The organism is Bifidobacterium vespertilionis (assembly GCF_008698145.1).
GTDB classification, from domain to species: Bacteria; Actinomycetota; Actinomycetes; order Actinomycetales; family Bifidobacteriaceae; genus Bifidobacterium; species Bifidobacterium vespertilionis.
Window position 1 is genome coordinate 1 of record NZ_RZNZ01000014.1, and the last position, 98,334, is coordinate 98,334.

Genomic DNA, 98,334 nt, shown 5'->3' on the forward strand with positions numbered 1-98,334 from the left:
AGGGGGAATCGGCCGCGCCGGGCGGCAACAGATGAAACAATACACCACCCAAGCCCAACACGCAAAAACGGCATGCGCAAGCGGGGCGCGAAACGTTGGAACCACAACGATCCCACGGCGTGTCGCACACCAGACAAACCGGCCGCCAAACCGGGCCGAACCCGACCCGGCCAACCCGGCCGCCCGCGGGCGACACCCGCGTCCTATCGCCAACGCTACACCACGCCAAGCCAGCCACGCCCGCGGCCGGGACAACCGTCAGACACACGACACCCAAAATTCACCCAAACAAACGGATCCGGCACCAGACAACCCGGCACCGGCCCCAACACCACCGGCGCAACGAGCCGGCGCGATACACCAATGCACAAGGTCTAAGGATCCTTCGACTCCGCCCTCCGGGCTCCGCTCAGGATGACGGAGGGGGAAAGCGCGACACCCGCCCAGAACGACCGGGAGGAACCCCGCCACCGCCACGTCACGCTCCACGGCCGGCCGCACGCCACGTCACGCCCCACGGCCGGCCACGACACGACGGGCGCCAGAACGGACATTCCCCAGCCCCAAAATGACCACCTCGACACCCAGCGACCCGGTAGTCGCCCCGGCACAGCACACCCCATCAGCCCCACCCCGCAAGCCACCCCGCCAGCACGAACATGACGAACAGACGAACAAACGCGGAACAGGTTGCGGACACCATCGAAAATCCGCCGTCCCGTAGCATCGCCGGCACATGAATCGCGTATACCTTGTAGGTATGACGAAGAAAATCGCAGTACTGACCGGCGCAGGCATCTCCACCTCGGCCGGCATCCCCGACTTCCGCGGTCCGGACGGCGTCTGGACCAAGCATCCTGACCAGATGAGCGTGTACGACATCGACGCCTTCCTGACGGACAAGGAGGCGCGCGAATACTCGTGGCGCTGGCAGAAGGAATCGCCGGTGTGGAACGCCCAACCCGGCGCGGCCCACAAGGCGTTGGCGCGGCTTGAAAAGGCCGGCATGCTCACGCTGCTCGCCACGCAGAACTTCGACGCCTTGCACGAGAAGGCCGGCAACAGCAGCGACGTGATCGTGAACCTGCACGGCACGATCGGTACCTCGCACTGCATGAGCTGCCACGCGAAGTACAACACCGCAGACATCATGGCGCGACTGGACGAGGAGCCGGATCCGCATTGCCATCGCCGCCTCAAGTTCAGGGGAGACATGCCCTGCAACGGGCTGATCAAGACCGACGTGGTCTACTTCGGTGAAATGCTGCCGGATGGTGCCATGGAGAAGTCGATGGCCCGCATCGCCGAGGCGGACGAGTTCTGGGTGATCGGATCGACCCTTGAAGTGTTCCCCGCGGCGAGCCTGGTCCCGGTGGCCGCGCAGGACGGCGTGCCGATCACGATCATGAACATGGGCCGCACGCAATACGATCGTCTGGCCACGAAGCTGATCCACGACGACATCGCCACGGCGCTGCCGGCGCTGGTGGACGCCACGATCGCCGGCTGAACGGGACACAAGGGCGACCATGCAAAGCGCCCATACGAACGGAGGGCTCGCCGTTTCCGAAACGGTGAGCCCTCTGAATATATGCGCTTCTCAGCGGATGCGCATCAGTAGATGCGCTTGGGCTGGAACCCGGCCTCGCGCAACGCCGCAAGGATGCGGTCGATGTGGTCGGGGCCGTTAGTCTCCACGGTGACGCCCAGGGAGACCGCGTTGGTGTAGTGGCTGGAGGCCTTGAACTGATCGTGGTCCAGCTGGATCACATTGGCGCGTTCCTTGGCGAGCAGCGTGGCGACCTTGACGAGCTGGCCGGGGGTGTCCGGCAGCTCGACCTCGAAGTTCATGATGCGCCCGCGGGCGATCATGCCCTTCTGGATCACCGCGCCCATGGTCACGGTGTCGATGTTGCCGCCGGACATGATCGGCACGACCACGTGCGGACCGGGGGCGGCGGCGAACTTGCGCGAGCGCAGGTTGAGGTGCTCCAAAGCGGCCAGAGACACCGCGCCGGCGGCCTCCACGACGAGCTTGTGCTTCTCCAGCATGAGCAGGATCATCTCGTTGATGTCGCGTTCGGTGACAGTGACCAGATCGTCCAGGAACTCGTTGAGCAGCGCGTACGGCAGATCGCCGGGGTGCTTGACGGCCACGCCCTCGGCGGACGTGGACACATGCTCGGCCTCGGTGACACGGCCGGCGGCGAAGGAGTTCTTCCATGCGGGGGAGCCCTCCGGAATCGCGCCGATCACGCGCACCTCCGGCTTGAAGGTCTTGATGGCGAGCGCCACGCCGGCGCCCAGACCGCCGCCGCCCAGGGGCACCACCACGTCGGTGACGTTCGGCACGTCCTCAAGGATCTCCAGGCCAATGGTGCCCTGGCCGCAGATGACCTCGTAGTCATCGAACGGGGGCACGAAGATCATGCCCTCCTCCTCGCTGAGCTTCTGGGCGTACGCGGCGGCCTCGTCGAACACGTCGCCGTGCAGCACCACGTCAGCGCCATATGCCTTGGTGGCATCGACCTTGAGCGGGGGCGTGATCTGCGGCATGCAGATGGTGGCCTTGGCGCCGCGCTCACGGGCCGCGTAGGCCACGCCCTGCGCATGGTTGCCGGCGGACGCGGTGACGATGCCGCGGGCCAGCTCCTCATCGGACAGCGAGGCGATTTTGTTGTAGGCGCCGCGGATCTTGAACGAACCGGTGACCTGCAGGTTCTCCGGCTTGAGGAGGATCTCGTGGCCGGTCATCTCGGACAGGGCCGGGGAGGGGATGATGGCCGTATGGCGGGCCGTGCCCTTGAGTCGTTGCGCCGCGAGCTTCAGTTCGGCGGCATGATCGCGCTGCAATGCTTTGAGAACGTCTTTCTGCTCCATGCGGGCCATTCTAAACGGCCGTCTGTCCGAAGGATGGCCGCGTGTCCACACCGGTGCAGGCGCCCGAAAGGAATGGCCCTGAAATGGCCCGGGATCGCCCTACAGCCGCATCACGAATCCCTGCCAAGGGGCCAGACGGCCGGTGACGATCGCAGTGACGGCTTCGGAGTCGGGCCCGGTGGCGATGAGGATGCGATCGGCGGTGACGCCATCGGCGATCGCATCGTCGGCCGGCAGCAGCGCGAGGGCGTCGGCGGGCAGATCGGCGGACTCCCCGGACAGGTTGACCACCGTGAGCAGCCGCTCGGCGTCCCAAACGCGATGGCCGCCAGTGCTGCGGCCGTCCAGCGATCGGGTGAAGGCGTAGACCCGCGGATCGTCAGGGGCGATCAGCGTCCAATCGCCGCCCGCGACCGTGGGATTCTCATGCCGCAGGGCGATCAGCCGCTTGTAGAAGGCGTACACGGAATCGGAATCGTCCACTTCGGCGGCGGCGTTGATCGTGGCATGGTTCGGGTTGACGGCGATCCACGGCTCAACCGGCGCGTCCGGGGCGGTGAAGCCGGCGTAGCGCGAATCGTCCCATTGCATGGGGGTGCGGGCATTGTCGCGGCCGCGGGCGGCGATGCCGGCCATCATCGATTCGGGGGTCTGCACCTTGGCCTCCTCGACGCGCTGGCGGTAGGCGTTGAGCGACTCCAAGTCGCGATACTGGCCGAGCGACGTGAAGTGCGCGTTGGTCATACCCAGCTCCTCGCCCTGATAGATGTACGGGGTGCCGCGATGCATGTGCAGCGCGAGTCCCCACGCCTTGGCGGAGGCAATGCGGGAGACCTCGGTGGAGTCGTCGCCCCAGCGCGAGACGACGCGCGGCTGATCGTGGTTGCCGGTGAACAGCGCGGTCCAGCCGCGATCGGCCACGGCCCCCTCGTAGCTGGCGAAAATGCGCTTGAGACCGGGCAGATCAAGCGGCAGCGGCTTCCATTTGACGCCGTCGCAGTCGAAATCCACATGCTCGAACAGGAAGAGCATGTCCAGTTCGCCGTTGGCCGGGTCGGTGATGTGCTCGTTGCGCTCGGGGCTGATGCCGGGCGCCTCGCCCACGGTGAGGAACCCGTTGCGGCCGTCGAACACCTCGCGGCGCATTTCGGCCAGGAACTCGTCCTGGCGCGGCCCGTCGGCACAGAACGGGTTGGGGCTGGAATAGCCCTCCTCGCCCACGGGCAGATCGGGGATCTGCGAGCCCGATTCGCCCGGCAGACGGCCGCTCGCGTCGGTCTGCTTGGAGATCAGGGTGATCACGTCCATGCGGAAGCCGTCCACGCCGCGATCGAGCCACCAGTTCATCATGTCGTAGACCGCGCGGCGCACATCGGGGTTCTCCCAGTTGAGATCGGGCTGCTTCCTGGAGAACTGGTGGAGGAAGTACTCGCCGCGGGTCTCGTCGTACTGCCACGCGGATCCGCCGAAGTAGGAGCCCCAATCGTTCGGCTCTGCGCCGGGAGTGCCGGGTTCGTGGCCGGGGCGGGCGGGACGCCACCAGTACCAGTCGGCGTGGAGATCGTTCTTGTCACGTGAGGCCTGGAACCACGCATGTTCGTCGGACGTGTGGTTGACCACCAGATCCATCACGATTTTGATGCCGCGGCGATGGGCCTGGGCGATGAGCTCGTCCATGTCCGCAAGGGTGCCGAAGAGGGGGTCGATGTCCTGATAGTCGGAGATGTCGTAGCCGTTGTCGTCCTGCGGGGACTTGTAGACGGGGGAGAGCCACAGGACGTCCACGCCAAGGTCCGCAAGATAGTCCAGTCGGGATGTGATGCCCTTCAGGTCGCCGAATCCGTCGCCGTTGGTGTCCTGGAAGGATCGGGGGTAGATCTGGTAGACGACCGCATTGGCCCACCAGGGGTTGGGGGTCGCACCGTTGGTTCGGACGGTGCCGGGCAGTGCGATGCGCTGTGGGGTGGTCATGGCTGTGAACTCCTTTGGTCTGGTCACTGTGCATCCGATGACGGGCGCGATGCGAGACTATCGTATCGAACCGGTTTGATATTGGCGGGGCAGGGCGGGGCGGGCGCTTTCGTGTCCGAAGTCGCACCCAATTTGGGGAATGGATGCGACTTCGGACACGCACCGGCCCTCCCGTGTCTCAAACCGCCACCGAATCCGGAATTGGTAGCGAATTGAGACGCAGAACTATCTCGCCGTGTCTCAAACCGCCACCCAATCCGGGAACGGATGCGGATTGAGACGCAGGCCCGCGCTCCTGCGTCCGAAATAACCACCAAATCCGGAATTGGTGGCAGTTTGAGACGCAGGGGGCAGTTCGTCATGTCTTCGTCATGTCTTCGCCATGTCTTCGCCATGTCTCGAACCGCCGCCAATTCCGCCAATTTCAGCAAGTAACGGAGTGCTGCGCCCGCGTCACTTGACCGCTCCCCGCATCACACCGCCGATCACCCACTTCTGGGCAAAGACGTAGACCACCAGAATCGGGGCCATGGCCATCAGATAACTGGAGAATGCCATCGGGTAATTCGCGGCGAACTGGGAACTGAACACATACTGGGCAAGAGGAATGGTCTGATTCGTCTGGTCGGTGAGCACAATCAGCGGCAGTAGGAAGTCGTTCCACGCCCACAGCGCGGTCAGGATGGCAATCGTCGCATTGATGGGGCTCATGAGCGGAAAGATGATCTGCCAGAAGATGCGCCACGTGCCGGCGCCGTCGATGCGCGCGGCCTCCTCGAGAGCCACCGGAATCGATCGGATGAAACCGGTCGCAATGAACAGGTTCGTGCCCAGACCAAGGATCATGTACAGCACGATCAGACCGATCTGGTTGTCCAGATGCCACGACCCCATCTGCTTGGCAATCGGCAGCATGATCACCGGGAACGGGACGAACATGGCCGCGATGAAGAAGTAATACAGGAAGCGGAAGAATCGTTTGTCCATGTTGCGGGCCACCGCGTATGCCACGAACGTGTTGGTCAGCAGCGTGAGCACCACGGCCGCCACGGTGATAAGCGCCGAGTTGAGTGCGGCGAGCGGATAGTTCACCTTGGCGGAGGCGTCCGCGAAGTTGTGCCATTGCCAGGCCGTGGGCAGTGAGAATGTGCCGGCCTCGGCCGGGGTTTTGAGCGCGGTGACGATCGTGAAATACAGCGGGACGAGAACCGTCAGACTCAGCACGGCCACGGCGGCGGTAAGCCACCAGTTGATGGCGTGGTCGCGGCGGAATCGGACCGGCCGGCCGGATGAGGCCTGTGCGCCGGACGCGGACGTGGTTGCGGAAACGTTGGCTGCAGTGGACATGTCAGATCTTCTCCTTGCTGCCGAAGAACTTGAGCTGGATAAAGGCGATGATCGCCAGAACAATGAAGAACACCACGGAATTGGCCGTCTGATAGGCGTATTCGCCACCGGTCAGGCCACCTTTGTAGATGAGATAGGTGACGGTCTGCGTGGCCGAGTTCGGGCCACCGCCGGTCAATGCGACCACCTGATCGAAGGTGCCGAGCGCGTTCTTCATGCTCAGCACGAGGTTGATGGTGAAGAATGGGCCGATGAGCGGGAACGTGATCTTCCAGAACTTCTGCCATGCATTCACGCCGTCAATGGCCGCGGCCTCGTAGATCTCGTTGTCGATGGTCTGCAAACCTGCCAGATAGATGAGCACCGAGTAGGCGATGCCCTGCCACACTGCCAGGAAGACGATCGGGATCCACGCGAGCTTCTCGTTGGTGATCATGGACGTGGACAGCCAGTCGATGCCAAGCCTCCTGCCAAGCGCCGGCAGCGGGTTCATGAAGATGTACTTGAACACGTAGCCGATCACCAGCACGGACAGGGTGTAGGGGATGAAGAAGATCGCGCGGAAACCGTTTTTGAACGCGATCCTGCCGTTCAAGGCCACCGCGAGGAACATGGCGATCACGTTGATGAGCACGGTGATGATGATCGCGATGAAGAACGTGAACCCGTAGGCGCGCCAGACGCGATCGTCGCCGAACAGGGCGATGTAGTTGCGCAAACCGACCCACTTGTAATCGCCATAGCCCTGCGAGTTGGTGAACGAATACATTACGCCCTGCAGGAACGGTACATAGAGGAACACCGCGAACAGGATCGCCGCGGGGACGGCCATCCAGTAATAGGCGCGATCCACCTTGCGATTGGAGAATGCGGATTGAGACGATGACATGGAACCTTTCCTTCCTTGGAATGCTGTTATTCGGCGGGCCGGATCATTCGATGGTCCGGGCTTGGACCTTGTCCCATTCGGACTGCACCTGATCGAAGAACCGGTCGGTGTCGCCGCTGGTCACCATGGTCTGCACATAGTCGCCGATGCTGATGGATGCGGGGATGTAGTGGTCGCAGAAGTCAGCCAGGCGATTGGAATCGAAGAACGGCTTCACGCCGGCAAGCGCCACATTGCCGAAATGGGCGTCCTTAAGTGGCGTGATCGCGGATTGGGCATCGGCATAGGCGTTGAGCTGCTTCTCCTGCATAAGGAATTCAATCAGCTTACGGGCTTCGACGGGATGCTTGGTGTTGGCGCCCATGGTGAGCATCACATCGTTGCCCGCGGTGAGGATCTGGGCGCTTTCATCATCGCTGGCGGGCATCTGCGCGAAACCGAGTTCGATGTTCGGGTTTACCAGCAGGATCTGAGGAATCGCGTAAGTGCCGAGCGGGATGATCGCGGCCTTGCCGTTGGCGAAGTTCTGCGTGCCCTGCTGGTAGGTGACGCCGGTGTCCGCGGTGGAGTAGCTGAACAATTCGGCTTCCTTGGCGGCCACATCGCCCCAGATTTCACGGAAGGTGGTGGTTCCGGCCTTGAGATCGGCATACTTGGATTCGGGAACCAGCGTGCCCGCCAGGGAGGCGAGTGGGGCCTGCGTGGTCCAGGAGTCCGCCACGGTTCCCTGCACGGGATTGATGCCGGCGTCGCGGAATTTGGCGAGCATGGCGATGAATTCGCTCCATGTGGCGGGCGGATTGTCCGGATCGGCGCCGGCCTGACGCCACAAAGCCTTGTTGTAGATGTAGCCTGACGCATTGCCGGCGAAGGGCAGACCGTACAGCCGCTTTTTCGCCGGGTCACTGGTCTGCACCAGATTCTTGGCGATGTCCACCAGCCCGGGATTGAGGGTGTTTACGATCGGATCATCGGTGAAGTCATGGAAGACGCCCGAGGCCGCGAACATGCCGAAGCTGATGTCCCCGTTGAAGGTGATCACGTCCGGCACGCGGTTCTTCACGAAGCGTGTGCGCAGGTCGGTCTGCGCATTGGCGGAGTTGTTGATGACCACCCTGATGTTGGGGTTTTGCGCTTCGAACTGCTCGATCAGCGATTTGAACTCGTCGGCGGCTTCGGCCTTGTACTGGAAGAAGTCGAGCGTCACGACGCCGCTCGCCCCCGTCGCGCCGCAACCGGCCGCCGTGATCGACATTGCGATCGCGCCAACCGCTGCGGCGATACCGCGTATGATGTTGCGCATTCTCATATCCGTACCCCTTTGTGCCTTTCCTTTCGTTGTCCCACAGCTTCCTCACCGTGGTGACTCACAGCATATGGACGGCGCTTTTTCATTCCCACCTCGGGCGAGTCCACGCGCCGCCGCAAGTAAGTCGTCCTAATTTTCATGCATAATGAAAGTAATTCGGCGCGGAAGGGGATTGGCATGACCTACGAGACGTTGCCCCATTGGTTCTCCGGCTCTCCGCTCACCCACACGGTGGCACGGGACATCATGCAGTACGGACCGATCGCGCGGACCGCCATCGCGCAAATGCACGGACTGTCGCAGGGGACGGTGTCGCGCATCACGTCGGATCTCATGCATTGGGGCGTGATCCGGGAGACCGGGGCCGCTACGGGAACCGGCGAGGCAACGGCCGGAGACGGCAGGCTGCCATACGGATTCGAGCCGAAGCAGCGCACGGGGGAGCGCGGACGACCCCAGACCGCGCTGGAGATCGTGTCGGACGGGCATGTGTTCGCAGGCGTGAAATTGCATGATCGCATGGCCACCGGCATACTCACGGATGCGCGATGCCGTCAGCTTGGCGACGCGATCACCGTGCCGTGCGACGATTCGCACGCCGATGCGGTGGCGGAGGCGATCGGCGGCTTGGTGGAGGCGCTGCGATCGTCGGCCCGCGCACAGGGATTGCCCGATCCCCAGGCTATGGGCGTGGCGATCGGCGGATATGTGACGGAAGCCGGCAATCCCGTCGAAGCCCCGTTCCTGCACTGGCACGCGGAGGTTGATCTGGCGGCGATGCTGGACGATCGCTGCGGGGTGCCGACGGGCGTGTTCAACGACATCGATTCGCTGCTGCTGCATGAACTGTGGTTCGGCGAGGCAATCGGCCTGCCGCGCTGCGCGATGGTGACGATCGGCGCCGGCGTGGGCTACGGCCTGGCCGAGGACGGAAGGATTGTGGGCGCGCAGGACCGCACATACGGACTGGCCGGGCATCTGCTGGTCGATCCCGATGGGCCGGCATGCTTCGCCGGTCTGAACCATCGCGGCTGCGCACAGTGCCTGATCAATGATTCATTGGCGGACGAATATTCAAAAGCGATTGGATCTTCATCAAGCTACGACGATTATGCTGCGGCCGCCCGCCGCGGCGTGCCGCAGGCGCGACAGCTGCTCATGCGCGAGGCATATCGACTTGGCGTGCTGATCGGCTTGGCCGCGAACCTGACCATGCCGGTGAAGGTGCTGGTGGCCGGCGAGGGAGCGCCTCTGGCTGCGGTGGAGATGGAGTCGATCCGCCGCGGCGTGCGCGAATTCCGTCCCAGCCAGGCGCCCGATGTGCGGTTCGCGATGCTGCCCGGCGGTTGGGAACGATGGGCCGCCGGAGCCGCCACCCAGATCATCGCGCGATTTGTGGGGTAGGGCCGCGTCCAAGCCCGCCGCACAACCCGCGTCACAACCCACGTCACATGTGTAGTAGAAACGGACGGAAATAGGCCCAAAATCATCCGTTTCTACTACACGCAGACTGCGAGGGCTCTGCGCGGGCTCCCCGGAATCCCGATCTGCCCAGTTTGCAACCATTCCGCGCCGCAAACTGGGCAAAACAAGACGCGCGTTCCATAAACTGGGCAGATCCGGCCATCTGGAGGCCGATTTGGGGCTTCAGAAGACCAGATATGCCCAGTTTGCGAAATCAGGAGCCAGATCTGCCCAGTCTAGACTGGACCAGCGTCCTGATCTGCCTGATCTGCCCAGTTTCTGGAGCAAACTGGGCAATTTGGAACTGTAACTGGGAACACGAAGCCAACAAACTGGGCAAATCGGGACGAATCATTCGCGAACTGGGCAGATCTGGTCATCTGGGCCCTTAAATCGGCCTCCAGATGTTCCGATCTGCCCAGTTTGCGAAATCAGCGACCAGATCTGCCCAGTCTGCAGCCCTCCACGTCACAAAGTCGGCGGAGCAGTCAGCTCAGCGAAAGTCAGCCCAACAGCCCGCGAAGCTCGGCGGAGGAGCCGGCTGACGCGCGCGGAGGCCGCCGTCTGAGGCCGAAGGCGTGCCGGGGCACGTCGAGCGCCGAAGAAAGGCGGCATACGCGCCGTCAGCCGGCGACGACAGCGACGACCTTGAAGAGGACGGCCTGCGCCGGCTGCAGCGACGGCGGCCGCAAGCCATACCGCGCAAGCGCCTCGCCGGTCATGAGCACGCCATCGACAGTCCACCAGCCGAGCGCGCTCTGGCCGTTGGCGATGCCGGCGGGGTTGGCGGGGTCGAGCAGATCGAGGCACGGGTCGAGCGGGGAGACGCGGTAGACGCGGGTCGGATCGAGGCCGGGAAGGCGGACAGGGGCGGCCGGATAGGTCTGGCCGGTGGTCAGTTGCGTGAAGCGGTAGATGGCGGCGTCGCGCGAGGGCATGACCATGCCGTCGAGGCGAACGGCAGGGTCGGTGCCATCGCCGTGCACAGCGGTGTCGATGGCGAACCAGTCGCGGTGCTTCTTGAATTCGGCGACCCAGACGGCGAGCTCATCCAATGCGTCGGACGGCTCCTTGAGCAGGTTCCATTCGATGCCCATGTGACCGAAGAACGCCATGGCCATGCGCAGTTCCTGGCTGGTGGCGCGATGGGTGGAGTGCGCGGGGGAGGCACCCACATGCTCGCCGATCATGGCGGGCGGCACGAGCAGCGAGGTGTAGCGCTGGATGTCGGCGCGCTCCACAGGGTCGACGCAATCGGACGCCCAAATGCGGCTGGCGTATTCGAGGATGCCCAGATCCACGCGACCGCCGCCGGAGGAGCAGCTTTCGATCTCCAACCCCGGATGGTTGCGGATCAGGTCGCGGAAGATGCGGTACACGGCCAGAGTCTGCGCGTGCACGGCCGGACGCCCGGAGAGAGGCGACACCGCTTCGGTCACGAGCTTGTTGTGGTCCCACTTGATGTAGTCGATGCCCAGCTCGCCCACCAAAGCGTCCATGCAGCCGAAGATGTAGGCGAAGGCGTTCGGATTGGTCAGATCGAGCACCTGCTGGCTGCGGCCCTGCATGGGCAGACGGCCGGGCGCGGGCGCAAGGATCCAATCGGGATGCGCGCGGGCGGTGTCCGAATCGGGATTGATCATCTCCGGCTCGAACCACAGGCCGAACTCCATGCCCAAGCCATGCACGTAATCGGCGAGCGCCTTGAGGGATTCGGGGCCATCGGGCCACACGTCCTGCGAGATCCGCCAATCGCCCAGTCCGGAGGTGTCGTCGCGGCGGGAGCCGAACCAGCCGTCATCCACCACGAACCGCTCCACGCCGGATGCGGCGGCCTTGTCCGCGAGGGCCTTGAGCGTGGCGAAGTTGTGGTTGAAGTAGACGGCCTCCCAGGTGTTGAGGATGACCGGGCGGCCGTGCGAGAACAGGCGCGGGTGGCGGGAGCGCACGTACTCGTGGAAGCGGCGGGCGATGACGTTGAGGCCGTCGCCGAAGGAGCCGTACACCCATGGGGTTTCGTACCATTTGGACGTTTCGGATGCGCCGGACAGCGTGATTTCGCCGCCGGACAGCACTTCGCCGCCGCCGATCACGCCGGTGGTGTAGGGCAGCCGTTCGGCGGACAGCACGGAGTTGCCGCTCCACGCCACATGGACCGCATATGCCTCGCCGTGCGTGAAGTCGAAACCGGGCACGCCGGCGGTGAGGAGGAGGCTGGCATCGAAATCGGGACGGCCGGCGAGCTGGGGCTTGGCGAATCGGCCGACGGTAAGCGGCTGGCGCTGCGGGGAGCGCTCGCGCAGATGATGACCGGTGGTGGTGAGGAGTTCGGTGGCGGTGGCGGGCACGGGGAAACCGAGTTCGATTTTGGCCACCTCAAGGGGCTCATGATCGGCGCCGAACAGGTTGCGGACTGCGGCGCGCTGGCGCACCAGGCCACCGGGGACGATCTGCGCATGCCAATCGAGACCGATGCCCAGTGTGGCATCCTCGGCGTGCACGATCACGCCGGGCACGGAGGAAGGCCCGGTGGTGCGCGTGCGGCCGGTCACATCGGCCACGTCCTCGGGACCGGCGGCGGGATCAAAGTCCACGGTCGGGTCGATCGTCCCGGCGGCCCAGAACAAGCCATCGGAACCGGACGTCTCCTCAGAACCGGACAGTTCGATGCCGGTCACCGCGAATTTGGGGTACAGCTCGGTATGCCCGCGACGCAGCACGATGCGCGGCTCGCCGATCCAGCTTTCCGCCTGCGTGGGCAGGATGGACGGCCACGGGGTGAAGTCGAGCGCACCGGACACGCGCTGCGGGCGGATAGCGTCGACCGCGTCAACCAATGTTTCCGGAGCGGCGAGCGGATGGCCCCAGTGGACGATGCGGGGCAGATCGTCGCCCACGAATGCGAGGCCGAGCGCCGCATCGTCCTGCGGGCTGGCAAGATAGACGGCGGTGACGGGCGTGTCATCGTGCGCGGCACCGTTGTAGCGGGTTGCGATATTGGCCATACGGACTCCTTCGTCGATTGTGCTCACTGTGCAGATCATGATTGTTCCGATGATCCCAATCGTACGATTCACCCCAATTACTTGTCCGATCCGGGCGCGTTTTGTGCGCACGGCAACAAAATCAACAACCGCCCTCGATCTCACACCCGAACCGCGCCGAACAGCACGGCCTGCGCGGGATTGAGCGACGGCGGGCGCAGTCCATACGCCTCCAGAGCCCGCCCATCCACGTCGAGACCGGCATCGCTCCACCAGCCGAGCGGGGTGCGGCCGGCGCCCGCATCGAACACGCGCAGATCGGGGCTGACCGGCAGGGGCGCCACATGGTAGACCGCATCCGGATCGAGCCCGGGCAGATGGATCGGCCCCACGGGCCAATCGGCGGACGTGGTGAGCTGGATGAAGCGGTAGACGGCCTTTGACCGATCGGCGCTCACCATGCCATCGACGCGGATGGATGGGTCCGCACAATCGGCGTGCACGGCGGTCGCGGTGGCGAACCAATCGCGATGCTCCTTGAACGCGGCGACCCAGCGGGCGAGCTCACGCAGATCGGCCTCCGGCTCCTTCGTCAGATCCCATTCGATGCCCATGTGCCCGAAGAACGACATGGCCAGCCGCATGGACAGTGGGGTCGTGCGCCTATTGGTTTCGGCGGGGGAGACGCCCACATGCTCGCCGATCATCTGCGGCGGGACCAGCAGGGACGTGTACCGCTGGATGTCCGCGCGCTCCACCGGATCGACGCAATCGGACGCCCAGATGCGGCTCGCGCGTTCGAGAATGCCCAGATCCACACGGGCGCCGCCGGACGCGCAGCTTTCGATCTCCAGCCCCGGATGCCGATCGCGCAGGGTGTCGAAGATGCGGTAGACGGCCAGCGTCTCGCCATGCACGGCCGGGCGCCCGGAAAGGCGCGACACCGCCTCGGTGACCAGCTTGTTGTGGTCCCACTTGATGTAGTCCACGCCCAGCTCACCCACCAGACCATCCATTGCGCCAAGTACGTAGTCGAAGGCGCCCGGATTGGTCAGATCGAGCACCTGCTGGCTGCGGCCCTGCACGGGCAGCCGGTTCGGCGTGGGGGCCAGAATCCAATCGGGATGCGCGCGGGCGGTGTCCGAATCGGGATTGATCATCTCCGGCTCGAACCACAGGCCAAATTCCATGCCCAGCCCATGTACGTAGTCGGCGAGCGCCTTGAGAGACTTGGGACCATCGGGCCACACGTCCTGCGCAATCCACCAGTCGCCCAGCCCGGAGCGCGAATCACGGCGGGAGCCGAACCAGCCGTCGTCCACCACGAACCGCTCCACGCCCACGGATTTCGCCTTGTCCGCGAGGGCTTTGAGGGTATCGTAATCGTGCCGGAAATAGACGGCCTCCCAGGTGTTGAGGATGACCGGGCGCGGCTTGGGCTCGGCCGGCAGCCCGTGAGCCTTGCGCCACAGGGCATGGCGGGCGCGCAAGAAGCTGTGGAAGTGCTGGGCCACCTCGTTGAGGCCGTCGCCATAGGAACCCACGACCCATGGGGTTTCGTACCATTTGGGCGTTCCAAGCGTGCCAGAACCGCCAGCCGCACCGGGTCCGCCAGCCGCGCCAGACTCGTCAGCCATACCGGGTCCACCGGATACATCGGACGCAGCGGGCAGCGTCACTTCGCCGCCGAACAGGAGTTCCGCGCCGGACAGCAGGCCCTGCGCGTAGGCGATGCGTTCGGCGGACAGCAGGGAGTTGCCGCTCCACGCGGTGTGCACGGCGTATACGTCCCCGCGCTCGAAGCCGAAGCCGGGCGTGCCGGCGGCGATGATCAGGCTGGCGTCGAAATCAGGACGGCCGACCATGCTCACGCGCTCCAGCCGGCCCTGCTGGAACGGCTGGCGTTGCGGGGAGCGCTCGCGCAGATGATGGCCGGTGGTAGTGAACAGTTCGCTGGCCGTGGCGGGCACGGGGAAGGCCAGTTCGATCTTGCCGATCGATAGGGGAGCGGGGGATTCCGGGCCATCCTGAGCAGCCGGGCCCTCTGAAGCAGCTGGGCCATCAGGTGCAACGGGACTATCGGGCGCGGCGTTGCGGATCGCGGCCTTCTGCCGGAACAGCCCGGACGGATCAAGCTCGCCGGTCCAGACGATCGTCACGCCCTGTTCGGCATCCCCCGCGGTCACGGTCACACGATCGGCGCCCGTCGCGGGATCCGTGGCGACGATCACACCGGTGCCGCCTTCGTCATAAACCCCGCTGGCACAGGAATCCCCACCCGCACCGAAGCCCACGCCAGAGCCCACGCCAGAGCCCACGCCAGGCAAGACCGATAGCTTCAAAAACAGTTCGACGTCGTTCCGCCGCACCACCAAACGGCTCGCGCCGGTCCACGCCTCGGCCTGCGTGGGCAGGACGGATGGCCACGGGGTGAAGTCGAGCGCCCCGTCCACCTGCTGCGGGTTGAGCGCATCGTACAGGCCCAGCACGGTTTCGGGACGGTTCAGCGGCCGTCCCCAATGCGCGATGCGGGGCATGCCGTCGCCGGGGAGAACAAGCGCGACGGCCACGTTGGCCGTCCGCTGCTCCAGGTAGATCGCCGTGATCGGCGTGCCGTTGCGGGCCGTGCCGTGGTATTGCGTTGCCGTCATTGTGCCGCTCCTTGAAGTCCTATGCCGCGACGCAACCCATCGGCATCGCCGCCGCAAGCACTGTAGGGCGGGCGGATTGCACGCGCGTAAAGCGCGCGGCAGGTCAGTCCGTCAGACCCCGCCAGCCGGTCGATCAGCCCCGGCGTTTAACCCTGCCGTTCAGCCCCGGCGGTCACTCCAACCGCTCAGCCCCCGCCGATCAGCTCTGCCACTCAGCCCCGGCGCGCGGCGAAGAAGTTGGCCAGCAATCGGGCGCAATCGGCCTCCAGCACACCGCCGTACACCTCCGGCGCGTGGCCGATGTGCGGGTCGCGCGGGATGTCCCAGACCGACCCGCACGCGCCGAGTTTGGCGTCCCACGCGCCGAAGACGATCCGCCCCGCATGGGTCTGCAGGCAGGCGCCGGCGCACATCGGACACGGTTCCAACGTGACCACGAGCGTGCAATCGGCCAGATTCCAATCGCCCAGGCTGCGGGCCGCCTCGCGCATGGCGATGATCTCCGCATGGGCCAGCGGATCGCCGTCCTGCTCACGCGTGTTGAAGCCACGGCCGACCACCCTGCCGGCCGCATCCAATACGATCGCCCCCACCGGCACATCGCCGGACTGCGCGGCGCGTGCGGCCAGTTCAAGGGCCGATCGCATGGCTTCCTCATTGCTCATCATGATTGCCACGCTACCAAATGCCGCCGCGGAACAGCAAAGCAACAAAGCAACAAAGCAACAACAAAGCGGAACGTTCGGTCGATTTTTGGCCCCAAAATCGGGCTGAAAATCGACCAAACGTTCCGCTTTATACTCAGTCAAACTCGGTCAGTCGTGCGCACTCATGCGCACTGAGCGAGCGAGATTACGTGTGCGTCGCCAAGGCGCGGGAGGCGAAGGCGTACGAAGGTACGTCGAGCCTCCCGCAACGCAGGCGACGCTCCGTAATCACGCGAGCTTGCCGAGGGAGCCGGTGTGCCAGATGTTGTCCAGGTAGTCCTGGATGGCACGATCGGAGCTGAAGTAACCGGTGCGGGCCACGTTGAGCAGGGCCTTGCGGTTCCACTCGAGCGGCTGGCGGTACAGAGCCTCGATGTCGGCCTGGATGTCGCAGTAGGCGGTGAAGTCGGCCAAGGTCATGAACCAGTCCTTGGTCAGCCAGTCGGCGACCAGCGGCGCGTAGGTGTTGCGATCGCCCTCGGAGAAGGTGCCGCCGGCCACGAGGTCGATGGCGGCCTTCAGGCGCGGGTCGCGCTCGTAGTACACGGCCGGGTGGTAGCCCTGCGCGTAGAGGGCCTCGACCTCGTCGACGGTCATGCCGAAGAGGAAGAAGTTCTCCGCGCCAACACGCTCGCGGATCTCGACGTTGGCGCCGTCCAGGGTACCGACGGTGAGCGCGCCGTTGAGGGCGAACTTCATGTTGCCGGTGCCGGAGGCCTCCTTGCCGGCCTGAGAGATCTGCTCGTCAAGCTCGGTGGCCGGGATGAGGTGCTGGGCCAGACGCACGTTGTAGTTCCACGGGAAGTAGACGTGCAGCTTGCCCTTGATGTCCGGGTCGTTGTTGACGACGCGGGCCACGTTGTTGATCAGCTGGATGGTCAGCTTGGCCAGGTAGTAACCCGGGGCGGACTTGGCGCCGAAGATGACCGTGCGCGGCAGGACGTCGTCCACGGAGACCTTGCCGGACTTGATGTCCGCGTACTTGGCGATCAGGGCGAGGATCTTCAGGCTCTGGCGCTTGTACTCGTGCAGACGCTTGATCATGGAGTTGAACATGGTGTTCGGGTCCAGATCGAAGTCGAACTCGCGCTTGGCGTAGGCGGCGAAGTCCTCCTTGTTGGCCTGCTTGACGGCGGCGAACTTCTTGACGAACTCGTCGTCCTGGGCCAGCGGCTCGAGGCCCTTGAGCAGGTCGAGGTCGCTCAGCCACTTGTCCGTGCCCAGGCCCTCGGTGATGAGGTTGGACAGGCGCGGGTTGGCGAGACGGATGAAGCGACGCGGGGTGACGCCGTTGGTCACGTTGGAGAACTTGCCCGGGTACAGATCGGAGAAGTCGCGCAGGGTGACGTCCTTGAGCAGCTGGGAGTGCAGCTCGGCCACACCGTTGACGTGGGAACCGCCGGCGGTGGCCAGGTAGGCCATGCGGACCTTCGGGTTCTCCTCGTTGGTGACGATGCGCATGCGCTCGATCTTTTCCTTGTCGCGAGTCTTGGTCTTGAGCTCGTTGAGGAAGTGCTCGTTGATCTCCTTGATGATCTCAAGGTGACGCGGCAGCAGCTCGCCGATCAGGTTGGCCGGCCAGACCTCCAGCGCCTCCGGCAGCAGGGTGTGGCAGGTGTAGTTGAAGGTCTTGGTGGTGATGTCCCAGGCAGTCTCCCAGTCGTAGCCGTACTCGTCGATCAGGACGCGCATGAGCTCCGGGATGCCGATCACCGGGTGGGTGTCGTTGAGCTGGAAGGTGATCTTCTCCGGCAGGGTGGTCAGGTCCGGCTTGTCCTGGCCGGGGTAGAACACGCGGATGACGTCCTTGATGGACGCGGCCACGAAGAAGTACTGCTGCTCCAGACGCAGGCGCTTGCCCTGCGGGGTGGAGTCCTCCGGGTACAGGATCTTGGAGATGTTCTCCGCCTCGACCTTGGGCTTGACGGCGTCAAGGTACTCGGACTTGTTGAAGGTGAGCAGGTCGAACTCGTCGTAGGAGCGGGCGGACCACAGGCGCAGGGTGTTCACGCGGCCGGACTCGTAGCCGGGGACCATGTAGTCCACCGGGACGGCGCGCACGGACCAGGCCGGCTTCCAGATCTTCTTGCCATCCTTCTCCACGACGTCGCCGCCGAAGGAGACCTTCTGGGAGCGGTTGTAGTCGGTGTGGCCCCACGGCTCCTCGTTGGCCAGCCAGTATTCCGGCTTCTCGATCTGACGGCCCTGCTCGTCGAACTCCTGACGGAAGATGCCGTAGCGGTACTGGATGCCGTAGCCGAACGCCGGAACGCCCAGGGAGGCGAGGGAGTCGACGTAGCAGGCGGCCAGACGGCCGAGGCCGCCGTTGCCCAGGGCCGGCTCGTACTCGGAGTCGACGACGGCCTGCGGGTCGAAGCCCAGGCCCTCGACGGCCTCGTCGAACTGGTCCAGCATGCCGGCGTTGAGCAGCGCGTTGCGCAGCTGCTTGCCGATCAGGAACTCGGCGGACAGGTAGCCGACGGCCTTGGTGTGGCCGTTGACCATGTCCTGCTGGGTCTTGAACCAGGCGTCCTGCAGGTAGTGACGGACGACAAGGGAGGAAGCTACGTAGACGTCGGCGGGGGTGGCCTGCTCGGGGGTCACGCCCTGACCGTACTTGAGCTGTTCGCGAATGCCCTCGGTGAACTCGGCAGTCGTGACAGGCGACTTGGGTGCAGTGATTTCAGTCATAAATGACTCGCTTTCGTTGCATTGTGTTCCAAGATTAATTATGCCCTCGGTGAGGTATCGGCATGCAAACGCCCGAATGAACACTGCGTTACGTTACGCATACGTTTTCATGCTTGATGGATTAGTGTAGCTGGATTTCTACGTGACACACCATATTTTTCGTATGAAATCGTTGTCACTACGTAGTTTTTTAGGGAAGCCAGTGACGCCGAGGGAGCGTTAGGCGGGGTTCCACGGGATGGATATCGCGCATTTCCGCACGCCTTCGAGCATATTCAAGCATTCCCGGCCACAATCGGCCTGCTGTCGTCTGATGTTTTCGTCTGTTGTTTCGGTTGACCTCGCTTCATCGCACAATGTCTCTTATGACGGTACTACGGCAACAGGATCTGGGCAAGGGGCGGGACGCCTATGCGCGATGGCGCGAGGCGGCGGGCACGATGATGGCGGCGAGCGGCGGCGCGATCCCGCTCGGGGAAAGGCTCGCATTCAAGCCCGATCTGCCCCGGCCGGTATGGGCGATGGCCGTGCGCTACTCGCTGTTCCTGCTGGAACATAAGGCCCCGGGTGAGGGCGTGGAGGTGCGCGTGGCCCCCTGGGGCGCGATCAAGATCCTGGACGGCCCCGCATCCGATCCACACAACCTCACCCCGCCGGACGTGATCGAGCTCGATCCGGAGGTGTGGATGCGGCTGGCCACGGGCGTGACCACCTGGGCCGAGGAAAAGGATGCCGGTCGCATCAGCGCGGTGGGCGAGCGCGACGATCTGAGCGATCTGCTGCCGCTGACGGACGGGGGCACCCGGTGGCGGTGACGATGCAGGACGTGGCGCGTGAGGCCGGCGTCTCCGCGAAAACCGTGTCCAACGCGGTCAACGGCACCGGCCGCATGAGCACGGAAACCCGCCGTCGTGTGCAGGACGCCATGGCCCGGCTGGGCTATCACGTGAACCGGTCGGCCCAGACCCTGCGGCGCGGGGCGGCGCGGATGATCGGCCTCGCCATGCCCGGATTCGGCCAGCCGTTCTGCGCAACCTACTGCGACAACGTGATCGCCGCAGCCACACGCCGGGGCTACGGCACGGCGATCCTCACCTACGCCTCGCGCGCCGATGGCATCGAGGGGATCATCGAGGAAACGCATCGCATGGACGCGGACGGGTGGATCCTGTTCTCCAACCGGCCCATCCCCTCCTCCAGCCCGCTGCTTGCACAGGGATGCCCGATCGTGATCACCGGCGACTATCTGTCCCATGGCAGGGCCGACGTGGTGATGATGCCCAATGTGGAGGCGGCGGCGCACGTCACCGGATGGCTGCTCGACCGCGGGCGCACGGTGGCGTTCGCGGGCGCGCCGGAGCAGTGGTGCGACGATCGCGGCCTGATGGATGCGGCGATGGCGGACATCCTCCGGGCCCGGGAGGCGGGAGCGGCGATGCGCCTGCGCGGCTACGTGGAGGAATTCGGCCGGCGCGGTCTGGACGTGGATGCGCGGCTCGTGGCCGGCAGCCACAGCATGGGCGTGGACGATGGCATCAGGGCGACGGAGCGGCTGATCGAGCGACGGGCGGGTGGTGTCGCCCTCGATGCGATCGTGTGCGCGAACGATGCCGTGGCGATCGGCGCCATGACCGCGCTCAGGCGGGCCGGACTGGACGTGCCGGGCGATGTGGAAGTAACCGGCTTCGACAACGCGTCGGCCGCCGAATACGCCATGCCGCCGCTGACCACCATCGATCCGGACATCCCGCAGTACGCCCAGCTGGCCGTGGATCGACTGATCGCCCGCATCGACGGGGACGAATCGGCCGCGCGCACCTTCGTCACCGATTTCCGACTGGTCGAGCGCGAATCGACCCGGTAGCCCGCGCCGCGTGACGGTCGGACCGCGTCACCGGGCGGGTGGCCCGCGTCACCGGGAGCGGACGGATCGTCACGGGGCGCGACGTGCGTCACGCGGCGCGGGCGCACCCGGTGACGCACTTTGAAAACCCTTATGGGAGAAGGCCTCCCGGACACCGTCACAGGGAGCGGGCGCACCCCGTGACGCACGTCGCACCCTGTGACGCGGTTTTCGCACCGCGTGACGCGCCCTCCCACCGGTCCCGAAATGCAGAATGAGCAAATCCGACGTCCCGCACCCCAATTGGACTCCAGTCGGCCCCCAGTCGCCCAGTTGGCCTCATCGCAGTGAATTCGCTCATTCTGTCTCGCCCATTCCGCCCGCCAGCCCCGCAAACTGGGCAATTCCAGCCGATTTCCCCGCAAACTGGGCAGATCGGAACAGGACTGACCAATCGTCCTCGCAAACTAGGCGCGCCGGAACGCGATGAGGCATGGCGCAAGGTGGCGTAGGGGCTGCCGCATGATGGCTCGATGATGGTTCAGGTCATACGCTTGCGGATCTGTCAAAATACGGGTTGCGCGGACCGATTTCGGCTCTTCGCAGCACTATCGGGCCGAAAAATGCCCGAAAATCGGCCCAATTATGCTACGAATTGCGGATTTCGGCCCGCACAGCCCGTAATGTTGCGGGTATCACGCGCCTGCGGTACACCCTCCCACAGGCCCCGCAGGTCCCGAGATGCAGAATGAGCAAATCCGATGCCCTGCACCCCCAATTGCCCTCCAGTCAGCCCCAGTCGCCCAGTTGGCCTCATCGCAGTGGATTCACTCATTCTGTCTCGCCCATTCCACCTCGCTCGACTGCCCCACCAGCCCCGCAAACTGGGCAATTCCAGCCGATTTCCCCGCAAACTGGGCAGATCCGGTCATCTGGAGCCCCAAAATCGCCCCTAGATGACCGGATCTGCCCAGTCTGCAAAATCAACGTTCCGATCTGCCCAGTTTGCGCCCTGACTTACCCGGCCCGCTTACCCGGCCCTGCCGCCCGGCCCGACCCGCATCATCAACTGGGCGGATCGGGATGCCGGAGGACCTGCAAGGAAACCACAAGGAACAGGCGGGCAGCGAGGCAAACGCGGACACGCGGATGTTGAGCGCCAGAATGAATCGTGGTTGACTATCCTCAGATGATTCATCGATGAATCAACCAACGGAAGAAGGACCCGCGATGACCACCCATCAGCCACACCAGCCCGCACATCAGCCGCTTCAGCCCGCACAATCGCCCCGCATCCTGTTCGGCGCGGCCTACTACGACGAATACATGCCCTACGATCGCCTGGCCGAGGACGTGCGCATGCTCAAGGCGGCGCACATGAACACCGTGCGCATCGCCGAATCGACCTGGGCCACCATGGAACCGCAGCCGGGCGTGTTCGACTTCACGCACATCGACCGCGTGCTCGACGCGATGGGGGAGGCGGGGATCGGCATGATCGTCGGCACGCCCACCTACGCGGTGCCCAGCTGGCTGACGCAATCCCACCCGGACGTCCTCGCCACCACGCCCGGCGGTAAGCGAAAGCCCGGCCCGCGGCAGAACATGAACCAGTTCTCCGCCACCTACCGGTTCTACGCCGAGCGGGCGATCCGCGCGCTGTCCGCCCATGTGGCCGCGCACCCGGCGGTGATCGGCTGGCAGGTGGACAACGAGACCACGCATTTCGACGTGGTGGACGCCGATGTGCAGCGCATGTTCGTGCGCCATCTGCGCGAACGGTTCCACGACGATCTTGACGCGATGAATCGGGCGTTCGGACTCAACTACTGGTCGAACCGCATCAACGCCTGGGAGGACGTGCCGGATGTGACGGCGACGATCAACGCCTCGCTGGGCGGCGAGTTCGATCGGTTCCGCCGCGCGCTTGTGGCCGAATACATCGGCTGGCAGGCGACGATCGTGCGCGAGTACGCGCGCCCCGACCAGTTCGTCACGCAGAACTTCGACCTCGATTGGCGGGGCGGATCGTACGGCGTGCAGCCGCGTGCGGACGACTGGCTCACTTCCGCGCACCTCGACTACGCGGGCATCGACATCTACCATCCCAGCGCCGCCAAGCTCGACGGCCGGCAGATCGCGGTGGGCGGGGACTTGGCGCGATCGTTCAAGGGCGGCCGCAACTGGCTGCTCATGGAGACCGAGGCGCAGGGCAACATGGGCTGGCTGCCGTTCCCCGGACAGCTGCGACTGCAGGGCTTCAGCCATCTGGCGAACGGATCGGAATCGGTGATGTACTGGCATTGGGCGTCGCTGCACAACGCATGCGAGACGTACTGGAAGGGTGTGCTGTCGCACGATCTCAAGCCCAATCGCATCTACCGCGAGGCCAGCGCGCTCGGCGCGGAGCTGGAGCGGATCGGCGGACGGCTGGCGGGCCTGCGCAAGCGCAACCGCGTGGCGATCATCGCCAGCAACGCGTCGCTGAGCGCCCTGAACCGTTTCCGCATCGATTCGGGCGTGGCCTGGGGCGGGCCGAATTCCACCTACAACGACGTGGTGCGCTGGGTGTACGACGCGCTGTTCGATCTCAACGTGGAATGCGATTTCCTGCCCGGCGATTGGCTGGACGGCGGCACGCTCGGCGATTTCAGCGAGGCGGCGGACGGGCGTGCATTCGGCGACGGGGAGACCGGCGGCGGGTCCGGCAACGCCCGCGTGCAGTCCGTGCTCAAGGCGCTCGAGCCGTACGATCTGGTGATCGCCCCGGCGCTGTACTGCACCTCGCAGGCGCTGATCGATGGCCTGCGCGCGTACGTGGCGCAGGGCGGGCATCTGCTGTCCACCTTCAAGTCGTTCTTCAGCGATCTGGACGCCACGGTGTGGCACGATCGGCAGCCGCACGGGCTGGCTGACGTGTTCGGCGCGGGGTACGACGAGTTCACCAATCCCGACGAGGGCACACGGCTGGCGTTCGCGGGGCCGCTGGACGGCTTCGGCGGCAACGGCAACGATGGCGACTCCGACAAGCCGTCCGATCGACCGCAGGCACTCACCTTCATGGAGCTGCTGGAGCCGAACGACGATGCGGTCGATGGTCAGGCCGGCGACGCGGCCACGCAGGTGCTGGCCCGCTACGATCACCCCGCATGGGGCGATTGGGCGGCGATCACCAGGCACGCCTTCGGCGGCAACGGCGGTTGGGCCGAGCGGATCGGCACGATGACCGATGCCCCCACGATCCGCGCGATCCTGCGCGAGGCGGTGTCCGCCGCCGGCATCGACGACTGGCCGCAGCGACTAGCCGGCACGCTCACCGTGCGACGGGGGATCAACCCCACCGGCGAGCGCCTCGCCTATCTGCTCAACTACTCGGGATCGCCCGTTGAGTTCGTCTCGCCGGTCAGCGGCGAGGATCTGCTGGCGGAGAGCGGCGATTCGGATGCCAACCGGGAGCTCGTTGCGGGCGAGACCGTGACGATTGTGCCCTGGGGGCTGAGGATCGTCGCCGAGCGGTGATTGTGGGGGGAGCGGCGAAGGAGCCTTCGTCACTCACGTTGATTCATCGGTGCACGAGTTAAGGATCCTTCGGCGTCTGGCTATGTCAGACCGTCAAGGGGATGGTCAGACGGTGATGCCCGGCGGGCAGTTCACGCCAGCGGCCAGCACCGCCGCCGTCGCCGCCCATCCGCACGCGCGCGATCGTGTTCGCCGGCACGATCAGTTCCATATCGACCGAACCGCCGGAACCTTGCCCATCGTCCGCACGCCGCCACTTCACCGATGCAAGACCGTTCGGCGTCATGTGCGCGCATTCCGCGGCATCGATCCCGTGCAAGGCGGCCACCGGGGCCACTTCGAACACCGACCAGCCGGGTTCGGCAGGCCGCAGCCCGCCGATCGCCGCATGCATCCAATCGGCCACGGATCCGAGCGCGTAGTGGTTGAACGACGTCATGTCGCCAGGGTTGACCTCCCCGTTGGGCAGCATCGAGTCCCAGCGCTCCCACGTGGTCGTGGCGCCCATGCTCACCTGATACAGCCACGACGGGCAATCGCGCGAGGTGAGCAGCCGGAACGCCTCGTCCGCATGACCGGTGTCCAACAGGGCGCGCAGCACGTAGGGCGTGCCGGCGAATCCGGTGCCCACGGTGTAGCCGTTGTCACGCACCAACTGCGCCAATCGGTCGCCGGCGAACGCGCGACGGGCGGCGCTATCACTCCCGCCATCGAACAGATCGAACACGATCGCCAGGCAGTACGCGCACTGCGTGTCGGAGGTCATTGAGCCATCCTCATGCACGAATCGTCCGCGGAATCCCTCGCGCACATGCGCCGCGAGGGACCGGTACCGGCTCGCATCGGCGCCATCGCCCAACACCGTTGCCATGCGGGCCGCCAGATCAAGCGAGTGCACGGTGAACGCCGTGGCCACCAGCTCCTTCTGGGTCATCGCGCGCGCGGCATCGTCGGGCGGGGCCGTGGGATCCAGCCAATCGCCCAGCTGGCCGCACCACACCTCCGGCCGGCGATCCCACACGCCGTCACTGGCCAGCAGCGAAACCACCTCATCCACCCATCGGCGGGCGAGCGGGTACTGCCGGCGCAGCTGATCCACGTCACCGCCGGACATGTACAGCGCCCACGGCACCATCGTCGCCGCATCGCCCCACAGCGCCACGGCCTGCGGCTGGCCCCAGCCCGGATACGGGTACGGCACATAGTAGGGGACCGTCCCCCAATGCGCGGTTTCGCTGGCCACATCGTCCAGCCAGTCGGACAGGAAGCCATCGGCCTCGGCCAGGAATTCCGCGGTGGGCGCGAACACGGCGATGTCGCCGGTCCAGCCGAAGCGCTCGTCGCGCTGCGGGCAGTCGGTGGGGATGGAGACGAAGTTCGACCGCATGGACCATTCCACATTGCGATGGAGTCTGGTGAGGGCGGCGTCCGAGCAGTCGAACGAGCCGGCCTGCGGCATGGCGGAGGTGTAGACGTGTGATTCCACGGCGGCTGCGACGGCGGCGGAGCCGGTCGGGGCGATGGGCGCATCCGGCCCGGCAGGCGCATCCGGCCAGCCGTCGATGCGCGCGTACCGGAAGCCATGAATCGTGAAGCGCGGTTCCCACACGGCCGCCTTACCGTTCGACGTGTACGAATCGATCTGCACCGCGCGGCGCAGCGGGCGCACGGCCAGGGAACCGTCCGGGTTGAGCACCTCGGCGTGATGGACGGTGATGACGTGGCCGGGTTCGGTGGCCGGGATGCGCAGCTGCAGGCGCTGCGTGCAATTCTGCCCGAAATCCAGCAGGTACGATCCGCCGTCCAGCGCCTTGACGGACATGGGTTTGCGCGGCTCGCCATACCGTTCGACGCCGCGGCAGGACGGGGCGAACAGCCTGGCGTTGTCGAAGGGCAGCTCGCGCACGGGTGTCCAGCCTGCGGCGGACGCGTCGGCATCGCCCTGCGACCAACCGGGCTCCTCAAGCCGGGCATCGTACGATTCGCCTTCATACAATCCGCTGGACACGATCGGCCCGGGCTTGGCCTCCCACCGGCCATCGAACGCGTTCGATGCGATGATCTCCTCACTGCCGTCGGCATACGCCACGCGCAGCTGGGCCCACACGCCCAAACGATCGCCGTAGCAATCGGCCTTGCCGCCGCCGAAGCCGATGCGGCCCCGATACCAGCCGTCACCCAGCCAGAAGCCAAGACCGTTGACGCCATCACACAGCAGGCCCGTCACATCGAACGTTCGATACGCAAAGCGCGTGCGATAGTCGGTCCAGCCCGGCGTCAGGATATCGTCGCCGACGGGCCGGCCGTTGACCTCCGCACCGACCAGGCCGTAGGCGGACAGGTACAGGCGGGCGGCGACCGGGCGATCACGCAGGGAAATCGACGCGCGCACGCGGCCGGGCCTGCGCAGAACGGGATTGCCGCGGGCATCCTCGGCCGATTCGGGCCAATCGGGGCCGACCATATGCGCCACACGACGGGCCGGGTCGATCAGGCCGGGCTCGAATGCGACCGACGGGGACCAGTCCGCGGAATCCACGGGATCTGCAGGATCCGCGGGCGCTGCCGCAGGAGCCCCGGTATCCGGGCCAGCGAGTTCGGATTCCGGCAGCAGGCGCACGGAGACCGTGACGCGGCAACCGGACGCCACCGGGTCGAACGGCCAGGGATGCAGCACATTGGCTTCCGCGGGCACGATCGCGCTGCACACCACGCCGCGCGCCGCATCGTACGTTTCCGGCGCGACGGACGCAGGGGATTGCGCGGATCCAACGGGTCGCGCGGGCTGGTCAAGCTCCACGGACCGACCAAGCTCCACGGATCCGACGGGCGCGAACGGCCGCACGAGCATGCGGATCTGGGCCTTCCGGCCAGCCAGATCGCCGACCTGCGGATCGTACCGCCAGCTGATGCGCGGCGTCCCCGTGCCGATGCCGATCGCATCGCCGTCGAAGTGCTCGATCCGAACATCCGTGATGTCCGAGCGTCCCTGATTGCCCGTGCTGGCGCTCATGCCGGTCTCCATTCCGTCGCAGCTGCCTGTGATCAGCGCTGGTTCCACGATGTACCAATTGCGAGCACTAGCTTATCCGCATATGCTGACGAAAACCGGCACAGGCCTCACGTGGGCGTCTCACGCAGGCACCGCCCACGCACCACCGCCCAGCCGCAAACATCAAAATACGGGCTGCGCGGACCGAAATCCGCGATTCACAGCACCATCGGGCTGAAATTCACCCGAAAATCGGCCCGGAAGCGCTGCGAATCGCCGGAATCGGCCCGCACAGCCCGTATTTGCGTATCAATTCATGTACCGAAACGGACCCCGCGCGCGATCAGCGGCAATCAGAGAGGAGATCAGTCCTTCTTGGGCTTGAGAGCGCTCGGAATCGGCATGGGAATGGGCTTGTGCGGCTTCGGCACGGCCTTGACGACCTTCGGCATCTCGCCACTCGTCGCCTTCGCAGCGGCCTCCGCAGCCCACTTGGCATACTCGTCCAGATCGTCCTCGGGCGTGTCGTGGGCCTCCGGCGCGGCATCGGCGGTATCCGCGACGCGCTCCTGCTCGGCCTCCTCCACATCCGCGAACGGATCGAACGAACCGGTGCCGACCTCCTGCGTGCTGAGCTCCTTGGCCAGCTCGTCGTAGTCGGTGTCCGTTGTCAGGTACTTGAGCTTACGGGCAATTTTCTGCTGCTTTGCTTTCTGACGTCCGCGACCCATGTTGATCCCCTGACTTTACGATTCTCGAGTTTCGATCAATTCATCACAGAAGAGAATACCACTTGTTATGTTGTCGTCTTGAACTTTTACCATAAAAGCGAACTTTTGTACCGTTTTCACACATAAATAAGGGGCAGTCGATGACTGACGAGCAGGCCGAAACCCAGCTGACGGCGGCTGGAAACGAAATGAGCGCGAGCTTCCTGGCGGCGAAGAAGCGATCCGACGAGACGCTCGCCAAGCTGGAGGCCGAGCCGGGCAAATTCACCATGCTGACCGGCGATCGCCCCACCGGCCGCCTGCACCTGGGCCACTACTTCGGCTCCATCAAGGAGCGCGTGGCCATGCAGAACAAGGGCGTGCACTCCAACATCATCATCGCGGACTACCAGGTCATCACCGACCGCGACACCACCGAGCACATCCAGGACAACGTGCTCAACCTGGTCCTCGACTACATGGCCGCCGGCATCGACCCGAAGAAGACCATGATCTACGCGCACTCCGCCGTGCCGGCCGAGAACCAGCTCCTGCTGCCGTTCCTGTCGCTGGTCACCGAGGCCGAGCTGCACCGCAACCCCACCGTGAAGGCCGAGATGGAGGCCTCCGGCCACGCCCTGACCGGCCTGCTGCTCACCTACCCGGTCCATCAGGCCTGCGACATCCTGTTCTGCAAGGCGAACGTGGTGCCGATCGGCAAGGACAACCTGCCGCACATCGAGATCACCCGCACCATCGCCCGTCGATTCAACGAGCGCTACGCCAAGAAGCACCCGGTGTTCCCGGAGCCGGCCGCCATCCTGTCCGACGCGCCGGAGATCCCCGGTCTCGACGGCCGCAAGATGAGCAAGTCGTACGGCAACTCGATCATGCTGGGCGCCACCGCCGAGGAGACCGCCAAGCTCATCAAGAAGAGCCCCACCGACTCCGAGCGCAGGATCACGTTCGACCCGATCGCCCGCCCGCAAGTCTCCGCGCTGCTGACCACCGCCGGCCTGGTGACCGGCCGCGATCCGAAGGAGATCGCCGAGGAGATCGGCGAGTCCGGCGCCGGCGCGCTCAAGGCGTACGTGATCGAGTCCGTCAACAACTTCCTGGCCCCTCACCGCGAGCGCCGCGCCGAGCTGGCCAAGGACATGGACTACGTGCGCGACGTGCTGGAGGACGGCAACAAGCGCGCCAACGAGATCGCCGAGGCTACCCTCGACGAGGTGCGCGCGGCCATGGGCATGAAGTACTGATTGTTTGGTCCCGCAGGGCCAAACAATCAGTATCCTGAGCGAAGCGCATAGCGCGAAGTCGAAGGATCCTTGATTTGCGCGCAGTCGCCGATGATCCTTCGACTTCACGCTTCGGTGCCCGGCCCCGCAGGGTCAAGCCGCAATCCCAATGAGCTCCCCCGCGATGGGGGAGCTTTTTTGTTGCCTGACAATATACACTTCCATTCGATATTCTGAATAATTTTGTGTATACTGGTCTCATGCCCATCACTTCAAGTACCACATTGCTCACCCAACGCGAGACAGCGTTGCGACTCGGCGTCAGCGAGCGCCGGGTCACCGCCCTGCGCCAGGCGCACGAGATCACCGCCCTGCCGGTTGGGGCCGGCGGCTTTCTGATCACTGCGAGCTCCGTGCAGCGCTATGAACGTTGGGCGGGCAAACCCGGAAGGCCCTATTCCGCAGCCATGGCATTCGCCGCGCTGTATCTGCTGTCCGGCGAACCCACGCCTTGGATCGATGCGCCGCATCGCTACCGGCTGCGCCAATACCTACGCACAACCGACGCCGAGAAACTGACGCGCCTGTGCCGCAGGCGGGCGAGAACACTCGAATTCTGGTGCAGGGATTCGCTGATCGGCAAAGCAGCGGCACGGTTGCGCCTTTCGGCGGCCACCGGCCCACTGGCGGCCAAGTTCCAACTGACGGATACCAATGCGCTCGAAGGCTATGCCACGGCCGACGATGCGGAATGGGTCGCGGCGGCATGCCGGATGAAAATCAACGTGGAACCGATCACCGTGCGATTGCGCGTCGCCGACTGGCTGCCCGACGGCGACGGACCGATGCCCCTTGCCGTATGCGCCGCCGATCTCGCGGAGTCCAACGATCCGCGAGAACGACGGGCAGGACTGGAGACACTCGAACATCTTCTCGAACACTTCAGGAGGCGAATATGACCACGACACCTATCATCCACATTCCCGCTTCCGCCCATCCATGGAGCATCGTCTATGCGACCGCGAAAACGGTCGACCCCGACTCATGGCTGCTGACCGGCGGGCTCATGGTGCAGCTGCACGCTATGATGGGCGGACTTGACGTCCGGCCCACCACCGACGCGGATCTGCTGGCGGACCTCATGTCGGACCGCCGAGGCATCAACGAGATCAGGAATGTGCTGTCACGGTATGGTTTCACGGCCCGGACTGGCACACTGACCGGATACACCACCCGGCTGGTCGCCCCGAACGGTAATGTGGTGGATCTGCTCGTGGCCGATCATCTGCCCAAGCACCTTCATGGGGACGCGAAACTGTCAGGCAGCCCAATCCTCCCCATGCCCGGCGGGGCACAGGCCATCGAGCGCAGCATGCACGTAACGATCGCCGACCATGGCAAATCCGTCCTGATCCGCATTCCCGACCTTCTGGGCGCGCTGATCCTCAAAAGCGCGGCGTGGAGTGCTGACCGGGCGGGTTTCGAGAGCCGACATCTGCGGGATGCGGCCATGCTGGCATCGTTGATCGATGATCCGGACGCCGAAGTCAGCCGACTGCACAGCACCACCGATCGCAGACGCCTGCGCGTACTGCGGGATCAACTCACCGAAGATTCCGAGTACTGGGATGGACTGGATGATCGGCATCGGCGGAACGGACTCGACACCATCGAAACGCTGGCGGCCTGGTAGTCACGCCTCACAACCGCCCGTGCGTCCAACGGCCGGCAAGCATCGTCGCGGCCACGGCGGACGGCATCGCGCGCATGTCCTCGGGGGTGCGGATCGCGTAGGGATCGCGGTCGAGCAGGACCAGATCGGCCGGGTCTCCGGGCGCGGGACGATCGCGGCCCACGGCGGTGGAGGCGGTCAGGGCGGTGCGCACGTCGAGGCACTGCTCGGGCTGGAACGGCTCACGATCGGAGCTCTCCGTGCCGAACACGGCGGCGGAGACCGCCAGCCACGGATCGAGCGGGGCGACGGGCGCGTCGGAACCCATGCGCAGGGGCACGCCGGCGTCGTGCAGGGCGCGGAAGGCATAGGGGATGCCGGCCGGATGGGCCCAGAAGCGGGTGATCACGTCACGATCGTCCATGGCGTGCTGCGGCTGGATGCTGGCTGTGAGCCCCAGCGCGGCGAAGCGAGGAATATCGGCGGTTTTAAGCATCTGGGCGTGTTCGATCGAACCGCGCGCGCCCGTGGCCGCGGCCGCATCCAGCACGATCGTATTGGCCTCGTCACCGATCGCATGGCAGGCGATGGTGAAGCCGTGGTCGGTGGCCAGACGCATGTAGTCCTCGATCTGCTCCGGCGTGTAACTCAGCGTGCCGTACGTGGGCGGGGTGATGCCGGAGTAGGGCGTGGAGCAGTAGGCGGATCGGGTGTTGAGCGAGCCATCGGAGATGAGCTTCATCGAGCCCACGCGGCCCAGTCCGCGCGAGCCGGGCAGTTCCATGCCGGTGCGCCAACCGGCGTCGATCGCCGCCCGCAGCCGCTCGGGGTAGACGCCGGCCTCCACGCGCAGACCGTCGATGCCGGCCGCGAACCGGCGGGTCCACGTGTCGATGTTCTCGGCCATCTCGTAGTCGCGCACACCCACCACGCCCTTGCCGGCCGCATCGCGCTCGGCCTCGCGCAGCAGCCGCATGGTCTCCTCGGCCGCGCCGGGCGCGTTGTCCAGCTTGCAGTAGGCGTCGAACCATTCGAGCTCGCCCACCAGACCGGACTCGCCCACATGCACGCCCAGTCGCCGCGCTGCCGCGGAATTGACCCAGCCGCAGTGCATGTCCGCGCTGGACAGGGCCACGGGCTGGTCGCCGGACACCGCGTCGATCGCGGCGAGCGTGGGCTGCTCGTCGTCGGCCCACAGGGAGTGGCGGAACCGCATGCCCACCACGAAGACGTTCGGATTCAGACCGTTCGGCTGGCTTGCCCGACCCGCCTGCGCGCGGCGGGCGGCCAGATAATCGCGCAGCATGTCCATCGCCTCGTGCGCGCTGCGGGCCGGCAGCAGATCGAGCCGGCCGAACGTGGCCGACCACTGCGTGAAGTGCGTGTGGCAGTCCCACAGGCCCGGAATCGCCCATCGGTCATCCGCGTCCGCGACGGGCATGGATGCCTGGTCGCCGGCCTCGTCAATCCCGTGCCCGGCGGGACGGATCGAAACGATCACGCCGTCGCGGACCAGCACATCGAACAGCTCGGTGGCATCGCCGGCGGCCCCGGAAACATCATGGCCGTCAAGGAATCGGACATTGCGCAGCAGCAGCCCGCGATCGGGCACGATCTCACTCATGGCTTCAGTGTAGGCCCGCCGGCCGCCCGGCCAATCGCATGGCATCAGCGCCCGGACGCCGCTTGCCCGGCGGCCATGCCCTCGGCGACCAGCAGCTCGCCGTCCACCACCGAATCGTCCGGCCGGTCCATGTAGTGATCGAACTCGTCCAGCACCTCCTCCGACGGCGGGGCCGTGACCAGCGACACGGCCACGATCGCCAGCAGGGACAGCAGGAATGCGGGCAGCAGCTCGTAGATCGCGAACACACCGCCCAGCGGCTTGACCAGATTGTGCCAGATCAGCACCGCAGCGGTGCCCACGAGCATGCCCGCCACCGCGCCCGGACGGTTCGTGCGACGCCAGTAGAGCGAGCAGAGCATCAGCGGGCCGAACGACGCGCCAAGGCCGGCCCACGCGTAGGAGACGACCTGGAAGATCGAGGAGTTCTGGTCGTACGCCACAAGGACGCCGAACAGGAACATGACGACCAGGGTCAGGCGCGCGACGATCATCACCTGGCGGTCTGTGGCTTTGCGGTGCAGCAGACCGCGGAAGATGTTCTCGCCCATCGCGGAGGCGCCGATGATCATGTACGACGAGCTCGAGCTCATGGACGCGGCGAAGATGCCGGAGACCACCACGCCGCACATGAAGCTCGGCAGCAGCATCTGCGCGGCCACGATGAACACGCTTTCGGCGTCGGTCTGCGTGAGGAAGTGCACGGGCATCATCGCGCGGCCCACCAGGCCGATCATGATCGCGCACGCCAGCGAGGCCACGCACCAGCCAGTGGCGATGATGCGGGACTTGCGCACCTCGGACACGCTGCGGATCGACAGGAACCGCACGAGCACCTGAGGCATGCCGAAATAGCCCAGACCCCACGCGAGCATCGAGATGATCGTGATCACGCCGTACTCGGAGGGCGCGCCGAACACCGCCTGGCCGTCGCGCACAATCTGGCGGCCGATCTCGTCGAGCGCGGGCGTGGCCACGTGCGTGCCGGACACGAAGCCCGGGATGCCGCGCAGGAATTCGGCCGTCTGCTGCACGCCGCCCGCACCGGCGATCGAGCCGAAGAACACCACGGCGAGCGCGAAGAACATGAGCACGCCCTGCACGAAGTCGGTGGCCACCACGGACAGATAGCCGCCCACGATGGTGTAGACGAAGACCACGGCCGCGCCGAGGATCATGGTCAGGTGGTAGTCGAAGCCGAACAGCGTGGTGAACAGCTTGCCCACGGTCACGAAGCAGCTGCCCACGTAGACGCAGAAGAACACGAGAATGATGGCCGCGGCGATGGTGGAGATGATCGACTTGTCGTCGTGGTAGCGCTTGGAGAAGAAGTCCGGGATGGTGATGGCGTCGCCGGCGATCACCGAGTAGCGGCGCAGGCGGCGGGCGACGAGCTTCCAGTTGAGGTAGGTGCCCAGGGCGAGGCCGATGGCTGTCCACATCGGGTCCGCGAGGCCGGTGAAGTAGGCCAGACCGGGCAGGCCCATGAGCAGCCAGCCGCTCATGTCCGACGCCTCCGCGGACAGGGCGGTGAGCCAGGGGCCCACGCCGCGGCCGCCCGCGAAGTACTGGCTGGCGGAGGAGTTGGAGCGGCGTGAGTAGAAGAAGCCGATGCCCAGCATGACGGCGAAATAGATCACCATAGCCAGAAACACCCAGAAATTCGCTGAAACCATTGATCTCCCTATCTCTCGGAAATACCAATTTAACGAGCGGCACCGGGACGGGAAAGGCATGCCGCCATTCGTCTCACATTCAGAACACGGGCGGGCGGCGGGGCGTGAAGCCGCGCGGGGCGCAAGGCGGCACGCGGCAGTTGTGCACCGCGACGCCAGTTGTGCACTTATCCACCGCGGGCCGGGCGCGACTTCCCCCGCCGGGCGCGCGCCGCTAGCGTCGGAGGCATGAACACCGAATCGTATTCGCTGGAGGCGCTCACCAACCTCAAGTATCAGAGGCTCAACGCCTGCGCGGAACTGCAGCGGCGGACCGACCGCAAGCTGGTCTTCGCCCGCTCGGAGGCGCTGGAGCTACTCGCCATCGAAAAGCCCGTCGAGCCCGAAGCCGAGCGACGACGCAAGGATATGGACGTGGTGGTGGCGAGCGCCGGGGAGAAGACGCACATCGAGGGCGTGCGGTTCCTGAGGTGGTCGGGGCCCATAACCACCATCCTCATCAACCGCACGGCGGAATGCACCACTCCCGTATGCACCTGGGCCCATTATGGGGCCATTCTGCCCCTTGAGGAACTGGTGGTGCTGGGGGACGCCATGATGCGCAGAAACCAGCATCTCGCGCGCGCCGAAATGGGGGATTTCATCGCATACCTCGAGCATGCCCGCCAGTTCTCCGGCATCCGCAACTGCAAAATGGCCGTGCGCCTCATGCGGGAGGGAACCGATTCCTCGCAGGAGACGCGGACCCGGCTGGCCCTGCAGCGGTACGGTCTTCCCGAACCCATGGTGAATTACCCGGTGCGGCTCGACAATGGCCGCACGGCATTGCTGGACATGGCCATACCGGAACTTCGCATCGCCATAGAATACGACGGTGCCTATCACCGGAGCAGCAGCGAACAGGTGCTGCGCGACGACAAACGCCGGGAAGCGTTGGAGCGTCTGGGCTGGATCTACATCAAGGTCACCCTGCTGGATCTCGGGGATGAACATAGCGAGGGGGAACTGGCCCAGCGCGTGGCGACCGCATGCGAATCGGTGCTGGGCATCCCTGTGCCGCTCACGGCGCGCATGACGATGCGGGAAGTCTGCGATGCGCGGCGCACGAAGAGAAAACCGCTCTGGGAACGGGTGCCGAGGCAACGCTGGATCGCACGCTGGGTGCACCTCTGAATCCGCAGAGCCTCCAACCACCGTCATCTCGCCGCTATCTCACAAAGTGGGGGCGGATTTCGAGGTTTGCAGAGCGCTATACATCAAAGTGGGGGCGTCGCAATGCGGCAACAAAGCCCGCGCAAAGCCCAAATCCGCCCAAATCGACATCTTTGAAGGTTGAAATCGGCCAATGGCCGACCCGGGAACGCCCCCACTTTGATGTATAGCGCTCTGCAACTGCCCAAATCCGCCCCCACTTTGCAAGATGCCCCGCCCGCACAAGGCGGGCGGGGCATCCAGCCGGCTTCCGGCGGACTTCCGCGGCCGAACCGAAGGGTCTCAGATGTCGTAGCGCCAGGATTTGTCCGTGAACACACGGGCCATGGCCAGCCCCACCGGCAGGCACAGAATGACCATAAAGGCGCGGAAGGCCCAGTCGAGCGCGTTGATGGTGTCGAACCCACCCAAGTAGAACATCGCGCGGTACATGTACATGCCCGGCACCATGATCACGATCGATGGCACGGTCAGGCAGATGCGCGGGTAGCCGAGGTGCGGCGGCAGCCAGCCGTGGCGCACCGACGAGCGCCACGCGAACGCCAGAATGCCGGAGAGGAACGCGCCGATGAACGTGGCCGCCTCCGCCGGCATGCCGAAGTCAGTCAGTTCCAAGCGCAAGGTGTCTGTGATGGCGCCGATGATCGCCGCCACCAGGCACATGCGCTGCGGCGAGTTGAACAGCACGGAGAAGCCCCACACGCCCAGGAACGCGAAGACGAAGCGCAGGCACCCGTTGACCCACGCGTTCAGCCCCAGCGGCTCGAAGCCCTCCGGGTTGAGGTGCACGATCGAGGCGACCATCCATCCGGCCAGCGTGGCCATGAGGATGACGCACAGCACGTAGGTGATGCGCTGGATACCCGACGGGAAGTCGATCTTCGCCATGTCGAGGCCGCCGGTGATGAGCGGGAATCCGGGGATCACGAACAGCATGGCGCCGATGTATGCGGTGTCGTGTGAAAGGGCCACCGGGTCGAACAAACCCACCAGCCTCAGCGTGCCGGTGCAGGCGAGCGCGGCCACGGCCACGCACACGAAGGTGACGAAGAACTGGTTGAGATGGTGGGCGAACAGCCGCCGGCGCAGCCACTGGCCAAGCCCGGCACCCACGAATGCGCCGATCATGTCGTACGGCCCGCCGCCGAGCAGGAACACGAAGGACGCGCAGGCTATGGCGGACGCAAGTCCGGAGAACCACGGCTTGTACAGCGGCTTGCGGCGCTCGATCAGATCGAGCCGCTCGTGCGCCTGCCTCACGGTGATGCCGCGGTGCTTGGCGTCCTTGGGCTTGGCGCCCACATGGTCGAAGTGCTCGGCGTACTCGCCCTTGGGCGGCTGATGGACGCGCCCAGCCTTGTTGGCGCGCGCGCCGCCCTCGGGGGCCGCGTCGACGAACCCCTCCTCGCCGAGTTGCCGGCGGTCGTGCGCGTCGCGCTGGGCCAACCGCGCCGCAACCCGGTCGCGCACGGCATCGCTGTCCCCGTTGAAGACCTCCTCCTCGTCGAACCGCTCCTCGTCACTGGTCCGGCTCTCCACCGGCACGATGGGCAGCTCGTCGGCGAGCAGCTGGTGGGCCTCCTCATTGTCGTCGTTCAGGGACCGGCTGGCCTCGACTTCAGCCTCGACTTCGGCCTTGGCCTTGGAATCCGCCGTCGACGCCTCGGCCGCCTCGCGCTTGAGCGTGTTCACGCGCTGTGCAAGCTCTATGGCCTCCACCACCGGATCCTCCGAAGCCTCGCCGCCCTGCGCGGCCTTGATCTCCTCGCGGATCTTCTTCGACAGGTCCGCCGAGTACTGGGAGGCGTCGCGCTCGTCGAGGTGCTGCACCACACCTTCGGACAACTTGGACTGCACGTGGTACATGGAGCTCTTGCCCAGATTGACCGCGAACCAGTCGGCGAAGTGCTCGAGCAGCCAGATGCGCTCGGTGTTGACGCCGGTGGTGGGCAGGTCGATGACCTCGGTGATGCGGTTGCGCCCGTCCGTACAGGTGGCCTCGATGTCCGTGAGGTTGACGTCCGCGCGCACGTGCACGCCGAGCGGATACGCGATGCGGTGCATCATCTCGCGCACGCGGAAGCTTCCGGTGCCGGCCCCCAGATCCAGCGTGCCGACGCGCACGATCACGCTCGCCTTGGCGGCGATGCCCGCGTCCACGATCGGCTTGTCCCAGTCGCGCGCGATGTCCTCCATGTCCAGGGGGATGGAATGGGTGTGGAATTTACGGACCGCGTTGGCGCCCACGGGTTGCGTGGATCGCGACGATTTCTTCTCTTGCCTGCGTTTGAGGAAGTTCCAGCTCACAAGGCCATATCTACCCCCATCCCCAGAAATTCCCGCCTGCGCCCGCCGGACCTGATAGCCCCGCCCACCATGCAACCGCTCGTAATAAAAGTGTCGATTTCGCGCCTAGAATGGTGCGCACTGAACCAATCGGGCTCAAGGCTTTGGGCTTGGTACGTCCGTCCCCACACAACCGCGGAGGAGCCGCGGAAGGGCGGTTGACGAGCAACCGGAGGCCCGGTAAAGGAGGGTTGATGACAACACAAGATCAACAGATCAATGCCGCGGACGCCAGCATCCTGACATCCGGCACGGGCAAGAAGGGCCCCGAGGAGCATGATCTGCCGACTTCCCTCAAGCAGGACATGGACCTGTGCCTGCGCATCCTGAGGGACGTCCTGGGCGAGTTCGACAAGAACCTGCTCGCCCAGTTCGACACCGTCCGCGCGTACGCCGTGGAGGCGAGCGCCGAGCACTTCGGCGGATTGACCGATCCGAATCCCGATGAGGACGGACTGGCCGAGGCCGTGAAGACCATCGACGCCATGAACCTGCACGACGCCCAGCTGCTGGCGCGCGCCTTCGCCACGTACTTCCATCTGGCCAACCTGTGCGAGGAGAACTACCGCGTCTCCGTGCTGCACAGCCGCGAGGCCAGCGTGGGCGAGAACGAGGCCGTCGATCCGATCAACGAGATGACGCTGGCCTACCACCAGTTGCTGCAGGAGATGGGACCGGCCAAGGCCCGCGATCTGCTCAACCGCCTGGAGTTCCACCCGGTGTTCACCGCGCACCCCACCGAGGCCCGCCGCAAGGCCGTCGAAGGCAAGATCCGCCGCATCTCCGAACTGCTGGAGCAGCACAAGCTGCTCGGCGGCACGGACAAGAAGGAGAACTGCCGTCGTCTCTACAACGAGATCGACGCGCTGTTCCGCACCTCGCCGATCGCGCTCAAGAAGCCGACCCCGGTCGAGGAGGCGGACACGATCCTCGACATCTTCGACAACACGCTGTTCCACACCATCCCCAAGGTGTACCGCCGCTTCGACGACTGGATGCTGGGCGACAAGGCCGGACTCGTGGAGCCCGTCTGCCCCGCGTTCTTCCACCCGGGCAGCTGGATCGGCTCCGACCGCGACGGCAACCCGAACGTGACCGCGAAGGTCAGCCGCCAGGTGGCCCGCAAGTTCTCCGACCACATGCTGGCCGCCCTTGAGGAGGCCACGCGCACGGTGGGCAAGAACCTGACGATGGAATCGGAGACCACGCCTCCGTCCATGGACCTCAAGAGCCTGTGGAGCCATCAGAAGGAAATGAGCGAGCGCTTGACGGACAAGGCCGCGCTGATCTCCACCAAGGAGCTCCACCGCGCCGTGATGCTGGTGATCGCCGATCGCCTGCACTACACCATCCTGCGCGACGCCGACCTCATGTACCACACCTGCGACGACTTCATCGCCGACCTCAAGGTGGTCCAGCACTCGCTGGCCGCCGCCGGCGCGAAGCGCAGCGCCTACGGCCCCCTGCAGGATCTGATCTGGCAGGCTGAGACCTTCGGCTTCCACATGGTGGAGATGGAGTTCCGCCAGCACTCCGTGGTGCACGCCCGCGCCCTCGCGGACATCCGCGAGCACGGCCTGCACGGCGAGCGCGGCGAGCTGCAGCCCATGACGCACGAGGTGCTGGACACCTTCCGCGCGCTGGGTTCCATCCAGAAGCGCAACGGCATCAAGGCCGCCCGCCGCTACATCATCTCCTTCACCAAGAGCGCGCAGAACATCAAGGATGTCTTCGAGCTCAACCGTCTGGCCTTCGCCCATCCGGAGGATGTGCCGGTCATCGACGTGATCCCGCTGTTCGAGCAGCTTGAGGATCTGCAGAACTCGGTGGACGTGCTCGAGGAAATGATCAAGATCCCTGAGGTCCAAGCAAGGCTCAAGGCCACCGGCAACAAGCTGGAGGTCATGCTCGGCTACTCCGATTCCTCGAAGGACGCCGGCCCCACCTCCGCCACACTGGCCCTGCATTCCGCACAGGAGCGCATCGCCCAGTGGGCCGAGTCGCACAACATCGATCTGACCCTGTTCCATGGCCGCGGCGGTGCCGTCGGTCGTGGCGGCGGCCCGGCGAACCGCGCGGTGCTGGCCCAGCCGGTCGGCTCCGTGAAGTGCCGCTTCAAGCTCACCGAGCAGGGCGAGGTCATCTTCGCCCGCTACGGCAACCCGGTGCTGGCGGTCCGCCACGTCGAGTCGGTCGCGGCGGCCACACTGCTGCAGTCCGCGCCCAGTGTGGAGAAGCGCAACACCGAGATGACCCGCAAGTACGCCGAAATGGCGGCCGAGCTGGACGAGGCCTCGCACGAGCGCTTCCTCGACCTGCTCAACACCCCGGACTTCGCCCCGTGGTTCTCCACGGTCACGCCGCTGACGGAGATCGGCCTGCTGCCGATCGGCTCCCGCCCGGCCAAGCGCGGTCTGGGCGCCAAGTCCCTGGACGATCTGCGTACCATTCCGTGGATCTTCTCCTGGGCCCAGGCGCGCATCAACCTGGCCGCCTGGTACGGCCTCGGCACCGCGTGCGAGAAGTTCGGCGACCTCGAGACCATGCGCGAGGCGTATGAGGAGTGGCCGCTGTTCTCCACCTTCATCGACAACATCGAGATGTCTATCGCGAAGACCGACGAGCGCATCGCCAAGATGTACCTTTCGCTGGGCGACCGCGAGGATCTCAACGAGAAGGTGCTCACCGAGATGGAGCTCACCCGCAAGTGGGTCCTCAAGATCGTGGGTGACGAGTGGCCGCTGCAGCACCGTCACGTGCTCGGCCAGGCCATCCGCATCCGCTCGCCGTATGTGGACGCGCTGTCCGTCACCCAGATGCTCGCCCTTCGTTCGCTGCGCAAGAAGGTGGACAAGGAGGAGCTCAGCAAGGACCAGCAGGCAGGGTTCATCTACCTGATCCTCTGCACCGTTTCGGGCGTCGCGGCCGGCCTCCAGAACACGGGCTGATCCGCGGGTTGCGCGTCCGCTTCGGCGGGCCGCACGCGCTCCGGCGCACAAGTATGAGAGGGCCCTGGCAAGACTCGTCGGCATTGCCGATCGGGTTCCCGCGAGGGCCCTCCTCGTTGCCGTGGGCACTGTTGTGGACAGATGCCATGTATCAGGACGGTGAAGTCCTCACTCACATTTATTCAATTAATGATCATCGATAGCATAATGCAAATAATTCTAAGTTATTATTAATCATGTGGGAAAGCAATATAGAGAAATCAAATCGGTAGCACTCGGCATCGTGGATAACGATGCAATGGCTTTACAAGCTCTGGATATACTAATTCGCAGACAGCATTCTCCTTTGGATATCATATGGACATGCACTTCAGGAAAAGATGCATTGCTATATTGCAAGGAGATCGAAATCCCAAACGTTGTACTTCTTGATATTGAATTAGAAGACTTAAATGGTATGACATTATCTCAACATATTCATGAATTATATCCAACTGTAGCAACAGTTGGAATTACAGCGTTCCCAATTCCCACCAATAATGCACAACTCAAAAATGCACATTTCAGCAATATTGTTCATAAAGATATAGCAATCGAAAAACTATTACAAACTCTTGGAAAAGCTGTCAATAATCATATATTATCAAGATGGACATCATCAGATCAAGCTTCCCCTTTATCCAATATGGAGCTGGAAATCATCCGACAGTCAGCTCGCGGCCTTACATATGCTGTAATGGCAAGAAAATTAGGCATCAGTGAGCAAACTGCCAAAACATATGCTCGTCGCGCCTATGAAAAATTAGGCGTGCATAGTCGAGCTGAAGCTGTAGCACGCTGTGCAGAAGAAGGTCTACTCATATGAAACGCAAAGCAATATTGCAACAAATAATAAAGAATAAAATGTATAGCATTGGATCTATCATTTGTTTTCTACTTGCTTGTGTAGATATGTCCATACAGCCGCCTGTTTCACCCATAGGCATACTTGTCTCACTAATTTATTGTATTCTTCTATGGACAATTGTTTTATCACCATTTAAATCAGCATGTGCCCTAGCCATGCTAAGCCTTGCATGTTTCATAGCCCCATTTACCATAGATGCCCCAACAATCTACTGGGGCTCCTGGTATGGATTAGCCATCATGTCAACCGCAGGTGAATCATTAGTTCCAACGATAGCATTCGCGATTACGAACGCATTAATTTCTGCATCAAGTAGTATATACGCTGGAATGGCTATAGCAAGTGCAGCAACGATGTCCTCTACATTCATTGTCGCAGCTTGCATTGGAATATATGCACATCAGAGGAAAATTAATGCTCATCAAAAAGCAAAGCAACTTGCATTAGAGAGTGAACTGAAACAAAAAGATAGGGAGCTACATCTACTACGATATTTGCACAATAATGTAGTAGGAGATATTTCCTATGCTATCTCTCTTATTAGATTACACAATAACAACAATCTCAAAAATGCTGAACATACCCTTCTATCTGTCAATCAGCAAATAAGAGAAGCAATAAAGGATTCGAATACTTATATTCAGAATGATAATTCTGCCAATATCAGTAATTATACAACTGAAGACCTTCAAATATTTTTACACCGACTCGACGAAAAACTGAAGAACTTAGGCTTTGACGGTAAGTGTGTCATTATAGGAACAACATCTTTACTGTCATCAGATCAAATAAATCTATTAGCTGAAATATCATCAGAAATTTTTAATAATATTATAAAATATGGTTTACCAGATCACTACACTTTTGTTATTCAGATAAATGCAGAATCTGGAATCTTACTCGCCTCTTCGAATGTTATCGATAGCAATACCATCGACAGCGGATCATTGGGACTGAAACTCATAAGAGAATCCCTAGAATCCATCCATGGATCACTTCACACTAATGCCAGTAATAATGTATGGGATATACTAATCAATATCCCTTTACAGTCAAAAATTATCAATCCAATGATATAGACACAATTAACACTATATACTTTCGTGTGACAATAACTGAATATCACCTTGGCGTTCTACATCATCCGATCGAGTAAACTGGGAGTGTTTTCTCATTTCAGTGACGAGAAGATATGCGATCGTGTTTCTGAATTTCATTCGGGGAAGGACAACGCCATGAATACGACAACGAAGTCATCAAACGGCAACAACGGCTCCGGAGGCAATGGCAACAAGCATCATGAATCCGTCAATTTGTGGCGCGAGACGGATTACGGGAAGTGGTTCGTGGCTGATTCCTGCACGTCGATGTCCACTAGCATCCAGGACTTCGCACTGCCATTGATCGCGCAATCCATTACCGGATCCGCAGTGCTGGCCACGCTACTCAATTCGATCATGACCGCGTGCGCCGCGGTGTTTCGTCTGCCTGGCGGGTATCTGCAGGATCGGTACGATCGTAAGAAACTTATGGTCATCTTTGGCATGATCGGATTCGTGATGTTCGCCGGCTGCTCGGCCATGCTGGCTCTGTCGCCGCTTGGCTACGCCGCACTGATCATTCTCGCTTTGGTGTTGGGCACGCGAACCGGGTTGCTTGGCAGCACATCCAACACGATGCTGCGCGGGCTGGTACCAGACGCCCAGCTGCCGAAGGTGATGAGCATGAACTACAGCCGCGATTCGGCGATCGACCTGATCGGCGCCCCCATCAGCAGTGCGCTTATGATGATCGGCAACTGGGTGCCGATGGTCGCCAACGCACTGCTCAACCTGTTGGAAGCCATAGCCTCCACGCGAATCACACGGTATTGGAAGCCCGAGCACAAGCATGAGTCCACGAACGGCGCCGCCCATGAATCACTGTCCTCCCGCTTGCGTTCCTTCGTCATCGAAGCGACCAGCGGCTTGAAGTGGCTGCTCACCGACCCGTTCCAGCGGCGCATGCTCATCGCCGAGATGTTCTGCTTCCCCTGCTTCAACGCCTTCATGCTCATCACGCTGCTGGACGCCAACCAATCGGGCACGTCCCAAGGCCTGCTGCTTGCCACTGTGCTCAACGCCTCGCTGTCGGTAAGCATCCTGATCGGCTCCCTGATCGCCAACTTCATGATCGACCGAGTCAACGGCGGCATTCTGGTGATCGTGGACATGACCATGCTGAGCATCTGCACCGTCACCGTTGCGCTGGTGGACAACGCGATCGTGAAGATCGCGATCCTCACCTGCGCGCTGCTGCTCTTCCCGGCCGGCAACGCGGTGATCAGTGGCTTTTGCGCGTCGATCGTAAGTCCCGGCAACCAGGGACGCGTGGCCGCCGGCGAAACTATGCTGTCGCTGGGCATCTCGCCGATCGCCACCCTGCTGGCCGGCGTGGCGATGCAGCACTTCGGATACCGGGCGACAGCAGTCACGCTCGGCGTCCTCATCCTGCTGTTCGCGCTGCCCACACTGACCCTGCGACCGATCCGCACACTTCCCAAACCGGACAAGTGGCAGGAGCACTTGGACAACAGCCCGGAAATCCACAGGTTCTAAGCGGGCACAGCATGGGAGGGCCCTCGCAGGACTCGTCGGCATTGCCGATCGGGTTCCCGCGAGGGCCCTCCTCGTTGTTGGTGGCGTTGCTGCGGGCTTTGTAGTACGAACGGACGATTTTGAAGCGAAAACCGTCCGTTTGTACTACAGAAACGCCAGCTCGGGCCAATGTTGCCTAATCTGCATTTTACTGATATCTTATCGTTATTCCTGTTCTTGCAGCTATCAATGATGAGGCTAGTTGAGATCATCATATTTACACTATAATTTCATTTACACAAGGTGCGTTTACAGTTACATTTCATCATTTAAAACACTTGATAAGGCATTATACAAATCATCATTGAATTCATATTATGATCTCATAGATCGGAATACACATGACCAAAGGAAGCAATAGGAAATATGGCATTTTTATTCTGTTGTTACTACTGACTTCGTGCGGAGATCCGTTCATGTCACAATCTTGCACTAGAGATACAGTATCGTCAATGTATCCACAATGCATAATACAGAAAAACAAGAATGCCGATTTTTTTGTATTCAATCATTTGGTATACCAGTATGACCATAACTACTCTGATAACATCAATATCAACGAATCATCTATCGGTCAATATGCTGGAACCATCGAAGTTAGCGGTATTAAAAAAGATTTCACAGACCTATCTGCAACTAAATTACCTGTAGGCACCAAGATCTATGAACATAAGGAAAACAGCAATATCCTATTCGCGCAAGTCAATGATGTTTATTACCCATACTTTGCGGTAATCGAAGGATAATCGAAGAAAAACGGCAGACGGAAACGTAGATGGCCATTTGGTCCGCTGCGAATGCACGTCTGCCGATTATCTGGTATTCGACCGGCCCTACGCCCCGATCAGGTCGAGCATCTGGGCGACGGACTTCTTGCCGAACTCCACTTGCGGGGCGGCGCCACCATCCGCGGCACCGCCACGGTTGATGACGATGCAGGGCACGCTCATGGCGCCGTACTGGTCGCGCAGTTCGGGGAAGTGCGAGATGTCGTAGGCCTCGGCGCGCACGGACGGGTTGAGGGATGCGATGCGCTGGGCGGACAGCACGGTCTCCGGGCACATCGTGCAGGTCAGGGAGACGAGGATCATCACGTCGGTCGGCTCGGCGATGGCGGTGGCGCGTTCGCGCAGGTCGTCGTCGATCGGCTGGCCGGGGCCGCCCGCGTTGTAGATGCCCAGCACGAACGAGTTGAACTCGTGGCCGGAGGGGACACCGTGGAAGGCCAGACCGGTGGGCTGCGGCTTGCCATCGGTGCCGGGGACGCAGATGCGCACGCACGGGCGGGCGTCGGGCAGCACGCCGGCCGGATCGAAGACCGCGCGGCCGGAATCGTCCAGCTGGGTACCATCCGAGGACACCGCCACGCTCACCTTGCCATCGGACAGCGCGGACATCTCATTCACGAATCCCTGCAATTCCGCGGAAAGCGGGGTGTCGTCGAGCTCAAGGGACAGCGTGACGGGCCGCGCGAGGCGGCCGAACACCATCTTGAGCTGCTGCTTGATCGCGTCGGAGAACAGCTCGCCGGGCTTACGGGCCTGCTGTGCCTTGGCCGCGGCCTCATCGGCGCTGCGACGGGCGGGCGCGGGAGACGGGGTCGTGCCGGCGGCGGACGGGCCGGACGCGGCGGCGGCTGCGGCGGCCTCGGCCTGCTCGTACGCGGAGGTGGTGGGGCGCGGCGGCACCAGACCGGTCTTCTCACTCATCTGCTTGGCGTAGCGCTCCAGCTCCACGGCGGCGATCGCGCCGTCGGCGGTGGCGGTGACCACCTGGCGCAGGTTCTTGACGCGCAGGTCGCCGGCCGCATACACGCCCGGCACGGAGGTCTGCAGGTAGTCGTGCGTGACCACATAGCCGTGGTCGTCCAGCTCCACCACATCGCGAACCAGCGAGGTGGCGGGCACATAACCGGCGAACACGAAGACGCCGAACGTGCCGCCGTCGGCCGGCTTCCATTCGGTGGTCTCACCGGTGTCCGCATTGCGCAGGGTGGCCGATCGCAGCCCGCCCTGGCCGGCCGTCACGCCCTGCAGCTCGGTGCGGTAGTGGACCTCGATCTTCGGGTTGTTCTTGGTCTCGGCGGCCACGGAGGCATCGCAGGTGAAGTCCTCCTCGCGCACGAGCACGGTGACCTTGCTGGCGTACTTGGTGAGGAACACGGATTCCTCGGCGGCCGCGAATCCGCCGCCCACCACCAGCACCTCCTTGCCGGTGAAGAACTCGCCGTCGCAGGTGGCGCAGTAGGCCACGCCGCGGCCCGCGTACTCGGCCTCACCCTCGAAGCCCAGCTTGCGGGGACTGGCGCCGGTGGCGATGAGGATGCCGAACGCCTTCAGGTCGCCGCGCGAGGTGTGCACGGTCTTGACGTCGCCGTCCACCTCCAGCCCGGTGGCCTCGGCGGTCATGAATTCAGCGCCGAAGTCCTTGGCCTGCTGGCGCATGGTCTGGGTGAGCGCGCGGCCGGTGGTGCGGCCCACGCCCGGGTAGTTGACCACTTCGTTGGTGATGGTGATCTGGCCGCCGAAATCGTCCTTCTCAAGCACGAGAACGCGGTAGCGGGCACGCGCCAAGTACAGTCCCGCGGTCAGACCGGCCGGGCCGCCGCCGATGACTACGACATCGTACAGATTGTTGGTCTGGGTCATAAACACTCCTTAAGACACGATGAGCTCCCTCGCGCGAGGGAGCTCGGAATCGTCATATACGCTGTGATCGAACGATCGATCGAACGGCTTACAGCAGGCCCACCAGGTCGAGGCTCGGCTCGATGGTGTCCTCGCCGGGCTGCCACTTGGCCGGGCAGACCTGATCGCCGTGCTCGTACACGAACTGGGAAGCCTGGACGCGGCGCAGCAGCTCGTCGGCGTTGCGGCCCACGTTGGAGGAGATGACCTCGTAGGCCACGACCTTGCCCTCAGGGTTCACGATGAAGTCGCCGCGCTCGGCCATGCCGTCCACCTCGTTGTAGGTGTCCAGATCACGGGCCAGCAGGGCGGTCGGATCGGCCAGCATGGGGTACTGGATCTTGGCGATCTTCTCGTTGGCGTCGTGCCACGCCTTGTGCACGAAGTGGGTGTCGGTGGACACGGAGTAGATCTCGCAGCCGATCTTCTTGAAGTCCTCGTACTTGGCGGCGAGGTCCTCAAGCTCGGTGGGGCACACGAAGGTGAAGTCGGCGGGGTAGAAGAAGAACACGGACCAGTGGCCGAGCACATCGGCCTTGGTCACCTCGTGGAATTCGTTGTTCTGGAAGGCCTGGACCTTGAAATCGGTAAGCTCGTGCTGCAGAAGAGTCATCATCGTTCCTTTCAATGCACTCTGGTGCGGATGTGGTTCATCCAAAATCATCCTATCCCGATCGTCCCATATCCTGCTCATTCCCACGCCCGGGGCGCAGGTGAGAAACATCACACGGGCGAACCGGGCCAGCAAAAGCAATTCCCCGTCATCCTGAGCGAAGCGAAGCGAGGTTCTTCCCCCGTCATCCTGAGCGAAGCGAAGCGGAGCCGAAGGATCCTTAACTTTGTGCGTAAGTTAAGGATCCTTCGACTCCGCCCTTTGGGCTCCGCTCAGGATGACGGGGAACGCCCTTCGGTGTCCGGCTGCGCCGGACCGTCGCCGCCTTGGCGGCGGCTCCCTTCGCCTACGGGCAGCCCACCGGGCTGCCCGCTTCACGGCTCAGTGCTCAGGATGACGGGGAAATCAGACGATCGGATCAGACCTCGGGGGCGTCGAAGAACTTCTGCGCGTAGCCTTGCTCGAGGGAGACCATCTTGTCGTAGCCCAGACCCTTGGCCTTGGAGATCATCTCATCCTTCAGGGAGTTGAACTCGTCGGCGGACTTGGCGTAGATCATCTTCCAGGAGTACTGCTTGACCACGCTGCCCACGGACTGGGAGACGACCTTGTCGGCGTCGCTCAGCGTGAACGAAGCTATGTTCTTGGCCTTGGATGCCACCGCGGTGCCGTCCTTGATCATCTTCTCCTTGACGTTCAGCGCGCCGCCGTCGCGCGATCGTCCCTGCTATTTCACAATCACCCGACCGCCGCCCGCCAAACATCCCACCCATCGGCGTGTCGGATTCCCCGGGCGGCGAGCATCGCACGACCATGCGCCCGACGGCCGTAAAATAACCCTTGAAACACAGGTCGCAGTAGACGGGAGCGCACATGGCCGAGGACGATCAGCTGAACAGAGACGATCAGGACACCACCGCAAACGCCACATGGAGCCGCCTGCTGGCCGGCAACCGCCGGTTCGCCGAGGGCAAGCCGGAGCATCCGTGGCAGGACGCCACCACGCGCGAGACGCTGATCGACCGCCAGAACCCGGACGCGGCCGTGCTGGCCTGCTCCGATTCGCGCGTGCCCCCGGAAATCGTGTTCGACGCCGGTCTGGGAGACCTGTTCACCGTGCGCACGGCCGGCCAGATCATCGACGACGCGGTGCTCGCCTCGCTCGAGTACGCGGTCGCCAAGCTGCACGTGAGTCTGCTGGTGATTCTGGGCCACGAGGGCTGCGGGGCGATCGACACGGCCGCCGCCGAGCTGGACGCCATGATCGCCGCCACCACCGAAGACCCGGCCGGATCCCTGGAGGCCGCCGATGAGATGGCCGATCTGGACGAGCGCATCGCCGAGGCCGATTCGATCATCCTGCGCACGGTGGGCCTGTCCGTGTGGCAGGCGCGCGAATCCGAGCTGGAGGAGCACGCCGACTTCGAGCGCGTGCACGTGGCGCGCACGATCGAGGAGCTGGTCACCCGCTCCGAGGTGATCCAGAACGCGCTGGCGCATGACCGCCTGATGATCGTGGGCGCGCGCTACCAGCTCACCACCGGCAAGGTCGAGGTGCTCAGCTTCTGATCGCGGATCCCGGGCGCCCGGCGACGATGGCAGGCGCCCGGCACCAGACCGGCAACATCGTGCAACACACATTGTCCATTGACATGCCAATCCCCTAATGTGGAAGCATGCCTCTTGGTTTAAACATCGCGCTGATTTTCGTTTTCCTTCTTCTCGGATCCGTATTCTCCGGCACGGAGCTGGCGCTGGTGAGCCTGCGCGGCTCGCAGGTTGACCAGATGGAGCAGGAGGACGCACGCGGCGCACGCGTGGCGAAGATCGCGCGCGACCCTAACACCTTTTTGTCCACCGTGCAGATCGGCGTGACGCTCTGCGGCTTCCTGTCCGCATCGTTCGGCGAATCGTCGATCTCCCCGTACATCGTGCCGCTGGTCGAGGAACTGGGCGTGCCGACCAACATCGCCGCCCCGCTGACCACGATCGCTCTCACGCTGATCATCTCCTACTGCTCGATCGTCATCTCCGAGATGGTGCCCAAGCGCATCGCCATGCAGAAGAACGCCTCGATCGCCCGCGCGGTGGTCCCGGCCATCGACACCTTCGCCAAGGTGTGCAGCCCGATCATCTGGCTGATCGGCAAGAACACCAACGGCATTGTGCGCCTGCTCGGCTTCGACCCGAACGAGACCGAATCCGAGGTGTCCGACGACGAGCTGCGCGTGCTCGTCAACTCCAACTCCAACCTCGGCAAGGACGAGCGCACCATCCTCGACGACGTGTTCGACGCCTCCGAGACGATCGTGGCCGAGGTCATGCGCCCGCGCGCCGACGTGGTCTTCCTGGAAGGCGACCAGAGCATCGAGGAGGCCGCCGCCTACGTGCGCGAGATGCCGTACTCCCGCTATCCGGTCACCGGCAAGGACTTCGACGACGTGCTCGGCTTCGTCCACGTGCGCGACCTGCTGGACGTACGCGATCCGAACGCCAAGACCGTGCGCGACGTGACCCGCGAGGGCATCTCCCTGCCCGGCACCTCCAAGCTGCTGCCCAGCCTGTCCCTGCTGCGCAGGCGCGGCATCCATCTGGCCGTGGTGATCGACGAATACGGCGGCACGGACGGCATCGTGACCCTTGAGGACATGACCGAGGAGCTCGTGGGCGACATCCGCGACGAATACGATCTGCCCGAGGAGAAGGGCCCGACCAGCAAGAACCGCACGGTGTTCGTCAACGGCGTGGCCACGCTGGACGGCGGCATGACGATCGAGGACTTCGCCGATCTGACCGGCATCGAACTCGAGGACGGCCCGTACGAGACCGTGGCCGGCTACTTCCTGGCCCACACCGGCAAGATGGGCGCGGTGGGCGACGTGCTGCACACGGACGACGGCTACGACATGGTGGTCACCAAGGTGGACGGCCGGCGCATCGAGACGATCGAGGTGCGCAAGAACAGCGGCACGGACGCCGATGCGGACAAGTCCGGCGACTCCGCGGCGGCCGGCGATTCCGACGCCCCCGCCGCACGCGACAAGGCCTGAATCGCGCTTCCGCCGACCTTCGGGGGCGGCCCCTCGGGGAGCGTACCTTCGGGGAGGCGACCCCTCGGGCGGCCCCTTCGAAGGTATACTGATGACGAAGGGCCCCGCCCAATTCGAGGCCCCTTGATGGAAGGAACATACTATGACGCTTGCATTCACCGTCCCCGGCCTCACCGAAGCGGCCAGCGAGAAGGCCGTCTCGATTCTGCAGAACCGCCTGAGCCAGGAGCAGGAGGCCGCCCTGGTCCTCAAGCACGCCCACTGGAACGTGACCGGCCCGAACTTCATCGCCGTGCACGAGATGCTCGACCCGCAGGTCGAGGTCGTGCTCGCGCAGGCCGATGAGACCGCCGAGCGCATCGCCACCCTGGGCGGCACCCCGGATGGCCGTCCGGAGGCGATCGTGCGCAACCGCACGTGGAAGGACTTCGACCTTTCCGGCCGCCAGTCCACCACCGACTACATCAACGCGCTGATCGAGTACTACGACGCCTTCATCGCCGACGACCGCAAGGCCATCGCCGAGCTGGACGAGCTCGATCTGGTCTCCTCCAACATCATCCAGGACCACGTCCAGGAGCTTGAGAAGTTTCAATGGTTCCTGCGCTCCCACGTGGCGTGAGCGCGGACGGCGCGGGCGTGCGCATGGCGTGGCAGCGTGTGGCGTCAGCCGCGCGAACATGACCGCGCGAACATGACCACGCGCTGAGCCGCTGAACTATTTATCGCGGGCCTTCCGACAGGGGAGGCCCGCTTTCGTTGTATGGCAACGCGCTGCGGCCCGCTCGCCGATTTCCTGTCGAATTTCTTGTATGGAAGAAACTGCGGACTGCGATGACGTGAACCGCGCCGATGCGGACTGAGTCGACCTAGTCCGACTACAACACCAAGCACTACACCACCACGCGCCGGTTGAGATCGCGGCGGATGGCGCGCCAATCGGGCAGATAGGAGGTCATGCGGCGCTGGAACTCGGCGCCGTGGCCGCTGGCCCACAGATGGGTCATCTCGTGCACCAGCACGTACTCCAGAAAGCGGGGCTCCATCAGACCCAGCTGCAGGTTGAGCCTGATGCGGCCCGTTCCAGGGGTGCAGGAGCCCCATCGCGAGGACATCAGGCGCAAGGTCACATGCGTGGGCGTCCGGCCGACGATCGGCCCCCAATGGGCCAGCAAAGCGGGCAATTGGGCGTTGATCGAGTCGGCGGCCTGCTGTTTGCGCTCGTCGGGCCACAATGGGCCGTCGCCGGTTCCGGTCGGTCCGGCGATCCCAGCATCGCCCTCGCCAGCATCGCCTTCGCCTGCGCCTCCCGCGCCGCCCGCGCCTCCCCAGCCGCCCATGCCCAATGTGCGTTCGCGCGCCTGGATCACACGACGGCGCTGATCCTCAACCCACTCGCGCCGGGCCGCCACGAACTCCGCGATGCGCCGATCGGTCATGCGCATGGGCGCGGAGACCTCCACGCGCCCCTCCGGCGGCTTGATGCGCAGATACATGTTCTTGATCGGCTTGCGCGTCACATGCACCGCGATGCCCGCAATGTTCAGCGTTTTTTCGTTCCCACTCACCCCTCCATTGTCCGCGATGCGCCGATCGGACGGCGTCAAATCGGCATTATTCCGGGCGACACGCCGATGTTAGCCTTCCGTTTGACACATATGCATCCCTTGGTAAACTAAACGATTGTGCGCTTTTGAAGTGCGCATGGATCGGGCCCGTAGCTCAGGTGGTTAGAGCGCATCCCTGATAAGGATGAGGTCGGAGGTTCAAATCCTCCCGGGCCCACGGAAAAATTCAGCGGCTCAGTGTGGCCGCTCTTTTTTTCTGTAAAATCAATAGGGACATTGGTCATGGGGCATTGGCGCAGCTGGTAGCGCATCTGCTTTGCAAGCAGAGGGTCGCCGGTTCGAACCCGGCATGCTCCACTCACGAAACCCTTGGAATCAAGCCGATTCCAAGGGTTTTTCTGTTTTCACGACACCTCCATCGGAATCCAGGCGTCACCCTGAACGGGCTAGGCGTCACCGGGCGCGCCGCGTGACGCCGCTCGCACCCGGTGACGCGAAATCGGCATGATCTGCCCAGTTGGCCCGTCTAATCGCACGTATATCGCGCACGCCCCCGGAGAGCCACGGAGAGCCCCCAAACTGGGCAAATCCGGTCACCGCCCCGGCAAACTGGGCAGATCGGCACTTCTACAGGGCATTTTCGGCCTCCAGATGACCGGATATGCCCAGTTTGCAAATCGACCGACCGGATCTGCCCAGTTTGGCAGAACCAGAACTATCGCCAGCTACCGCCGCACCGAGAACGCAGTCTCCGCATCGGCGCCCGTCAGCGTGGGGATCTCGTCGATTGCGATGTCCGCCACGCGGCTCCACTGCGAGCCCGCGCGCATCGCCGCGACCAATCGGTCCAGCTGATCGCGCGTGCCCTGCGCCTCGCATTCCACGGACCCGTCGTAGCGGTTGCGCACCCAGCCGACCGCACCGATCCTCCGGGCGGCCATCACCACCGCATACCGGTACCCGACGCCCTGCACACGACCAGTCACGGTCATATGCCAGCGGATCGCGGACACGTCACGCATGCCATCCGCGTCGCGCATCACACCACCAGAAGGATGTTGATGACCGTCATCGCGATCAGGCCCATGATGGCCGTGAACGCCAGGCACAGGCCGGCCAGTCGGGCGTTGCCCAGGACGCGATCGGTGAACAGCGTGGAGAAGACGCCCACGGGGGCGAAGCAGGCGAAGATCACGGCCTTGCGCACGGCCGGATCGACCGGCAGGATGAACCATGCGGCCACGGCGAAGATCACGGCGAACAGCCAGCGCCAGCCGAACACGGTGGCCACGCGGCGCACGTCGGCATGGCTGCGCGGCACGTCCATGAGCATGCCCACCATCATCATGGAGCAGAAGGCGTTCGCATTGGACAGCGGGCGCAGGGTGGTGCCGATCCACTCGGGCATGGTGAAGCCGCTGACCATCACGATCAGCATGAGCATATAGGTCATGAACGCGGCCGAGGAGTAAAAGTTCCGGGCGATGCGGCGGAAGTTCGCGAGGCGCTGGAGCCGGCGGGCGTCCTTGTCCAGAATCTTGCGCGGGGGACGGGGGCCGAGCGGCTGGGCCTGCTCCTCGGGGCTGAGCGGATGCGTGTCGTCGATGCGCAGGAGCTGGGTGGTCACGGCGTTCATGCCCGCGGACATCATGACCGAGTTGCCGATGTCGAACATCACCACGGCCACCGCGGCGGACGGGCCCATGAGCGCCTGCACCACCGGCAGGGCGAAGCAGCCGATGTTGAAGCCCGAGCCGTTGAGCATTTCGAACGCGCGGTCGCCGAGCGGCGTCTTGCGCGTGGAGAAGTAGATCGCGAGGATGGGAATGACCGAGCAGCAGAAGCCGAACAGGGCCACCCACAGCAGGTTCATGTCGTGCGGGTTGTCCATGAACGAGACCACCACCGCGGCTGGCAGCAGCAGGTTGAACACGATCTTCTGCATCACGCGGTAGTCGTCCTGTTTGAACCAGCCGATCCGCTTGAAACCGTAGCCGGCCAGAATGATGCACAGGAACACCACCGGCTCGATGATCTTTTCCATATCGCCTCCGTTGTCTTCATCGAACGGCTTCGAGCTTATCCACAGCCGTGCCCGCGACATGGCGCTTATCCACCGTTTGCCGGGAAATCATGTGGCTTCATGTGAAAAGAATGCGAAAACTGGGTTATCCACGACCGCATCCACCTGTCCACATGCATCCGACGCCTCGAAACGCCCCAGCCCGCCCCTCGGAATCCACTCCCGGAATCGATAACTCGCACAGTGGGGGCGGATTTGGGCCTTTGCAGAATGCTATACATGAAAGTGGGGGCGCCGGAGACTGCCATACCGCATGGCAAGGCACCGTCATTACGCCAATGTGGCACGCCATCTACCACACTTAGCCCCTCCGGGACGCCCCCACTTTCATGTTTGGCACATTGCAAAGGCCCAAATCCGCCCCCACTCTTGCAGAAACCCCAGTGGGACGCCACCGGCCACCGCCGGCCAAGCCATTCCGACCAGAAACCCCGCATCCCCGAAGCATCTCCGAGACATCCTCGAACGGTTTCAGGCGATTCCGGACCGTTCCGGGCGATTGCGCAAGCCCCGATCTATTTCGCGGACGCCTCCGCATCCTCCGGGAAGACCTCCTCGCCGTTGTCGACCATCACGTAGCCGCCCTTGGCGTAGACATCATCGTGCTCCGGATCCGGCGGCACCACCACCGGCGTCTTGCGCGATTCCTCCACCGGGAAATCGGGCAGCTTGGCGTAATTGCCCTTCACCTTCTCGCAGGAGTTGAGGAAGCCCTCGGCCTCATCCTCGGTCAGGTCCAGCTCGTAGACCTCCTCCACACCCTGCGCGCTGATCAGCGCCGGCACGCCGATGAAGAACCCGGACTGGCCGTACTGCCCGTCCAGATACGCGGACACCGGCAGCACCACATGCTCGTCGTGCACGATCGCGCGCGTGATGCGCACGGCCGAGTTTGCGATCGCGTACTCGGTGCAGTGCTTGCCCGCATACGACCAGTAGCCGCCGCGCAGCGCCTGCTCGAACAGCTTGGCCTTATCGAAGCCATACCGATCCGGATTGATGGCGGCCAGCTCGTCCAGCGGCTTGCCGGAGAACGCCACGTTGGACCACACCGCGATCTCGCTGAAGCCGTGCTCGCCGATCATGTAGGCGTTGACGGACTCGGGGGAGACATTGGTGGCCAGCGCGATCGCATCCTTGAGGCGCGCGGAATCAAGGCACGTGCCGGTGCCCATGACGTGCGACGCGGGCAGACCGGACAGGCGGTGGATCTCGCGCACCACCACGTCGTTCGGGTTGGTGACGCTCACCCAGAAGCCCTTGAAGCCGGCCGCGGCGATGCGCCCCACGAAGGTGCGGACCATGCGCGCGGTGGCGTACAGTTCACCGTCGCGGCTCACGGCGGAGAGGGTGACGTGGCCCACCGCATTGACGATCACATCGCACTGGGCGAGCCGCTCGTAGTCGGTCCCGCAGTTGAACACGCGCACGCGATGGGGCGCGAACACGGAGGAGTCGTTGAGGTCCTGCACCTCGGCGGCCAGCTTCTTCGGATTGACGTCGCACAGGTAGATCTCATCGGCCACCCCCTGCAGGATGAGGCTGTTGCCCACATGCGCGCCCACATGTCCCAAACCGACGATGCCCACCTTCACCGGACCGATTGCCATAATATTGCCCCTTTCTTTTGGATACCGAACGATTGTCGGTATTGCGCGCCAGCATAGACCGCCTTCGTTTCGATTGGAACCCCCGCTTACATTGTGGAACGTTCGATCGCGATCCCTTTCGCCCCCAAGTTCTTCCGCATACAATTGTGATCGTCTCATTTACCCAACCAAGGGAGAAATCCATGCTCACGGATGAGTACGTCAAGAAGGTCTACGCCCAGGTCGAGAAGCGCGACGGCGACCAGCCCGAGTTCCTGCAGGCTGTGCGCGAAGTGTTCGAAAGCCTCCAGCCGGTGGTGGAGAAGCACCCGGAGTACGAGGCGAACGGCGTTCTGGAGCGTCTGGTAGAGCCGGAGCGCGTGGTGAAGTTCCGCGTCGCCTGGGTCGACGATTCCGGCAAGGTGCAGGTCAACCGCGGCTACCGCGTGCAGTTCAACTCGGCGATCGGCCCGTACAAGGGCGGCCTGCGCTTCCACCCGACCGTCAACGAGGGCGTGATCAAGTTCCTCGGCTTCGAGCAGATCCTCAAGAACAGCCTGACCACGCTGCCGATGGGCGGCGGCAAGGGCGGCTCCGACTTCGACCCGAAGGGCAAGTCCGACGCCGAGGTCATGCGCTTCTGCCAGGCCTTCATGACCGAGCTGAGCCGTCACATCGGCCAGTTCACCGACGTTCCCGCCGGCGACATCAACGTGGGCGCCCGCGAGATCGGCTACCTGTTCGGCCAGTACAAGCGCATCCGCGACGAGTACTCCGGCGTCCTGACCGGCAAGGGCCTTGAGTTCGGCGGCTCCCTCGCCCGCACCGAGGCCACCGGCTACGGCCTGTGCTACTACACCGCCGAGGCCCTGCGCGTGCTGCGCAACGACTCCTTCGAGGGCAAGACCGTGGTCATCTCCGGCTCTGGCAACGTGGCGATCTTCGCCACCGAGAAGGCTCAGGCGCTGGGCGCCAAGGTCGTCACCGCGTCCGATTCCAACGGCTACGTGTACGATCCGAACGGCATCCAGCTCGACGTGGTCAAGGACATCAAGCTGGGCCACCGCGGCCGCATCAAGGAGTACGCCGAGCGCGTGCCGGGCGCCGAGTACCACGAGGGCTGCAAGGGCGTGTGGACCGTGCCGTGCGACATCGCGCTGCCCTGCGCCACCCAGAACGAGATCGACGGCGAGTCCGCCGAGGCTCTGGTCAAGAACGGCTGCAAGGTGGTCTGCGAGGGCGCGAACATGCCGTCCACCCCGGAGGCCATTGAGGTCTACCAGAAGAACGGCCTGCTCTACGGCCCCGCGAAGGCCGCGAACGCCGGCGGCGTGGCCGTCTCCGGTCTGGAGATGAGCCAGAACAGCTACCGCCTGTCCTGGACCTTCGAGGAGACCGACGCCAAGCTCAAGTCGATCATGGAGTCGATCGTCGCCAACTCGCTCGCCGCCGCCAAGGAGTACGGCGAGGAGGGCGATCTGATGGCCGGCGCGAACATCGCGGGCTTCGTCAAGGTAGCCGACGCAATGGTCGCCCAGGGCGTGCTGTGATGATGTTCTGATCGGTCTATCCGCTCAGTTTGCACAAGCGGCGCATGGAGCCTGATTTACGGCTCCCTGCGCCGCTTTTTGTTTGATCGCTTCACGTCATCCTGAGCGAAGCCCGATAGGGCGGAGTCGAAGGATCCTTGGCCACTACGCACCAGTGACCAATGCACAATGACGAAGGGTAATCCATCCCCTGATGTTCCTATAGTTTGTCATCCTGAGCGGAGCGTAGCGAAGTCGAAGGATCCTTAATGTCCCGCACATAGTTACGAGCGACTTTGTGCACAAGGTTAAGGATCCTTCGCTGCGCTCAGGATGACGGGGGCGAGCTTAACAACAACTTCGCATCATGCGAAGTTAAGTGCGAAGTTGATGGTAAGTTCGTGCGAAGTTCGCACCTCACCATCAGTCAAGTGCATCAGGACGGTCATCGTGGATGCACAGCAACTCAGCCGCATCATCTCAGGCATGCGGCAGATCGGCAATGATACGCAAACCTGCGAAGTCAAGGAAGCGGCACGATCCGCCCAACACTGGGCGGTCTGATGGCTCTCGGACTATTCCCGCAGCAGTTCCTCCCGCGCTTGAACGTCACATTCACAGCCTTTCCAGGCACCACCAAGGCGGAGATCGTGGATGACGAGCGCCGATTCCTAGATGCGCAGACGCTTGTGGGACCGATCCCGCTCATGATCGACGACGCCTTGAACGCCGTCGTCAAGAACATGAGAACCGGCTCAACCGGATGCAAAATCAAAGAGTCCCTTTTTCACATTCTGTTTACCATAGATTCATATACCAATTTTTTCCACAACGATATTTCATATAAAGTTGATCACAACAGCAGTTGGTTAGGCTGTAGGTATTGTTTTACAACGACGCAAAGGAATATCTTATGAACATTGGAGTCAATGGCGCTATCATTGTCGCCAATAACCATGAGCAATATCACAATGGTCCAGAAAATGAGCATCAAACGGATTTGGCGAATAACTTGACAGGGCGGATAATTGGCATGCAGATTTCTAGTAACACTAGAGCAAATAACGAATGTGCAGCTAGAGCCCGATCGGGAAGGCTGGTAACGCTATGAGTCAGAAAAAACCAATTCTTATATTCATACCAATATTGATGTTGCTGTGCATAGTGCTTGCCATATCGATTACCTTTTTTGGACATCCACATGGGTGGAGTGAGAAAGCATTGTTACAGCAAATCAACCATGGCGCGAACAACGTTGCATTGCCAACTAAATCCGGATGGCGTACATGGGATAAGGCACTCATCGTCTGCCCTTATGCCACCGCCAAATCAGCTCCGGTTGATTTCCAGGAAACAATTTCCACACTCGACACGAATTCCTCGGAGTCAACGCAATGGATTATCTACCACACCCCATCGGGTATGGTGACTGATCAATTGTCCAGGAATCAGGTTGATTTCTGTTATGACTCACGTTCCAGCACTCTTATAGACGCTGGGCAACAATTCTCAGTACGCAAAAGCGAGGGGACGTATCGAGCAATTGCGAATTAACCTTTTCGTTCAAAAATGTGGGCTTCAGCAGCCGCATATTTGCCGGCTGAAACCCACATAATTATTGAATACGGTTCTCATTCATCATTTTCATCATTCATTCATGATTCAGCCTTGGCAGCGGCTCCATTCACCTACGGATAGCTCACTCTCTCATCCTGAGCGAGCGGAGCGGTTCGAAGGATCCTTAACCTTCTGCACAACGATTCTCGTAACTATATGCGGGGAATTAAGGATCCTTCGGCTGCGCCCTATCGGGCTTTGCTCAGGATGACGGCGTCTCCGCTCGCTCGCTCAGTATGACCGAAGGGATAAACTGCGCATCGCACACAGCCGGCCTGATCACCCCGCGCAGGCGATCAGGCCGGCGGGGTAGAGGAAGTAGAAGAACCACTTGCGGCTCACGCTGTCCGGGTTGGGGAAGCCGCGACGGCGGTTGTAGAGCAGCATGACGGGCAGGGCGGCCGCGATGAGCCACAGGGGTTGCGCGAATAGGGGAGCGCCCATGGCGTAGGGGTCGAAGCCGATGTATTGCAGCGCGATCGCCCACGCGGTGCTACCCGGATCAACGGCGCCAAGGCCGATTGCACCAGGACCCAGCGCGTCCAGATGATAGGGCAGATACAGCACCCACAGCCCGATGCGTGTGTTCATCATGGCGATCCACACCACTACCGCCGCTAGGACCGTAATGCCCAGTTTGCGCGGCGATCGACGGAATCGCCACATCAGCACGCCGACCACCACCATGCCAAGCCGATAATCCCACGTGGGTATGAGTGCGAAAAATGCGACGATCATATTCCGATAGTCGGCCAGCCATGGAAGTTCACGGAACGGGAAGATCTGATTGAGCAGCACAAACCAAACAACCTGCCACAGTACGTACAGGGCGATATACCTGGCCCGTTTCATACGATCGCCATCACGCAGAATCACGATGAGGATGGCGATCTGCAGCAGCAATGGGAACGGATTGGGCTCGACACGGAAAACGGTTTGGATGATCGCCGCGACCACGCCGGACATGTACAGGCGGACCAGATAGTCGCCGCGGTTGCGCGTGTATTCGCAGCTCCAGCCGACCATGAACATGAACAGGATCAACGACGGATATGCGAACCATTCCAGCCATGCCGGAGCGCCCGGAACGCGCATGCCAATGCCGGCCAACGCCATGCACGCGGCCGCGATGATCTTCACCGTCAGACTGGTCATTGATGCCACCTCTTTCTTCTTCCTTGAATCTTGGTCCTCTTGTCATCCTGAGTCTTCTCTTGTCATCCGAGCCTCTCTCGTCATCCTGAGTCCCGCCCCGTCATCCTGAGCGAAGCCCGATAGGGCGGAGTCGAAGGATCCTTAACTTTGTGCATAAAGTTGCTCGTAACTCTGTGCGGGAATTAAGGATCCTTCGACTCCGCTACGCTCCGCTCAGGATGACGGAGGCGGGCTGCCCGCTTCACGGCTCAGCGCTCAGGATGACGGAGGCGGCTTCCGCCCCGCCCAGGATTGACGGAGGGAGAACGCCCGCCCCACTGGGTTACCTCTACCCCGATCAGGATGACGAAGTGGGACTTAGGATAAAACGCCCACCAACCCTCACACCACATATCCGCTAAAACTCACCGGGCCCTCGCCGTCCGCGACCACATCCAGATACCATTCGCCCTTCTCGCCCAAATCGCGCACGGGAAAACCCTGCCTGGCATGCGGTTCGATGCGTGTCCGATCGATCATCCGCCGGCCGTGCGCCCACCATTGCCGCTCGATTGCCCACACACGCACGGTGATGGCCGCTTCACCGGTATTGGTCACGACCACCGGATACCAGTTCCGTCCGGTGAACCGATGCGTTGAGACGAGGGACTGGCCCGGGCGAATGCTAGCGTCTTGTGCCTCGAGCGCGAATCGCGGAGATTCCTTTGCGCCCTGCTCACGCTTGAGATTGCGCACCTGATCGGGCCATGTCAACGGACTCGATTGCGACTGCGCCTGAGCGGACAGAGGATCTACGGCAATTCGCAGCCCGCCGGACCGTTCGCCGTCAGCCTGAGCACCGGCCGGCAGCATCGCGGAGAACACCAATGCCAACACAATGACAAAAGATATATATTTGATAGATGAATATGCATTGTTCACGATTATCCCCCCCTACGCCCCCACGGCCTTTCCGATGAAGTACAGGATCAGGATGTGCACGGGGTAGAAGACATAGAAGAACCACTTGGTCCCCCTGCTTCCCCAGCCATGCTGCCGATTATAGAGAAGCATAAAGGGGAGCGCGAAGATCATCATCCATTGCGGATATTCCAGCAGACTATACCCCAAAGTCATTGGATTGAAACCGAAAATGGTATAAACAGTAGCTATCGGTGAAAGTCGAATATTGCAGATATTTCCCAAAGCATGAGGAATCACACACATGGATAGAAGACCATATTGCGTGTTCACTATCATCATCCAGAAGACAACAAATACGCCGAATGTGACAGCGAATTGGACTCTTGAATTTCTTGCAATCCAAAAAGCCACACCCATTATTACAATATACAGTCCGTAATCCACAGCAATGGATAGCCCAAAGACAGCTTGTATGAGATATCTGAAAGGCGCAAGAAAACTATTAGAACCAACGGCAGGAAATAGGGAATCTATGGCCGTGAATATTGCAAACCAGCCAACCTGCCAAAGGATATATAAGCCGATGTTTCTCAGTCGGCGTTTCCAATCATCCACCGATAGCAGCGTGATGATCAGCGCAACCTGAAACAGCGTCATGAAGATGTTCGGCAGATCGTGCCAGATCGTCTGCAACACAGACATACCCACACTGGCCGCATACAATCGCAGCACATACCGTTTCCTATCATGCGTAAACTCGCAGCCCCAGCCGATCAGGAACAGGAAGATCGGCATGGACAGGCGGCCGACCCATCGCAATTCCTCCGGCATGCCGGGGATATACATCCCGATATGATCGACCACCATGCACACACAGGCGATGACCTTCAACGCAAAACTGCTCAGACCAAACCGCACCCCGTCGCGCCGATCCGCGACCATCGCCACATCATCCATGCACCACAGCGTAGGAGATCGACGTCAGTCATCATCTAAAAGATGACGCCAGCAGCCAGTGCATCGGCAACCACAGGGCTCAGGAGCACCAAAACAGCGAAATGAAGCGGATAGTAGGCATAAAAGAACCACCGGGCAACCCTGTCCACCGGCATCGCCCCGGCTTCAGCTCCGGCCCATCGATTCCGACGTCCGCCGTACAGCAAGATAAAGAACAACGCCGGCAACGCCGCCCACAGCAGCCCTTCGCTCAGCAGACCATCGGTGCCAACGAGCATCACCATGTCATTACTGAACAATAGGTAACGCAAATTAGCAACGCTTTCATTGAATATATGATGCATCGTCAATTGAGGCACCAAAAACAGCAGAATTCCATAAATGCTTTGCATGAGCACATCCACCAGCGAAAAAATGAGAAACGTGACCGAAAGATGCAGTTTGGAACCACATAATCCCATCGCGACACCGAAAGCAATGACAAACAATCCATAATCTCCGCTTGCCGCGAAACCACCCAAAGCAGCGACGATATGCCCCACATTGCCGGCGATTGTCCAGTTACCGGAAATCGCAGTGATCAGTGTCTGAAGGACACTAGCTAATGCAAATATTCCAGCCTGCCATACCACATAACCGACCATATATCGCAATTTCCGCCTCTTATCCTCTACACGCAGTATGCACAGGATCACCGCAACATTAAGAAGCACAGGAAAGATGTTTTCCGGGAATTTGAAAACCACATTAATGACGGACATCACCACGCCGGCAGCATACAGTCGCAGCACATAATTCCGCTTGCTGCGCGCATACCGGCATCCACACCCCACCTGATACAGGAACATCGGCAACGCCATGCGGCCAATCCACGCATACTGATCGGGCAGGCCCTGATCGAACATCCTCATATGGCCGATCGTCATGAACGCGCAGGCGATCAGTTTGAAGCCGAATTCGCCCAAGCCGCATCGAGCCGCCCTCATCACGCCTCGCCTTCCAGAGAACTAGCCAGCGGAATCACGGCGGACAGCACCCACACGCCGTCCTCCAGACTGGTGTGCAGCGAACCTCCCAGCGCCTCGATCCTTGCGCGGTGCAGGGCCAGGCCACGGCCGGAATGCGGCACGCGATCGCCGCCCTGCAGTCCCTCATGAGCCGCTGCCACGCCATTGGACTGCGTGACCGTCGCGCGCGGCCCATTGGCGCCGGTCTCCAATCGCACATCGATGGCGTATGCGCCGGCCTGCGGATCGGCATGCACGGCGATGTTGGTGGCGAGTTGGCCAAGCAGGTCCACAAGTTCCCTCCACGCCACGGGATTGATCGCCGCGGAACCAGCGGAACCAGCGGAATCGACGAATTCGGCGGCTCCCCCGTCCGCTTCGATCGTCGTCCGGCCTTCGAATCCCATCCGGCGCAATCGATCGTCCCCCTCGCGAACCATCGCGCGCAACGCGGGCAACCGATCCGACGCCGGCGCGGCCGCAAACGCTTCGTCCCGCCCGTTCAGCACGTCGATCACCGACCGCACCTGCCCCAGCGTCCGCCGCGCGGTCGAGGCGATCATGGCCAGCCCATCGTCCAGATCGCCATCCGGCCCGCCCGGCCTATCTGCCCCGCCCGGCACAACAGACGCAACCGATTCCGCCGTGCGCAACCGATCGGCCGTGAGTGCGATCGCCGTCAGCCCCTGCGTGACCGAATCGTGGATCCGGCTGCCCAGTTCCACATCCCGCCGCATGCGCGCGTTCTCCTCGGCCAATCGGCGCGCTTCCTCCACGCGCCGGCGCTCCACCAGCGCATAGCCTGCGAGCGCGGCCAGACAGAACGATCCGTCGAGCGAGACAATGCTCGCCATGTTCCACAGCGGATACCGGCCCAGCGCCACGCCCGCGACCGTGCCGGCGAATCCCAGCGCCAGCGTGACCGCGAGCATGACATGCCGGCGGGAGTAGGCGAGCATGCTGTAGACGAACCACAGGCTCCACACGGGCATGGGCAGCACGATGCGCGGGACCAGCACAGCGGTCATGGCGATGGCGACGAGGGCGAGGGCGCTGAACGACGACCACCAGTAGGTTTCGATCACGAGCAGCGCATACAGGCAGGTGGTGATGGGCACGAGGTCGGACATGCCGTGATTGGCGAGGCCGTCGATGAGGGTTAGGGCCACGGCGGCGGCGATGATCAGCACGGCGTAGGGGCGTTCGAGGTGTTTGAGCGCGGGGATGCGGCGCTCGAGATGGCGTTCGATGTGTTCGAGGTTCATGACTGGACCTCTTCGGTTCGCCCGTCGTCTTCGATCCGCTCCGAGCCTTCAGTCCGTCCTGCGCGCAGGGAGGTCCAGCGCTGAACGGCCTGCAGCTTGTTGCGCACGCCGAGTTTGGCAATCGCGTGGCGGATGTGGGTTTTGACCGTGGATTCCGTCAGGCCCAGTCGTTCGGCGACTTCGCGCGAGGTGTAGCCCTGAATGCACCAGTCCATGACTTCGGATTCCTTGGCGGAGAGGGTCTGCTCGGGAGGCGTGAGGACTCCGGGCGCATCCGTTCCGGGCGTGCCGCCCCGCGATCTGCCACGAAGTGTGCCGCACAGCGCCGCGTGTGCCTCGCCGGGCGTGGAAAACCCGCTCTCCACGTATGGCTGCCCGGCCGCGCACGCGCGGATGCGGGCGACGAATCCGTCCGCATCGGCCTTGTCCAGCAGAGCCTGGGCGCCCGAGCAGCGGGCCGCATCGCGGTACAGGTTGAGCGAATGGGCGGTCATGGCCAGCAGCACGATCCGCCCGGAGAATGCGCGGATGCGGCGGCAGGTCATCGCGCCGTCCACCTCGTCCATGCCCATGTCCACCAGCACCAGGTCGGGGCGCGAGTCGGCGTCCACGCACCGATGCACGGCTTCCTCACCCGAGCGCACCGACCAGATGATCTCCATGCCATCGGGCCTGAGCCGGTCGGCCAGCAGCGGCGCGAGCGCGCGCAGCACCATGGCGTCATTGTCCACGATGCCAATGCGGTATGCCGATTTTCCCGTCATACCGCCAGTTTACCGCCAAACCGGCCTCAGATCAGCCTCAGATCAGCCCGTCGGCCTTGAGCGCGGCGGCCATGCGGGTCAGGCACTCCTCGAGCAGCGGCCGGGGCATCGCGAAGTTCATACGCACACAGCCCGCGCCCACCCTGCCGCACTCGCGGCCGTCGGTCAGCGCCACATGGGCCTTCTTGTAGAAATAGTCGGCCGGGTGTTCAATGCCCAGCGGGGAGAAGTCGAGCCACGCGATGTAGCTGCCCTGCGGCTCCACGTAGCCCACCTTGCGCAGCTCTCCGCGCATCCACGAGTCGAGCAGACGCTCGTTGCCGCGCACGTAGCGCAGCATGTCCTCGTACCAATCGCCGCCCTCGGTGTAAGCCGCGGTGGTGGCAATCGCGCCGATCGTGGCTGTCTGGTGCTCGCTCCATTCCGCGCGATCCATCCACATCTCGTAGTCGTCGGGGTTGGTGAGGATCACCTGCGCGCACTTGGTACCCGGGATGTTGAACGACTTCGATGCGCTGGTGGCTGTCATCGACTGGCGGGCCGTAAGCTCGTTAAGCGTGGCGAACGGCACGTGGCGGCCCCGATACACGAAGGGCGCATGGATCTCGTCGGAGAAGATGCGCACGTCGTAACGAGCGGCGAGTTCGGAGATCCGCAGCATCTCGCCCTCGGTGAGCACCTTGCCGATCGGGTTGTGGGGGTTGCACAGCATGAAGCCGCGCGTGGAGGGCTCGGCGAAGGCGCGCTCGATCGCCTCGAAGTCGAAGTCCCAGCCGGTTGCGGCGGGATTGCCGGAGTCGCTGGACTCGGCGGACTGGGCAGATTGGACGGACTGGACGCGGCGCAGCATCGGCACCTCGATCACGTTGACGCCATACAACCGCGGCACGCTCAGGAACGGCATGTACGCGGGCGTGGGCACCACGATCGCATGGCCGCGGCCCACCACCTCGCGCAGGAACACCTCAAGGATCTCGAGGATGTCCGGGGCGACCCGGATGCGGGAGGGATCGACATCCCAGCCGTACCGCTCGCGCTGCCAGAGCGCGCAGGCCTCGGCCAGGCGGCGCTTCCACGGGTCGGGGATGTATCCGAGGGCGCAGCGATCGGTCGCATCATGGATCGCACGCTGGATCGCGGGAGCCAGACCGAAGTCCATTTCGGCGATGAATGCGCCGATGCACCCGGGGTAGCGGGTCCACTTGTCGGAGCCGACTGCCTGGAGATCGGCGATGCTCTGGCGGTCGATAACCTCGGGGTCGAAGCCGCTGGACGGGCGCGGAGTGCGCGAAAGATCAATGCCGGGAAGAATCGTTGCGGTGCTCATGGTCCCCACTGTGCCCTGTGGGGTCGGTCCGCCGCAATGGCCCGGCTATGCGAATTGCCATGAGCGCTCTAGCCCGCGCTTATGGGGGAGCGGGGTGAGGCGGGGCAACACCTGAGCGGAGCGCGCGGCGATCCCCTCAGTCATCCTGAGCGAAGCCCGTTAGGGCGAAGCCGAAGGATCCTTAACTTCCTGCATTGTGACTTTTTGCAGAATGACGAAGGATCCTTCGCTGCGCTCAGGATGACAAAAGCAGCACCCCGTCATCCTGAGCGCAGCGAAGGATCCTTGGACACTACGCACCAAGTCGTTCATGCGTAAGGTTAAGGCTCCTTCGGCTCGGCGCTCAGGATGACAGTCCCCGCAGCAGGCGTGCGGAGACGCGGCGCAACTCCGCGAGGCATGCTTCGACGGCCGGCCGCTCGTCGCCGGTGCGGGTCAGCGCGCCCACCAGACGCGAGGCCTTCGGGTCGCGCAGCGGCAGCGCGGCCAAATCCGCCTGCAGGTGGTTCACGGTGTCCAGCGCGGGCACGATCGACACGCCCACGCCCATCTCCACCAAGGTCTGCGTGGTCCAGTAGTCGTCGGTGGCGTGGCGGATCTGGGGCGTGAACCCGGCGGCCTCGGCCATGGCGAGCAGGTTCGCCTTGCAGGTGTCGCAGCCGGCGATCCAGGAGGCATCGCGCCAATCGGCCAGATCACAGGCCGGCTCGCTGGACACGCTCGCCGGTGCCGAAGCACCCGCATGCTCCGGCACGTCCGACTTGCGCGTGAGCAGCAGCAGCGGGTCATCGCCCAGCGGCTCCCAGTCGAGGCTGTCATCCACCGGCAGCGAATGCGGCAGACTGCGATGTTCGAACACCACTGCCAGATCGGCCTTGCCGGAGCGAACCAGTGCCACGGCCTCCGGTGGTTCGGCCTGATCGAGACTCACCTCAAGGGCACCGCCGCGGCACAGGCCCACCATGGCCCGCGCGACGATCGTCGAGCAGATCGACGGCGGCGCGACCACGCGCAGCCGCGCGAGCCGGTGCCGCTTGTAGTCCGCCAGCTCATGCTCGGCCTGATCAAGTCGCTCCGCGATCATCGCACCGTGACGGGCAAGCATCTGGCCTGCGGCCGTGAGCTCCACGCCATGCGAAGTGCGGTCCACCAAAGTCAGGCCGGTCTGGTTCTCCAAACGGGTGATTTGCTGGCTGATGGCCGGCTGCGTCCAGCCCATGGCCCGCGCGGCCGCGGAAAACGAGCCCTCCCGGCCAATCCGCCACAGGGTCAGCAGCGCCTGCGCACTCAGTTGCGTGCCCGAATCGCCCATTGCGAGCCCCTTTCGCCTGATCTCGCCGCATTTCCAGTTCACGATTTTCAAGCGCCTGCAAATCGTGAACTGGAACGAACAGCCTTCATGTGACATTATCCGGCCAAAATGGCGCCATTTCAACGCATAGGATGTTCGCTTTGTTCACTCGTCCAGTTCACGATTTCACGTCGCTTGCAAATCGTGAACTGGAAATCAACTGGAAATCAAGGCAACCACCCAAAACCACGCCAGAACCACCCAAAATCTCAGCCCAAGCCACCTTGGTCGGCCACCATTTGCGCGTACACCCCGCCCGCGGCCATCAGCGACTCGTGCGTGCCCTGCTCCACAATCCGCCCGTGCTCGATCACCACGATCAGATCCGAGTCGCGGATGGTGGACAGCCGATGCGCGATGATGATGCTCGTGCGCCCGGCGGTCATGGCGTGCATGGCGTCGCGGATCGCGGCCTCGGTGACGGTGTCCACGGAACTCGTGGCCTCGTCGAGGATCACGATGGGCGCATCCGCCAGCAGTGCGCGGGCGATGGTCAGCAGCTGCCGCTCGCCCTGGCTCAGCGCCGCCCCGCCGGCCTCCAGAACCGTGTCATACCCCTTGGGCAGCCGCTCGATGAAGGCGTCCGCTCCGGCCGCCTTCGCCGCCGCGCGGATCTGACCATCCGTGGCGTCGGGGCATCCGTACGCGATGTTCGCGCAAACCGTGTCCTCGAACAGCGCCGGATCCTGCAGCACGGTCCCGAAGGCGTTGCGCAGGGATGCGAGTTTGTAGTCGCGCAGGTCATGCCCATCAAGGAGGATCCGCCCGGAGTCGGGATCGTAGAAGCGCGCGACCAGATTGACCAGTGTGGTCTTGCCGGAGCCGGTCTGTCCCACGAACGCCACGCGCGTGCCCGCGGGGATCTCCAGGCTCAGGTCGTGGATGACCGGATGGTCCGGGTCGTAGCCGAAGGTCACGTGGTCGAAGACGATGTCGCCGCGCAGCCCGCCGCCACCCGCCGAAGTCCCGCCGACCACGCCGGAAGCCCCGGAACCGCCCGCCGAAGCCCCGGAACCGCCCGGCACCTCCAGCGCATCCGGCGCATCGGCCGGCTCGGGCTCCTCGTCCATGATCTGGAAGATGCGCTCGGCGCCCGCCACCGCGGTCTGGAACGTGTTGTAGATGTTCGCGATGTCCACGAATGGCCGCGAGAACTGCCGCACATACAGCAGGAAGCTGGCGATCACGCCCACGTCGATCGACCCGCGCACGGCCAGCAGACCGCTGACCACCGCCACAAGCAGGAAGCCCAGATTGTTGATCACGTTGGACAGCGGCATGAGGTAGCCGGACCAGGTCTGCGCGCGGACGCCCGTCTCGGTCAGCTCGTCGTTGACCTTCTCGAAGTCGGCGATCATCTGCTCCTCGCGCCCGAACGCCTTGACCATCGTGAGCCCGGAGACCGTCTCCTCCACATGCGCGTCGAGCCGGCCGAGCACCCGCTGCTGGTTGGCGTACAGCGGCCGGGTGCGCGTGGTGATCAGTTTGGTGAGCAGGAAGACGAACACCACGGACACCAGCGACACGGCGGTCAGCACGGGGCTCAGCCACAGCATGCAGGCGAGCGTGCCCACGATCGTGAACGCGTAGACCATGAGCTGGGAGAGGGAGTCGGAGATGGTGGTGGAGATGTTGTCCACATCGTTGGTCAGTCGGCTCATGAGCTCGCCGTGCTGGTGGCGGTCGAAGAAGCGCAGCGGCAGGCGGTTGAGCGCGTCGAACAGCGAGGTGCGCAGGTGCAGCACGATCCGCTGGCCGGCCGCGGCCATGAGGTAGCGCTGGCCGAAGTTGACGAGCCAGTCGCACAGGTAGAGCGCGAGGAGCAGGCTCAGGGACAGCGTGATCGGGTCGCCCTGCGCGATGCCGTTAACCACCAGGCCCACGAGCAGCGGGGAGAGGACCGACGATCCGGAGCTCAGCCCGGACAGAGCGAACACCGGGCCGAGGCCCTGGCGATGCCCGCGCGTGATGTCGTACAGCCGGCGCAACGTGCCGCGCATATCCTTGGGCTTGACCACGGCCGCACCGCGCTTGGCCAGTCCGCCGCCCATCACCGGGGGCTGGCCGGGACGCGAACCGCCGCCGAATCCTCCGGGGCCTCCGGGACCGGGACCGAATCCGCTCATCGCGCACCTCCTTCGCTGCGAGCCGCCTGACCAAGCGGCCCGATCTGCGAATCGTAGATGGCCCTGTACCGCTCGCATCCCGCCATGAGCTCGCTGTGCGTGCCCAGACCCACGAGCCGCCCGTCGTCCATCACGGCGATCCGGTCGCACCTACGGACCGTGGCGATGCGCTGCGAGATGAGCAGCACGGTCACGTCCTCCATGGCGTGCAGATTGGCGAGCACGTCCCGCTCGGTGATCGCGTCGAGCGCGCTCGTGCAGTCGTCCAGAATGAGCAGTTTGGGCCGCCGGACCAGTGCGCGGGCCAGACTCAGGCGCTGTTTCTGGCCACCGGAGAGGTTCACACCGCCCTGTCCCACGCGCGCGTCGTAGCCACCGGGCAGCCCGTCGATGAATTCGCTCGCGCACGCCTCACGGGCCGCCTCCGCAAGCCGTTGTTGACCGGCGTCCGGATCGCCCCACGCCAGGTTCGATCGCACGGTTCCGGTGAACAGGACGGGTTTCTGCGCCACAAGCGCGATCTGCGCGCGCAGCGCTTCGGCGTCGATCGTCTCCACGCCCCGCCCGTTCCACAGGATGCGGCCCGATTGCGGCCGGTAGAAGCGGGGGATGAGGGTCACGAGCGTCGATTTGCCGGAGCCGGTGGGGCCGATCACGCCGAGTGTGCCGCCGGCGGGCAGGTCGAACGACACGTCTTTCAAGGCCGGGCGGGGGCTGTCCGCGTAGGTGAAGGTCACATGATCGAAGCGCAGGCCGTCGGATGATTGCGAGGATGGTTGCGAGGCCGGTTGCGAGGCCGATCCCGCAACCGATTCCACGAACGATCCCGCAGCCGGCGAATCGCCCCGCGCGCCCACCTCGCCCTTCTGGTCGAAGATCTCCTGGATGCGCCGCGACGACGCCCCCGCGCGCACGGCCGAGTTGAGGATCATCGACACGCGGCCCAGCGCGAAGAGCACCTGGGTCATGTAGTTCATCGAGGCCATGAGCGTGCCGATCCGTCCCGGATCGGTGGCGCGCGAAAGCCACAGCAGCGCGATGATGCCCAGATTCACCACTAGGTTGATCATCGGCCCATAGATCGCGTTGACCCGCTGCGCATCCACGTTCGAGGAGGCGAACGATCGGGCCGCGTCGGCGAATTTGCGCGACTCCTCATGCTGCATGCCGAACGCCTTGACCACGCGCACCGACCGCAGGAATTCGCGGCTCACGGTCCCGAGCCGGTCGAGCGCCCGCTGCACGGCCAAGAACCGCGGGTAGCTGGCGGCCATGTTGCGCCAGATGAGCACCGCGGAGACGGCGAGGAGGATGATCACGATCGGCAGCTGCTCGGGGATCTGCACCACGATCAGCACGATCGCGCCGATGCAGGTGATGGGGGCCTTGAGCATGATGCGCATGAGCCCCTGCGCGAAGTTCTGGATCTGCACCACATCGTTGGTGATGCGCGTGATGATCGCCGCCGGCTGCAGATGGTCCACCTCCTCGCAACTGAGCGACATGACCTTGCGGTAGGTGTCCGATCGGATGTCCCGCCCCACCAGCTGTGCGGCCCTTGAGGCGAAGATGTTGCGCATCACCGCGCCGATCGCGCCCACGCCCGCCACCGCGAGCATCACCGCGCCCCACGTGAGCACCCGGTTCACATCCCGGTTCGCCACGCCGTCGTCCACCACCATCGACATCAGCGTCGGCTGCAGCAGATCGCACACGGTCTCGATGCTCAGGAACGCCACCGCGGTCAGGGCCATCGCCCAATGCCGCCTCACATAACTGAAGATCAGTCTCACAAGTCACCTCACGCCGGCACCCGCCGGCCATCGTCACAGTCACCTCATTGTTGCAACGATTGTAGTATCGCACACCGAGCCTGAACGGGCGGCAATCACATGCCAGGTGTTGCGCGATGATGGGGCTTCCCGCTGTCATCCTGAGCGAGCGGAGCGAAGCCATTCAGTCATCCTGAGCGAAGCGCAGCGGAGTCGAAGGATCCTTAACTGTGTGCACAAAGTTAAGGATCCTTCGCTTCGCTCAGGATGACAGCGGGGAACTTCCATGCCCCTGCGCGCTCAGGATGACCGGAATACTCATGAAACAGCCCCTGGGCACCCCTCTCAGGCGCTTCTCCCAAGTACCTTCCGTAACAGATTTACAGAACGTACCGCTTAGCCCTCTCCTCGAGGTTCGTTCTGTAACTTTTTTACAGAACGGACGTCATCAAACCGGTGTCATCAAACCGGGAAATACGGGAAATACGGGCTGTGCGGACCGAAATCCGGAATTCGCAGCACTATCGGGCCGAAAATCGCCCAGAAAACGACCCGATAGTGCTGCGAATCGCCGATTTCGGTCCGCACAGCCCGCAATGTTGCGCCGCACGGCGATCACACGACGCCAGGATGATTCGCCGGCGCGCAAAATGAGCAAATCCAATGGGCAGGCGTAGCATCAGGGACACGTAGCATCAGGGACTTTCGGCTACGCGCTATGGTCGTCCGAGTGCGGGGATTAAGGATCCTTCGACTCCGCTTCGCTGTGCTCAGGATGACGACCTTCCACCTCACAACTCGCAAAACGTGACAGATCATGCCCAAAAACTTGAGAAAAACGTGACAAAGAGTACCCTGAATATCAGGAAAAACGTGACAGATGAAGGAAACGCCATGCTTGAGCGCACAATCACGAAGACGTTGGAGGCGTGGAGCAAGTCTTCTCGACGCAAGGCGCTGATGCTGACCGGCGCCAGGCAAACCGGCAAAACCACGGTGGTGCGCGACTTCGCGCGGCGGCGCTACGAACGGTTCGCGGAACTGAATTTCCTGACCGACCCGCATGCCGGCGACATATTCTCCGGACCGCTCGATGCCAATACCATCGTCGCCAATCTCACGGCATATCTGCGGCAACCCCTTGAACCGGGAAACACCCTAGTGCTGCTCGACGAGGTCCAGGAGTGCCCGCGCGCCCGCACTGCCATCAAATTCCTGGTGGAGGATGGGCGATTCGACTATGTGGAGACGGGTTCGCTGCTGGGCGTGCGCACCGCGGACGTGGAATCCTATCCGGTCGGCTTCGAGGAGCGGCACCGCATGTATCCCATGGATTTCATGGAATTCTGCCGGGCCTGCGGTGTGCAGCAGACCACATTCGATCTGCTGCGCGACCGTTTCGAATGCCGCAAACCGGTCAACGGGACCATACATGAGACCATGATGCGCCTGTTTTCGGCCTACATGGTGGTGGGCGGCATGCCCGAGATCGTGCAACGGTATGTGGATACGCATGACATCGCCCAAGTGGTTCAGCTGCAACGCGATATCCTCGCCCTGTATCGTCTGGACATCGCCAAATACGCGGACCGCGCGGACCGGACGAAGATCCGCGCGATCTTCGACGCCGTCCCATCCCAACTCAACGACCGCAACCGTCGGTTCGTGCTGGCGGATCTGGGCAAAAACGCCCGGCATAATCGATATGCAAGCAGCTTCCTCTGGCTCGCGGACGCCGGCGTGGCCCTGCCCTGCTATAACGTGGAGGCCCCGGTTCCGCCCCTGCCCGCCAGCCGCAAACGAAGCCTGTTCAAGCTGTTCATGGGGGATACCGGACTGCTGTGCGCCCAGGCGCTGGAGAATGTGCAGGTGCCGATCCTGCAGGGTGATCTGGACGTGAACATGGGCGAGATCACTGAAAATGCGATCGCGCAGGAACTCGTGGCGCACGGCTTCCCCACATACTATTTCGATTCAAAACGCTACGGCGAAGTGGATTTCGTGGTGCAGTCCGGCACACGTGCACTGCCGATCGAGGTGAAGTCCGGCAATGACTGGACCCGCCATCATGCGCTCAGCAAAATCATGTCGGTTCCCGAATGGCATCTGGACCAGGCTTACGTGCTTTGCAAAGGCAATGTGGAGCAATCGGGACCGATCACCTATCTGCCCCTGTACATGAGCATGTTCCTTGAACCCGAGCACTTGCCCGATTCCCTGCCGTTCACCGTGGACCTTAGCGCTCTCAACAATCCTGAGTGAGTTTTCGTTATCCTGAGCAAAGCGTAGCCGGAATCCATCCTCTCCCGTCATTCTGAGCGAGCGGAGCCGGACGCCAGAACGTGGGCCCTCCGTCATCCTGAGCGAAGCGTAGCGGAGTCGAAGGATCCTTAATCCCGTGCACAAATTAAGGATCCTTCGCTGCGCTCAGGATGACGAGAAAACCACCCGTGATGACGTGGGGCATGCTCAGGATGACAGGGCGAGATTGTGCTTCGCTCAGGATGACGGGGAAATCCGCCAAGAATGGGGGAGGGCGCCCTCAGAATGCCGCACCCGGCATGCAACCGACGCCAACGGATCGGCCTCGAATCGCCATCCGCGCATACAGTGGCGGCATGATCAACTTCGGCGCGCGCGGCCACGACGTCACGGCCGCGGATTTCGAATCATTGGCGATCGGTCTTGAGGCGCAGGGTGCCCGATGCGTGCAGCTGGCGCTTGGCAAGTCGTTCCCGGGCGTGCCGTCCGGGCCCGGTGCGATCAACCCCGGAATGGGGGAGTACTGCCGCGCAACCCTTGCCGCGCATGGGGTTTCGGTGGCCGTGCTGGGTTGCTATGTCAATCTCACGGACCCCGATCCGGTACGCCATGCCGGGGCGATGGCCGCATTCGAAGCCTATCTGCGGCATGCGCGGTACTTCGGCGCCCCCGTGGTGGGCACGCATCCGGGGCGGCTCGGACACATCGCGGAATCGTCCGCCCGAACCGCTTCCGAAACCGCCTGGCGCGAATTCCGCGGGACCGTGGAGCGTCTCGTCGCGGTCGGCGAGCGCTTCGGGGCGATCGTGGGCCTCGAGCCGTGCCCGCATCACGCGCTGCACGATCTCGATTCCACCGAACGGCTGCTGCGCGAGGTCGATTCGCCGTTCCTGGGCATCATCCTCGATCCGGCGGGGCATGCGATCGGCGACCAGGCGGGCGATGCGGCCGTGGATCCAAGCGATCCCGCCGAGCGCGAGGTGGCCGTCACCGAGGAGGCGTTCCGGAGGTTCGGCGATCGGATCGTCGCCTTCCACCTCAAGGATTTCACGGTGGAACGGGGCGCCGATGGACCGACGGCGATCGTCCCATGCCAGATCGGCGACGGCATAGCCCCGGTGGCCCGATTGCTGCAGATCGTGGACCGGCACCGTCCTTACCTGCCGGTCATCACCGAGGGCACGCGCGACGATCGGATCGGCGAGGCCATCCGGAATCACTCATCCTGAGCGGGACAGAACACCCCCATCGTCATCCTGAGTTCCGTAGATCGCCCCCGCCGTCATCCTGAGCGCAGCGAAGGATCCTTGACCTTGTGCACAAGGTCAAGGATCCTTCGCTGCGCTCAGGATGACAGGCTGCGCTCACTCAGGATGACAACGCACCCACCATCCCTTCAGCAAAAAGTTACGCTTCCGTAAGTTAGTCCGGCTACGATCGGAAGCATGAGCATGGCAGGCATGACGACGAGCACGAATCCGAACGGCACACGCGAGCGCGAGGTGCGCGAGAGGATCGAGCGCGCCCGCCAACGTGTCCGGCAAGCCACCGAAGCCCGCAAGGCCGCCCAGCGCGAGGAGCGTCTGCTGCGGCACCCGGAACGTCGCAATCGCCCCGAACGCGACTACATCGCCAAACCACGTCTGCGCGGCGTGATGCACCTCATCACCTTCCCCTTGGCGGTGGCCGCGTCGATCGTGCTGATCTGCGTGGCGCCATGGGGCCCGATCAAGGCCGCCTGCGCGGTGTACGGGGCGACGGCGATGCTGCTGTTCGGCAACAGCTCGCTACTGCACATCGGCCACTGGGGTCCGCGCATGAACAAGGTGCTGTGCCAGATCGACTACTGCAACATCTTCCTGATCATCGCCGGCACGAACACCCCATTCCTCTTCGCGCTGGACGAGCGCATCCGCCGGCCGTATCTGATCGTCATCTGGACCGCCGCGCTGATCGGATCGGTCGCGCACGTGATCTGGTACCACAACCACGACTGGATCTTCACGATGATCTACATCGTGCTCGGCCTTGCGCCGGTCACGCTGATCCCGTTCCTGTGGACCGCCCCGGCTGTTGGCCCGGCGGCCACGATCCTGATCGCCGCGGGCGGAGCCGCCTACATCGCCGGCGCGGTCTGCTTCGCCCAGCGCAAGCCCAATCCGGTGCCGGGCTGGTTCGGATACCACGAGGTCTTCCATCTGGGCACGGTCGCGGGGTACGCCTGCCACGTGGTGGCCGTCTACCTGACCGTGTGCGCGATGCGGTAGGGGCCTACAGCCGCCCCAGCGCCGAACGCACCAACGGGGTGGGCAGGAACGTGCGCCACGCGGTCTGGCCGCCCCATGAGGTGACGAGGCCGAAGTAGTGCCGCCGCGCTTCGGGCCGGCTCATCGTCAGGTCGTGGATGCCGCCGCGGATGCGCGCCACGGTCACCAGATCGCCCAGCTTCAGCGCGGCCTGGCGGATGGCGACCACGTCCAGCACCACATCGCATTCGCGCATGGCCTCGTCCCACGAGCCCTGCAGCATCGAGCGGTCGGAGGTGCACACGAGCACCGGCACCTGGATGTCGAGCCCGGCGGCCACCTCGGCCTGCCCGCGGAAGATCGCCTGCATCCATCCGGCGCGCGGCTGGAACTGCGCGCCCGTGGCGGCCAGCGAGGAGGGGTAGTCCCATTCGCCGCCGCTATCCCGTTCGATCGTGCGCCCGTAGAATCCCGGGTCATTCAGCGGCAAGGGGGTCTTGCCCCCGGCCAGCAGGAAGCCCTTGAGCACCGGCGTGGTGATGAGCCTGAACATCGTATTGCCCTGCAGCTCCAGCCACGGGGAATTGAGCGCGAGTGCGCGCACGTGGTGGGGCTGCTCGCGGTTGACCCACAGCGACATGATCAGTCCGCCCTCGGAATGCCCAATGGCCAGGATGTGCACGTCGTCGCCCATCTCCCGCACGATCTGGTCGCGCAGCGCGTCAAGTTCGGCCGCGTAGTCGTGCAGGTCCTCGATGTATCCGGCGGTCTCTCCGGCCCGGTAGCTGCGCCCGTACCGCCGCAGATCGACGGCGTAGAACGCGATGCCGAGCGACTCCCAGTATTCGGAGGCGTGCCGGCGGTAGAAGTAGTCGTTCCACCCGTGCAGGTACATGATCGCCAGCGGCTTGCCGAACACCCGGTGCCGCAGCTTGCGCCGCACACGTTCCACGAAGCTCAGTTTGTCCGGGTTCTTGCGGACGAAGGTGGCGATCGCCTGGCCGTCCACGCCCTCCGGATCGGGACCGAGATGCACGGTGGCCCGCTGGTAGCCGTCGATGATGTCGTCGTCCCGCCAGTCGTCAACGCGGTAGGGCGGGTGGCTCGGCCTATCGTCGCCGGATGGGGAGTCCGCGAGAGTCTGGACGGGTGCGGCCGATGGGTCCGCCGACGCGGAAGCCCCGGAAGCACCAGAAGCCCCGGAAGTCGAGGAAGTCGAGGAAGTCGAGGAGGAAGCCCCGGAACCGCCCGTCGCCCCGGAATTCGACGCCATATTCGACACCGCGGCCGATTCCGTCGAATTGCCCCCATCTACGGCGACAGCCGCCGATTCCGGGTTTTCCGAAACCGACGGCTGTGCGTCAGGGGCCTGCGCTGGATTGTTGCGCGCGGCCATGTCAGTCATCGCCCAATGTGACGTGCACGCCGCCCACGAGGGCGCACACCACGTTGTACAGGAACGCGCCGATGGTGGCGAGCACCATGACGAGCACCACCTCGAAGATCGAGAAGATCGTCACCGCGCTGATCACCGTGCCGAACTGCAGCATGCTGCCGAGGTTGAAGTTCAGGCCGGTGTTCGACATCATCTGCGTGAGCTGGTTGAACAGGCCCATGAACTCGAGCAGCGCCCAGATGAGCGCCACCGCGACGATCTGGATGATCGCGCCGGCGATGGCCAGCAGGAACGAGACCTTGGCCACGCTCCACGGGTCCACGTGCGTGAGCGAGAGCTTCATGCGGCGGGCGCGGGGCACGCCACGGCGGTTGGCGGGCGCGGCGACACGGGCCTGTCCGCCCGCCTCGCGCGCCGGGATGGCCGCGGGGACCTCGGAAGCCACGGAACGGGCCTCGCGGCCCAGATGCTCACCGGACTCCTGCACGGGCTCGTTCATATCGGTCATGGCTACTCCTGTTTCGACTGGACGCTTGGCTTGGACGTCTTAGGGCAGACTACCACTACTCTTGCACACCGTCGCCGGCTTCGGCCGGGGCTTCACCGGATTGTGACGTGGCGTCCGAGGCGGTGGCCGGATCGGTCTCGCCGGTCTCGCCAGCGGCCTGAGCCGCCGAAGCCGCCGGAGCCGTGCCATCGGCCGCCGCGTTGTCCGCGACGATCTCGCCGGCCGTCTCATCCTCGTCGTCCTTCTCCTCGTTGCGCGCGATGGAGATGATCTCGTCGCCCTTGTCCGGCTTGGCCAGCGTGACGCCCTGCGTGGTGCGGCCGGTGCGCTTGACCTCGGCCACATCGGAGCGGATCACCTTACCGGACTTCATGATCGCCATGATCTGGTCGTCCTCGGAGACGATCACCGCGCCCACGAGCGTGCCGCGCTCCTCGGTCAGCTGCACGGCCTTGACGCCGAAGCCGTTTCGGCCCTGCAGGCGGTACTCCTCGACGGCCGTGCGCTTGGCGAAGCCCTCGTTGGTGACCACGAGCAGATCCTTGTCGGAGTCGCCCCAGACCACGTCCATGGCCAGCAGCTCGTCGCCGTCGCGGAACTTCATGCCCTGCACGCCGGCGGTCTGGCGGCCCATCGGGCGCAGCTGCTCGTCGTCGGCCTGGAACTTCAGGCTCATGCCCAGCTTGGAGACGAGGATGATGTCGTCGGTGGAGTTGCACAGCGCGGCGCCCACGAGCTCGTCGGTCCACGACCCGTCCTCGGACTCGGTGAGGCGCACGGCGATCAGACCGCCCTGACGCGGCGAATCGTACTCCGCCAGACGGGTCTTCTTGATCTTGCCGGAGCGGGTAGCGAGCACCAAGTACTCGGTGACCTCGTAGTTCGGGATGGACAGCACGGTCTGGATCGTCTCGTCCGGCGCGAACTGCAGCAGGTTGGCCACGTGCTGGCCCTTGGAGTCGCGCGACCCCTCCGGCAGCTCGTACGCCTTGATGCGGTAGACGCGGCCCTTGTTGGTGAAGAACAGCAGCCAGTTGTGCGTGGAGGTGAGGAAGAAGTGGTCCACCACGTCGTCCTCGCGCAGCTTGGCGCCCTTGATGCCCTTGCCGCCGCGGTGCTGGGCGCGGTATTCGTCGGCCTTGGTGCGCTTGATGAAGCCGGAGTGCGTGACCGTGACGACCACGTTCTCCTCGGCGATCAGGTCCTCGACGTTCATCTCACCGCTGAACGGCAGGATCTTGGTGCGGCGATCGTCGCCATACTTGGCCACGATCTCGTCGAGCTCGTCGCCGATGATCCTGCGCTGGCGCTCGGGCTTGGCGAGGATGTCCGCGTAATCGGCGATCCTGCGCTGCAGCTCCTCATGCTCGTCGAGGATCTTCTGGCGTTCCAGGGCGGCCAGACGGCGCAGCTGCATGGCCAGGATCGCGTCGGCCTGGACATCGTCCACGTCGAGCAGCTCCATAAGGCCCGTTCGGGCGGTGTCCACGTCCTTGGAAGCGCGGATGAGGGCGATGACCTCGTCGATCATGTCCAGGGCCTTCAGGTAGCCCTGCAGGATGTGGTCGCGCTCCTCGGCCTCGCGCTTGAGGTACGCGGTGCGGCGGGCGATCACGCTCAGCTGGTGCTTGACCCAGTGGCGGATGAAGGCGTCCAGGCTCAGGGTGCGCGGCACGCCGTCCACCAGGGCGAGCATGTTCGCGCCGAACGTCTGCTGGAGCTGGGAGTGCTTGTACAGGTTGTTGAGCACCACCTTCGGCACGGCGTCGCGCTTGAGCACGAGCACCAGGCGCTGGCCGGTGCGGCCGGAAGTCTCGTCGCGCATGTCCGCGATGCCGGTGATCTTGCCGTCGCGCACGGCCTCGCGGATGGAGACGACCAGACGGTCCGGGTTGACCTGATAGGGCAGCTCGGTGACCACCAGGCACATGCGGCCCTTGATCTCCTCGGTGTTGACCACCGCGCGCATGGTGATCAGTCCGCGGCCGGTGCGGTACGCCTGTTCGATGCCCTTGTGGCCCAGGATCGTGGCGCCGGTGGGGAAGTCCGGGCCCTTGATGCGCTGCAGCAGGGCCTCGAGCAGCTCCTCGCGGGAGGCGTCGGGGTGATCGAGCGCCCAATGGACGCCATCCGCCACCTCGCGCATGTTGTGCGGCGGGATGTTGGTGGCCATGCCCACGGCGATGCCGGACGAGCCGTTGACCAGCAGGTTCGGGAAGCGCGCGGGCAGCACGGTCGGCTCCTGCGTCTTGCCGTCGTAGTTGGGGATGAAGTCGACGGTGTCCTTGTCGATGTCCCTGACCATCTCCATGGCGAGCGGGGCCATGCGGCACTCGGTGTAACGCATGGCGGCTGCCGGATCGTCGCCGGGGGAGCCGAAGTTGCCCTGGCCGTCCACCAGCAGGTAGCGCATCGACCACGACTGGGCCATGCGCACCAGGGTGTCGTAGATGGCCGAATCGCCATGCGGGTGGTACTTACCCATGACCTCGCCCACCACGCGGGCGCACTTGTTGTAGCCGCGATCGGGACGGTAGCCACCGTCGTACATCGCGTAGACCACGCGGCGGTGCACGGGCTTGAGGCCATCGCGCACATCCGGCAGGGCGCGGTCCACGATCACGCTCATGGCGTAGGAGAGGTACGATTCGCGCATCTCCTTCTGCAGGTCGCGCTGGACGATGGCCGTGCCCTTGAGCAGGCCGTAGTCGGTCTTGTCGGCCTCCTGGGGGCTCAGCGGCTCGCTGGAGCCGTCGGGCGTGGGCTGACCGTCGAAGATCTCGCCGTCGTTGTTGTTGGTTTCGTCTGCCACTTACAAACTTCCTTTATTCCGTAAGAATCACGAATCGCGGGCTGCCCGCCGGTCGGCAGGGCATCGCCGCATCACGCGTCGATACTCTGCTTGCCATTCATCGCCGCATCACACGTCGATGCTCTGCCTATGGTTCATCGCCGCCTAGGCGTCGATGAAGCGCACATCCTTCGCGTTGCGCTGGATGAACAGGCGGCGCGGCTCCACCTCGTCGCCCATGAGCATGGAGAACGTCTCGTCGGCCTGCGCCGCATCCTCGATGTGGATCTGCTTCAGGATGCGGTGGTCGGGGTCCATGGTGGTCTCCCACAGCTCCTGATACGTCATCTCGCCCAGACCCTTGTAGCGCTGGATGCCCTCGCCCTTGGGCAGCTGGCGGCCGGCCGCCTTGCCCTCGGCGAGCTTGCGGTCGCGCTCGGTGTCCGTGTAGACGAAGTCGTGCGGGCCTTTGGTCCACTTGAGACGGTACAGCGGCGGCATGGCCACGTACACGTAGCCGGCGGTGATCATGGGCCGCATGTAGCGGAAGAACAGCGTCAGGTTCAGCGTGGCGATGTGCGCTCCATCCACATCGGCATCGGCCATGATGATGACCTTGTGGTAGCGCACCTTGCTCAGGTCGAACTCCTCGCCGTAGCCGCCGCCGATCGCGGTGATCAGCGACTCGATGGTGTCCGACTTCATCATGCGATCCAGGCTGGCGCGCTCGGTGTTGAGGATCTTGCCTCGAAGCGGCAGGATTGCCTGCGTGATCGGGTTGCGTCCCTGGATGGCGGAGCCGCCTGCGGAATCGCCCTCCACGATGAACAGCTCGCACTCGGCCGGGTTGTTCGACTGGCAGTCCTTGAGCTTGTCCGGCATGCCGGCCGACTCGAAGATGGACTTGCGGCGCGTGTTCTCGCGGGCCTTCTTGGCGGCGATGCGGGCGCGGGAGGCCTCCATGGCCTTCTGGATGATCATCTTGGCCTCGGAGGGGTGGGCGTCGAACCAGTCGCCCAGCTTCTCGGTCATGACGCGCTGCACGAAGGCCTTGGCCTCGGAGTTGCCCAGCTTGGTCTTGGTCTGGCCCTCGAACTGCGGGGTGGTGAGCTTGACGGACACCACGGCCGTCAGTCCCTCGCGCACGTCGTCGCCGGAGAGGTTCTCGTCCTTGTCCTTGAGGATGTTCTTGTCCCTGGCGTAGCGGTTGATCATGCCGGTGAGCGCCGCGCGGAAGCCCTCCTCGTGGGTGCCGCCCTCGGTGGTGGAGATGGTGTTGGCGAAGGTGTGCACGGCCTCGGAGTAGGCGGTGGTCCACTGCATGGCGATCTCCGCGGAGATGCCGAGCTTCAGGTCCTCGGCCTCGAAGTCGATCACGTCCTCCTCGACCGGCGTGGCCTTGCGGGTCTTGACCAGGTAGGCAACGTAGTCCTTGATGCCGTTGGCGTACTGGTAGGTGACGGTCTGGTGCAGCTCCTCGGCCACGTTGTCGCCGTCGCCGGCCACCTCGTCGCCCGCCTCGTCGAGCTGGCGCTCGTCGGTGAGGGTGATCCTGAGGCCCTTGTTGAGGAACGCCATCTGCTGGAAGCGGCTGCGCAGGGTCTCGAAGTCGTAGACGGTGGTCTCGAAGATCGCCGGATCGGCCCAGAAGGTCACGGCAGTGCCGGTGGACTCGCCCTCGTCCATGGGACGGCCCTTGGCCAGATGCGCGGTGGGCTTCTGGTCGATGTAGGTCTGGGTCCAGTGGAATCCCTGGCGGCGCACCTCGATGTCCACGCGGGTGGACAGGGCGTTGACCACGGAGATGCCCACGCCGTGCAAGCCGCCGGAGACCGCGTAGCCACCGCCGCCGAACTTGCCGCCGGCGTGCAGCTTGGTCATGACGGTCTCGACGCCGGAGACGCCCTCGCCGGGCACCTCGTCCACGGGGATGCCTCGGCCGTCGTCCACGACGCGGATGCCGTTGCCGGGAAGGATGGTCACCTCAATATGGGTGGCATAGCCCGCGAGCGCCTCGTCGACGGAGTTGTCGACGATCTCGTAGACCAGATGGTGCAGGCCTCGGGGGCCGGTGGAACCGATGTACATGCCCGGGCGGATGCGCACGGCCTCCAGACCTTCGAGCACCTTCAGATCCGAGGCGTCATAGTGCTCGGGTGCCAGTGAATCGTCCAGCTGCGAATCCTGCAGTTCGTCGGATTCGATATCCGGTGTGTCCCCAGTATTGAGTTCTGCCACTGAAGAGTTCCTTTCATGCGCCGTTCCCTCCATGGTGAGGGCCGCGTCGCTTCCATAACCGTCCCAAAACGCGAATAAAGGGCGTTTCTGGGCGTGAACATATCCTTAGATAGGGTACTAGCAGATTCGGACGTCAACGCCCTGTACGACCGAATCGGCCGCGTGCGAAGGAGGACGCGCGCGGGCCTGTGACCACGATTTGTTCGATGGGCAAACCTGCCAGCCGCTCGGCGATTTTCGCCTTGAGCTGCGGGATCAGATAGGTCAGCTGGGTGGCCCACACCCCGGACTCGGTGCGTATGGTGAGCACGCCATGATCGTATCCGCCGGGACGCGAGTGCAGGGCGATCTGCGGGCCCACCACCTCGTCCCAGTGGTTCTCCAGTTGCGCGAGCCGCAGATGCGGCCCCCAGTTGCCCCGGATGGCCAGCACATCGGCCACGGATCCCAGACGCGCGGGGTCCCGTCCTGGCTTGCCGAAGCTCTCCCACGCCCGCTCGGCCCGTTCCTCGCGCGCCTTGCGGGAGAACTGGCGGCGGGTGAAGCGTTCGAACACCTGCGCCGGCAGCTTGCGCGCGTCCAGCTTCAGGGTTTCGGCGATCGGCGGGGTCATAGGGTCGCCTTCACATCATCGGGTGCCTCTGACGATTCGGCCGCCCTGACCGCGGCCACGTCGATCACCTGCGGCCGCGTCCCCAGGCCATCCAGATGGGGGATGTCCCCGTGCGCGGCCACGGTGATGAGCACCTGCTCCCGCCCGGCGGCGAAGTCGAGGATCTGCCCGCGGCGCGACTCGTCCAGCTGCGCGAACACATCGTCCAAGATCACGATCGGATTGGCGCCGGTCTCGCCGATCACCTCGAACAGCGCCATTCTGAGCGCCAGGGCCATGGTCCACATCTCGCCGTTGGAGGCGTATTCGCGCGCGGGCACGCCCATGAGCTCGATCGACACATCGTCGCGCTGCGGGCCCAGCAGGTTCACGCCGCGGGACGCCTCACCGGGGTAGATGCGGCGGAAATGCTCACTGATATGAGGTTCGGGCTCGTCGAACGCCAGCACCTCGTCGAAGCTCGGCTCATACACCAGCCGCGCCTCGCTGGCGCCCGAATCCCCGGCCAGCCGCGCGTAGATGCGCGAGAACGGGCCGTCCAGCCGCTCCACCAGCCGCGCACGCAGCCGGGTCAGGGCCACGCCCGCCTCGATGAACTGGCCGGTCCAGATCTCCAGGCCGCTCATGGAGGCGTCGACGCCATTGGCCAGCTGCTTGAGCAGGGCCGCGCGCTGCTTGGCGATGCGCACGAACCGCTGCGCCAGATCCCAGTAGCCCGGATCCAGCAGCGAGCCCGCCTGGTTGAGGAATCCGCGGCGGCCGGCCGGGTCCCCGGACACGAGCCGCTGGTCCTCCGGCGCGAAGGTGACGCACGGGATGCGGCCCAGGATGTCGCGCATGTAGAGCGACGGGCCGCCGTTGATCCGCGCGCGGTTGGCGCCGCGGGCCGGCACGGTGAGCTCGTAGGTGGTGGACCGGCCGGAGTCGTCGACGTTCGCGCGGATCGTGGCGGTCCGCTCGCCGCGCTGCACCAGCGGCAGCGAGGACGACGTGCGATGGCTCGAGCCGGTGGCCAGCACCTCGATGGCCTCCACGAGGTTGGTCTTGCCCAGACCGTTGCGGCCCTGAAGGATGTTGACGCCGGGGGAGAGGTCCACCACGCACGAGGTCCACGAGCGGTAGTGGTCCAGCGCCAGGCGGGAGATGTGCATCAGGAGTTGAACCGCATCGGCACGAGCAGGTAGCGGTAGTCCATGGACTCGTCCGAATCGGCCTCCTGCTGGCCGTTGAACTCCACGGCCTTGACGGCGGTGGTCATCTTCATGCGCACGAACGGTTCGGTGATCGCGCTCAGACCCTCCACAAGGTAGGACGGGTTGAAGGCCACGGTGATGTCGTCGCCGTCCATGTCCACGTCCAGGGTCTCCAGCGCCTGGGCCTCGTCGACCGCGCCGGCGGACAGGGTGAGCTCCTGGCCGGCGAAGGCCATGCGGATCGGGGCGTTGCGCTCGGCCACCAGCGAGACGCGCTTGATCGCGTCGATGAGCAGCTGGCGGTTGATGACGGCCTGGATCGGGTAGTCGCTGGCGAACAGGCGGTCCACGGCCGGGAACTCGCCGTCGATGAGCTGGGAGGTGGACACGCGGCCGGCGTTCTCGAAGCCGAGCAGCGAGCCGTTGTCCTCGTCGAAGTCGATGACCACGTTCTGCGCGGTGTCCAGCGAGCGGGCGATGTCCTTGAGCAGACTGCCGCGAACCAGGGTGATCGTGCTGACGTCCGGGTTCGCCGGGCTCCAGGTGAAGCTGGCGCGGGACAGACGGAAACGATCCGTGGCCGTCATGACCACCTTGTCGCCCTCGAAGCTGATCTTCACGCCGGTGAGCACCGGGCGGTTCTCCTCTCGGGAGACGGCGACGGAGGCCTGGGAGACGGCCTGCGCGAAGGTGGGTCCATCAACCTGACCGAGCTTGGCCGGGACGACCGGCAGATCCGGGTACTCGGCGTCCGGCATGAGCTGCAGGGTGAACGTGGACTTGCCGGAGGTGATGGTCATCTTCGAGTCGTCCGTGGCGAGGTAGGCCTTCTCGGCCGGCAGGCTCTTTGTGATGTCCGCGAGGAGCTTGCCCTGCACGAGGACCGACCCGGCCTCATCGACGCCCGCCTCGATGTGATGGCGCGCGGAAACTTCGTAATCGAACGCGCTTAGCTGCAGCGTGCCGTCAATCGCCTCAAGGCGGATGCCGGCGAGGATCGGCGTGGCGGGACGTGCGGGAATGACTCGGGTGGTCCAGGCGACGGCGTCGGCCAGAGCTGCGGAATTGATTTCGACTTTCATGGTGCCCCTTGGGTTCGGCTTCGTAACTCGTTGCTGGGTTTCATTCTAGCCGGCCCGCGGCCGGCCGAACGGCGACCCGGCGATCGCGGTGATGATGGCGGCTATGGGGGTTTAAGTATCAATCATCGTCATAATAAGGGCGGTGGATAGTGTGGATAACTCCGATTTTCCGCGAAACGACGGTTGTGCACGGCGTTGTGCACAGGGGATAACATGCGAATGCGATTGTGGACAAGTAGGCCGGTTATCCACCGTTGTCGAGGCTGCTTTGGGTTGTCCACAAAATCGGTGGATGGATACACATGTTATTCACGGCCGATTTCGGCGTTTTCAACCGATTATACCCCGCGGTTACCCACATTCGTGCACAACCCTGTGGATAACTTTTGGGATATGTGGGCGCCGGCTTGGCTGCGACTTGTGCACAACCCTGTCATACTGAGCACCGCGCGGTTTCCCCTACGTCATCCTGAGCGAGCGGAGCGAGTCGAAGGATCCTTGACCTCATGCATAAGTCGTAGGCCCGGGCAGCGCGGGGGGAATTAAGGATCCTTCGACTACGCTACGGTGTCCGGCTGCGCCGGACCGTCGCCGCCTTGGCGGCGGCTCGACCGCAATCGCGGACGGCCTGCGGCCGCAGCATTATTCGCTCACTGTCGTTCGCCTTCGCCTACAAACGCCACCGGCGTTTGCTTAACGGCTCAGCCTGCCTACGGACAGCCCACCGGGCTGTCCGCTTAACGGCTCAGTGCTCAGGATGACGGGGTGGGCCTTCGTGCCCGCGGACGAAGTCAGTTGTTCGGATGCTGCTTGAGGCGGACGGTCAGTTCCATCACGTAGTTGTAGGTCTCGCGCTTCTCCTGCATTTCGTCGCTGATGCGCTGGTAGGCGTGCAGGACGGTGGTGTGGTCGCGCCCGCCGAACACCTGGCCGATGTCGAACAGGGACATGCTGGTCATCTCGCGGGCCAGGTACATGGCGATCTGACGGGCGTTGGCGATGTTCTTGGTGCGCGAGCGGCCCACCAGATCGTCGAACGTCAGGCGGAAGTACTTGGCCACCTGCGTGATGATGTCCGTGGGCTTGATTTCCACGTCCGTGGCGAAGAAGTCCTGCAGGGTCTGCTCGGCCAGCGCGCGCGTCACGGGCTGGTTGTTGAGGCTCGCGACCGCGGTGACGCGGGTCAGGGCGCCCTCCAGCTCACGGATGTTCTCCGTGAAGCGCTCGGCGATCAGATCCAGCACGTCGTTGGGGACGGCCACGTTGTTGCGTGAGGCGATCATGCGCAGGATCGCGATGCGGGTCTCCAGATCCGGCGGCTTGACGTCCACGGTCAGGCCCGAATCGAAGCGGGAGATGAGTCGTGCCTCGAAGCCCTTGAGGTTCTTGGGCGCCACATCGGAGGCGATCACGATGCGCTTGTTGGCTTGGTAGAGCGCGTTGAACGTATGGAAGAACTGCTCCATCGTCTCGGTCTTGCCGCTCAGGAACTGGATGTCGTCGATCAGCAGCACGTCCACCTCGCGGTAGCGGCGGTTGAATTCGGCGATCTGCCCCTGCGAGCGCGCGGAGTTCTGCAGCGCGGAGATGAACTCGTTGGTGAACTCCTCGCTGGTGACGTACAGGACCTTCAGCGTGGGGTCCTTGACCAGCGCGTAGTTGCCGATCGCGTTGAGCAGGTGGGTCTTGCCCAGGCCCGACCCGCCGTAGATGCACAGGGGGTTGAAGTCGCGGCCGGATCCCTCCGCCACGGCCAGCGCCACCGTGCGAGCGAACCGGTTCGAGTCGCCCGGCACGAACGTGTCGAACGTGGCGTTCTTGTTCAGGTGCGTGCCTGGGTCGCGCTCGATGCGCCGGCCGTCCGCCGGGTAGTTCGGCGTGTCGAACGTGGGCTGGACCATGGCCTGGCTGGCGTACGAATCGGCCAGATCGGCGATGCTCGGCTGTTCCGGCACGCGCTGCGGCTCGGGTTCGGGGGCGCGGCGCTGCGGCTCCGGGGTCCTGCGGTGGGACCGGTCGCCGAACAGGGACGCGGGGGTGGGGGCCGGCTCGCTCCACGAATCGCGGGTCGCCGGATCCTCCTTGGGGGCCGATTGGCGGCTCTTGGGCACCACCTTGACGGCCGGGAACATGTCCTTGCCCGTCACCATGTTGAGCGCTTCGAGCAGCGGGGCGTTGAGCACGTCCATGATCGCCTGCTGGGTGGCCTTGCTGGAGACGCGCAGCACGATCGTCGTGCCGAACATGGCCTCCGGTTCGATGTCCCCGAGCCATCCCTTGTCCCGTGCGGTCAGGGAGTCGTTGTGCTGCAGCAGCTGCAGTACGGTGCCCCAAATGCGCCGGGTATCGGCCTCGGGCGTGGTCTGTGCCATGGGGTTCACCTCTCTTCTCCTCGTGCGCGCGGCGAAACATGCGACAGTTGTGACAAATAGACAGTAGACCATGTTTACACCGCTTTGTCGAAGTTATCCACAGCGTTCGCGTGTTGCGCGCACAAAAGCTGTGAATAACGTGTGTGGAATCTGTGGATAACCACCCCTCGTGCGCCCGCCGGCCTCGGGAAGTCTGTGGATCAGCCGTTATCCACATATGTGCAAGGAACGGTGGATAACTCGGTTTCCGAAACCTCCGTTTGACTCCGTCCCGGCAGGTGTGTAATTTGGTATAGCTTGACTTCAAGAGAAGCCATGCGCACGCATGGCTCAAAACAGACCCGGGAGTACAAACTATGAAGAGGACATTCCAGCCCAACAACCGTCGCCGTCACATGAAGCACGGCTTCCGCGTTCGCATGCGCACCCGTTCCGGCCGCGCTGTGATCAACGCCCGTCGCAACAAGGGCCGCAAGACCCTCTCCGCCTGATTCTCAACGGAACCGCTGGCCTGAACGTGGAACGGCTCAAAAGCCATCAGGAATTCGTCGCGGTCCTCAAGACCCGCACGAAGGTGGGCTCGAGGGACATTGTGGCGCACTACCGCGTCCCCTCGTCGTCCAATGCCGATGGCGAGCCGCGGCGTCGTTTGGGACTGGCGGTTTCCAAGGCGGTGGGCAAAGCGGTCACCCGCAACGGGGTGAAGCGCAGGTTCCGACAGTTGGCCGCCCGATACGAGGACCAGCTGCCGGAATCGTGCGACGTCGTCCTGAGGGCCAAGCCCTCCGCGTCGCATGCAGAATACGCCCAATTGGAGGAGCAGATCGGCGGCATGTTCCGCAGGATCAGCGCCAGAACCTCGGCCACCAGGGACGCCTAGCATGGCGGGTTCGGTGATCGCCGGGGCCATGGGGTCCGCGATCCGCTGGTATCAGAAATGGATCTCTCCGCTCTCGCCTCCGCGGTGCCGCTATTATCCGAGCTGTTCGGCCTATGCGCTGACAGCCATCCAACGTTTCGGTGCGTTCAGGGGCGGCCTGCTCGCCGTCATGCGCATCCTTCGCTGCATGCCGTGGAATGCCGGGGGCATCGACGACGTGCCGCAGCGGTTCTCGCCGTTCTATCGGTTCTCGTGGTCCAAAGCCCATGAGGAGCCGCGCGTGACGCCATTGGCTTGGGAATCCAAGGAGTAGGACCCACACAATCATGTACGATTCACAACATTTCACGCTTGACAGCGGTTTCTTCGGCTTCATCTACACCATCCTGCGACCGGTCGAATGGCTGCAGACCTGGATCATGAAGCTGTTCCACGATCTTCTGGTGCTCATCGGCTTCCAGGACGGCCCCGGCATCGCATGGGTGCTTTCGATCGTGTTCCTGGTGCTCGTGGTGCACGCCATCATCCTGCCCGTGTGGTGGCATTCGATGAAGTCCATGCGCAAGACGCAGGCCATCCAGCCCGAGCTCATGAAGATTCAGCGCAAGTACAAGGGCAAGAACGATCCGGCCAGCCGCGAGGCCATGAGCCGCGAAACCATGAAGCTCTATCAGGACAACGGCGCCAACCCCATGGGATCGTGCGGCATCGCCATCGTCCAGGGCCCAGCCTTCATGTCCGTGTGGTACACGCTGTCCGCCGTGTCGTACATCGCCTCCGGCGTGCGCGAGCCGCTCGGCGCGTTCACCAAGGAGGTGGCCGAGGACTTCGCCAACTCCATGGCCTTTGGCGTCACGCTCTCCCAGCGCTTCGCCGAATCGGACTTGAACGGCAAGATCGTCATGGGCATCTTCATCGCCCTCATGTGCCTGTCCCTGTTCTTCCTGCAGTTCAACAACATGCGCAAGAACCTGCCCAAGGCCTCCATGCAGGGTTCCATGTACACCATGCAGAAGGCCATGGCGTTCGGCTTCCCGGTCATGTACATCTTCTCCGGCGTCCTGTTCCCGTTCGCCGTGCTGGTGTACTGGATCACCAACAACGTGTGCAACCTGATCCGCTCGCAGTATCAGATGTACGCCATCCCCACGCCGGGCTCCCCGGCCGCCGAGGAGAAAGAGATCCGCGACCACAAGCGCGAGAACGCCCGCCGCGCCAAGGCCGGCGAGCCCTCCCTTGAGGAGGAGGCGCTTGAAAAGGCCAAGGAGGAGGCTGCGCAGAGGGCCGAAAGCGGCTTCCAGCGCCAGCAGCCCTCCCGCAGGAAGAAGAGGAAGTAGGCCCTTTTTTAAGGCCCTTCCCCGCTTTGCTTCGCCACGCCGACTACGTTGCCGCGGTCGGCGTGGACTGGAATACTGTTACCAGCTTGGGTAAGGAGACACTATGGCACAGGATGATGCGAAGACGATCGATCAGCTCAATGAGGAAGCCGACATCGCCGCCGACTATCTCGAAGGTCTGCTCGACATCGCCGACTACGATGGCGACATCGAGATGGGCGTGCGCAATGGCCGCCCGATGGTTCAGATCGTGGCGGATGACGACACGGACATCAAGCACCTGATCGGCCGCAACGGCGAGGTAGTGGACGCCCTTCAGCAGCTCACCCGCCTGGCCGTGCAGCAGAAGACCGGCGAGCGTTCCCACCTGATCGTGGACGTGGACGGTTTCCTCAAGCACAAGCGCCAGCATCTGCGCGACGTGGCTCTGGATGCCATCGATGAGGTCCGCGAGATCGGCGAGCCGGTGGACCTCAAGCCCATGAACTCCTTCGAGCGCAAGATTGTGCACGACGTGGTCCGCGAGGAGGGCTTCAAGTCCCGCTCGCACGGCGAGGAGCCGCACCGCTACGTGACCATCTACCTCAAGTCCTCCGCCGCTGACGATGCCGATGACGTCGACGATGCGGCTGACGACGCTGCGCCCGCCGATGAGTGATGTGAATCCGGCTGGCGGTTTGGCTGGCGAGCTGGCCGATGAGCTGGTGGCCGCTGACGCTCCCTCGGGTGTTACCGTGGGTGTTACCGCTGGTATTCCCGAGGGCCCGGTGACCGATCAGCTCGACGGTTCGCCCATCGTGCGCGAGGTGCTGGGCGATGCCTATGAGCCGCTCGCCCTGTTCCATGGCAAGCTCATGGCCGAAGGCGAGCCCCGTGGACTGATCGGCCCGCGTGATGTGCCGATCGTATGGGAGCGGCACATTCTCAACTCCGCTGCGATCGTGCCGTTCGTGCGCGAGGCCGCCGCGGGCTTCAGCCACAAGACGATCGCCGACATCGGTTCCGGCGGTGGCTTCCCTGGTCTGATCGTGGCCGCCTGCTTGCCCGATTTCAGCGTGACGCTGGTCGAGCCGATGGAGCGCCGCGTGGAATGGCTCGCCGAGTGCGTGGAATTGATGGGCCTGACGAATGTGACGATCCGTCGTGCCCGTGCCGAGGAGCTGATCGGGCCGGTTGGCTCGAAGCATGGTTCTCGCAATGGCGGTTCCGGTAACGGTTCCCGGCGTCGCCGTGGCGATAGGGGAGTGGGACGACCGCGTGGGCGTGCGCGTGAGGCGGTGTCCGCGGCCGATGCGAATGCTGTGGTCTCTTCTGCTTCCGGCATGCCTGTAAATGAGAATGATTCTCGGAAGGGCGCCGCTGGTCCCGAGCGATTTGCTGTGGTGACCTGCCGGGCCGTGGCCCCCATGACCAAGCTCGCCGGCTGGACCCTGCCTCTGCTGGCCCCCGGTGGCAAGCTCGTGGCCCTCAAGGGCCGCAGCGCCCAGGCCGAGCTGGACAAGGCCGCCAAGGAGATCTCCAAGGCCCATGGTCTGGATCCCCAAGTTGTGGAAGCTCCCGTTGCTCCCGGCCTTGAGCCCACCCACGTGGTCCTCATCACCAAGCGGTAGGGGCCTGTGGCGGGGCGGCATTATTGTCCCGTTTCACGTGAAACAGGGCGTTGTCATTCTGAGCGGTATTGCCTGATTCCCCCTCCTGTCATCATGAGAAGTGTTGCATGGGTTCTCCCTCCTGTCATCCTGAGCGAAGCGTAGCGGAGTCGAAGGATCCTTAATCTTCTGCACGATTCATCGATCTCAGCAATGCGCAACGTTAAGGATCCTTCGACTCGCTACGCTCGCTCAGGATGACAGGTGAAAAAGAAGTTATCCACAATTGTGGACCTCTTCTCCACTTATCCACACCCTTTTCGGTCGCTGCCTGCTATTTTTCGAAAACCGCTTAAAATCAACGTTTATCGCTCGCTTTTTTCATACAATCTCTTCACCTTGTCGCTATGATATCCACACTTATCCACAGTTATTCACCTTGCTGTGCACAACTTGTGGGCACTGACGCAACCCATGCACTTGTCCATAGAATCCACAAAACTGGAGCGGTAATGTGTGTAAGGAGGATCAGTGACGAACGCGAACAATGATGCATCATCATCGGCGATGTCTGATGAATTCGAATCCGCGGATGATGTGATCAAGCGTATTTTCGCGGATGGAACGTCCTCGGTGGGACTCCAGATGGCGTCGTCCAGCGAGCGAACCAGGGTTTTGGACGAGACTGTTTTTCCGCAACCGTCGCGAACTCGTTTCATCGCCGTTGCCAACCAGAAGGGGGGAGTGGGCAAGACCACGTCCACGGTGAACATTGCCGCTGCTTTGGCCAAGGCCGGCTCCCGAGTGCTTGTCATCGATATGGATCCCCAGGGCAATGCGTCCACAGCATTGGGCGTGCCTCATGGTTCCGGTCAGCCGTCCGTATACGACGTGATCGAGGGCCGCAAGGGCATTGCCGAAATCAAGCTGCCCTGCCCCGATTTCGAGACTCTTGAAGTCGTGCCGTCCTCCATCGACCTGTCCGGTGCCGAGCTGGAGTTGGCCGATCTGCCCAATCGCAATTATCTGCTGAGATCAGCGCTTCATGCGTTCCTGACGGAATCGGACCTGCACTACGACTATGTATTCTTCGATTGCGCACCCAGCCTTGGCCTGCTGGTGCTGAACGCGCTGTGTGCCGCGCGTGAGGTGCTGATCCCCATTCAGGCCGAGTACTACGCGCTCGAGGGTTTGGGTCAGCTCATCCACACGATCGGTCTTGCCCAGTCCACGCTGAACCGTCATCTGGTCATCTCCACGATTCTGGTGACCATGTACGATCGTCGTACTTTGCTGAGCAAGGAAGTGTACGACGAAGTGCATGAGCATTATCCGTCTATCGTGCTGGAGACGACGATTCCCCGATCCGTGCGCATCTCCGAGGCGCCGAGCTTCGGCCAGACGGTCATCGCATACGATCCGCACGGTGCCGGTGCCGTGGCGTATCGCGAGGCTGCGCTGGAGATCGCCCAGCATTCCGAGCAGGCTTTGCAGCTTATTGACGACACGAGAAAGAATGAAGGTTGATCATGGCGCGTTCGCGTTTAGGTAAAGGTCTTGGCGCGCTGTTCCCCGCGCTGCCCAACGAGGAGGAGATGAAGGTCGAGGCGCCTGTTCCGGATGATTTGGAGGTGCCTACCCAGACGCCTGCTTCTTCCAAGAAGGAGACTCACGCCAAGAAGGAATCCACGGCCAAGTCTCCGCATGCCACGAAGCATTCCAAGCGTGCCAGCGTGCCAGCGTTGGGTGATCTGACCCATCCGAGTGATTTCTTCTTCGGTCCGCAGTCCGGTGCGGCGAGTGGCGCCTCTGCAGCCTCGTCCGCCGATTCCTTCGCTTCGCAGCTGCTTAATACCGTTGATCAGCGCAAGATTGCAGCCGCGCCCGGTCAGGCTGATGTCGAAGCTGCCAGGAAGGCTGCTTCTGCCGATGTTTCACGTGAAACCTCGGGGTCGATTGCGTCTGCGGCATCGTCCGCCTCTTCGTCTGCTGGAGCCTCCGGCAAGACGCAGGGTGATCAGAATGACCAGCCCTCCGACCCGCTCAAGCCGGTTTCAGGCGGCTATCTGGCTGAACTCAAGCTCGCCGACATCGGCCCCAATGATCATCAGCCGCGCACGATCTTCGATGAAGATGATTTGCTGGAGCTGTCCGATTCCATCAAGGAAGTCGGTGTGCTCCAGCCGATCGTGGTCCGTCGTCGCCCCAAGGCGCAGATCGCCGCCGCGCAGGCAGCGAAGGCCGCCGCGGCCAATGCGCCCGATTCCGATGTTTCACGTGAAACGTCGAAGGGTGGCATCTTCGCCGATCGCATGGATAGCCCGTACGAGATCATCATGGGTGAGCGTCGTTGGCGTGCCTCCCAGCTGGCTGGCCTGAAGACGATCCCGGCGATTGTCAAGACCACCTCCGACGATGACATGCTGCGCGACGCCCTGCTGGAGAACCTGCATCGCGTCGCCCTCAACCCGCTCGAAGAGGCGGCTGCCTATCAGCAGATGATCAAGGAGTTCGGTCTCACGCAGGAGCAGCTGGCCAAGTCCGTCTCCAAGTCCCGCCCGCAGATCGCCAATATGCTGCGTCTGCTGCAGCTGCCGCCGGCCGTACAGAAGAAGGTCGCGTCCGGTGTGCTGTCCGCCGGTCATGCCCGTGCGTTGCTGGGTCTTGATTCCGCTGAGGAGATGGACAAGCTGGCCGTGCGCATTGTGGGGGAGGGCCTCTCGGTGCGATCCACCGAGGAGATCGTCGCCATGATGACCAAGGCCGCCGCCGATCAGGAGGATAAGCCCAAGGCGCCGCGTCGCGCGAATGTGTGGACCGGCTCGCCCATCCAGCAAAGTCTGGAGAATCGCTTCGAGACTAAGGTGGCCATCAAGGGCACCCGGAAGCACGGCCGCATCGAGATCACCTTCTCCTCCCCGGAGGACATGGAACGCATCATGGCCCTGCTCAACCCCGAAGCCCCCTCCTCCGACGGCTGGGTCTGACGGCCTGCTCGCCCGGTCATTCTGAGCCCCTTCCCGTCATTCTGAGCCTTCTCTCAGTCGTCCTGAGCCTCCCACTGTCATCCTGAGCGCAGCGAAGGATCCTTAACTATCCGCACAAAGTCAAAGGATCCTTCGACTCCGCCCTATCGGGCTCCGCTCAGGATGACCGGAGGTGGTTTCGTCATGAGTCGCCCCCTGTCATCCTGAGTTTTTTTCTTGTCATCCTGAGCGAAGCGAAGGATCCTTTGTCATTCATATCGGGTCATAGTGCGGGGAAGTTTAGGATCCTTCGACTACGCCCTATCGGGCTTCGCTCAGGATGACAGAATCTACCTCTGTCATCCTGAGCGAAGCGTAGCGTAGTCGAAGGATCCTTAACTTCCCCTCGTCACACCCTCGCCTACAATATCCTTGGAAAGGGGTGACGGCACATGACTCTCATAACGGTGTTCATTGGCATGCTCGTGCTGAGCGTGGTGGCCATTATTCTGCTGATCTGGCTTGGATGCCGTCTGGTTTTCCCGCCCATTCCTCAACCCGATGGCTACGGCCGCCGTACTGCATGGCTTGGTGCTCTTGTGCTCATTTTGATGATCGTGATCGCCGCCCTGATGTACTGGATGGTTGCCCTGTGATGCGCTGTATGTCGTTCAGTATATCTGGTAGCCGGTGAATCGTCATTTTTTCCTGTCGTCCTGAGCGTAGCGAAGGATACTTGACTTCAATTCGTATGATTAAGGATCCTTTCCGCTTCGCCCTGCGGGCTTTGTTCAGGATGGCGGGGAGGCAATGACTCGCGGACATCCCCCCTCAGCTAATCTCATTATTGAGAATAGAGCTCATTTTTTAGGGGGAAATGCATGTCTGCCATTCATCGGCGCCGCTTCGAATGTGTCAAGTTGGCCATCTTAACCATTGTGCTTGCGGCCTTTATGACGGGCGATGCCCTGTTGCTTCAGGAGCTGATCGCCAGCGTCGAGGCCTCCGATTGGACTCGATTCGCCATCATGTCGGTCGTGATTCTTGCTTATATTCCCGTGCAGGCGGGTTTCTATTTCTGGCGTCAATCGTACGCGGAACATGTTGCCTATCTTCTACTCAATGATATGCGATCGGACATGTTCCATCGAGTCGGTCGTATCCCCATGGCGCAATATACGCGCACGGGTTCGGACAAATATCTGTCTAATCTGACCGTGCAGTTGGACGGCGTCAAAGCAAACCTCATCGACGTTGCCATCTGGGGCGGCTATCTGGTGTGCCAGCTGATATTCGCCGTGATCACCATCCTCGCCATCAACCCGGTTCTGGGGCTGTGCGCACTCGTGCTTTGCATTCCTCCCGCGTTGGTTCCCATCCTGATGAAGCGCCCGGTTGAGCGCGCCCGGCATCGGCTTGTCGACGCCACCGATGAAATGAACCAGACCACCGGTGATTTGCTTCGTGGCATGGCCGATTGGCGACTGGCTGGTCGGTCGCGTGAGATCATGGCCCTGTTCGGTGGTCGATCCGATGATTGGCGGCGGGCGGCCAACAAGGATGCGAGCGTGCAAAAGGGTGTCGATACGCTGAGCGATACCCTTTCACATGTTCTGGTGTTCGGCGTGTGGATCGCGGGCGGTTTCATCATCATGCGCGGAGGTATGACGGTGGCACAGATCATCGCCTTCACCTCGCTGACCGGCAACATTTCCGTGCCGCTGTTCTATGCGTCAGGTTTGATCTCCCAGTGGCATGCGGGGCGTGAGACGCTCGCCTCTATTGAACAGCTGATCCCGCAATCCAATGATGTTAATGCCGAAGCTGTCGTTCCACTAAAGCGCGTTCATGATCATCGCATGATTGAATTGAATAATTTCCATCCGCATGCGGGGGAGCGCGAAGCCGATGGCATTTCGTTCGTCTTCGATTGCGACAAGCGGTATATGATCGTTGGCCGTTCAGGTTCGGGCAAGTCCTCGTTAGTGCGTCCGATTGCGGGCTTGGATGATGACTGGTCCGGCGCAATCGTCATCAATGGGCAACAATACACATCGCATGACATGGTCCGGATGCGGTCGGCAGACATCGGCTACCTTGCCCAATCGAGCCACCTGTTTCGCGCATCGATCCGGGACAATGTCCGACTGTTCGACGAGCGCGTGTCCGACGAGGAGATTATGAGTGCATGCGATCGTGCGCACATTGGTGATTGGGTTCGCGATCGTGGACTGGACACCATCATCGACGACGATCTGCAGCAGCTTTCCGGCGGTGAGAAACAGCGTATTTTGTTGGCGCGTCTTCTGGTTCGTCAATGCGGATTCTGCATGCTTGACGAGCTGTCCACCGGGTTGGATGGCCACACCGCATCGCTGGTTGAGCAGACCATGCTCAGCATGTTCCATGGTTTTGTGCTCATCAGCCATCATTTGGATGAACCTATGCTGCGTGCCATGGACGCCATCATCGTCATGGATCATGGTCGCATCGCAGCCGTTGGATCGTATGATCAGGTTGCTCCGGTTATGCGCCGGCTCGGGTTGCTTTAGGCGGACGTTGTTAGTGGTGCGCGTCGTTGTTTCACGTGAAACGTCGATTGCGTTTTGCTTTTCCGTCATTCTGAACGTTTCTCCGCCCTGAGGGCTTTGTTCAGGATGACGGGGTAATTACCTGTCATCCTGAGCGAGCGAAGCGAGTCGAAGGATCCTTGGCCATTGCGCACAAATGGACTGGATGAGTGGAGACGAAGGATCCTTCGACTTCGCCCTGCGGTGTCCGGCTATGCCGGACCCTCGCCGCCTTGGCGGCGGCTCGACCGCAATCGCGGACGGCCTACGGCCGCAGCATTATTTGCTCACTGTCGTTCGCCTTCGCCTACAAACGCCACTGGCGTTTGCTTGACGGCTCAGCCTGCCTACGGACAGCCCACCGGACTGTCCGCTTAACGGCTCAGTGCTCAGGATGACGGATGGGATTGTTTGTCATCCTAAGATGTATTCCCTGTCCTCCGGACTGTTCTTCCAGTCATACTGAACGTAGTGAAGGATCCTTAACTTCTATGCGCATGGTTAAGGATCCTTCGACTCGCTTCGCTCGCTCAGGATGACGAGGGGATGGAGCGCTTGCTCGGGGTGAGGAGGGGAACGAGTGGGCGGGCTCTAGTGATCGTTGCAACACCTGACCGACCGACGGGAGGATCAGATGGAGACGGACACGAAGAGCGCGGCCAGATGGGTGTTCGAGGACGTGGAATACGCCACGCGCGGCGAGATGTGC

71 protein-coding genes and 2 tRNA genes are annotated in these 98,334 nt (G+C 63.3%); 34 read left to right on the forward strand and 39 right to left on the reverse strand.

Going from position 1 to position 98,334, the window contains the following annotated elements:
* Positions 1–760 precede the first annotated feature (760 nt).
* Complete coding sequence (locus EMO90_RS09435; protein WP_150354172.1) at positions 761–1,510, forward strand: SIR2 family NAD-dependent protein deacylase; 750 nt, start codon at positions 761–763, stop codon at positions 1,508–1,510.
* 104 nt (positions 1,511–1,614) lie between these two features.
* Here EMO90_RS09435 and ilvA read toward each other — a convergent pair whose 3' ends face one another.
* The 5 genes from ilvA to EMO90_RS09460 form a co-directional block, all read right to left on the reverse strand.
* Positions 1,615–2,880 (reverse strand): threonine ammonia-lyase, encoded by a 1,266-nt coding sequence (ilvA, locus tag EMO90_RS09440; RefSeq protein WP_150354173.1) that lies wholly within the window; start codon positions 2,878–2,880, stop codon positions 1,615–1,617.
* 99 nt (positions 2,881–2,979) lie between these two features.
* Positions 2,980–4,851, reverse strand: a complete 1,872-nt coding sequence (locus EMO90_RS09445; RefSeq protein ID WP_150354174.1) for an alpha-glucosidase — start codon at positions 4,849–4,851, stop codon at positions 2,980–2,982.
* Positions 4,852–5,304: 453 nt separating this feature from the next.
* Entirely contained in the window at positions 5,305–6,198 is an 894-nt protein-coding gene (locus EMO90_RS09450; RefSeq protein ID WP_150354175.1) for a carbohydrate ABC transporter permease, read from the reverse strand.
* 1 nt (position 6,199) lies between these two features.
* Positions 6,200–7,087, reverse strand: a complete 888-nt coding sequence (locus EMO90_RS09455) for a carbohydrate ABC transporter permease (protein WP_150354176.1) — start codon at positions 7,085–7,087, stop codon at positions 6,200–6,202.
* Between the two features lie 43 nt (positions 7,088–7,130).
* Entirely contained in the window at positions 7,131–8,396 is a 1,266-nt protein-coding gene (locus tag EMO90_RS09460) for an ABC transporter substrate-binding protein (protein WP_150354177.1), read from the reverse strand.
* A gap of 177 nt (positions 8,397–8,573) precedes the next feature.
* On the opposite strand from EMO90_RS09460, the gene EMO90_RS09465 reads away from it, so the two are divergent.
* Positions 8,574–9,800 carry an ROK family protein gene (locus EMO90_RS09465; protein ID WP_190972019.1) on the forward strand — a complete coding sequence of 409 codons (1,227 nt, stop codon included), beginning with the start codon at positions 8,574–8,576 and terminating at the stop codon, positions 9,798–9,800.
* 683 nt (positions 9,801–10,483) lie between these two features.
* Here EMO90_RS09465 and EMO90_RS09470 read toward each other — a convergent pair.
* From EMO90_RS09470 to EMO90_RS09485, 4 genes are all read right to left on the reverse strand, one after another.
* Positions 10,484–12,865, reverse strand: coding sequence for an alpha-galactosidase (locus tag EMO90_RS09470; protein ID WP_150354179.1), 2,382 nt, complete (start codon positions 12,863–12,865; stop codon positions 10,484–10,486).
* A 140-nt stretch (positions 12,866–13,005) separates the two neighbouring features.
* A complete protein-coding gene (locus tag EMO90_RS09475) occupies positions 13,006–15,495 on the reverse strand; it encodes an alpha-galactosidase (RefSeq protein ID WP_150354180.1) in 2,490 nt (829 codons plus the stop codon).
* 212 nt (positions 15,496–15,707) lie between these two features.
* Positions 15,708–16,160, reverse strand: coding sequence for a tRNA adenosine(34) deaminase TadA (gene tadA / locus EMO90_RS09480; protein ID WP_150354231.1), 453 nt, complete (start codon positions 16,158–16,160; stop codon positions 15,708–15,710).
* A gap of 270 nt (positions 16,161–16,430) precedes the next feature.
* Positions 16,431–18,893 carry a glycogen/starch/alpha-glucan phosphorylase gene (locus tag EMO90_RS09485; RefSeq protein WP_150354181.1) on the reverse strand — a complete coding sequence of 821 codons (2,463 nt, stop codon included), beginning with the start codon at positions 18,891–18,893 and terminating at the stop codon, positions 16,431–16,433.
* Between the two features lie 365 nt (positions 18,894–19,258).
* On the opposite strand from EMO90_RS09485, the gene EMO90_RS09490 reads away from it, so the two are divergent.
* The 3 genes from EMO90_RS09490 to EMO90_RS12195 all read left to right on the forward strand — a co-directional run bounded on the left by EMO90_RS09490 (position 19,259) and on the right by EMO90_RS12195 (position 24,255).
* A complete protein-coding gene (locus tag EMO90_RS09490; protein WP_150354182.1) occupies positions 19,259–19,708 on the forward strand; it encodes a sterol carrier family protein in 450 nt (149 codons plus the stop codon).
* Positions 19,699–20,757, forward strand: coding sequence for a LacI family DNA-binding transcriptional regulator (locus EMO90_RS09495; protein WP_150354183.1), 1,059 nt, complete (start codon positions 19,699–19,701; stop codon positions 20,755–20,757). The genes EMO90_RS09490 and EMO90_RS09495 overlap by 10 nt, the downstream gene beginning before the upstream one ends.
* 1,209 nt (positions 20,758–21,966) lie before the next feature.
* On the forward strand, positions 21,967–24,255 hold the full coding sequence (locus EMO90_RS12195; protein ID WP_190972020.1) for a beta-galactosidase: 2,289 nt from the start codon (positions 21,967–21,969) through the stop codon (positions 24,253–24,255).
* An 85-nt stretch (positions 24,256–24,340) separates the two neighbouring features.
* Here EMO90_RS12195 and EMO90_RS09505 read toward each other — a convergent pair whose 3' ends face one another.
* Positions 24,341–27,268 carry an alpha-L-rhamnosidase gene (locus tag EMO90_RS09505; RefSeq protein ID WP_190972021.1) on the reverse strand — a complete coding sequence of 976 codons (2,928 nt, stop codon included), beginning with the start codon at positions 27,266–27,268 and terminating at the stop codon, positions 24,341–24,343.
* 344 nt (positions 27,269–27,612) lie between these two features.
* Positions 27,613–27,978, reverse strand: a complete 366-nt coding sequence (locus EMO90_RS09510) for a DUF3073 domain-containing protein (RefSeq protein WP_150354185.1) — start codon at positions 27,976–27,978, stop codon at positions 27,613–27,615.
* Positions 27,979–28,118: 140 nt separating this feature from the next.
* On the opposite strand from EMO90_RS09510, the gene trpS reads away from it, so the two are divergent.
* From trpS to EMO90_RS12490, 3 genes are all read left to right on the forward strand, one after another.
* Positions 28,119–29,219: a tryptophan--tRNA ligase gene (gene trpS / locus EMO90_RS09515; protein WP_150354186.1), complete on the forward strand. Its 1,101-nt coding sequence runs from the start codon at positions 28,119–28,121 to the stop codon at positions 29,217–29,219.
* Positions 29,220–29,458: 239 nt separating this feature from the next.
* A complete protein-coding gene (locus tag EMO90_RS09520) occupies positions 29,459–30,157 on the forward strand; it encodes a hypothetical protein (protein ID WP_150354187.1) in 699 nt (232 codons plus the stop codon).
* Entirely contained in the window at positions 30,154–30,891 is a 738-nt protein-coding gene (locus EMO90_RS12490; RefSeq protein WP_150354188.1) for a hypothetical protein, read from the forward strand. Before EMO90_RS09520 ends, EMO90_RS12490 begins: the two co-directional genes overlap by 4 nt.
* Positions 30,892–30,898: 7 nt before the next feature.
* Here EMO90_RS12490 and EMO90_RS09530 read toward each other — a convergent pair whose 3' ends face one another.
* Positions 30,899–32,494 (reverse strand): amidohydrolase, encoded by a 1,596-nt coding sequence (locus EMO90_RS09530; RefSeq protein WP_190972022.1) that lies wholly within the window; start codon positions 32,492–32,494, stop codon positions 30,899–30,901.
* A 44-nt stretch (positions 32,495–32,538) separates the two neighbouring features.
* Complete coding sequence (locus EMO90_RS09535) at positions 32,539–34,170, reverse strand: sodium/proline symporter (RefSeq protein ID WP_150354189.1); 1,632 nt, start codon at positions 34,168–34,170, stop codon at positions 32,539–32,541.
* 228 nt (positions 34,171–34,398) lie between these two features.
* Here EMO90_RS09535 and EMO90_RS09540 point away from each other — a divergent pair, with 228 nt between their 5' ends.
* Positions 34,399–35,343 (forward strand): hypothetical protein, encoded by a 945-nt coding sequence (locus EMO90_RS09540; RefSeq protein WP_150354190.1) that lies wholly within the window; start codon positions 34,399–34,401, stop codon positions 35,341–35,343.
* A gap of 321 nt (positions 35,344–35,664) precedes the next feature.
* On the opposite strand, the gene EMO90_RS09545 is transcribed toward EMO90_RS09540, so the two are convergent.
* Positions 35,665–37,578 (reverse strand): threonine/serine exporter family protein, encoded by a 1,914-nt coding sequence (locus EMO90_RS09545; protein WP_150354233.1) that lies wholly within the window; start codon positions 37,576–37,578, stop codon positions 35,665–35,667.
* A 344-nt stretch (positions 37,579–37,922) separates the two neighbouring features.
* On the opposite strand from EMO90_RS09545, the gene EMO90_RS09550 reads away from it, so the two are divergent.
* The 4 genes from EMO90_RS09550 to EMO90_RS09565 all read left to right on the forward strand — a co-directional run bounded on the left by EMO90_RS09550 (position 37,923) and on the right by EMO90_RS09565 (position 44,180).
* Positions 37,923–40,676, forward strand: coding sequence for a phosphoenolpyruvate carboxylase (locus tag EMO90_RS09550; RefSeq protein ID WP_150354191.1), 2,754 nt, complete (start codon positions 37,923–37,925; stop codon positions 40,674–40,676).
* 238 nt (positions 40,677–40,914) lie between these two features.
* Entirely contained in the window at positions 40,915–41,541 is a 627-nt protein-coding gene (locus EMO90_RS09555) for a response regulator transcription factor (protein ID WP_150354192.1), read from the forward strand.
* The gene (locus tag EMO90_RS09560) at positions 41,538–42,662 is read left to right on the forward strand and encodes a sensor histidine kinase (protein ID WP_150354193.1); all 1,125 of its coding nucleotides are present in this window, start codon (positions 41,538–41,540) and stop codon (positions 42,660–42,662) included. The genes EMO90_RS09555 and EMO90_RS09560 overlap by 4 nt, the downstream gene beginning before the upstream one ends.
* 156 nt (positions 42,663–42,818) lie before the next feature.
* The gene (locus tag EMO90_RS09565) at positions 42,819–44,180 is read left to right on the forward strand and encodes an MFS transporter (protein ID WP_150354194.1); all 1,362 of its coding nucleotides are present in this window, start codon (positions 42,819–42,821) and stop codon (positions 44,178–44,180) included.
* An 872-nt stretch (positions 44,181–45,052) separates the two neighbouring features.
* Here EMO90_RS09565 and EMO90_RS09570 read toward each other — a convergent pair.
* From EMO90_RS09570 to EMO90_RS09580, 3 genes are all read right to left on the reverse strand, one after another.
* Entirely contained in the window at positions 45,053–46,867 is a 1,815-nt protein-coding gene (locus tag EMO90_RS09570; protein ID WP_150354195.1) for an FAD-dependent oxidoreductase, read from the reverse strand.
* An 88-nt stretch (positions 46,868–46,955) separates the two neighbouring features.
* Entirely contained in the window at positions 46,956–47,519 is a 564-nt protein-coding gene (gene ahpC, locus EMO90_RS09575; protein ID WP_150354234.1) for an alkyl hydroperoxide reductase subunit C, read from the reverse strand.
* A 418-nt stretch (positions 47,520–47,937) separates the two neighbouring features.
* On the reverse strand, positions 47,938–48,201 hold the full coding sequence (locus tag EMO90_RS09580; protein ID WP_150354196.1) for a hypothetical protein: 264 nt from the start codon (positions 48,199–48,201) through the stop codon (positions 47,938–47,940).
* Positions 48,202–48,392: 191 nt separating this feature from the next.
* On the opposite strand from EMO90_RS09580, the gene EMO90_RS09585 reads away from it, so the two are divergent.
* The 3 genes from EMO90_RS09585 (at position 48,393) to EMO90_RS09595 (ending at position 51,191) form a co-directional block, all read left to right on the forward strand.
* Entirely contained in the window at positions 48,393–49,088 is a 696-nt protein-coding gene (locus tag EMO90_RS09585) for a carbonic anhydrase (RefSeq protein WP_150354197.1), read from the forward strand.
* 107 nt (positions 49,089–49,195) lie between these two features.
* A complete protein-coding gene (locus tag EMO90_RS09590; RefSeq protein ID WP_150354198.1) occupies positions 49,196–50,569 on the forward strand; it encodes a hemolysin family protein in 1,374 nt (457 codons plus the stop codon).
* Between the two features lie 142 nt (positions 50,570–50,711).
* Positions 50,712–51,191, forward strand: a complete 480-nt coding sequence (locus EMO90_RS09595; RefSeq protein ID WP_150354199.1) for a Dps family protein — start codon at positions 50,712–50,714, stop codon at positions 51,189–51,191.
* 271 nt (positions 51,192–51,462) lie between these two features.
* Here the strand turns inward: EMO90_RS09595 and EMO90_RS09600 are convergent, their stop codons facing one another.
* Positions 51,463–52,137: a M48 family metallopeptidase gene (locus tag EMO90_RS09600; protein ID WP_223849770.1), complete on the reverse strand. Its 675-nt coding sequence runs from the start codon at positions 52,135–52,137 to the stop codon at positions 51,463–51,465.
* A 143-nt stretch (positions 52,138–52,280) separates the two neighbouring features.
* Between EMO90_RS09600 and EMO90_RS09605 the strand changes: the two genes are divergently transcribed.
* Both EMO90_RS09605 and EMO90_RS09610 read left to right on the forward strand, forming a co-directional pair.
* Positions 52,281–52,354: transfer RNA gene (locus tag EMO90_RS09605), tRNA-Ile, on the forward strand.
* Between the two features lie 67 nt (positions 52,355–52,421).
* Positions 52,422–52,494: transfer RNA gene (locus EMO90_RS09610), tRNA-Ala, on the forward strand.
* Positions 52,495–52,862: 368 nt separating this feature from the next.
* On the opposite strand, the gene EMO90_RS09615 is transcribed toward EMO90_RS09610, so the two are convergent.
* The 3 genes from EMO90_RS09615 to EMO90_RS09625 all read right to left on the reverse strand — a co-directional run bounded on the left by EMO90_RS09615 (position 52,863) and on the right by EMO90_RS09625 (position 55,830).
* On the reverse strand, positions 52,863–53,177 hold the full coding sequence (locus EMO90_RS09615) for an acylphosphatase (protein ID WP_150354200.1): 315 nt from the start codon (positions 53,175–53,177) through the stop codon (positions 52,863–52,865).
* Positions 53,177–54,181: an AEC family transporter gene (locus EMO90_RS09620; RefSeq protein ID WP_150354201.1), complete on the reverse strand. Its 1,005-nt coding sequence runs from the start codon at positions 54,179–54,181 to the stop codon at positions 53,177–53,179. The genes EMO90_RS09615 and EMO90_RS09620 overlap by 1 nt, the downstream gene beginning before the upstream one ends.
* 554 nt (positions 54,182–54,735) lie before the next feature.
* The gene (locus tag EMO90_RS09625; RefSeq protein WP_223849771.1) at positions 54,736–55,830 is read right to left on the reverse strand and encodes an L-lactate dehydrogenase; all 1,095 of its coding nucleotides are present in this window, start codon (positions 55,828–55,830) and stop codon (positions 54,736–54,738) included.
* Positions 55,831–56,012: 182 nt separating this feature from the next.
* Between EMO90_RS09625 and gdhA the strand changes: the two genes are divergently transcribed.
* The 3 genes from gdhA (at position 56,013) to EMO90_RS09640 (ending at position 58,892) form a co-directional block, all read left to right on the forward strand.
* On the forward strand, positions 56,013–57,359 hold the full coding sequence (gene gdhA / locus EMO90_RS09630) for an NADP-specific glutamate dehydrogenase (RefSeq protein WP_150354202.1): 1,347 nt from the start codon (positions 56,013–56,015) through the stop codon (positions 57,357–57,359).
* 542 nt (positions 57,360–57,901) lie between these two features.
* The gene (locus EMO90_RS09635; protein WP_150354203.1) at positions 57,902–58,255 is read left to right on the forward strand and encodes a hypothetical protein; all 354 of its coding nucleotides are present in this window, start codon (positions 57,902–57,904) and stop codon (positions 58,253–58,255) included.
* Between the two features lie 190 nt (positions 58,256–58,445).
* The gene (locus EMO90_RS09640; RefSeq protein WP_150354204.1) at positions 58,446–58,892 is read left to right on the forward strand and encodes a hypothetical protein; all 447 of its coding nucleotides are present in this window, start codon (positions 58,446–58,448) and stop codon (positions 58,890–58,892) included.
* 342 nt (positions 58,893–59,234) lie between these two features.
* Here EMO90_RS09640 and EMO90_RS09645 read toward each other — a convergent pair whose 3' ends face one another.
* From EMO90_RS09645 to EMO90_RS09690, 10 genes are all read right to left on the reverse strand, one after another.
* Complete coding sequence (locus EMO90_RS09645; protein ID WP_150354205.1) at positions 59,235–60,110, reverse strand: hypothetical protein; 876 nt, start codon at positions 60,108–60,110, stop codon at positions 59,235–59,237.
* Between the two features lie 381 nt (positions 60,111–60,491).
* On the reverse strand, positions 60,492–61,031 hold the full coding sequence (locus EMO90_RS09650; RefSeq protein ID WP_150354206.1) for a hypothetical protein: 540 nt from the start codon (positions 61,029–61,031) through the stop codon (positions 60,492–60,494).
* A 12-nt stretch (positions 61,032–61,043) separates the two neighbouring features.
* On the reverse strand, positions 61,044–61,970 hold the full coding sequence (locus EMO90_RS09655) for a TraX family protein (protein ID WP_150354207.1): 927 nt from the start codon (positions 61,968–61,970) through the stop codon (positions 61,044–61,046).
* A gap of 35 nt (positions 61,971–62,005) precedes the next feature.
* Positions 62,006–62,935 (reverse strand): TraX family protein, encoded by a 930-nt coding sequence (locus tag EMO90_RS09660; RefSeq protein WP_190972023.1) that lies wholly within the window; start codon positions 62,933–62,935, stop codon positions 62,006–62,008.
* A gap of 20 nt (positions 62,936–62,955) precedes the next feature.
* Positions 62,956–64,242, reverse strand: a complete 1,287-nt coding sequence (locus EMO90_RS09665; RefSeq protein ID WP_150354209.1) for a sensor histidine kinase — start codon at positions 64,240–64,242, stop codon at positions 62,956–62,958.
* Entirely contained in the window at positions 64,239–65,006 is a 768-nt protein-coding gene (locus EMO90_RS09670; RefSeq protein ID WP_150354210.1) for a response regulator transcription factor, read from the reverse strand. Before EMO90_RS09670 ends, EMO90_RS09665 begins: the two co-directional genes overlap by 4 nt.
* Positions 65,007–65,043: 37 nt before the next feature.
* The gene (locus tag EMO90_RS09675) at positions 65,044–66,333 is read right to left on the reverse strand and encodes a MalY/PatB family protein (RefSeq protein WP_150354211.1); all 1,290 of its coding nucleotides are present in this window, start codon (positions 66,331–66,333) and stop codon (positions 65,044–65,046) included.
* A gap of 343 nt (positions 66,334–66,676) precedes the next feature.
* Positions 66,677–67,645: a LysR family transcriptional regulator gene (locus tag EMO90_RS09680; RefSeq protein WP_150354212.1), complete on the reverse strand. Its 969-nt coding sequence runs from the start codon at positions 67,643–67,645 to the stop codon at positions 66,677–66,679.
* A gap of 248 nt (positions 67,646–67,893) precedes the next feature.
* Positions 67,894–69,810: an ABC transporter ATP-binding protein gene (locus EMO90_RS09685; protein WP_223849772.1), complete on the reverse strand. Its 1,917-nt coding sequence runs from the start codon at positions 69,808–69,810 to the stop codon at positions 67,894–67,896.
* The gene (locus EMO90_RS09690; RefSeq protein WP_150354213.1) at positions 69,807–71,564 is read right to left on the reverse strand and encodes an ABC transporter ATP-binding protein; all 1,758 of its coding nucleotides are present in this window, start codon (positions 71,562–71,564) and stop codon (positions 69,807–69,809) included. Before EMO90_RS09690 ends, EMO90_RS09685 begins: the two co-directional genes overlap by 4 nt.
* 912 nt (positions 71,565–72,476) lie before the next feature.
* On the opposite strand from EMO90_RS09690, the gene EMO90_RS09695 reads away from it, so the two are divergent.
* The 3 genes from EMO90_RS09695 (at position 72,477) to trhA (ending at position 76,111) form a co-directional block, all read left to right on the forward strand.
* Positions 72,477–73,844: an ATP-binding protein gene (locus tag EMO90_RS09695; RefSeq protein ID WP_150354214.1), complete on the forward strand. Its 1,368-nt coding sequence runs from the start codon at positions 72,477–72,479 to the stop codon at positions 73,842–73,844.
* A gap of 356 nt (positions 73,845–74,200) precedes the next feature.
* On the forward strand, positions 74,201–75,073 hold the full coding sequence (locus EMO90_RS09700; protein ID WP_190972025.1) for a sugar phosphate isomerase/epimerase family protein: 873 nt from the start codon (positions 74,201–74,203) through the stop codon (positions 75,071–75,073).
* Between the two features lie 222 nt (positions 75,074–75,295).
* Positions 75,296–76,111: a PAQR family membrane homeostasis protein TrhA gene (trhA, locus tag EMO90_RS09705; protein WP_223849775.1), complete on the forward strand. Its 816-nt coding sequence runs from the start codon at positions 75,296–75,298 to the stop codon at positions 76,109–76,111.
* A 4-nt stretch (positions 76,112–76,115) separates the two neighbouring features.
* Here trhA and EMO90_RS09710 read toward each other — a convergent pair whose 3' ends face one another.
* The 8 genes from EMO90_RS09710 to dnaA all read right to left on the reverse strand — a co-directional run bounded on the left by EMO90_RS09710 (position 76,116) and on the right by dnaA (position 88,283).
* Positions 76,116–77,363 carry an alpha/beta hydrolase gene (locus tag EMO90_RS09710; protein ID WP_223849773.1) on the reverse strand — a complete coding sequence of 416 codons (1,248 nt, stop codon included), beginning with the start codon at positions 77,361–77,363 and terminating at the stop codon, positions 76,116–76,118.
* A gap of 124 nt (positions 77,364–77,487) precedes the next feature.
* The gene (locus EMO90_RS09715; RefSeq protein WP_150354217.1) at positions 77,488–77,994 is read right to left on the reverse strand and encodes a DUF3566 domain-containing protein; all 507 of its coding nucleotides are present in this window, start codon (positions 77,992–77,994) and stop codon (positions 77,488–77,490) included.
* A 55-nt stretch (positions 77,995–78,049) separates the two neighbouring features.
* On the reverse strand, positions 78,050–80,806 hold the full coding sequence (gene gyrA, locus EMO90_RS09720) for a DNA gyrase subunit A (protein ID WP_150354218.1): 2,757 nt from the start codon (positions 80,804–80,806) through the stop codon (positions 78,050–78,052).
* 144 nt (positions 80,807–80,950) lie between these two features.
* Positions 80,951–83,023, reverse strand: coding sequence for a DNA topoisomerase (ATP-hydrolyzing) subunit B (gene gyrB / locus EMO90_RS09725; protein ID WP_150354219.1), 2,073 nt, complete (start codon positions 83,021–83,023; stop codon positions 80,951–80,953).
* Positions 83,024–83,156: 133 nt separating this feature from the next.
* Entirely contained in the window at positions 83,157–83,636 is a 480-nt protein-coding gene (locus tag EMO90_RS09730; protein ID WP_150354220.1) for a DUF721 domain-containing protein, read from the reverse strand.
* On the reverse strand, positions 83,633–84,787 hold the full coding sequence (gene recF / locus EMO90_RS09735) for a DNA replication/repair protein RecF (protein WP_150354221.1): 1,155 nt from the start codon (positions 84,785–84,787) through the stop codon (positions 83,633–83,635). Before recF ends, EMO90_RS09730 begins: the two co-directional genes overlap by 4 nt.
* A complete protein-coding gene (gene dnaN / locus EMO90_RS09740) occupies positions 84,787–85,911 on the reverse strand; it encodes a DNA polymerase III subunit beta (RefSeq protein ID WP_150354222.1) in 1,125 nt (374 codons plus the stop codon). Before dnaN ends, recF begins: the two co-directional genes overlap by 1 nt.
* A 791-nt stretch (positions 85,912–86,702) precedes the next feature.
* Positions 86,703–88,283 (reverse strand): chromosomal replication initiator protein DnaA, encoded by a 1,581-nt coding sequence (gene dnaA / locus EMO90_RS09745; RefSeq protein WP_150354223.1) that lies wholly within the window; start codon positions 88,281–88,283, stop codon positions 86,703–86,705.
* A gap of 356 nt (positions 88,284–88,639) precedes the next feature.
* On the opposite strand from dnaA, the gene rpmH reads away from it, so the two are divergent.
* From rpmH to EMO90_RS09795, 10 genes are all read left to right on the forward strand, one after another.
* Positions 88,640–88,774 carry a 50S ribosomal protein L34 gene (gene rpmH, locus EMO90_RS09750; RefSeq protein ID WP_150354224.1) on the forward strand — a complete coding sequence of 45 codons (135 nt, stop codon included), beginning with the start codon at positions 88,640–88,642 and terminating at the stop codon, positions 88,772–88,774.
* Positions 88,775–88,800: 26 nt separating this feature from the next.
* On the forward strand, positions 88,801–89,163 hold the full coding sequence (gene rnpA, locus EMO90_RS09755) for a ribonuclease P protein component (RefSeq protein ID WP_150354225.1): 363 nt from the start codon (positions 88,801–88,803) through the stop codon (positions 89,161–89,163).
* 1 nt (position 89,164) lies between these two features.
* Positions 89,165–89,476 carry a membrane protein insertion efficiency factor YidD gene (gene yidD, locus EMO90_RS09760; protein ID WP_395953214.1) on the forward strand — a complete coding sequence of 104 codons (312 nt, stop codon included), beginning with the start codon at positions 89,165–89,167 and terminating at the stop codon, positions 89,474–89,476.
* A 13-nt stretch (positions 89,477–89,489) separates the two neighbouring features.
* On the forward strand, positions 89,490–90,500 hold the full coding sequence (gene yidC / locus EMO90_RS09765; protein WP_150354226.1) for a membrane protein insertase YidC: 1,011 nt from the start codon (positions 89,490–89,492) through the stop codon (positions 90,498–90,500).
* Positions 90,501–90,603: 103 nt separating this feature from the next.
* Positions 90,604–91,158 (forward strand): Jag family protein, encoded by a 555-nt coding sequence (locus tag EMO90_RS09770; protein ID WP_150354227.1) that lies wholly within the window; start codon positions 90,604–90,606, stop codon positions 91,156–91,158.
* A 94-nt stretch (positions 91,159–91,252) separates the two neighbouring features.
* Positions 91,253–92,110 carry a 16S rRNA (guanine(527)-N(7))-methyltransferase RsmG gene (locus tag EMO90_RS09775; protein ID WP_449495025.1) on the forward strand — a complete coding sequence of 286 codons (858 nt, stop codon included), beginning with the start codon at positions 91,253–91,255 and terminating at the stop codon, positions 92,108–92,110.
* A gap of 546 nt (positions 92,111–92,656) precedes the next feature.
* Positions 92,657–93,616 carry a ParA family protein gene (locus tag EMO90_RS09780; RefSeq protein WP_150354239.1) on the forward strand — a complete coding sequence of 320 codons (960 nt, stop codon included), beginning with the start codon at positions 92,657–92,659 and terminating at the stop codon, positions 93,614–93,616.
* Positions 93,617–93,618: 2 nt separating this feature from the next.
* Positions 93,619–95,076: a ParB/RepB/Spo0J family partition protein gene (locus tag EMO90_RS09785; RefSeq protein ID WP_395953218.1), complete on the forward strand. Its 1,458-nt coding sequence runs from the start codon at positions 93,619–93,621 to the stop codon at positions 95,074–95,076.
* Positions 95,077–95,507: 431 nt separating this feature from the next.
* Complete coding sequence (locus EMO90_RS09790; RefSeq protein WP_150354229.1) at positions 95,508–95,711, forward strand: hypothetical protein; 204 nt, start codon at positions 95,508–95,510, stop codon at positions 95,709–95,711.
* 225 nt (positions 95,712–95,936) lie between these two features.
* Positions 95,937–97,607 carry an ATP-binding cassette domain-containing protein gene (locus EMO90_RS09795; RefSeq protein ID WP_150354230.1) on the forward strand — a complete coding sequence of 557 codons (1,671 nt, stop codon included), beginning with the start codon at positions 95,937–95,939 and terminating at the stop codon, positions 97,605–97,607.
* Positions 97,608–98,334: the final 727 nt, after the last annotated feature.

Excerpts from the sequence above, each read along its gene's own strand:
- EMO90_RS09715 (WP_150354217.1), bottom strand. The coding sequence starts at position 77,994 with ATGACCGATATGAACGAGCCCGTGCAGGAGTCCGGTGAGCATCTGGGC.
- yidC (WP_150354226.1), top strand. The coding sequence starts at position 89,490 with ATGTACGATTCACAACATTTCACGCTTGACAGCGGTTTCTTCGGCTTC.
- EMO90_RS12195 (WP_190972020.1), top strand. The coding sequence starts at position 21,967 with ATGACCACCCATCAGCCACACCAGCCCGCACATCAGCCGCTTCAGCCC.
- EMO90_RS09730 (WP_150354220.1), bottom strand. The coding sequence starts at position 83,636 with ATGACCCCGCCGATCGCCGAAACCCTGAAGCTGGACGCGCGCAAGCTG.
- EMO90_RS09450 (WP_150354175.1), bottom strand. The coding sequence starts at position 6,198 with ATGTCCACTGCAGCCAACGTTTCCGCAACCACGTCCGCGTCCGGCGCA.
- EMO90_RS09690 (WP_150354213.1), bottom strand. The coding sequence starts at position 71,564 with ATGGCCCTGACCGCGGTGGCGTTCCTGAGCATCGAGACCGTGTGCGAT.
- EMO90_RS09535 (WP_150354189.1), bottom strand. The coding sequence starts at position 34,170 with ATGGTTTCAGCGAATTTCTGGGTGTTTCTGGCTATGGTGATCTATTTC.
- EMO90_RS09700 (WP_190972025.1), top strand. The coding sequence starts at position 74,201 with ATGATCAACTTCGGCGCGCGCGGCCACGACGTCACGGCCGCGGATTTC.
- EMO90_RS09590 (WP_150354198.1), top strand. The coding sequence starts at position 49,196 with ATGCCTCTTGGTTTAAACATCGCGCTGATTTTCGTTTTCCTTCTTCTC.
- EMO90_RS09710 (WP_223849773.1), bottom strand. The coding sequence starts at position 77,363 with ATGGCGTCGAATTCCGGGGCGACGGGCGGTTCCGGGGCTTCCTCCTCG.
- EMO90_RS09505 (WP_190972021.1), bottom strand. The coding sequence starts at position 27,268 with ATGAGCGCCAGCACGGGCAATCAGGGACGCTCGGACATCACGGATGTT.
- EMO90_RS09625 (WP_223849771.1), bottom strand. The coding sequence starts at position 55,830 with ATGGCAATCGGTCCGGTGAAGGTGGGCATCGTCGGTTTGGGACATGTG.
- EMO90_RS09635 (WP_150354203.1), top strand. The coding sequence starts at position 57,902 with ATGGCTCTCGGACTATTCCCGCAGCAGTTCCTCCCGCGCTTGAACGTC.
- EMO90_RS09520 (WP_150354187.1), top strand. The coding sequence starts at position 29,459 with ATGCCCATCACTTCAAGTACCACATTGCTCACCCAACGCGAGACAGCG.
- rpmH (WP_150354224.1), top strand. The coding sequence starts at position 88,640 with ATGAAGAGGACATTCCAGCCCAACAACCGTCGCCGTCACATGAAGCAC.
- ahpC (WP_150354234.1), bottom strand. The coding sequence starts at position 47,519 with ATGACTCTTCTGCAGCACGAGCTTACCGATTTCAAGGTCCAGGCCTTC.
- EMO90_RS09545 (WP_150354233.1), bottom strand. The coding sequence starts at position 37,578 with ATGGAGGACATCGCGCGCGACTGGGACAAGCCGATCGTGGACGCGGGC.
- trpS (WP_150354186.1), top strand. The coding sequence starts at position 28,119 with ATGACTGACGAGCAGGCCGAAACCCAGCTGACGGCGGCTGGAAACGAA.
- EMO90_RS09695 (WP_150354214.1), top strand. The coding sequence starts at position 72,477 with ATGCTTGAGCGCACAATCACGAAGACGTTGGAGGCGTGGAGCAAGTCT.
- EMO90_RS09620 (WP_150354201.1), bottom strand. The coding sequence starts at position 54,181 with ATGGAAAAGATCATCGAGCCGGTGGTGTTCCTGTGCATCATTCTGGCC.
- gdhA (WP_150354202.1), top strand. The coding sequence starts at position 56,013 with ATGCTCACGGATGAGTACGTCAAGAAGGTCTACGCCCAGGTCGAGAAG.
- EMO90_RS09475 (WP_150354180.1), bottom strand. The coding sequence starts at position 15,495 with ATGACGGCAACGCAATACCACGGCACGGCCCGCAACGGCACGCCGATC.
- EMO90_RS09530 (WP_190972022.1), bottom strand. The coding sequence starts at position 32,494 with ATGAGTGAGATCGTGCCCGATCGCGGGCTGCTGCTGCGCAATGTCCGA.
- EMO90_RS09455 (WP_150354176.1), bottom strand. The coding sequence starts at position 7,087 with ATGTCATCGTCTCAATCCGCATTCTCCAATCGCAAGGTGGATCGCGCC.
- yidD (WP_395953214.1), top strand. The coding sequence starts at position 89,165 with ATGGCGGGTTCGGTGATCGCCGGGGCCATGGGGTCCGCGATCCGCTGG.
- EMO90_RS09560 (WP_150354193.1), top strand. The coding sequence starts at position 41,538 with ATGAAACGCAAAGCAATATTGCAACAAATAATAAAGAATAAAATGTAT.
- dnaA (WP_150354223.1), bottom strand. The coding sequence starts at position 88,283 with ATGGCACAGACCACGCCCGAGGCCGATACCCGGCGCATTTGGGGCACC.
- EMO90_RS09685 (WP_223849772.1), bottom strand. The coding sequence starts at position 69,810 with ATGAGCGGATTCGGTCCCGGTCCCGGAGGCCCCGGAGGATTCGGCGGC.
- EMO90_RS09570 (WP_150354195.1), bottom strand. The coding sequence starts at position 46,867 with ATGACCCAGACCAACAATCTGTACGATGTCGTAGTCATCGGCGGCGGC.
- EMO90_RS09470 (WP_150354179.1), bottom strand. The coding sequence starts at position 12,865 with ATGGCCAATATCGCAACCCGCTACAACGGTGCCGCGCACGATGACACG.
- EMO90_RS09465 (WP_190972019.1), top strand. The coding sequence starts at position 8,574 with ATGACCTACGAGACGTTGCCCCATTGGTTCTCCGGCTCTCCGCTCACC.
- trhA (WP_223849775.1), top strand. The coding sequence starts at position 75,296 with ATGGCAGGCATGACGACGAGCACGAATCCGAACGGCACACGCGAGCGC.
- EMO90_RS12490 (WP_150354188.1), top strand. The coding sequence starts at position 30,154 with ATGACCACGACACCTATCATCCACATTCCCGCTTCCGCCCATCCATGG.
- EMO90_RS09580 (WP_150354196.1), bottom strand. The coding sequence starts at position 48,201 with ATGATCAAGGACGGCACCGCGGTGGCATCCAAGGCCAAGAACATAGCT.
- EMO90_RS09640 (WP_150354204.1), top strand. The coding sequence starts at position 58,446 with ATGAGTCAGAAAAAACCAATTCTTATATTCATACCAATATTGATGTTG.
- EMO90_RS09675 (WP_150354211.1), bottom strand. The coding sequence starts at position 66,333 with ATGAGCACCGCAACGATTCTTCCCGGCATTGATCTTTCGCGCACTCCG.
- EMO90_RS09565 (WP_150354194.1), top strand. The coding sequence starts at position 42,819 with ATGAATACGACAACGAAGTCATCAAACGGCAACAACGGCTCCGGAGGC.
- tadA (WP_150354231.1), bottom strand. The coding sequence starts at position 16,160 with ATGAGCAATGAGGAAGCCATGCGATCGGCCCTTGAACTGGCCGCACGC.
- EMO90_RS09490 (WP_150354182.1), top strand. The coding sequence starts at position 19,259 with ATGACGGTACTACGGCAACAGGATCTGGGCAAGGGGCGGGACGCCTAT.
- EMO90_RS09680 (WP_150354212.1), bottom strand. The coding sequence starts at position 67,645 with ATGGGCGATTCGGGCACGCAACTGAGTGCGCAGGCGCTGCTGACCCTG.
- EMO90_RS09460 (WP_150354177.1), bottom strand. The coding sequence starts at position 8,396 with ATGAGAATGCGCAACATCATACGCGGTATCGCCGCAGCGGTTGGCGCG.
- EMO90_RS09645 (WP_150354205.1), bottom strand. The coding sequence starts at position 60,110 with ATGACCAGTCTGACGGTGAAGATCATCGCGGCCGCGTGCATGGCGTTG.
- ilvA (WP_150354173.1), bottom strand. The coding sequence starts at position 2,880 with ATGGAGCAGAAAGACGTTCTCAAAGCATTGCAGCGCGATCATGCCGCC.
- EMO90_RS09670 (WP_150354210.1), bottom strand. The coding sequence starts at position 65,006 with ATGACGGGAAAATCGGCATACCGCATTGGCATCGTGGACAATGACGCC.
- EMO90_RS09665 (WP_150354209.1), bottom strand. The coding sequence starts at position 64,242 with ATGAACCTCGAACACATCGAACGCCATCTCGAGCGCCGCATCCCCGCG.
- EMO90_RS09655 (WP_150354207.1), bottom strand. The coding sequence starts at position 61,970 with ATGGATGATGTGGCGATGGTCGCGGATCGGCGCGACGGGGTGCGGTTT.
- EMO90_RS09595 (WP_150354199.1), top strand. The coding sequence starts at position 50,712 with ATGACGCTTGCATTCACCGTCCCCGGCCTCACCGAAGCGGCCAGCGAG.
- EMO90_RS09550 (WP_150354191.1), top strand. The coding sequence starts at position 37,923 with ATGACAACACAAGATCAACAGATCAATGCCGCGGACGCCAGCATCCTG.
- EMO90_RS09510 (WP_150354185.1), bottom strand. The coding sequence starts at position 27,978 with ATGGGTCGCGGACGTCAGAAAGCAAAGCAGCAGAAAATTGCCCGTAAG.
- EMO90_RS09785 (WP_395953218.1), top strand. The coding sequence starts at position 93,619 with ATGGCGCGTTCGCGTTTAGGTAAAGGTCTTGGCGCGCTGTTCCCCGCG.
- EMO90_RS09540 (WP_150354190.1), top strand. The coding sequence starts at position 34,399 with ATGAACACCGAATCGTATTCGCTGGAGGCGCTCACCAACCTCAAGTAT.
- EMO90_RS09615 (WP_150354200.1), bottom strand. The coding sequence starts at position 53,177 with ATGCGCGACGCGGATGGCATGCGTGACGTGTCCGCGATCCGCTGGCAT.
- EMO90_RS09485 (WP_150354181.1), bottom strand. The coding sequence starts at position 18,893 with ATGACTGAAATCACTGCACCCAAGTCGCCTGTCACGACTGCCGAGTTC.
- EMO90_RS09790 (WP_150354229.1), top strand. The coding sequence starts at position 95,508 with ATGACTCTCATAACGGTGTTCATTGGCATGCTCGTGCTGAGCGTGGTG.
- EMO90_RS09780 (WP_150354239.1), top strand. The coding sequence starts at position 92,657 with ATGTCTGATGAATTCGAATCCGCGGATGATGTGATCAAGCGTATTTTC.
- dnaN (WP_150354222.1), bottom strand. The coding sequence starts at position 85,911 with ATGAAAGTCGAAATCAATTCCGCAGCTCTGGCCGACGCCGTCGCCTGG.
- EMO90_RS09585 (WP_150354197.1), top strand. The coding sequence starts at position 48,393 with ATGGCCGAGGACGATCAGCTGAACAGAGACGATCAGGACACCACCGCA.
- recF (WP_150354221.1), bottom strand. The coding sequence starts at position 84,787 with ATGCACATCTCCCGCCTGGCGCTGGACCACTACCGCTCGTGGACCTCG.
- EMO90_RS09445 (WP_150354174.1), bottom strand. The coding sequence starts at position 4,851 with ATGACCACCCCACAGCGCATCGCACTGCCCGGCACCGTCCGAACCAAC.
- EMO90_RS09795 (WP_150354230.1), top strand. The coding sequence starts at position 95,937 with ATGTCTGCCATTCATCGGCGCCGCTTCGAATGTGTCAAGTTGGCCATC.
- EMO90_RS09770 (WP_150354227.1), top strand. The coding sequence starts at position 90,604 with ATGGCACAGGATGATGCGAAGACGATCGATCAGCTCAATGAGGAAGCC.
- EMO90_RS09435 (WP_150354172.1), top strand. The coding sequence starts at position 761 with ATGACGAAGAAAATCGCAGTACTGACCGGCGCAGGCATCTCCACCTCG.